The sequence below is a fragment of the Amycolatopsis jejuensis genome, assembly GCF_000717335.1.
Lineage (GTDB): Bacteria > Actinomycetota > Actinomycetes > Mycobacteriales > Pseudonocardiaceae > Amycolatopsis > Amycolatopsis jejuensis.
Genome location: NZ_JNYZ01000003.1, coordinates 1 through 114250 on the forward strand (window position 1 = coordinate 1; position 114250 = coordinate 114250).

At 68.3% G+C, this 114250-nt stretch carries 114 protein-coding genes, 1 tRNA gene and 1 pseudogene (1 of these 116 cut by a window edge); 35 read left to right on the forward strand and 81 right to left on the reverse strand.

Features of this window, described 5'->3' with window-relative positions:
- Positions 1-298: 298 nt before the first annotated feature.
- Positions 299-781: an RNA polymerase sigma factor gene (locus OO71_RS02935; RefSeq protein WP_033288065.1), complete on the reverse strand. Its 483-nt coding sequence runs from the start codon at positions 779-781 to the stop codon at positions 299-301.
- Between the two features lie 272 nt (positions 782-1053).
- Here OO71_RS02935 and OO71_RS51475 point away from each other — a divergent pair, with 272 nt between their 5' ends.
- On the forward strand, positions 1054-1416 hold the full coding sequence (locus OO71_RS51475) for a hypothetical protein (RefSeq protein WP_211260429.1): 363 nt from the start codon (positions 1054-1056) through the stop codon (positions 1414-1416).
- A 70-nt stretch (positions 1417-1486) separates the two neighbouring features.
- Here OO71_RS51475 and OO71_RS02945 read toward each other — a convergent pair whose 3' ends face one another.
- The 3 genes from OO71_RS02945 to OO71_RS02955 form a co-directional block, all read right to left on the reverse strand.
- A complete protein-coding gene (locus tag OO71_RS02945; RefSeq protein ID WP_033288066.1) occupies positions 1487-3226 on the reverse strand; it encodes a beta strand repeat-containing protein in 1740 nt (579 codons plus the stop codon).
- A gap of 56 nt (positions 3227-3282) precedes the next feature.
- Positions 3283-4182 carry a hypothetical protein gene (locus tag OO71_RS02950; RefSeq protein WP_033288067.1) on the reverse strand — a complete coding sequence of 300 codons (900 nt, stop codon included), beginning with the start codon at positions 4180-4182 and terminating at the stop codon, positions 3283-3285.
- Between the two features lie 1061 nt (positions 4183-5243).
- A complete protein-coding gene (locus OO71_RS02955; RefSeq protein ID WP_033288068.1) occupies positions 5244-6188 on the reverse strand; it encodes a ferritin-like domain-containing protein in 945 nt (314 codons plus the stop codon).
- Positions 6189-6818: 630 nt separating this feature from the next.
- Between OO71_RS02955 and OO71_RS02960 the strand changes: the two genes are divergently transcribed.
- The 3 genes from OO71_RS02960 (at position 6819) to OO71_RS02965 (ending at position 7755) form a co-directional block, all read left to right on the forward strand.
- Positions 6819-7187 carry a hypothetical protein gene (locus OO71_RS02960; RefSeq protein WP_033288069.1) on the forward strand — a complete coding sequence of 123 codons (369 nt, stop codon included), beginning with the start codon at positions 6819-6821 and terminating at the stop codon, positions 7185-7187.
- A gap of 71 nt (positions 7188-7258) precedes the next feature.
- On the forward strand, positions 7259-7381 hold the full coding sequence (locus OO71_RS52850) for a hypothetical protein (protein ID WP_281178387.1): 123 nt from the start codon (positions 7259-7261) through the stop codon (positions 7379-7381).
- Positions 7378-7755, forward strand: a complete 378-nt coding sequence (locus tag OO71_RS02965; protein WP_033288070.1) for a membrane protein — start codon at positions 7378-7380, stop codon at positions 7753-7755. The genes OO71_RS52850 and OO71_RS02965 overlap by 4 nt, the downstream gene beginning before the upstream one ends.
- Before the next feature lie 91 nt (positions 7756-7846).
- Here OO71_RS02965 and OO71_RS50810 read toward each other — a convergent pair whose 3' ends face one another.
- Complete coding sequence (locus OO71_RS50810; RefSeq protein WP_051790953.1) at positions 7847-8122, reverse strand: hypothetical protein; 276 nt, start codon at positions 8120-8122, stop codon at positions 7847-7849.
- 154 nt (positions 8123-8276) lie between these two features.
- Between OO71_RS50810 and OO71_RS02975 the strand changes: the two genes are divergently transcribed.
- The 3 genes from OO71_RS02975 to OO71_RS02990 all read left to right on the forward strand — a co-directional run bounded on the left by OO71_RS02975 (position 8277) and on the right by OO71_RS02990 (position 11704).
- On the forward strand, positions 8277-9710 hold the full coding sequence (locus OO71_RS02975; RefSeq protein WP_033288071.1) for a dihydrolipoyl dehydrogenase family protein: 1434 nt from the start codon (positions 8277-8279) through the stop codon (positions 9708-9710).
- 37 nt (positions 9711-9747) lie between these two features.
- The gene (locus tag OO71_RS02980) at positions 9748-10062 is read left to right on the forward strand and encodes a hypothetical protein (protein ID WP_156096135.1); all 315 of its coding nucleotides are present in this window, start codon (positions 9748-9750) and stop codon (positions 10060-10062) included.
- 898 nt (positions 10063-10960) lie between these two features.
- Complete coding sequence (locus OO71_RS02990; protein ID WP_033288074.1) at positions 10961-11704, forward strand: inorganic phosphate transporter; 744 nt, start codon at positions 10961-10963, stop codon at positions 11702-11704.
- Here OO71_RS02990 and OO71_RS02995 read toward each other — a convergent pair.
- The 4 genes from OO71_RS02995 to OO71_RS03010 form a co-directional block, all read right to left on the reverse strand.
- The gene (locus tag OO71_RS02995) at positions 11686-12285 is read right to left on the reverse strand and encodes a CDP-alcohol phosphatidyltransferase family protein (RefSeq protein ID WP_084144666.1); all 600 of its coding nucleotides are present in this window, start codon (positions 12283-12285) and stop codon (positions 11686-11688) included. The genes OO71_RS02990 and OO71_RS02995 overlap by 19 nt on opposite strands.
- 71 nt (positions 12286-12356) lie before the next feature.
- Positions 12357-12737: a carboxymuconolactone decarboxylase family protein gene (locus OO71_RS46110; protein ID WP_051790954.1), complete on the reverse strand. Its 381-nt coding sequence runs from the start codon at positions 12735-12737 to the stop codon at positions 12357-12359.
- Positions 12738-12793: 56 nt separating this feature from the next.
- Positions 12794-13645, reverse strand: a complete 852-nt coding sequence (locus tag OO71_RS03005) for a class I SAM-dependent methyltransferase (protein ID WP_084144667.1) — start codon at positions 13643-13645, stop codon at positions 12794-12796.
- The gene (locus OO71_RS03010; RefSeq protein ID WP_033288076.1) at positions 13645-14391 is read right to left on the reverse strand and encodes a Crp/Fnr family transcriptional regulator; all 747 of its coding nucleotides are present in this window, start codon (positions 14389-14391) and stop codon (positions 13645-13647) included. The genes OO71_RS03005 and OO71_RS03010 overlap by 1 nt, the downstream gene beginning before the upstream one ends.
- 142 nt (positions 14392-14533) lie before the next feature.
- Between OO71_RS03010 and OO71_RS03015 the strand changes: the two genes are divergently transcribed.
- Both OO71_RS03015 and OO71_RS48160 read left to right on the forward strand, forming a co-directional pair.
- Positions 14534-14878, forward strand: a complete 345-nt coding sequence (locus OO71_RS03015) for a DUF427 domain-containing protein (RefSeq protein WP_245633550.1) — start codon at positions 14534-14536, stop codon at positions 14876-14878.
- Positions 14875-15261, forward strand: coding sequence for a glutaredoxin family protein (locus OO71_RS48160; RefSeq protein WP_063739994.1), 387 nt, complete (start codon positions 14875-14877; stop codon positions 15259-15261). Before OO71_RS03015 ends, OO71_RS48160 begins: the two co-directional genes overlap by 4 nt.
- 192 nt (positions 15262-15453) lie before the next feature.
- On the opposite strand, the gene OO71_RS51480 is transcribed toward OO71_RS48160, so the two are convergent.
- The 3 genes from OO71_RS51480 to OO71_RS03035 all read right to left on the reverse strand — a co-directional run bounded on the left by OO71_RS51480 (position 15454) and on the right by OO71_RS03035 (position 20630).
- Positions 15454-16278, reverse strand: coding sequence for a class I SAM-dependent methyltransferase (locus tag OO71_RS51480; protein ID WP_051791012.1), 825 nt, complete (start codon positions 16276-16278; stop codon positions 15454-15456).
- Entirely contained in the window at positions 16275-17909 is a 1635-nt protein-coding gene (locus tag OO71_RS51485; RefSeq protein ID WP_033288077.1) for a radical SAM protein, read from the reverse strand. The genes OO71_RS51480 and OO71_RS51485 overlap by 4 nt, the downstream gene beginning before the upstream one ends.
- A 432-nt stretch (positions 17910-18341) precedes the next feature.
- Positions 18342-20630, reverse strand: a complete 2289-nt coding sequence (locus OO71_RS03035) for a heavy metal translocating P-type ATPase (RefSeq protein ID WP_051791013.1) — start codon at positions 20628-20630, stop codon at positions 18342-18344.
- Between the two features lie 133 nt (positions 20631-20763).
- Here OO71_RS03035 and OO71_RS03040 point away from each other — a divergent pair, with 133 nt between their 5' ends.
- Complete coding sequence (locus OO71_RS03040; RefSeq protein WP_051790955.1) at positions 20764-21732, forward strand: cytochrome c oxidase assembly protein; 969 nt, start codon at positions 20764-20766, stop codon at positions 21730-21732.
- Positions 21733-21737: 5 nt separating this feature from the next.
- Here the strand turns inward: OO71_RS03040 and OO71_RS03045 are convergent, their stop codons facing one another.
- On the reverse strand, positions 21738-23489 hold the full coding sequence (locus OO71_RS03045) for a bifunctional copper resistance protein CopD/cytochrome c oxidase assembly protein (RefSeq protein WP_156096136.1): 1752 nt from the start codon (positions 23487-23489) through the stop codon (positions 21738-21740).
- Between the two features lie 300 nt (positions 23490-23789).
- Here OO71_RS03045 and OO71_RS03050 point away from each other — a divergent pair, with 300 nt between their 5' ends.
- From OO71_RS03050 to OO71_RS03075, 5 genes are all read left to right on the forward strand, one after another.
- The gene (locus OO71_RS03050) at positions 23790-24284 is read left to right on the forward strand and encodes a MarR family winged helix-turn-helix transcriptional regulator (protein ID WP_033288078.1); all 495 of its coding nucleotides are present in this window, start codon (positions 23790-23792) and stop codon (positions 24282-24284) included.
- Between the two features lie 143 nt (positions 24285-24427).
- Positions 24428-25099 (forward strand): winged helix-turn-helix transcriptional regulator, encoded by a 672-nt coding sequence (locus tag OO71_RS03055; RefSeq protein WP_033288079.1) that lies wholly within the window; start codon positions 24428-24430, stop codon positions 25097-25099.
- 340 nt (positions 25100-25439) lie between these two features.
- Entirely contained in the window at positions 25440-26120 is a 681-nt protein-coding gene (locus tag OO71_RS03065; protein ID WP_033288081.1) for a response regulator transcription factor, read from the forward strand.
- Complete coding sequence (locus OO71_RS03070; protein WP_033288082.1) at positions 26117-27475, forward strand: sensor histidine kinase; 1359 nt, start codon at positions 26117-26119, stop codon at positions 27473-27475. The genes OO71_RS03065 and OO71_RS03070 overlap by 4 nt, the downstream gene beginning before the upstream one ends.
- A gap of 85 nt (positions 27476-27560) precedes the next feature.
- On the forward strand, positions 27561-27863 hold the full coding sequence (locus tag OO71_RS03075; RefSeq protein WP_033288083.1) for a hypothetical protein: 303 nt from the start codon (positions 27561-27563) through the stop codon (positions 27861-27863).
- Here OO71_RS03075 and OO71_RS03080 read toward each other — a convergent pair.
- The 9 genes from OO71_RS03080 to OO71_RS03120 all read right to left on the reverse strand — a co-directional run bounded on the left by OO71_RS03080 (position 27811) and on the right by OO71_RS03120 (position 35770).
- Positions 27811-29580, reverse strand: coding sequence for a chloride channel protein (locus tag OO71_RS03080; RefSeq protein ID WP_033288084.1), 1770 nt, complete (start codon positions 29578-29580; stop codon positions 27811-27813). The genes OO71_RS03075 and OO71_RS03080 overlap by 53 nt on opposite strands.
- 46 nt (positions 29581-29626) lie before the next feature.
- Positions 29627-30073 (reverse strand): SPW repeat domain-containing protein, encoded by a 447-nt coding sequence (locus OO71_RS03085; protein ID WP_033288085.1) that lies wholly within the window; start codon positions 30071-30073, stop codon positions 29627-29629.
- 71 nt (positions 30074-30144) lie between these two features.
- On the reverse strand, positions 30145-30570 hold the full coding sequence (locus OO71_RS51910; RefSeq protein WP_342669910.1) for a DUF6292 family protein: 426 nt from the start codon (positions 30568-30570) through the stop codon (positions 30145-30147).
- Between the two features lie 146 nt (positions 30571-30716).
- Positions 30717-31064 carry an integrase core domain-containing protein gene (locus OO71_RS03095; RefSeq protein ID WP_342669911.1) on the reverse strand — a complete coding sequence of 116 codons (348 nt, stop codon included), beginning with the start codon at positions 31062-31064 and terminating at the stop codon, positions 30717-30719.
- 1 nt (position 31065) lies between these two features.
- Complete coding sequence (locus OO71_RS03100) at positions 31066-31674, reverse strand: phosphatase PAP2 family protein (protein ID WP_033288087.1); 609 nt, start codon at positions 31672-31674, stop codon at positions 31066-31068.
- A 13-nt stretch (positions 31675-31687) separates the two neighbouring features.
- Positions 31688-32152: a Chromate resistance protein ChrB gene (locus tag OO71_RS03105; protein WP_033288088.1), complete on the reverse strand. Its 465-nt coding sequence runs from the start codon at positions 32150-32152 to the stop codon at positions 31688-31690.
- 578 nt (positions 32153-32730) lie between these two features.
- Positions 32731-34023 carry an ArsB/NhaD family transporter gene (locus OO71_RS03110; protein ID WP_033288089.1) on the reverse strand — a complete coding sequence of 431 codons (1293 nt, stop codon included), beginning with the start codon at positions 34021-34023 and terminating at the stop codon, positions 32731-32733.
- A 34-nt stretch (positions 34024-34057) separates the two neighbouring features.
- Positions 34058-34504, reverse strand: coding sequence for a CBS domain-containing protein (locus OO71_RS03115; RefSeq protein WP_033288090.1), 447 nt, complete (start codon positions 34502-34504; stop codon positions 34058-34060).
- A 39-nt stretch (positions 34505-34543) separates the two neighbouring features.
- The gene (locus OO71_RS03120; protein WP_033288091.1) at positions 34544-35770 is read right to left on the reverse strand and encodes a cation:proton antiporter; all 1227 of its coding nucleotides are present in this window, start codon (positions 35768-35770) and stop codon (positions 34544-34546) included.
- A gap of 291 nt (positions 35771-36061) precedes the next feature.
- Here OO71_RS03120 and OO71_RS03125 point away from each other — a divergent pair, with 291 nt between their 5' ends.
- The 3 genes from OO71_RS03125 to OO71_RS03135 are packed head-to-tail and all read left to right on the forward strand — an operon-like array spanning position 36062 to position 38628.
- Positions 36062-36940: an SAM-dependent methyltransferase gene (locus OO71_RS03125; protein ID WP_033288092.1), complete on the forward strand. Its 879-nt coding sequence runs from the start codon at positions 36062-36064 to the stop codon at positions 36938-36940.
- Positions 36941-36957: 17 nt separating this feature from the next.
- Positions 36958-37881 carry an ABC transporter ATP-binding protein gene (locus OO71_RS03130; protein ID WP_245633552.1) on the forward strand — a complete coding sequence of 308 codons (924 nt, stop codon included), beginning with the start codon at positions 36958-36960 and terminating at the stop codon, positions 37879-37881.
- 30 nt (positions 37882-37911) lie between these two features.
- Entirely contained in the window at positions 37912-38628 is a 717-nt protein-coding gene (locus OO71_RS03135) for an ABC transporter permease (protein WP_245633553.1), read from the forward strand.
- Positions 38629-38672: 44 nt separating this feature from the next.
- On the opposite strand, the gene OO71_RS03140 is transcribed toward OO71_RS03135, so the two are convergent.
- Together OO71_RS03140 and OO71_RS03145 are read right to left on the reverse strand one after the other, a co-directional pair.
- A complete protein-coding gene (locus OO71_RS03140; RefSeq protein ID WP_245633554.1) occupies positions 38673-40073 on the reverse strand; it encodes an APC family permease in 1401 nt (466 codons plus the stop codon).
- A gap of 124 nt (positions 40074-40197) precedes the next feature.
- On the reverse strand, positions 40198-41481 hold the full coding sequence (locus tag OO71_RS03145) for a glycosyltransferase (RefSeq protein WP_033288093.1): 1284 nt from the start codon (positions 41479-41481) through the stop codon (positions 40198-40200).
- A 327-nt stretch (positions 41482-41808) separates the two neighbouring features.
- Here OO71_RS03145 and OO71_RS03150 point away from each other — a divergent pair, with 327 nt between their 5' ends.
- The 3 genes and pseudogenes from OO71_RS03150 to OO71_RS03160 all read left to right on the forward strand — a co-directional run bounded on the left by OO71_RS03150 (position 41809) and on the right by OO71_RS03160 (position 43821).
- Positions 41809-42381 carry a GbsR/MarR family transcriptional regulator gene (locus tag OO71_RS03150; protein WP_084144670.1) on the forward strand — a complete coding sequence of 191 codons (573 nt, stop codon included), beginning with the start codon at positions 41809-41811 and terminating at the stop codon, positions 42379-42381.
- A gap of 427 nt (positions 42382-42808) precedes the next feature.
- Positions 42809-43375 (forward strand): annotated as a pseudogene (locus tag OO71_RS03155) (IS5/IS1182 family transposase); the annotation flags it as partial.
- 17 nt (positions 43376-43392) lie between these two features.
- Complete coding sequence (locus OO71_RS03160) at positions 43393-43821, forward strand: hypothetical protein (RefSeq protein WP_033288094.1); 429 nt, start codon at positions 43393-43395, stop codon at positions 43819-43821.
- A 311-nt stretch (positions 43822-44132) separates the two neighbouring features.
- Here OO71_RS03160 and OO71_RS03165 read toward each other — a convergent pair whose 3' ends face one another.
- From OO71_RS03165 to OO71_RS03200, 8 genes are all read right to left on the reverse strand, one after another.
- Positions 44133-44894 carry a GAF and ANTAR domain-containing protein gene (locus OO71_RS03165; RefSeq protein ID WP_051790959.1) on the reverse strand — a complete coding sequence of 254 codons (762 nt, stop codon included), beginning with the start codon at positions 44892-44894 and terminating at the stop codon, positions 44133-44135.
- A gap of 27 nt (positions 44895-44921) precedes the next feature.
- The gene (locus OO71_RS03170) at positions 44922-45668 is read right to left on the reverse strand and encodes a GAF and ANTAR domain-containing protein (RefSeq protein WP_033288095.1); all 747 of its coding nucleotides are present in this window, start codon (positions 45666-45668) and stop codon (positions 44922-44924) included.
- A 25-nt stretch (positions 45669-45693) separates the two neighbouring features.
- Positions 45694-46425 (reverse strand): GAF and ANTAR domain-containing protein, encoded by a 732-nt coding sequence (locus OO71_RS03175; RefSeq protein WP_033288096.1) that lies wholly within the window; start codon positions 46423-46425, stop codon positions 45694-45696.
- A gap of 240 nt (positions 46426-46665) precedes the next feature.
- Complete coding sequence (locus OO71_RS53205; protein WP_084144671.1) at positions 46666-47328, reverse strand: STAS domain-containing protein; 663 nt, start codon at positions 47326-47328, stop codon at positions 46666-46668.
- A 28-nt stretch (positions 47329-47356) separates the two neighbouring features.
- The gene (locus OO71_RS03185; RefSeq protein ID WP_033288097.1) at positions 47357-48757 is read right to left on the reverse strand and encodes a membrane protein; all 1401 of its coding nucleotides are present in this window, start codon (positions 48755-48757) and stop codon (positions 47357-47359) included.
- Positions 48754-49419, reverse strand: coding sequence for a TIGR04282 family arsenosugar biosynthesis glycosyltransferase (locus tag OO71_RS03190; RefSeq protein ID WP_033288098.1), 666 nt, complete (start codon positions 49417-49419; stop codon positions 48754-48756). The genes OO71_RS03185 and OO71_RS03190 overlap by 4 nt, the downstream gene beginning before the upstream one ends.
- Entirely contained in the window at positions 49416-50063 is a 648-nt protein-coding gene (locus tag OO71_RS03195) for a glycosyltransferase family 2 protein (protein WP_245633565.1), read from the reverse strand. The genes OO71_RS03190 and OO71_RS03195 overlap by 4 nt, the downstream gene beginning before the upstream one ends.
- 74 nt (positions 50064-50137) lie before the next feature.
- Positions 50138-50425 (reverse strand): hypothetical protein, encoded by a 288-nt coding sequence (locus tag OO71_RS03200; protein ID WP_156096138.1) that lies wholly within the window; start codon positions 50423-50425, stop codon positions 50138-50140.
- A gap of 125 nt (positions 50426-50550) precedes the next feature.
- Here OO71_RS03200 and OO71_RS03205 point away from each other — a divergent pair, with 125 nt between their 5' ends.
- The 3 genes from OO71_RS03205 (at position 50551) to OO71_RS03215 (ending at position 53891) form a co-directional block, all read left to right on the forward strand.
- Complete coding sequence (locus tag OO71_RS03205; protein WP_033288099.1) at positions 50551-51543, forward strand: NHL repeat-containing protein; 993 nt, start codon at positions 50551-50553, stop codon at positions 51541-51543.
- A gap of 1005 nt (positions 51544-52548) precedes the next feature.
- Positions 52549-52749 carry a cold-shock protein gene (locus OO71_RS03210; RefSeq protein WP_033288100.1) on the forward strand — a complete coding sequence of 67 codons (201 nt, stop codon included), beginning with the start codon at positions 52549-52551 and terminating at the stop codon, positions 52747-52749.
- A 290-nt stretch (positions 52750-53039) separates the two neighbouring features.
- Positions 53040-53891: an acyl-CoA desaturase gene (locus OO71_RS03215; RefSeq protein WP_425388650.1), complete on the forward strand. Its 852-nt coding sequence runs from the start codon at positions 53040-53042 to the stop codon at positions 53889-53891.
- Positions 53892-53972: 81 nt separating this feature from the next.
- On the opposite strand, the gene OO71_RS03220 is transcribed toward OO71_RS03215, so the two are convergent.
- From OO71_RS03220 to OO71_RS50815, 6 genes are all read right to left on the reverse strand, one after another.
- Complete coding sequence (locus OO71_RS03220; protein WP_033288101.1) at positions 53973-54218, reverse strand: hypothetical protein; 246 nt, start codon at positions 54216-54218, stop codon at positions 53973-53975.
- The gene (locus OO71_RS03225; protein WP_063739995.1) at positions 54215-54826 is read right to left on the reverse strand and encodes a hypothetical protein; all 612 of its coding nucleotides are present in this window, start codon (positions 54824-54826) and stop codon (positions 54215-54217) included. The genes OO71_RS03220 and OO71_RS03225 overlap by 4 nt, the downstream gene beginning before the upstream one ends.
- Before the next feature lies 1 nt (position 54827).
- Positions 54828-56180, reverse strand: a complete 1353-nt coding sequence (locus tag OO71_RS03230) for a molybdopterin-dependent oxidoreductase (protein WP_245633555.1) — start codon at positions 56178-56180, stop codon at positions 54828-54830.
- Positions 56181-56249: 69 nt separating this feature from the next.
- Entirely contained in the window at positions 56250-56945 is a 696-nt protein-coding gene (locus tag OO71_RS03235; protein ID WP_156096139.1) for a class I SAM-dependent methyltransferase, read from the reverse strand.
- Complete coding sequence (locus OO71_RS03240) at positions 56942-57178, reverse strand: hypothetical protein (protein WP_033288102.1); 237 nt, start codon at positions 57176-57178, stop codon at positions 56942-56944. Before OO71_RS03240 ends, OO71_RS03235 begins: the two co-directional genes overlap by 4 nt.
- Positions 57175-57771: a sigma-70 family RNA polymerase sigma factor gene (locus OO71_RS50815; protein WP_051790962.1), complete on the reverse strand. Its 597-nt coding sequence runs from the start codon at positions 57769-57771 to the stop codon at positions 57175-57177. Before OO71_RS50815 ends, OO71_RS03240 begins: the two co-directional genes overlap by 4 nt.
- Positions 57772-58577: 806 nt before the next feature.
- On the opposite strand from OO71_RS50815, the gene OO71_RS53210 reads away from it, so the two are divergent.
- Positions 58578-58955 carry an Asp23/Gls24 family envelope stress response protein gene (locus OO71_RS53210; protein ID WP_084144704.1) on the forward strand — a complete coding sequence of 126 codons (378 nt, stop codon included), beginning with the start codon at positions 58578-58580 and terminating at the stop codon, positions 58953-58955.
- Here the strand turns inward: OO71_RS53210 and OO71_RS03255 are convergent.
- The 22 genes from OO71_RS03255 to OO71_RS03365 form a co-directional block, all read right to left on the reverse strand.
- Positions 58873-59547, reverse strand: a complete 675-nt coding sequence (locus tag OO71_RS03255; RefSeq protein ID WP_033288336.1) for a class F sortase — start codon at positions 59545-59547, stop codon at positions 58873-58875. The two genes, OO71_RS53210 and OO71_RS03255, sit on opposite strands and share 83 nt — an antisense overlap.
- 85 nt (positions 59548-59632) lie before the next feature.
- Positions 59633-60454, reverse strand: coding sequence for a hypothetical protein (locus OO71_RS03260; RefSeq protein ID WP_245633556.1), 822 nt, complete (start codon positions 60452-60454; stop codon positions 59633-59635).
- A gap of 2144 nt (positions 60455-62598) precedes the next feature.
- Positions 62599-62672: transfer RNA gene (locus OO71_RS03265), tRNA-Leu, on the reverse strand.
- Positions 62673-62674: 2 nt separating this feature from the next.
- Positions 62675-63460 carry an N-acyl homoserine lactonase family protein gene (locus OO71_RS03270; RefSeq protein WP_051790963.1) on the reverse strand — a complete coding sequence of 262 codons (786 nt, stop codon included), beginning with the start codon at positions 63458-63460 and terminating at the stop codon, positions 62675-62677.
- On the reverse strand, positions 63457-64500 hold the full coding sequence (locus OO71_RS03275; RefSeq protein ID WP_033288104.1) for an Ldh family oxidoreductase: 1044 nt from the start codon (positions 64498-64500) through the stop codon (positions 63457-63459). Before OO71_RS03275 ends, OO71_RS03270 begins: the two co-directional genes overlap by 4 nt.
- Positions 64500-65936, reverse strand: coding sequence for an aldehyde dehydrogenase family protein (locus OO71_RS03280; protein ID WP_033288105.1), 1437 nt, complete (start codon positions 65934-65936; stop codon positions 64500-64502). The genes OO71_RS03275 and OO71_RS03280 overlap by 1 nt, the downstream gene beginning before the upstream one ends.
- A complete protein-coding gene (locus OO71_RS03285; protein ID WP_245633557.1) occupies positions 65933-67360 on the reverse strand; it encodes an amidase in 1428 nt (475 codons plus the stop codon). Before OO71_RS03285 ends, OO71_RS03280 begins: the two co-directional genes overlap by 4 nt.
- An 8-nt stretch (positions 67361-67368) precedes the next feature.
- Positions 67369-68754 carry a 3-oxoacid CoA-transferase gene (locus OO71_RS46970; RefSeq protein ID WP_051790965.1) on the reverse strand — a complete coding sequence of 462 codons (1386 nt, stop codon included), beginning with the start codon at positions 68752-68754 and terminating at the stop codon, positions 67369-67371.
- Between the two features lie 16 nt (positions 68755-68770).
- Positions 68771-69205, reverse strand: coding sequence for a Zn-ribbon domain-containing OB-fold protein (locus OO71_RS03300; RefSeq protein WP_033288106.1), 435 nt, complete (start codon positions 69203-69205; stop codon positions 68771-68773).
- Positions 69202-70377, reverse strand: coding sequence for a thiolase domain-containing protein (locus OO71_RS03305; protein ID WP_033288107.1), 1176 nt, complete (start codon positions 70375-70377; stop codon positions 69202-69204). The genes OO71_RS03300 and OO71_RS03305 overlap by 4 nt, the downstream gene beginning before the upstream one ends.
- Positions 70374-72572 (reverse strand): CaiB/BaiF CoA-transferase family protein, encoded by a 2199-nt coding sequence (locus OO71_RS03310; protein ID WP_033288108.1) that lies wholly within the window; start codon positions 72570-72572, stop codon positions 70374-70376. Before OO71_RS03310 ends, OO71_RS03305 begins: the two co-directional genes overlap by 4 nt.
- Complete coding sequence (locus OO71_RS03315) at positions 72569-73369, reverse strand: enoyl-CoA hydratase/isomerase family protein (RefSeq protein WP_156096140.1); 801 nt, start codon at positions 73367-73369, stop codon at positions 72569-72571. The genes OO71_RS03310 and OO71_RS03315 overlap by 4 nt, the downstream gene beginning before the upstream one ends.
- 30 nt (positions 73370-73399) lie before the next feature.
- Complete coding sequence (locus tag OO71_RS03320) at positions 73400-73819, reverse strand: Zn-ribbon domain-containing OB-fold protein (RefSeq protein ID WP_033288109.1); 420 nt, start codon at positions 73817-73819, stop codon at positions 73400-73402.
- 12 nt (positions 73820-73831) lie between these two features.
- Positions 73832-74962 carry a thiolase family protein gene (locus tag OO71_RS03325; RefSeq protein ID WP_084144674.1) on the reverse strand — a complete coding sequence of 377 codons (1131 nt, stop codon included), beginning with the start codon at positions 74960-74962 and terminating at the stop codon, positions 73832-73834.
- A gap of 46 nt (positions 74963-75008) precedes the next feature.
- Positions 75009-75683 carry a GntR family transcriptional regulator gene (locus OO71_RS03330; protein ID WP_051790967.1) on the reverse strand — a complete coding sequence of 225 codons (675 nt, stop codon included), beginning with the start codon at positions 75681-75683 and terminating at the stop codon, positions 75009-75011.
- A 72-nt stretch (positions 75684-75755) separates the two neighbouring features.
- Complete coding sequence (locus OO71_RS03335; RefSeq protein WP_051790968.1) at positions 75756-76799, reverse strand: ABC transporter ATP-binding protein; 1044 nt, start codon at positions 76797-76799, stop codon at positions 75756-75758.
- A complete protein-coding gene (locus OO71_RS03340) occupies positions 76796-77788 on the reverse strand; it encodes an ABC transporter ATP-binding protein (protein ID WP_033288110.1) in 993 nt (330 codons plus the stop codon). Before OO71_RS03340 ends, OO71_RS03335 begins: the two co-directional genes overlap by 4 nt.
- Positions 77785-78669, reverse strand: coding sequence for an ABC transporter permease (locus OO71_RS03345; protein WP_033288111.1), 885 nt, complete (start codon positions 78667-78669; stop codon positions 77785-77787). The genes OO71_RS03340 and OO71_RS03345 overlap by 4 nt, the downstream gene beginning before the upstream one ends.
- On the reverse strand, positions 78666-79610 hold the full coding sequence (locus tag OO71_RS03350) for an ABC transporter permease (protein WP_033288112.1): 945 nt from the start codon (positions 79608-79610) through the stop codon (positions 78666-78668). Before OO71_RS03350 ends, OO71_RS03345 begins: the two co-directional genes overlap by 4 nt.
- Before the next feature lie 60 nt (positions 79611-79670).
- Positions 79671-81251, reverse strand: a complete 1581-nt coding sequence (locus OO71_RS03355) for an ABC transporter substrate-binding protein (RefSeq protein WP_033288113.1) — start codon at positions 81249-81251, stop codon at positions 79671-79673.
- Positions 81252-81866: 615 nt separating this feature from the next.
- Complete coding sequence (locus OO71_RS03360) at positions 81867-83195, reverse strand: NAD(P)/FAD-dependent oxidoreductase (protein WP_033288114.1); 1329 nt, start codon at positions 83193-83195, stop codon at positions 81867-81869.
- Positions 83196-83279: 84 nt separating this feature from the next.
- A complete protein-coding gene (locus tag OO71_RS03365; protein ID WP_033288115.1) occupies positions 83280-83963 on the reverse strand; it encodes a uracil-DNA glycosylase in 684 nt (227 codons plus the stop codon).
- Between the two features lie 35 nt (positions 83964-83998).
- On the opposite strand from OO71_RS03365, the gene OO71_RS03370 reads away from it, so the two are divergent.
- On the forward strand, positions 83999-85498 hold the full coding sequence (locus tag OO71_RS03370) for a S10 family peptidase (protein WP_033288116.1): 1500 nt from the start codon (positions 83999-84001) through the stop codon (positions 85496-85498).
- Between the two features lie 48 nt (positions 85499-85546).
- Here OO71_RS03370 and OO71_RS03375 read toward each other — a convergent pair whose 3' ends face one another.
- From OO71_RS03375 to OO71_RS03425, 11 genes are all read right to left on the reverse strand, one after another.
- Positions 85547-87268 carry a S8 family serine peptidase gene (locus tag OO71_RS03375; RefSeq protein WP_156096141.1) on the reverse strand — a complete coding sequence of 574 codons (1722 nt, stop codon included), beginning with the start codon at positions 87266-87268 and terminating at the stop codon, positions 85547-85549.
- Between the two features lie 86 nt (positions 87269-87354).
- Positions 87355-88353: an ABC transporter ATP-binding protein gene (locus tag OO71_RS03380; RefSeq protein WP_033288117.1), complete on the reverse strand. Its 999-nt coding sequence runs from the start codon at positions 88351-88353 to the stop codon at positions 87355-87357.
- Positions 88346-89347, reverse strand: coding sequence for an ABC transporter ATP-binding protein (locus OO71_RS03385; RefSeq protein WP_033288118.1), 1002 nt, complete (start codon positions 89345-89347; stop codon positions 88346-88348). Before OO71_RS03385 ends, OO71_RS03380 begins: the two co-directional genes overlap by 8 nt.
- Positions 89348-89350: 3 nt before the next feature.
- The gene (locus tag OO71_RS03390; protein WP_033288119.1) at positions 89351-90304 is read right to left on the reverse strand and encodes an ABC transporter permease; all 954 of its coding nucleotides are present in this window, start codon (positions 90302-90304) and stop codon (positions 89351-89353) included.
- Positions 90297-91223: an ABC transporter permease gene (locus OO71_RS03395; RefSeq protein WP_033288120.1), complete on the reverse strand. Its 927-nt coding sequence runs from the start codon at positions 91221-91223 to the stop codon at positions 90297-90299. The genes OO71_RS03390 and OO71_RS03395 overlap by 8 nt, the downstream gene beginning before the upstream one ends.
- A gap of 88 nt (positions 91224-91311) precedes the next feature.
- Positions 91312-92937, reverse strand: coding sequence for a peptide ABC transporter substrate-binding protein (locus OO71_RS03400; RefSeq protein ID WP_033288121.1), 1626 nt, complete (start codon positions 92935-92937; stop codon positions 91312-91314).
- A gap of 171 nt (positions 92938-93108) precedes the next feature.
- On the reverse strand, positions 93109-94062 hold the full coding sequence (locus OO71_RS03405; RefSeq protein ID WP_033288122.1) for a Ppx/GppA phosphatase family protein: 954 nt from the start codon (positions 94060-94062) through the stop codon (positions 93109-93111).
- Positions 94063-94141: 79 nt separating this feature from the next.
- A complete protein-coding gene (locus OO71_RS03410) occupies positions 94142-94651 on the reverse strand; it encodes a DUF501 domain-containing protein (protein ID WP_033288123.1) in 510 nt (169 codons plus the stop codon).
- 21 nt (positions 94652-94672) lie between these two features.
- On the reverse strand, positions 94673-95035 hold the full coding sequence (locus OO71_RS03415; protein WP_084144705.1) for an FtsB family cell division protein: 363 nt from the start codon (positions 95033-95035) through the stop codon (positions 94673-94675).
- Positions 95036-95228: 193 nt separating this feature from the next.
- Positions 95229-96515, reverse strand: coding sequence for a phosphopyruvate hydratase (eno, locus tag OO71_RS03420; protein WP_033288125.1), 1287 nt, complete (start codon positions 96513-96515; stop codon positions 95229-95231).
- A 115-nt stretch (positions 96516-96630) separates the two neighbouring features.
- Positions 96631-97122: a VOC family protein gene (locus tag OO71_RS03425; protein WP_033288126.1), complete on the reverse strand. Its 492-nt coding sequence runs from the start codon at positions 97120-97122 to the stop codon at positions 96631-96633.
- 71 nt (positions 97123-97193) lie between these two features.
- Between OO71_RS03425 and OO71_RS03430 the strand changes: the two genes are divergently transcribed.
- Together OO71_RS03430 and OO71_RS03435 are read left to right on the forward strand one after the other, a co-directional pair.
- Positions 97194-97598 (forward strand): tetratricopeptide repeat protein, encoded by a 405-nt coding sequence (locus tag OO71_RS03430; protein ID WP_033288347.1) that lies wholly within the window; start codon positions 97194-97196, stop codon positions 97596-97598.
- 207 nt (positions 97599-97805) lie between these two features.
- A complete protein-coding gene (locus tag OO71_RS03435) occupies positions 97806-98015 on the forward strand; it encodes a hypothetical protein (protein ID WP_033288127.1) in 210 nt (69 codons plus the stop codon).
- On the opposite strand, the gene OO71_RS03440 is transcribed toward OO71_RS03435, so the two are convergent.
- Complete coding sequence (locus OO71_RS03440) at positions 97988-98698, reverse strand: lysozyme family protein (RefSeq protein WP_033288128.1); 711 nt, start codon at positions 98696-98698, stop codon at positions 97988-97990. The genes OO71_RS03435 and OO71_RS03440 overlap by 28 nt on opposite strands.
- Before the next feature lie 368 nt (positions 98699-99066).
- On the opposite strand from OO71_RS03440, the gene efeU reads away from it, so the two are divergent.
- From efeU to OO71_RS03465, 5 genes are all read left to right on the forward strand, one after another.
- Positions 99067-99915 carry an iron uptake transporter permease EfeU gene (gene efeU, locus OO71_RS03445; RefSeq protein WP_033288129.1) on the forward strand — a complete coding sequence of 283 codons (849 nt, stop codon included), beginning with the start codon at positions 99067-99069 and terminating at the stop codon, positions 99913-99915.
- Positions 99916-99941: 26 nt separating this feature from the next.
- On the forward strand, positions 99942-101069 hold the full coding sequence (gene efeO, locus OO71_RS03450; protein WP_211260438.1) for an iron uptake system protein EfeO: 1128 nt from the start codon (positions 99942-99944) through the stop codon (positions 101067-101069).
- Positions 101066-102319: an iron uptake transporter deferrochelatase/peroxidase subunit gene (efeB, locus tag OO71_RS03455; RefSeq protein WP_033288131.1), complete on the forward strand. Its 1254-nt coding sequence runs from the start codon at positions 101066-101068 to the stop codon at positions 102317-102319. The genes efeO and efeB overlap by 4 nt, the downstream gene beginning before the upstream one ends.
- A gap of 112 nt (positions 102320-102431) precedes the next feature.
- Positions 102432-103463, forward strand: coding sequence for an LLM class flavin-dependent oxidoreductase (locus OO71_RS03460; protein ID WP_211260431.1), 1032 nt, complete (start codon positions 102432-102434; stop codon positions 103461-103463).
- A 34-nt stretch (positions 103464-103497) separates the two neighbouring features.
- Positions 103498-103908 carry a PPOX class F420-dependent oxidoreductase gene (locus OO71_RS03465; RefSeq protein WP_033288133.1) on the forward strand — a complete coding sequence of 137 codons (411 nt, stop codon included), beginning with the start codon at positions 103498-103500 and terminating at the stop codon, positions 103906-103908.
- A gap of 575 nt (positions 103909-104483) precedes the next feature.
- Here OO71_RS03465 and OO71_RS49855 read toward each other — a convergent pair.
- From OO71_RS49855 to OO71_RS03510, 9 genes are all read right to left on the reverse strand, one after another.
- Positions 104484-104630, reverse strand: coding sequence for a hypothetical protein (locus OO71_RS49855; RefSeq protein WP_156096146.1), 147 nt, complete (start codon positions 104628-104630; stop codon positions 104484-104486).
- Between the two features lie 221 nt (positions 104631-104851).
- Positions 104852-106126, reverse strand: a complete 1275-nt coding sequence (locus OO71_RS03470; RefSeq protein WP_162186021.1) for a glycosyltransferase family 87 protein — start codon at positions 106124-106126, stop codon at positions 104852-104854.
- Between the two features lie 271 nt (positions 106127-106397).
- Positions 106398-106958 (reverse strand): hypothetical protein, encoded by a 561-nt coding sequence (locus OO71_RS03475; RefSeq protein ID WP_033288134.1) that lies wholly within the window; start codon positions 106956-106958, stop codon positions 106398-106400.
- On the reverse strand, positions 106958-108310 hold the full coding sequence (locus OO71_RS03480; protein ID WP_033288349.1) for a hypothetical protein: 1353 nt from the start codon (positions 108308-108310) through the stop codon (positions 106958-106960). The genes OO71_RS03475 and OO71_RS03480 overlap by 1 nt, the downstream gene beginning before the upstream one ends.
- Positions 108310-109113, reverse strand: a complete 804-nt coding sequence (locus tag OO71_RS03485) for an ABC transporter ATP-binding protein (protein WP_033288135.1) — start codon at positions 109111-109113, stop codon at positions 108310-108312. Before OO71_RS03485 ends, OO71_RS03480 begins: the two co-directional genes overlap by 1 nt.
- 21 nt (positions 109114-109134) lie before the next feature.
- Positions 109135-109923 (reverse strand): zf-HC2 domain-containing protein, encoded by a 789-nt coding sequence (locus tag OO71_RS03490; RefSeq protein ID WP_033288136.1) that lies wholly within the window; start codon positions 109921-109923, stop codon positions 109135-109137.
- 41 nt (positions 109924-109964) lie between these two features.
- Positions 109965-110519, reverse strand: a complete 555-nt coding sequence (locus OO71_RS03495) for an RNA polymerase sigma factor (RefSeq protein WP_033288137.1) — start codon at positions 110517-110519, stop codon at positions 109965-109967.
- A gap of 688 nt (positions 110520-111207) precedes the next feature.
- Entirely contained in the window at positions 111208-112122 is a 915-nt protein-coding gene (locus OO71_RS03505) for a nucleoside triphosphate pyrophosphohydrolase (RefSeq protein WP_033288139.1), read from the reverse strand.
- On the reverse strand, positions 112119-113126 hold the full coding sequence (locus OO71_RS03510; protein WP_033288140.1) for a hypothetical protein: 1008 nt from the start codon (positions 113124-113126) through the stop codon (positions 112119-112121). The genes OO71_RS03505 and OO71_RS03510 overlap by 4 nt, the downstream gene beginning before the upstream one ends.
- Before the next feature lie 324 nt (positions 113127-113450).
- On the opposite strand from OO71_RS03510, the gene OO71_RS03515 reads away from it, so the two are divergent.
- A complete protein-coding gene (locus tag OO71_RS03515) occupies positions 113451-113825 on the forward strand; it encodes a hypothetical protein (protein ID WP_033288141.1) in 375 nt (124 codons plus the stop codon).
- Between the two features lie 128 nt (positions 113826-113953).
- On the forward strand, positions 113954-114250 hold the 5' portion of the coding sequence (locus tag OO71_RS03520; protein WP_156096147.1) for a serine hydrolase. The gene runs 675 nt beyond the window's last position; 297 of the gene's 972 nt are visible here — the first part of the coding sequence; it begins with the start codon at positions 113954-113956; its stop codon lies beyond the right edge, outside the window.

Below are 114250 nucleotides of genomic sequence, written 5' to 3' on the forward strand. Positions count from 1 at the left end.
CGGCACCGCGAACATCGTGCCGGCCGACGCGAACGGCATCGCCTACAGCCGCAGCCCCGGGCAGGTACTGAACATCGTGTACCTGACCCCCAAGGCCGCGACCTCAGGCGGTTTCTTCCCCAAGGGAGTCAACGGCCCGGTGAACAGCAGCGCCGCCAACGGTTGAATTCGGGTACCCCTTGTGGGTGCCTGTGCCGGTCAGCATGGCACCGGTGCAGGCACCCACCCGGGAATCCGGCACGGTCGAGCTGGGCGACGCGGGCAGTGCAGGCCTGGACCGGCGACCTGCCTGCGGGTGTCAGGAACGCGCCTGCGTAGCGACGGTCCGCAGCGCGGCGCGCACCAGCCGGGCGACCTGGCTCGACGTCCAGCCGGTCGCGTCGGTGACCTCAGCGACGCTGCGATGTGCCAGCGCAGTCGCCCAGAGTGCGTAGCGCTGCCGGGGCGGCAGCAACGCCAGCTCGTCGAGCAGGACCGCGTCCCGTATCGCTGAGGCCAGCCGGGCCGGATCCACCTGCGACGCGAGCTCGGCCTGCAGGACCGCCAGTACCTGGGCGCGGGTACCCCGCCGGGCGGGGTCTTTCGCGGGACGGGACGTGTCCACGCTGGCCAATGCGAGCACCACACTGCCCCGGGCCCGGGCACGCGCACGGCGCGACTGTCCCACGGCCTGGTGCGCGACCCGATAAGCCAGCGCCAGCATCCGCTCGTCGACCGAGGGCACCCCATCCAGCCAGGACGGCACCGAACCCGGGCACGCATCGCGGGTCCCGGCCGTCATCGGAGCACACCCCGGAATCGTCCGGCGAACCGACGTTGGATCAGTTCCCCGGCGGCGACAACGAGGCCAGTGTCAGCAGTTCTGCCGAACGCGGCCGCAGCCCATTCGCGGAGCAACGGGGCCTCCGGTGGCAGGGCGATGTGCTGGACTGCGGTCATCACTGCCTTTCCCCGTCAGCAGCATTCTGGCCTGGGGTGGATGCGCTGGCGGCTCGATGCTAGACCCGGCGCGACCGCGGGCGCGACCGCAGGGGTCAGCCCAGGTCGATGCGGATGACGCCCGGGGTGGTCGGCTGGGGCGAGCCGGTGACCGGCTCGGTGGTGATCCCGATCCGGTCGATGTCCGCCGGGAACACCGTGAGCACATTCCGCCGTCGCCTGCTCGTGACCGCCGCGCTGCCCGCCGCGGCACTCGGCTTCCTGCTCGCCGCCCCCGGCGCGGCGTCCGCCTCCACCACACCCGCCCCTGCGGTCGCACAGTCCTCCGACGACGGCCACGGACACCACCATCGCTACGGCTTGGACCTGAATCTCAGCCTTGTGCTGGGCCTGCAGATCAGCGGCCACGGCGGCTGGCACGACGGCGACGACTGCGACGGCGGTCTCCTCGGCGACGGCCTGGTGCTCGGCGGCTGACGTTCCGGTGTGCAAAGGAGCGGGGCACCGGATTCCTCCGGTGCCCCGCTTTTGTGCGGCCCGCGAACCGTCAGACGGTGTGCGGGGCGTGCGCGGCGGTGTTCCAGTCCGAGGCGTGGACATCGGCGTTGCCGCCGTTGCCGCCCCGGCCGGAGTTCCCGCCGGTGGTGCTGCTGTCGTTCCAGGCGTCGCCGGTCGAACCGGTGGCGCCCGTGTCACCCGAGTTGCCCGAAGTCACCGTGGTGTGCGACGTCGTGTCACTCGTGTTCCAGGAACCGTGGTTCCAGCCACCGTGGTCGCAACGGCCGTGGCGGCGGTCCTGCTGCTCGTGCCCGCGGGTCGAGGTGACGGCGGTGTTGCCGCCGGTCGAGCCCGAGTCGCCCGAGTTGCCGGACGTGCCGGTCACGGCGTTGTTGTGGCTGGTGGCGCTCCCGGCGTCGCCGGAGTTGCCACCGTTGCCACCCTTGGCGGTGCCGGTCACGACACCCAGGACTCCGGTGCGGCCGCCCTGCTCGTGACGCTTCCAGCTGTGCCCACCGGTGTTCGTGGCGGAGTTCTGGCCGGTGCTGACCACGGTGGCGTCGCCGCCGTTGCCCGCCCCGCCGGAGTTCCCGCCGGTGGTGGCGCTCCGGTTGCCAGCGGCACCGGTCGACCCGGTGGCACCGGTGTCACCCGAGTTGCCCGACGTCACAGCGGTGTGCGAGGTCGTGCCGTTCTCGTGCTTCCAGCCACCATTGTTCCAGCCGCCGCTGTGGTTCCAGCGGTTGTCCTGGCCGCCCAGGGTCCACACGATGGCGGAGTTGCCGCCGGTGGAGCCCGAGTCGCCCGAGCTGCCGGAGTTCCCGGTCAGCGCGCTGTTGGTGCTGTTCGCGTTGCCGGCGTCGCCGGAGTTGCCTCCGTTGCCGCCGGTGGCGGTGCCGGTGACCGAACCCCGGACGCCCGTGGTGCCGCTGCCCTGATTGTGGCGGTTCCAGCCCCAGCTGTGACCACCGTCGTTCGTGGCGGAGTTCTCGCCGGACGCGGTCGTGGTGGCGTCGCCGCCGTGGCCCGCGTCGCCGGAGTTGCCGCCGGTGGTGCTGCTGGTGTTGGTCGCGTCACCGGTCGGGCCGGTGGCACCGGTGTTCCCGGAGTCACCCGAGGTCACCGTGGTGTCGCAGCGGGCCAGCACGCACAGGCCGTAGGCGCTGTTGCCGCCGGTGGACCCGGAGTTGCCCGAGTTCCCGGAGCTCCCGCTGACGGCCTTGTTGGTGCTGGTGGCGTTGCCGGCGTCGCCGGAGTTGCCACCGTTGCCGCCCTTGGCCGTGCCGCTCACGGAGCCCGAAATTCCGCTTCGCGACGAGTGGCGACCGTTGTGCGAACCGGCCGTGTTCTTGCCGGACGCGGCCGTGGTCCCGGAGCCGCCGTTGCCGGCGTTCCCGGAGTTGCCGCCGGTGGTGGTGCTGGTGTTCGAGGCGTTCCCGGTCGAGCCGGTCGAGCCGGTGTTCCCGGAGTTGCCCGAGGACACCGAGGTGCTGCACTTGGCCAGGACGCAGACGCCATAGGCGCTGTTGTGCCCGGTGGACCCGGAGTTGCCCGAGTTCCCGGAGTTCCCGCTGACAGCGTTGTTGCCGCTGCTCGCGTTCCCGCCGGAACCGGAGTCGCCGCCGTTGCCGCCGGAGGCGGTGCCGGAGACGACGGAGTGCAGCGTGTCGCCGAGCCCGCCCAGCGGGCCGGAGTTCCCGGTGTCCGCATTGGCCACCGCATTGCCCAGCAGGAGGAACCCGCCGGAGACGAACGCGGCGGTCAGGCCGCGTCGTACGTACTTGTGCATGACTTCCCTTTCCGTGCTCTCTGTCCATTGTGGATTTTGAAGGTGGAAAGGGAACGTCAGCTCGGATGATCGTTGCCGTAGGACTCCAGCCAGTGCAACGACCACGCGCCGGCGGGCGGCGCCCGCCACGTGCGATCCGTGCCGGGCATACGGCTTCCGGCATCGGTCACGGCGAACTCGCCGCCGTACTGAGAACCGGAACCGGCGGACAGCGCGCCGCTCACGCCCGCGACGTCCGTGAGCAGCCCGCCGCCACCGGATCCCGACAGCGGACCGGCGACGCCGATCTGCGCCGAACCGGAATGTAGGGCAACCGACCCGGCCACGGCCCGTACGTCAGGACGACGATGCGAGCCGGTCTGCTTGACCACGACCGGACCGCCGGGTCCGGCAGGCGCGGCGACCGGCGCAGAACCGAGGTCTCCGCGCGGCGCGGGTTTCGCCGGCCGAACGGCCTCCGGATGCCCGGTCACCGCCGGGACCACGTGCTCAGCCCCGACCGCCCGCACCACCGGCGCGGTCAACGGCGCCGTGGCGCGCAGGACCGGCGAGGTCGCCGGGGACACCGCGTGCAGAACGGGCGCGGCGACCGGCCGCAAGGCCGACAGCGCCGGCTCCGCCGCGTGCAGCAACGGCCGGGTCAGCGGGGCGACCACGGGCTCGAGCCCGTACGTCGCCGGCTTCACCGCCGGAGCCACCCGCGACGTCACCGCGTGAACCGTGGCCGTGACCGGCTTGAGCACCGGACCGACCGGCTTGAGCATGTCGTGCGCGGTGTCGCCGACCTGGTCGAGCACGCCAGGCCGGGCCGGCGGAGGCGAACCCTCGGAAGCGTTCGCGGCCTCCGACACGGCCAAGGCCAGCAGAGTGAATCCGAACAACGCGCCGGCCACCACGAGCACCCGAAGCACCAGCGGGTGCCGCACCGACGTGTCATCCGTCAGGGAAGTATCCATCCATCTCACCCCCCTTCGAGTCTGGACTTCACCGTCAGTCGATATTCGAGGCAGCATCATCACTGGATTGGGGGCAGATCGAAGTTTTTTCTTTTCCTCGAACGAGTTTTCTACCGCTGAGTAGCGGGTATCATGCGCGCCTCGCCGGCGACAATACGGAGAAGAGTGTCCGGGTTTATCACACGAGTGACCAGAATGGACGCCTCGCCGCGGCTACTTCGGCCCGACCCGCTCGCCCGCATCACGCGACCTGCGCGCGAGGTTCAACCCAGCCGCGGCGCGAACGGCCCCCAACGGAGGACAATCCCCGCGCCGGGAGTCCGGCGACGGCCCTCGGCTCTCGTGTCTCCGTCGTCAGCACCGGCCTTGACCTGCACGACCGTTCGAGAGTGCGTTGTCGCTGTGCCTGGCAGGACACCTGCACGAGTGCGAAACCGCCGCGCAGGGGTAATCGCTGAGCCAGCGTGCGCCGACGAGCCGTCCGGGAGGAACCCGTGAACATAGCCAGGGCGAAGAGCCAACCGGGGGCCGGAACCGCTGGTCGCGAAGTCGCCGCCGTGACGTCGCGACCGAGGACGGCGACTGTGCCGGAGGTGCGCAGCGGGTCGCGGACCACGTCGCCTCTCCGCCGGAGAGACTGCTGCTCCTGACCTGCCGCGTCGCGCGCCGGGCCGGTGGGTCCCGACGCCGCAGCTCGCGGTTGTGTCGTCGGGTGCTCGTTGTCCACGACCAGCGCCCGGCAACTCTCCGGCAGTGCGTCCGCTTCGTTCAGGCACGGCAAGATCACATCGATCGGATGGCGCACACCAGGTATTCAGGACCACTGCTTCAGGTATTGCTGCGGATGCCGACGATTACCAACATCCGCGCACGGAAACCACCAGCTAGATTGCGCTTAAAAGTCATCATGCTGGGTATTCGTCGCAAATTTCGATTCTGGGAAAACTGACGGAGGACTGCGCGCGGGCCGCGGCCGACGCCGGTCGTGCCGAGCCGAACCCGAGAACGCAGCGGGCAGGACGTCGTCCGTTGGAGTCCGGCCCCGCTGCCGGTGGCAGGAGTCAGTGGCCGGCGCTGGTGTTGACTTCGCCGTTGACGCCCTTGGGGAAGAAGCCGCCGGAGGTCGCGGCCTTCGGGGTCAGGTAGACGATGTTGAGGACCTGGCCGGGGCTGCGGGAGAAGGCGATGCCGTTGTTGTCGGCCGGGACGATGTTGGCGCGGCCGCGGCTGTCGATCACGCCCTCGTCGTCGGTCGGGCCGTCGAGGCTGTCGCGAGCGTCGGACAGCTTGACCGTGGCCTTCCCGTCGCCGCGCTCGTAGAGGGCGCTGCGGATGTTGCCGGCGTGGTAGGCCTCGACGGCGAGGATACCGGCGGCGGCCTCCAGGTCCGTCTTGTTGCTGATCAAGGGTGCGGCGCCCTTGTAGGCGGTGACGCCGACGTCTTCGAAGAGAAACGCGGCGAGCAGGAAGTTCTCCTCGCACGCGAAGGCGTCGAAGCTGAGGCCCGGTTTGACCAGGCGGGCGGCCTGGGCGGCAGCGGTGAAGCTGGACTGCAGGTCGATCGCCGGACGGCTGACCGCCGCCGAGCCGAGCGCGGAGCGCAGGAACTGGACGTGGTCCTTCTCGTCGGCGGCGATCTCTTGGGCGTACTGGCGCACGGCACGGGATTCGAAGCGGACGGCGCGGCCGCCGGTGACGCCGCCGCGGGTGCCGGTTCCGGTGGTCATCGAGTCGGCGAGGCCCTTGCCGGTGACAGCGTTCAGATAGAACTCGGCTTCCAGGTATTCGAGGTTGAGCGCGAAGTTGAGGACCGCCCCGTCGCTGACGCCGCCGGACGCGGCCGCGGCGGTGGCCGCGGACGCGGTCCCGGTCGCGAGACCGCCGAGGGCGCCGGCACCGACGACGCCGAGGCCGGTCATGCCTGCGGCCTTGAGGAATCGTCGGCGGTCCTGGTCGTTCTCGGCGCTGCGATTGATCATTGCTGCGGCATAGCGTTTACCGAACACGGAACGAATCTCCCATCCTGCCCGCGAGCGGCATTGCGCGACGTCGGGCGTATCCCGACCGCCCCGCGGTGACCTGCGGGCGGCAGGCGCGACCTTCGTGGAAGTGCAAATTCGAGCCTGAGACCACAACGGCTTGGTCCGACGCCCGAACGGCGTAGCTCATACCCGCAATCGGGCGTGCTAAACCAGCACGACGAGAGCAAAGACGGCAAACCTGGCGAGGGCGGCCCCATGACGTCAGCCGATTGCGGACCGAGGGGTCGCGACTACGCCATCGCGGTGTCCGGCCTCCGGCTCGCCCGGCATCGACACGGGTGCGTGTTCTCCGCCGGATCCCGCACGGCCGCGCTTCGGTGTTCCGCGCCGGCAGCCATCCGGGCCAAGCAGCCCTTCCCGCCGCCGAAACTCCACCACGGACAGACGGCGACGAAGGGAAGCCCGAAGGTCTCAGCCGACAATCCGTCGTCGTTCCCTCGCCATGACCTTCTCGTATTCGGCGACCGGACAAATGGTGCAGGCCACGCCATACAGGGGTACACGTACGCCCAACAGTCGTAGACACGAGCAGAGGGGCGGCCCATGACGACCGCACACCGAAGGACGCCCGCCTTGGGCGAACCGAGGCTGAGGATGGGCACATCGGTGGCCGACGGCGCGATTGCCGTGATCGTCTCCGGATCGGCGAGCACGACCGTGCCAGAGGCGCCGCCGGCCGAGCTGAGCGAGGCGTGCGAGCTGTGCTCCGGCGTGGTCATGCTCGACCTCACCCGATGCGATATCGACGACGGCACGGTGGTCGCGACCGTCGATGGCGCCGCGTTTCACGCCCGCCGATACCGGTGCCGGATCTGTGTCGTGACCGCCGACCCAGAGGTCAGGTCGGCGTGCGCCCTCGCGGGACTCTTCGTCGCCGGTGCGCGGCAGTGCCCGCTGCCCGAACGGCCGGTGCGCCGCGATGAGCTCCCGTCACCTCGCACCGCCGAACCGGCCGTCAGCTGATGATCCTTGCGTTGCCGGAGGACCTTGCCCCCCTTTACCCACCGATGGCATCGTTGACCGGCGGAGTGTTGATGCCGGGTGCGATTCTGTCCGCGAAGCTGGTCGTCGTCGACGCCCGGTCGCCGTCGGCGTGTGTCTGCTCGCTGACGTTTCCGTGGCCGACCGTGGAACGGTGGACTGAGATGGTGCCGTGAGCACGTCCAACCGGGAGCCGACCGGCAAAGCCAGGACCGACCGGTTGCCGGTGTGGCGGATCGGCCTGGCCGGCGGGCTGGTGGGCATCCTCTGCTGCGTCGGCCCGACCGTGCTGGCGCTGCTCGGCGTCGTTGGCGCCGGAACCGCGTTCGCGTGGGCGACGAACCTCTACGGCGGCTACGCGTGGTGGTTCCGGCTCGGCGGGCTGCTCGTCCTCACCGGACTGATCTGGCGATCCCTGCGGCGCCGCAACCAGTGCAGTGTCGCCGGATTACGGCGCTGGCGCTGGCGCCTGCTCGCCGTTCTCGGGATCGCGGTGGGCGTCTATGCCGCGTTGTACGCAGTGACCACCTGGCTGGGCGCCTTCGCCTGATCATCGCCCGGCAAGACACACGGAGGTGCCGGCGCAAGGACGGCTTGGGCTGCTCGGTGCAGTGCTGCGCGCCGCGGCCCGCGTGCGAAGCTCAGACCCCAGCTGCACCGCCCGGAGCACCCGCGGCTCCGCGCCCGCCGGTCTCCAGCGCCGCGAGTCGGGGTACCGAATGCTCGGCCAGGCAGCGGCGCCGCGCGGCCAGGCACAGGTCCTGACAAGCTGGCCGAACGTGGCATACAGGCTGAACCGGCTGATATCGGTGGTCCACGACGTCGGCGATACCGGTGCCGGCCCAGCCGCGCTGCGACAACAGCCGGGTCACGGTGCCGGTGACCGCCGAGGGATCGAAATGCTTGACGTCGGGCACCGCGCACCTCCACCGTGAACCGTGTTTTGCAAGTTATTGCCGAGGTGCCGGTGATGCGGACGAGAGCGTCGGGTCGCTGACACATCCCGCTCACCCTGCCAGTCGTTTTGGTGTGCGGGACGATGAGTGCGTAGCACGAAGCGGGAGGACCAGCGTGACGCGAGGCTATGACCTTGCCATTGTCGGCGGCGGAACCGCCGGCATCATCGCCGCCAAGACCGCAGGCGGGCTCGGCGCGCGGGTCGTCCTGGTGGAGCGTGACCGCACCGGCGGTGACTGCCTGTGGACCGGGTGCGTGCCGAGCAAGTCTTTGATCGCCGCCGCCCGCGCCGCGCAGGCCATGCGCGCGGCGGGCCGGTTCGGTATCACGCCGGTTGAGCCGCGGGTCGACTTCGCCGCCGTCATGGCTCATGTCCGCCGGGCGATCGAGCGGATCGAGCCGGTCGACTCACCCGGGGCGCTGGCCGAGGCCGGTGCCGAGGTCATCGCCGGCACCGCGGAGTTCTCCGGACCGGAGGAGCTCCGCGTCGACGGCCGGTCACTGCGGTTCCGGCACGCGCTGATCGCCACCGGCTCCGCCCCGGCGCTCCCGCCGGTGCCCGGCCTGGCCGAGGTCAAGCCGCTGACCAGCGACACCGTCTGGGACCTGGCCGAACTGCCGGCGCGGCTGGTCGTGCTGGGCGGCGGCCCGATCGGGTGCGAGCTCGGGCAGGCATTCGCCCGGCTCGGCGCCGAGGTGACCGTCATCGAGGCCGTCGACCGCCTCGTGCCCCGTGACGAACCCCAGGCCGCGATCGCGCTGTCGGCGACGCTGTCCGCGGACGGGATCCGTGTGCTGACCTCGACCACCGTGACCAAGGTCGTCAGACATGCCGACGGGATACGGCTGGAGCTCAGCGGCCGCGACTTGGACGTTCTCGATGCGGACCGGGTGCTCGTGTCCACCGGTCGCCGTCCCCGTACCGCCGGCCTCGGGTTGGAGCGGACTGGGGTGCGGCTGGACGAGCGTGGCCACGTGGCGGTGGACGCCAAGCTGCGCACGAGCAACCGCCGCATCTACGCGGCCGGCGATGTCACCGGCGCGCCGGCGTTCACCCACGTCGCGGGCATGCACGGCAGCATCGCCGCCACCAACGCACTGCTCGTGCCTACGCGCCGGATCGACCACGACCGGATCCCGCGGGTGACGTTCACCGACCCGGAGATCGCCCACGTCGGTCTCACCGAAGCCCAGGCCCGCCACCGCCACGGTGGCGCGGTTCGGGTCCGGCTGCTGCGGCACGAGCACGTCGACCGCGCGATCGTCGAGGACGACACTGACGGCTTCACCCACGTCGTGCTCGACGCCAAAGGCCGCGTGCTCGGCGCGACGATCGTGGCGCCGCGTGCCGGAGAGATGATCGCCGAACTCGCCGGCCTGGTCGCCCGCCGTGGACGGTTGCGGGATCTCGCGCCGGTAGTCCACCCCTATCCGGCCTGGTCTGATGGTGTCTGGAACGCGGCCGTGGCCGAGTCGCGCGAGGCGCTGCATGCACCGGCCATGCGCCGCCTCACCGGTGCCCTGCTGCGTCTGCGCCGGGCCCGGTGACGCGGGGCGCGCCGGGAACCGCGATTTGTGGAACCCGTTGCGAACGCCGGAGTTCGGCCGGCGCTGGGCGCGCGGGTGGTTGCCTTGGCCGCAGACGGGCTGTTCCAGACCGGCCGGCTCGATCTTCTTCAGCCCCGAGCGCGCCACCACCGCCGGGCGGGCCGCGGCGGGCTTCGCGACGCTGCTGCCCTGCGGCGTGATCGGCCCGTTCGCCGGGCCGCTGCTCGACCGCTGCCGACGCACCCGCGTGCTCGTACTCGGCAACCGTGCCCGCACTGTGATCGTGGTGACTGCGGCGATCGCGTTGTTCGTGACGGGCCGGTGTTCTGCTTCGCTGCCTTGGCGGCGGTGAATCTCAGCCGGTTGCACAGCGCGGGCCGCGCTGGCGGCCCTGCCGCATGTCGTGACCGGTGGCCGGCTGGTGCTGGCCAACTCGGTGTGGACCGTGGCGGGGCTGACCGGCGGCGCCGTCGATACCTAAGCAGGACTCGGGATCCGTTGTCTCGGCCATGCCACCCGATTCCGCGGCCGGCCTGTCCGCGCTGATCTCCAATGCCAGGAACTTAAGGCTGTGATGTGGACGCGCTTCCGGTGTGTTTCCCAGCTCGGCTGTCTCGGGCCGGTTGAGCGCAGGTCGCTGTGGGCCCCGGACCCGGGAACGGAAGCCGGGTTATGGACCCGGTCACATGGCGATAAAGCGGGCATTCCGGCGCTGTTGATGTCCTTTGTGGATGGTCAGCGGGCCGAGGTCACGCGGCTTAAGTTCCTGGCATTGGCGCTGATCTCGGCGGGCGGACACGCGGGCGGGCTTGCGGTGGGCGCGGAAGAGGCTGACTTGGGATGATCCGTCGGCAATCCGGCGGCAGCGAGGTTTCCGGTGGTTGTGCCCGGAGGAGTGTCAGCGCCGTTACAGAGTTCCTTCCCAGATCGCGGGGTTTCCGCTGCAATGCCCGGAACCCGGTCGCGGAGGCGAGGAGAGCCAGTGACCGCACTGATCTTGATAGGAGTGCTGCTGCTGACCGGTGCCAATGGCGCCAACGACGTGTCGAAGGGGATTGCCACGCTGGCCGGGTCCGGTGTCACGCGCTACCGGACGGCTGTGGCCTGGGGTGCGGTCACCACGCTCGCGGGCGCGCTGGGCACGGTGTGGATCGCCGCCGGCATGCTCAAGCTGTTCTCCTCCGGCATTGTCGGTGCCACTTTCACTCCCGCCTTCGCCGTGGCCGTGCTGTCCGGTGTGGATGCCTTGGATGGTCACGGCGACGCTGCTGCGGCTGCCGGTGTCCACGACGCACGCGATCGTCGGCGCGCTGATCGGTGCCGGGCTGCTGCTGGATCCGAACGACGTGCGGTGGTCCGCACTGCTGACCAAGGTGGCGATCCCGCTGCTGGCCAGTGCGGTCGTGGCGTTCGCGATCTCCGCGGGACTGACGGTAGCGGCCCGTGTCGCGGCGGCCCGTCCATCCGGTCCGGCCGTGGCCGCGGATCGCCTCTGCGCGAGCGTCCCGCTTGTCGCACCGGTCCGGACGCCCCGACCGGTCCTGACGGCGGCGCACTGGCTCCCCGCCGGTGCGGTCGGTGCGGCTCGTGGCCTCAACGACACCCCGAAGCTGGTCGCGATCGGCGCGTTCGCGCTCGTCCCGGCGGGTATGACCCTCGTGGGTGTCACTGTCCTCGCGACCGCCGCTATGTGCCTCGGTGCGCTGGTGGTCGGGATCCCCGTGGCACGACGCCTCGGCGAAGGCGTCGTCACGTTGCGCCATGGCGAGGGGCTTCGCGCGAATGTCACCACGGCCGTATTGGTCGCGCTCGGCGGCTCCGCGGGACTGCCGATGTCAACCACGCACGTGTCCGGCGGCGCGATCGCCGGCACGTTGGGCGCTCAGCTGAGCCGGCGCAACCCCCGGACCTTGCGTGATTTCGCTGTCGCCTGGACCGTGACCCCGGTGATTTCCGCGGTGGTCGCCGCCGGGGTTTACCTGCTGGCGCGGTAGCCGGCACGGCTGCGCAGGACTGCGCGGACGGTGAGCACCGCTTGCATCGTCGCCGCGGGCCGGGCGACGACCGGACGGGGTGCGTCGATCATCCGGCCGCGGCGGACGCTGATCGCGGTGACAGTGATGACCGGAGCCATCCAGGCCGCCAGCGCGGCGGCGCGCATGGCGCGACTGGGTTCGTGCCGGAGTGCGAACCAGGCCCAGAAGGCCGCGTCGGCGAGTGAGTCCGCGGCTGCGCCGAATAGGGTCTGGGTGCCGAGCCGGCGGGCGATGCGTCCGTCGGCGAGATCGCTGGCGAGCGCGGCGACGGGGGTGGCCCATCCGGTGGTGAGCGCGGGCAGGTTGGCGCGGGTCAGGGTGATGGCGTCGGCGATGCCGATCGACCGTCGATGTTCGAGCATGCCCAGATGAGCCGCGGCCAGCGCCCAGCTCGTGATAGTCCACAAAGGACACTTTCGGTGGCTGACGACAGCGAAGACGAGATGCAGCGCGGTGATTTCCCCCAGGGCACGTGGTCTGCGCTGGGCTTGCCTGATCGAGCGCCGCGTGGCTTGCGTGACGAAGCGGGCCCAGGCCATGGGCCGCCATCGCCCCTGCCGTAGCCCGTCCAGGAGCGCGTTCGTTGCCGCTCGGCTGTCATGGCCGGCCGTCACGGGGCTTCGCCGAAGAGTTTCTTGAGCCTGGCGTCGCCGCCCTCGGCCAGTCGTTGCGCCGAGACGGTGAAGCAGTCCGCTGTCATCCGGCCCGGCGTGCGGGTGAGTTTCCCGACGTAGGCCAGCAGCGGCTTGAGCCGCTCCTCGACGAGCGCCGTGCCGGAATCTGCGAGCAGGGCCGGCAGAGTGTCCTCGGCCATGCCGAACGCGAACGCGGTGGCCGTGTGCACCCCGTGGCAATACCCGCATGAGTTCACCCTGGACACGCAGGCGGCGATGAGTTCGCGTTCGGCCACCGTCAGCGGGGACGGCCCCCGCGGGAGCACTTCGCGGTAGTCGAGCGATGGCCCGGCGGTGCCCGGATAGGCCCGGAACACGTCGATCAGGTTGCGTCGGATGGCAGCGACGGCAGGTACGACATGCGGTTCTCCTCTTACCCCGCGACCGGAAGACGGGCAACGACGCGACACAGCGGAAACGGCAGCCGACGTCCTGGCCGCGCCCAGGTCGCCAACGCGAGACGCGCCGCCTCGACGTTCTCGGGTGCGATGCCGGGCAGGTAGAGCCCGTCGACGAGCAGGGCTGCCGCACGCGGATCGGCGATCTCGCGCCGGAACACGCGGCGCTCGCTGGCCTCGACGACGAACCCGTGCGCGCGAAGGATCTTCGGCAGCCCGTCGCGGGCGTCGGGGTTGGGCCAGGGCTGCGACCGGATGCGCAAGGCCCGCATCACCCGCCACCACCCCCGCAGCCCTCGACCTAACCGCATCCGGGACGGGACCAAAGCGACCAGCTTCCCTCCTGGCCGCAACACCCGTGTCACCTCGGCCAGCACCGCATCGAGCGGTGTCAGCACCGGGAAGCGCATGGCCGCGCACACCGCGTCGACCGTGTTGTCGCCGATCGGCAGCTGATCGGCGCGGCCGCAGACCACCGGCCCGCGGCCGGCGGCCGCGGCAAGGGCCAGTTCCCCGGCGGACAGGTCGACGCCGAGCCACCGCTCGTCCCGCAGCACGTCACGGGTGGGCGCCGAGCCGCACGCGAGGTCGAGAATCGTCTTCGCCTTCCCGCGCAGCGGTGCCACCAGCCACGAGTACGGCCGGTTACCCCGCCGATCAGTCGCCGGGTCCAGGAGGAGTTCGGTAATACCCGGCCGATCGTCGTGATAGCGGGCCAGGTAACGAGGCCACAGCGCGGTCTCGGCCGAGGTTCGGCGTCCGGCGAGGCGGCCCACGCCGGCGACGATAAACGGCACTGCGCAGTTCACCGCCGCCCGAACCCACATCACGCCTCCTGCCCGGTGATGGTGAGCAGCTTGGCCGGATCGCGAAGGTGAATCGCGGCGTACCGCACCTCGATCAGGCCCTGGCGCTCGAATTCCTTGAGGATCTTGTTCAGGGACGGGCGCTGCACACCGAGCATCGCGGCGAGCGTGCGCTGCGGCAACGGGACGTCTTCGTCGACCGCTTCGTCGACGAGCAGCCGGGCGGCCTGCGCGGTCAGCGACCGGCCGAGCAGCCCGATGATGCGGCTCTGGCTGGTCGCCAGGCGCTGGGCGACGCTGGACAGCCAGCGGCGGGCGATCAGCGGGTGCTCGGCCAGCAGCTTCTCGAACGCGGCCGCGTCCAACGCCAGCGCGGTCACCTCGTCCAGCGCGCGGGCGGTGTAGGCCAGCGGCATGTCGAGCAGGTGCTGAATGTCGCCGTCGACGTCACCGGGCTGCAACACGTAGACCACGGCGCGGCGCCGCCCGGCGCCCACCGACAACTCGACCCGGCCGCGTCGCACGATCCATACGCCCTCCGCGGCGGCACCGCCGCGAAAGAGCACCGCGCCACGCTGGTAGGTCCGGGTACGCAGAGACGCGGCCAGCGCGTCCACGTCGGCGGAACCCAGCGGCGCCGCCTCGCCGCGTCCAACGCAGCGGGCGACCCAGGCGGCCTGCCGGATCGCCATGCCGGCCGCCGGGCCGGTGCCCAGCAGCCGCATCGTCTGCTCCATCGCCGCGGCCGGTAGCTTCGACAACGCCATGTGCCCAGCCTGGCACCGTGCCGCCCGCCGCGCTCACGCCGTCTCCGTCAAGTGTCAGCGAGGTGACACACTTTCCGCGCTGTCAGCGAGCTGACACTCCAGCAGCACGTATCGAGGCCGAAGTGATCCTATGGAACTCATGATGCGTGCTGTATGGAACGGGATCGTGCTGGCCGAGGCGCCCCGCACGGTCCGGGTCGAAGGAAACCACTACTTCCCGCCGGACTCGGTGAACACCGACTGCTTCGCCGAGAGCCGGACGAAGACGCTCTGCCCGTGGAAGGGGCTGGCCAGCTACTACAACCTGACCTCGGAGCGGGGTGGGTCGCCGGACATCGCCTGGTACTACCCGCATCCGAGCCCGCTGGCCCGGCGGATCAAGAACCACGTAGCGTTCTACCCCGAGGTGACCGTTGAGGGCGAACCCGAACCACGCCCAGGCGGCGGCTTCTGGACCCGCCTTTTCGGCCGCCCGCCCGCGTCGTGAGCTGGAACGACACCGGTGCCACGGTGTACTGGCGGCCCGGCTGCCCGTACTGCTCGCGCCTGCTCGGCGACCTCGACCGCATCGGCCTGCCCGTCCGGAAGGTCAACATCTGGGAGGACCCGCAGGCTGCTGCCCACATGCGGGCGGTCGCGGGTGGCAACGAGACGGTGCCGACCGTGGTGGTCGGAGACACCGCGATGGTCAATCCCCGTGCCGGTGCGGTCCTCAACGCCGTCCGCGCACACGCGCCCGATTCCCTCGCCGGTCTCGGCCGCGAGGACCTCGCGGCGCGCGCCGCTGGCATGCCGGGCTGGGCGTCACGCTGCTCGCCGCCATGGGCTGGTTCGCTCTTGCCGTGGCCAACCCGGCGACCACCTATCTGACACAGTGTCCAAATCCTCGGCGCGCCGCGACCGCTGCCACGCAGTCCATCACCAGCACCGCGATACGGAGTTCGAGGTGACACCAGATGCCGGACTGCGCGTGCAGTTCGCCGCGCCGCGTGATTCCGCCTCCTGGCCGAGCCAACGGTGTTCGCTCCCCATCTTGCGAGGACGGTGTGCCTAGCGGGACTGTCAGCGGCCGGACGCTCCTTCGGGTTCCGATATGTCCGCGGGTTTCTCGGCGACGAGCAGGGCGTACCCGATGAGCCCGTCAGCGACGGCCCGCTTGGCCAGCGCCGCGTAGCGCAGCACCGCCTCGACCTCCACCCCGGCCTCGGCCAGCCGGGCGGACGCGGTCATCCGCAGCACCCGCAGCCGGGCGTCGATCTCGTCGATCATCCGCGCGATCGCCTCGTCGTGGACCTCGGTGTGCACCACGCGGAGCCCCGCCCGCTCCAGAATCGCCGCGTACTCGCCCAGCGGACGGGCGTCGGCGATGCAGGCGACCCACGCGGCCACCGTCCTCAGTTCACCAGGCAGCCCGCCCTCGGCGACCGTCACGTCAGTGATGCCCATCCGGCCTCCGGATCGGAGGAGCCGCGCGAACTCGGCCGCGGCGGTCGCCTTGTCCGGGAACGTGCAGAACGCGCACTCACACACGACGGCGTCGAAAGTATTGTCCAGCAGCGGTATTCGTTCGGCATCACCGAGGTGGAACCGCACCTTCTCAGCCAGCCCGGCCTCGGCCGTCACCGCACCAGCGCGCTCCACTGTGGACTGTCCAAGGTCGACACCGTCGACGGTGACGTCGTAGTCGGCGGCGAGCAGGCGCGCGGTCGCACCCGGCCCGGAGGCGATGTCGGCGACCCGCTGACCGCTGCGCAACCGCAGCCGTTCGGCCAGCCGCCGGGTCAGCGCCAGCCCGCCGGGGTGGTAGGACTCGCCCAGCATCAGGGCCACCGCGTCGTTGCCGTAGGAGGAGGCGCAGCAGGACTTGATCTCGGCCGGGGTGTTCACTCCCGCACCGCCCGCCTGCCGACGTTGGTGGTGTCCGGCGCGATCGCCGTCCGACACCCGTTGCCCGCGCCGTTGTTCCTGCCCGCCGCATCCAGGGTGCCCGCGACCTTGGAGCCATACGGCGAGTCGGCGAGCAGCGGTTGCAGTTCGACCGAGTTCGGCACGACGTCGGCGACCTTCACCCCGGACATCTGCTCGCGCACCTGCTCGCGATAGCCGACGGAGTTGTAGGCGCAGAACGGGATCAGCCGCCCATCCGGGGTGATCTCCTCCACGCAGCACTTCATCAGCTGCTTGACATTCAGGGTGTAGGGGTCCTGGAAGTCCTGCACCACGATCATGAACGCCCGGTCGGTGAGGTTCGCGAGTGCCTCGGGCAGGTTCACACCACACGCGTCCGCGCAGTCCAGCGCTTCAGCGGTCTGTCGGAGCCGCTCTTCGGTGGTGTCGGTGCCCATGAACGCCGACGCGCTCCACAGCTTTTCGAGAGCTTCGCGGATCGCGTAGTCGGGTACGACCCGGTTGGACACGTAGTCCAGGTAGTCCTCCACCCGCAGCAGCCGCGGGATCGGCACCACCCCGAAGCCCGGCTGCCCCGGGGTGCCTTCGGTGAGCAGGTAGGTGATCGACCGGCAGGTCGGGAAGCAACAGGGCACCGGGAAGAAGTCGTCCTTGCCGAACCACTCGGGGCGCTGTGCGGCGATCAGCTCGATGACGTCGGAGTTGGTCAGCCGGGTCAGCGGATCGAACTCCACGTGCCGCCCGGAGTGCGTGACCGGCTGGAACGACACCGACCGCACAGCCGGATGCGCCAGCCCGAACTCGACGATATCGCCGAGCTCGTGCTCATTGAGCCCACGCTCGACCGCGGCGACCAGGGTGACGGTGAGTCCGGCTTCGGCGCAGTTGTCCAGCGCCTGCCGCTTGCGCTCCCGCAAGTCTTTACCGCGGATCTCCAGGTGGGTGCGCTCGTCGAAGCCGTCGAACTGCAGGTAGATATTGATCGACTTGCCGCCTCGGCCGTTGCGTTCCCCCAGCGCGGCGGCGAAGCGTTTGTCGGTCGCGAGCCGGATGCCGTTGCTGTTGAGGTTGACATTGCGGATCGGCTTCGCCCGGGCCAGGTCGATGAAGTCGAGGATGTTCTTGTGGATGGTGGGTTCCCCGCCGGAGAACATCACCACCTCCGCCTCGCCCTCGGACTCGACGAACACGTCGAGCATCCGCTCGCACTGCTCCAGCGTGATCGAATAGCCGTCGGTCTGGTGACCGGAGTCGGCGAAGCAGATCGGGCAGTCCAGGTTGCAGTTGGTGTTGACCTCGATGATGCCCAGGCAGGCGTGCTGCTTGTGCTCCGGGCACAGCCCGCAGTCCGAGGGGCACCCGTCCTTGACCTCGGTCTGGAACGTAAGCGGGACGGTGCCCGGTTTGTTGAACCGAGCCGAGGCAAGGTACGCCTGCGCGTCGCCGTAGACCAGCGCCTCGAATTCGCCGTGCTCCTTGCATCGTTTGCGCAGATAGACCTTGTCCTCGCGAATGTTGACCTGCGCGTCCAGCACCGTCTTGCACACCGGGCAGATGCTCTTGGTGTACTCGACGAACACCTCGTCTCGATCCCGCTTCTGCGTTGTCAACGGCCACTCCCGCTCGAAGATTCGCGATCAGGTTTCCGACTCGATCCCACCAGCCGGCCGCGGCGTTCGCAGCGCGAATGTCAGCGAGCCGACACTTGCCGTCCGGACGTGGCTGCCGACTGGAACGGCCAGCCGCGGACCATGCCCGAGAACCGTGTCGACGTAACGGTAACGCCCGGAACGTCCTCCTCCATCGTTATCTGTCAGCCGGCCTCGGGCATCAGCTGATCCTGGATCCCGGGCAGCGCGCGCGACAAGGTCGAGGTTGAGCCGATCTGCGATGGCTTCGTAGCTCAGACGTTCGTTGACCCGCCTCCGATACATCTTCCGCACGACCGGCGCCTGCACCGGGTCCGGTTCCAGGAATGACTTCTTGACCCCCTCGCACGGGCTTGCGATCCGACTACCGGAATGGTGAGTGTGCGCTGGCGCTCAGTTGTCCACAACGGACACTATGGCGCGCAAGCGGTCTTCGGTCTGCGGTAGGGAATTCGGCTGTTCGAACCTGCGCAGCCGCAGGCTGTTGGACACCACGAACAACGACGACAATGCCATCGCCGCCCCCGCGATCAACGGATTGAGCAATCCGGCGGCGGCAAGCGGAAGGGCGGCGATGTTGTAGCCGAACGCCCAGCACAGATTGCCCCGGATCGTCCGCAGCGTCGCGCGGGCGAGCCGGACCGCTGCCGGGACCACCGAAAGATCCGTCCGCATCAGGATCAGGTCGCACGCACCGACGGCGACATCGGTGCCCGACACCAACGCCATCCCGAGGTCGGCGGCGGCCAGCGCGGGTCCGTCGTTGATCCCGTCGCCGACCATCGCAACGCTTCGGCCCTCGGGCCGCAGCCGGGCGATGACCGATGCCTTGCCGGCCGGCAGGACTTCCGCGATCACCTCGTCGATCCCGGCCTCCGCCGCGACCACGCGAGCGGTGGCTTCGTTGTCGCCGGTGAGCATCACCGTCCGCAGACCGAGCGCACGCAGTTCCGCCACCGCCCCGCCGGCGCTCGGCCGCACCCCGTCGGCGAGCGCGATCACCGCACCTACCTCGCCCCCGATCGCCACTGTCACCACGGTGTTTCCGCCGGCTTCCCATCGTTCGCGCATTGCGTCCAACGCCGGTGGAAGAGCGCCGACCTCCGCAAGCAGCAGCCGGGCGCTGCCCACGAACACCTGGCGTCCGCCGACCCGGCCGGACACTCCGAGGCCGGACAGAGCACGAAATTCCTCGACCTCGCCGACCTCGCCGAGTTCGGCCCGGGCGAGTTCGACGATGGCCCGGCCGACACCATGTTCCGACGCGTTCTCAACCGCTGCGGCCGCCGCGAGCGCCTCCGTGCGGGTAACGCCGTCAGCCACTTCGAACGCTGTCACCGACATCGTCCCCGTGGTCAACGTTCCGGTCTTGTCGAGCACAACCGTGTCGATGGCTTTGGCCGACTCGAGTGCCTGATGCCCTTTGATGAACACCCCCAGCTGTGCGCCACGACCCGAGGCAACCAGCAATGCCGTCGGTGTGGCCAGTCCCAGTGCGCACGGGCACGCGATGATCAGCACGGCCAGCGCGCAGCTCACCGCTCTTTCCGCCGGAGCACCCCCAAGCAGCCAGCCAGCCAGGGTGAGAACCGCAAGCACCAGCACGACCGGCACGAACACCGCGGCGATCCGGTCGGCAAGCCGCTGCACTGCGGCTTTGTCGCTCTGCGCCCGCTCGACCAGCCGTACCAGGTGCGCCAACTGGGTGTCCGCGCCCACTCGCTCGGCCCGCACGACCAGTCGACCACCCAGCGCCATGGTTCCGGCCGCGACAGTGTCTCCGGCGGCGACCTCGGCCGGACGGGACTCTCCGGTCATCGCGCTCGCGTCGATCGCACACACGCCCGTCTCGACAATCCCATCCGTCGCGATCGTGTCCCCCGGGCGCACCACGAACCGATCCCCCCGGCGAAGCCCGGAGACCGGGATCCGGCGTTCGGCGCTGTCCTCGTCCAGGACAACGACATCGCGCGCGCCGATCTGCGCCAGCGCCCGCAATGCGCGGCCAGCGGTGTGTTTCGCTCGCGCTTCGAACATCCGCCCGGCGAGCACGAAGATGGTGACACCCGCGGCCACATCGAGATACATCGACCCCGCAGGCTGCAGGATGAGGCCCCACACGCCCACGCTGTGCAGATCCGCGCTGCGGCCGAACATCGTGTAGATCGACCAGCCCGACGCGGCGATCACCCCCAGCGAGACCAGGGTGTCCATCGATCCGGTGCCGTGCCGGGCAGCCCGCAGTGCCTGCTGGTGGAACGGCCAGGCGCACCAGGTGACAACCGGAACGGTCAACGCGAGCAGCACCCATTGCCACCCGGGGAATCGCAGCGAGGGAACGAGAATCAAGGTGATCGAGAGGTCCGCGAGTGGCACCCCGGCCAGCAGCGCAACCACCAGCCGCCGCCACCATGCTCGCACCCGATCCGGCGGGCTTTCGGCGTCGTCACGGATGACTTCCCGGGCCTGGTAGCCCGCGCCTTCCACCTGGGCGATCAGCTGCTGGACGGGAACCGGTCCGGCGAGCACGACAGTGGCGTGCTCCGTGGCGTAGTTCACCGTTGCGGTCACGCCGTCGAGCTTGTTGAGTTTGCGCTCGACCCGGGCCGCGCATGCCGCGCAGGTCATCCCGCCGATCGCGAGGTCCACGGACGCGGCGGGAGCCGCCGTTACATCGGTCATCTGCGGATCAACTTCTTCTTCCGTGCGTTTGCGGAGGACCCGGACGGCCGAGGGCTGCGCCGTCCACGCCAGTATCACCCGGTGCCACAATGAAGTTCCGGCGGCCCCGGCGGATCGGAAGGAAGGCGGGAACGTGCAATTCCCCTTCACCTGGCACACTCCCTTCACTACCTGGGACATACCGGTCGCCGCCGCGGTCACGCTCACACTGCTCGCGATTGCCTACGCAGCAGGCATCACGCGAACGCGGAACTGGAGAATCCGCGATACCGCAGCGTTCTACGGCGGACTCGCCGCCTGCGCACTCGCCGTCGGCGGCGGCATCGGCGGGTACAGCACCACTCTCTTCACCGTCCACATGGGACAACACCTGCTGCTGATCACCGTGGTGCCGGCTCTGCTTCTGCTCGGCCGTCCGCTGGAGCTGCTGCGCAGGGCCGCTCCGGAACCTCTTCGCCACGCACTCGGCCGCGCGAACCGTTCACGCCCGGCCCGCTTCGTCACCCACCCGCTGCTCGCGCTCCTGTACTACGCCGCCGTGGTCTCCGGCACCCACCTGACGCCCTTCCAGCAGAACGCAGCCGCAAACCCCGTGCTGCACGGGGTGGAAGTGCTGCTCTACCTCAGCAGCGGATACCTGTTCCTGCTTCCGATCGTCGGCGCCGAGCCCGCGGGGCGCCGGCTCGCACCATTGCTGCGGCTGGTGGCGCTGTTCGGCGGGATGGTGGTCGACACCGTGGTCGGGGTCGCATTGCTGATGACGGTCAGCCCGCCTTTCGCCGCCTACATCGTCCCGGACCGTGGCTGGGGCCCGGACGCGATCACCGACTTGCACTGGGGCGGGGCAATGATGTGGGTCGGCGGCGACCTGCTGATGGCGGCGCTGGCCATCATGGTGATCACCGCGTGGGTGTCCTCCTCGGACAGCAAAGCCGATCTCGGAGCGTGGCTGGAGTCGGCACGGCACAGTGCGCTGGCCGACCACACCGGTTCACTCGGCCCGGACGTCGACCTCGACGAGGACGACGAGGCCCTGCGCGCCTACAATGCGATGCTCTCCCGGCTGGCGCACCCCGAACGAGACCCGCATCGTCCGGAATAGGTGAATCACTCGGGCCGGGACTCTCCCCGCAGATCGCCCAGACTGCGGGCAAGCCGGTCATAACCAGCGAATCCCGTTCCGCCGTCGCGGCTCCAGCGCGCAAGCAGCGCCGCCAGCACCACTGCCAGTGCGGCTTCGCCGATCACCAGCGCGATCAGCCCGCCCGCACGCTGGTCCGCGGCGAGGCCGGGTACCCAGGGCAGGGCCAGCGCTTGGTACATGTTCGACGACGCCGGCCCATTGCCCACCACCCGGCCGGTACTGATCAGGAAGGCGCCGAAAACCACATCGGCGGGCATCGCGGCCAGCAGCAGCCCGAGCCGGGCGATCCCGGGCAGGGGTCGCGGGCCCGGGTCCGTACCTGCGACCACCCAGAAGAACAGATAGCCGATACCAAGGAACACCGCGTTGATCAGCAGATGCCCCCAGTGGAACCGGACCAGCGCGTCGAAGAGGCCGGTGAAGTAGAGCAGGAAGGGGGCGCCGGCAAACAACACCAGCACCGCCACCGGATGGGTGAGGGCACGCACCAGCCTGCTTCCGGCGATCCGGTGTATCAGCTCTGCCGATCCGGGCAGATCGGTGCCCGGGACCGCGGACCGCAGCGTCAGCGGGGCCCCTTGCACCAGCAGCGCCGGCGCCAGCATGTGACTGGCCTGGTGCAGGCTGAACATGCCGGCCGCATACCGGCCGATGCCCGACGACGTCGCCAGCACGAGCACGAGACATCCGGCCAGCCATGTCGCCGTACGCACCCGGGGCCATGCACCGCGATGCCCTCGCACCCCCGCCACATACCACCCTGCGAGCACCACTGCGAGCGGGCCGAAGAACAGATCCGGCCGCCAATCGCCCAGCAACCGCAGCACCGTCGGAGGGCCGGGCAGGTCGTACCCCAGCACCGTCTGCGCCGTGTCGAGCACCCTTCCCAGGAAATCCGGCACCGAGAGATGGCTCAACCCCACCGAAATCCCGATGACCGCAGACAGCAACACCACCTCGGCAGCGAGCAACCCCACGAGCGGGCCGCGCCGCCCCGGCCGCTCCGCAACCCACCGCGCCGCCCGGCGCGCCCCGAACCTGCCCGCGACCCCGGCCAGCATCGCGAGCACCGCCTTGATCACCAACGTCAGCCCGTAAGGGCTCGTCAGTAGCTGTGCCGGCGGCACGAGCACGGCCGTGAGCACCAGACCGGACAACGCGAGCACGACCCAGCACCACGACGCGATCCGGTCGTACCGCCGCACCAGTGCCGCCGGATCGCCGCCTGCCCGGCGAAGCAGCGCGAGCAGCAACCCGAACCAGATCATCGCAGCCGGCACATGCACCACCAGTGCCGCCAGTGACAGATCATGCCCGGCATCGGACGAGCCGTGCGCGGTCATCAGCGGCGGCAACACCGCGAACACCGCAATCCCGCACCACAGCGCAGCCGCCTGCCACCGCAAGCTCATCCGGGCACCAACGGCGACGATCAGCACGAGCAGCGCGCTGCACCCCCACGCTTTCGGCTGCTCCAGCGCACCCATCAGTCCCGGCAGGTTCGCCAGCGCCGACACCAACGGCATCCCGGCCGCGTCCGCCGCGCTGAAGGGGATCAGCAGCACCGCTGCTCCCAGCCAGACCATGGCAGCCGCCGCGGCCCAGCGCAGTTCCCCGAACCCCGGCCCGGAAAGCAGGCCCGAGCCCGCGGGCCGGGTGCACAGCACAACGAACACCAGCGCGCCAACGCATACCGTCGCCGAGACATCCGCCACCACACGAGCACCAGCACAATGCCGACAGCGAGCACCGCACCGACCATCCCGCTGGAACGTGCTGTGACCCGATGGACTCGCCGGTATCGCACTGCGTCCCCTTTGTTCCCAAGGGAAGTCGTCTCACCATGGCACGCCGGATATCCCCGCGGGGAGGGCCGGGGCACCCCTGGACGTTGCGGACGGCCGATTCCGCCCCGGAAGCCATCCTGTCTGCGCGCATTGCCTTGCCCGCGGCCGCGGATGGGCTCCGTCCCGCCATCGCTGCAGCTGCCCAAGACGGTGCGGCACACTGAAGGTATGTCCCGACCTTCGGCCGCCGCAGCAAACACCGACGTCGACGCGGTCACCGAGGCCGTGCTCACCGCATCCCGGCTCCTGGTGGCCGTGTCGGCACGATCGATCGCCGCGGCCGGTGACCTCGTCACCGTCCCCCAGTTCCGGCTCCTGGTCATCCTCGACTCGCGCGGACCGATGAAGCACGCTCTGCTCGCGGACCTGCTCGGGGTGACCCCGTCGACAGCCAGCCGGATGGTGGACCGGCTCGTCGGCATCGACCTGGTCATCCGGCAGCACAGTCCCGCCTCGCGCCGGGAGATCGTCGTCGAGCTGACTCCCGAAGGCGCCCGGGTCGTCCGGCGGGTGACCAACCGGCGGCGCCGCGAGATCGCCGACATCGTCGCGAAAATGCCCGCCCAGGCGCGGCACGGCCTGGTCGACGTCCTCACGGCCTTCACCAACGCCGGCGGTGAACCGTCTGCCTCGCTCTCCTCCGGCGACATGGTCTGGGACTGACTGATCGTCAGAATAGCGTCAGGTGCGACCGTCGCCCATCCGGCGACAATGACGTCGTGGACCCCGCAGCGCAAAGGCCATCCGCCCGTGCTTCCCGCTCGTGCCCGCAGTACCGGTGGGCCTGCCGGGCTCGGGAGCGCTGAGTGCGTTACGGACAGCATTGCCCGGTCGCCGACGCGGCCGACGTGCTCGGCGAGCCACGGACGCTGCTGATCGTGCGGGAACTCCTCCTCGGCGCCACCACGCTGCCGGAACTGGCTGCCGGGTTACCCGGGCTGTGGCGCAGCCTGCTCGGCAAGCGGTTGCGGCACCTGTCCGATCTCGGCCTGATAACCATCTCCGCCCCCGGCGGCATCCCGGTGCAGTGCCGGCTCACCGACGCCGGGCGAGGTCTCGAGCAGATCGTCGACCTGCTCGGCCGCTGGTCGCAGCGATGGCTGGTCCCGCATCGCGGCGGGGTCGATGCGGGGGTGCTGCTGCGGGACATCGGGCGCGGCATCGAGCGCCGCGTGCTGCCGCCTGCCCCGGTAAGTCTGCATTTCAGCTTCGGCGAGACCCGGGGACCACGCTGGTGGTGGCTCGCACTGACCACCCACGGAGCACACGCCACCGCCGAGGATCCCCGGCTCCCCGTCGCCACCAGAATCACCTGCACGCCGGTTGCGCTGGCCGACGCGTGGCTCGGCCACACGAGGTGGCTCGACGCGGTCAAGGACCGCACGATCCGTTTCACCGGCGACCGCGAGGCCGTGCGCGCGGCGATCGGGTGGCTGGGGACGAGCCGCTACCGCGAACCTGCGGCTGCACACGGGTGACTGCGTCACCGCCACCCCGGCCCATCCGGCGCACGGTACGAACATCGCCGGCCGAAGGCTCCGGCCGGTTCGCCCACGAATCGAACAGCACCAGCAACCCCGCACAGACGGCACACACCAGACCGGCGATCACGGCATTCATGACGATCAGCAGGGCCGCCACGGCCAACGCCGGCACCACCGCGAGCCAGCAGTACGGATCGACCCTGCCGAAAGACCGCCGTCCGCTGCTGCTCATGCCTGGATCCACCCACCTCTCACAATTGCAGTATGCAACACTTTCCTAGTGCATGTGTTTGGTATGGGGGAGGAATAGCGCAGTGGCAGAGAAGCAAGACCGATGATGGTGCGAGTGCTGCTGGTCGAGGACGATGCGCTGATCAGTGCGGCTCTCGCGCTGGCGCTTGCCGACGAAGATTTCGACGTCACGCAGACCGCATCCGGAGCGGTAGCCCTGGAGATCCTGGGCACAGTGGAGGTGGACGTGGTCCTGCTCGACCTGATGCTGCCCGGGATCGACGGCCTCACCGTGTGCCGTGAGCTGCGCAAGCGCGGCAATCTGCCGGCGATCGTGATCACTGCGCGCACCGACAGCCAGGACGTGATCGCCGGGCTTGAGGCGGGCGCCGACGATTACGTCACCAAACCGCTGGTGCCCTGGGAACTCGCCGCGCGGATTCGTGCATTGCTGCGCCGGACCGCCCCGGCGCGGCCGGCGAACCTGCGGATCGGCGCCCTGCTGCTGCGTCCCGACGACGAAAGCGCATCCCGCGACGGCACGCGCATCCACCTCACCCGCACGGAATTCCGCCTGCTGTCCGAACTTGCCGCGGCGCAGGGGCCGGTCGTCACGCGGGAGCAGTTGCTGCAGCGCGTGTGGGGGCACGACTATTTCGGGGACACGCGGCTGCTCGACGTCCACATCCGGCGGCTGCGGCGCAAGGTCGAGCCCGATCCGGACACGCCGCGCCTGGTGCTGACCGTGCGCGGGATCGGCTACCGCGTCGAGCTGCAGCCGTGAAACGCACACTTTTCCTGCGCTGGCGAGTGTCCGCAGCATTCGCGCTCGGGCTGGTGCTCGTGGTCAGCGCACTGTCGGTGGCGACCTGGCACCTCACCACCGGGTACATGTTCAGCCAGCGCGAGCAGAGCGCGGACCGGCAGTCGCAGGTCAACGTGCGGCTCGTAGACAACGCGATCCGCAACCGATCCGACGGTCTCGACGAACTGCTGACCGGGCTCGCCACCAATCCGGACTCGACGATCCTCGTTTCCCTGCCCGGGGGCTGGCGCACCGCCGGGCGGCAGGTCCGGCCCGAAACGCTCCCGCCTGCCCTGCTCACCCCGGCCCGCACCGGGACCGCAGCACCACAGCGCTTCACCTCCGGCGGTATCCCGGTCGTCGCTGTCGCCGTCCCGCTGACCGCAGCACCCGGGCTGTACGTCGAACTTCACCCGTTGCTGGAACTCGAGCAGACCTTCCGATACCTGCGCGTGATCCTCATCGCGGGCACGTTGGTGTGCGGGCTGTTCGGCATCGTCCTCGGCGCCTGGTCGGTGCGGCGCGCGCTGCGTCCCCTGGCTGCATTCACCGACGCGGCCGGCCGGATCGCCCGCGGCGACCTCCGCGCCCGGCTGCCCGAGCAGGCCGACCCCGAACTCGCGCCACTGGCTACCACGTTCAATGCTACCGCCGCCGCGCTGGAACAACGGGTGCGCCGGGACGCCCGGTTCGCTGCCGACGTCAGTCATGAACTCCGCTCGCCACTCACCACGATGACGACCGTCGCGGAAGTACTCGACCGCCGCCGCGACGCCATGCCCGCGCCGGCCCAGAAGGCGCTGCACCTGCTGCTGGCGGAGTTGCGCCGGTTCCGGCGCATGGTGCTCGACCTGCTGGAGATCGCCGCCGTGGATGAGACAGACACCGGCGAGAACCGCGAACTGGTCGATCTCGGCCCGCTCGCCCGTAACGGCGTCGCGAGCAACCCGCCACTGGCACTCGACCTCGCTGCGGGACCACTGCTGGTATCCGGTGACCGGCGACGCCTGGACCGCATACTGGCGAACTTGCTCGACAACGCGGCGCGCTATGCCGGTGGCGCAGTCCGCTTGGGAGTGCAGGCCCGTGACGGCGTCATTCGGCTCGAGGTGGACGACGCCGGCGCCGGCGTGCCGGCCGAGCTCCGCGAACGTATTTTCGAGAGGTTTGCCCGCGGAGTCCACGCCGGGCGGCGGGACCCCGGCTCCGGGACCGGACTGGGCCTGGCGATCGTCGCCGATCACGTGCACCGCCACGACGGCCGGGTCTGGGTAGAGGACCGTCCCGGCGGCGGCGCCCGGTTCATCGTCGAACTCCCCGAAGCCGGCGGTTGAGCCGGCGCCCGGCAATCGTCAGGTACCCGCGCACCGCCCGGCGAGAGAATGAACCCCAATCGCGCAAAGGCAGGAACGAGGACCGATGACTGTGGAACCGCGCACTGCCGACGACGTCTGCGTGGAGGTCGGCGAGTGGCTCGCAGGCAAGTTCACCGGCCGCTTCTCCCCTGCGGCCGTGCATCAGGTGGTCCGCGCCGCCGCGCGTGATCTGGAGGGGCAGATCGTTCCCGAAGCCCTGGGCGAAATGTTGCACCGGCTGGCTCGCTGCCGGCTCTCCCGGCTGTCCGACGCGACCTCGGGCATCCGCACGGGGATACCGGCGGCGTCCTCGTTCACCGTCCGGCCGCGGCAGGTTTCAGCGCGGTCAGCACCGATTGGTGGGTGATCCAGCCGGTCAGCTCGTCGGCCCCGGCCAGCACCGGCAGGCCGGTGCCCGGCGCATGCGTGAGTGCGTCGAGCGCATCGGCGAGGGTGGAATCGCAGGTGACCAGCGGGGGCAGTTCGGTCAGGTCGCCCACCGGTCCCTCATGGTCGTCGGCCACTGCCTCGGCCACCGCGCGTGCCGTCACGCAGCCTTGGTACCGGCCCTCGTCGTCGACGACGGGCAGGATGCCGTGCCCGGAGATGGCCAGCGCACTCGCCGCCCGCTCCAGCTCCAAGGCGGCGGGCAGCGGTTCCGGCAGGGGTTCGGTGACGGCCGAGACCGTCGTGTCCGCGAGCCGCTGCGCTGCGGGGTGCTTGTCCAGATCGATGCCGCGGCGGCGGAGCTTGAGCGTGTAGATCGTGTCCCGGCTCAGCACCCTGCTGGTGGCGGTGGCGATCACGATGGCGGTCAGCATCGGCAGGATCACCGTGTACTGGCCGGTCAGCTCGAACAGCACGATCACCGCCGTGATCGGCGCACGCGCCGCCCCAGCGAACGCTGCCCCCATGCCGATCAGCCCGTACACCCCGGGCGAGGCGGTCAGCGACGGCAGCCACGCACGCACCCCGATGCCGAATGCGGTGCCTGCCATCGCCCCGATGAACAGCGACGGCGCGAACACCCCGCCCGACCCGCCGATCCCGATGGTCAGGCTGGTCGCGACGATCTTGCCGGCCAGCAGCACCAGCAGGAACCCGAGGACGTAGCGGCCTTCCACGGCGTTCTGCAGCACTGGATAGCCGACCCCGTACATCTGCGGCAACACGAGCAGCAACCCGCCCAGCAAGACACCTCCGGCGGCGGGGCGCAGCCATTCCGGGCCCCGCCACACCCGGTCGCACAGATCCTCGATCCAGTACAGGACACGGGTGAACAACACCCCACACGCACCGACGAGCAGCCCCAGCACCACGAACAGCAGATACTCGACCGGGTTCCGCAGCGTGAACAGCGGTAGATCCAGAAACGGCGTGTTCCCGAACACTGCGCGCCCGACCACGCTCGCCGTCACGCTCGCCAGCACGACGGCCCCGAAGGACTCGGCGGCGAAATCGCGCAGAATCAGTTCCATCGCGAAAAACGGGCCGGCCAGCGGCGCGTTGAACGTCGCCGCGATTCCGCCCGCCGCGCCACAGGCGACCAGAACCCGCAGGCGCGACTCGGGCAGCCGCACCCACCGGCCCAGTGCCGACCCCAGCGCCGACCCGATCTGCACGATCGGCCCTTCCCTGCCGACCGAACCACCGGACCCGATCGTCAACGCCGACGCCAGCGCCTTCACCACACTCACCTGTACCGGAATCCGCCCGCCCCGCTCGGCGACCGCGACCATCACCTCCGGTACGCCGTGCCCCCGCGCCTCGGGTGCGAACCGGTACACCAGCGGCCCGTACACAAGACCGGCCACCACCGGCGCCAGCAGCAGAAACCACGGCCCCAGCGCCGGGAACCACGGATGCGCCACCCGGCCGGCCGCCGCGTAGTCCGCCTGCCCGGAAAACACGTGCGTGAACTCCGTGATCAACCACCGGAACACCACTGCACCCAGCCCGGCGCCCGCGCCGATCAGCACCGCCAGCCCGACCAGCCCGGCGCGGCTCTCCCGCACCCACCGGCCGGCCGGCTGCCGGGCAGGCACCGCGAGCCCGCGTTTCACCACGTCATCACCCGAAGACATTGTTGCAGTATGCAACAGTTGTCAGAAGACAGGGTTGCGGTATTCCTCACACCCGCCGCGCGACACCGGCCTCCCGACGAGCCGCCGCACGCTGCCGGTATGTCAACACCGCGCTGGTCACCCCCAGCGCGACCAGGAGCACACCACAGACGACGTCGTTAACCACCGCGCGCACCGGATGCCCCGACGCCGAAAAGAGAAACGCGGTGCCGGCCAGCCAGACCCCGGCCGCAGCGTTGATCAGGCTCAGCACCGGCAGATCCTTCGGCGCGGTCATCCGAATCATCGCCAGCACCGAGACGACGATCGCCAGTACCACGTCGTCGATGTCGACGAACCCGGACGGGTCCGCGAGCCCGAAATGCACCACGAACGGGGCAAATCCCAGCCACAGCCCCACCAGAAGCGTCAGCGAGCTCGGCAGGCTCGGCGTCATCCGCTCCTCGGTACCCGGCCCGATCCAGAAATGCCGGCTCGTCACAACATCCACCACGCTGCCTCCTCGAACGATCCAAGAATGTTCGATACGACAATTATTGCACTAGCCAATGGTTGGCGCAGGAGTCAGCCAGGAGGCCAGGCAATCAGCGCGTAGGGAACCAGCAGCTCGCGCAGTGTGCCCTGGTCGGCCTCAGCCGGCTCGCCCGATCCGCGTCCGCCGGTCCGGCGCCCCGCGAGCACCTCACCCACGAAATCGGCGACGACGTCCGGTGCCGGCACCAGTCCCGCCCCGAGGCGAGCCACCAGCACCGAGGCTTCCTCCGGCGTTTCCTCCAGCACAACCGACCAGCCCCTGCGAGCAGACCACTCCACCATCCCATCGCGGCCGGGACACTCGGCGCACCGACGAGGCAGCGCGATGTAGCCGGCACACCGTGTCTCCGATTCGCATGCAGTGCCTGCACCGGGAACCCCGAGCGCTCGGGCCACCGCACGGACATACCCCGCCAGACCGGCTCGCTCGAGCGTCACAACGCGCTGCCACATCATCGCTCCTGTCTCCCCGGTCCGGCCCGACGGTAGGGGAAAGCAATCCGGTGGCAGCAGCCGATTCCACCGTTGCCCGGCGATTGCAAGGCAATCGTCAGGCGACGCTACTTGATGCGCCCCGGGTCTGGTGCAGGTTTCGTTGTCTGTCACCCAGCCCGGGCCGGCTCGGAGGGTTGATCGTTGCTTGACTTCCGGTGGGCGGCTTCGACCGCCATGGGAGTGCGCTGGCCGAACTGGCCGTGGACGCGGCGATGGTTGTACCAGTCGACGTATCCGGCCACGGCGATCTCGGCATCCAGGACCGATTGCCATCCGCGACCACGCACGATCGGGTTATGGATCAGCTTGCCCTTGAATAGCGAGTTGAATGCCTCAGCCATCGCATCATCGGAGGAACCCCCACGAGAACCCACCGAGGCGACCACTTCTACGCCGGCCAAGCGCTGGGGATGGCTTCCCAGCACCCCTGGCCGTTCCGGCGCTGCCGCCGTCACGTCAGTCCGCCATCGACTCGGCCGGACGCGACGCGGTAGTGAGCACCGGCCGCAGCAGGGTGCGCTCAGCCAGCTCGACCAGCCACACCAACAACCGGCGCACCAGCCAGAACCCGAGCAAGCTGACCGCCGCCCCGACCGCCAACCCCGCAGCCACGTCCTGCGGGTAGTGCGCCGCGATGTACACCCGGGAGAACGCCATCACTACTGCGGCCAGCGCCGCGAGCCACCCGAGTCGCCGACTGACCAGAAACAGCCCGGCCGCGACCGCACCGGCCATCACCGCGTGATCGCTCGGAAACGACGGATCGTGGCTGCGGTGGGCCAGCACCAGGATGTTCTGCAGCGTTGTGTACGGGCGGGGCTCACCCACCATCGCCGAGATCGGCTGATTCACACCCAGCGCGAGCAGCATGCCCAGCGGCGCCCACAGCGCCGCCGCCACCCGGACCGGATTCGCCTGCCGGCGCGCCAACCACCACCCGGCCAGCATCAGCGCCGCGAACACCACGAGTCCGTAGGTAGCGTAAGCCAGCACAATCGGGTGCAGCCACGGTGTCGACTTCGCGACGTCATTGATCGTCTGGAACAGCTCAGTGTCGGCGTTCACGGTCGTCCTCGGGTCACATTTGGTGCAGGGCTTGGAAAACCTGCTCGGTGTAGTCAGCCAGCCGGTCGGTGCGGTGTTTGAGCTGCAGACCGGCCTTCTCGGCCGACGGTGCGCCGAAGACGTCGCGGGCAGTGAGGTCGCGGTGCCAGCGACGCAGCCGCTCCAAGCTCTGCTCCTCTTCCTCGAGCTCGGCCATCGTGAACTTGCGGTTACCAATCTCCTTGTCGATCTCCGCGTCGAACTTGCCACAGTCGGCCAAGAACTCTGTCCACTCCTCCTCCCGGTCGGCGGTGAACAGCGCTTCCATCCGCACGCCGTCCTGCTCCCCGCGTCCGGCGGCGTCCAGCGCGACAACTTCGCCCTCGCCCCGGTGCGCCACAACGCGCCGATCCAGCGTAGCTCCCGCCACCCGATGCCGTGACGGCTCGGCCGGCACCAGCACCAGCACCAGCCACCGGCCCGACCCCAGTTCAGTCACGTCAACAAATGTAGCGCTGGTTACATATTAGTGTGTACTCAGCTCGGGTTCCAGCGTCGCGTCGGCGTCTGTCATCACGCCCGGAGAGCACGATCTGCTACTGGCACATCGATGTCAGGTTCCGGCCTGGACCGCCCGCTCCTGTTGCACCTGACGTCCCGGAGAGTCGGCCGCGGCGGCGCAACGGCAACGCCGTGCCGGTGTTTGACCTGCAGTTATGTCGGTCGAAGGGGCTACCGATAGCACCACGGGTGAGGTAGCAAACCCGAACTTGTTCGGCTGGCCTGCACCCGTCCACCGCGGAAGAAACCAGGTCATCACTGCGTGACCCGGCCCAGTCATGGCAGGAGAAGCGGTGTCCCTGTCCGTGAATCGGGACGCGGGACCGTGTCGTAATGCGGCTACCGGTCTTGTCGTTTGTGGGCGAGTCGGCGTGTCAGCACGCCGGCCGCGAACACCGCGATGAGCCCGATCGTGAACGAAAGGTCCGTCATGCCCATCCCCTTCATCGCGGGACAGTGGCTCGGCTGGGGCCGTCCCGGTGATGCTAAGCCTGGGCGGGACTGAGTATGGACGTGTCATGCGAGGGCGAAGTAGCGCAGCCAGAGGTAGGGGACGGCGACCAGGATGGTGATAGCGGTGACGATGGCACCTTTCTTGGTGAATTCCCAGAAGGAGATGGGTGTTCCGGCGCGGGCGGCGATGCCGAGCATGACGACGTTGGCGCTGGCGCCGACCGCGGTCATGTTGCCGCCGAAGTCCGCACCCAACGCCAGTGACCACCACAGTGCCTCGGAGTGGGTGGGGTCGGGGATGTCCTGAGTCAGGGCGAGCACGAGTGGACTCATCGTTGCCACATAAGGAATGTTGTCGATGACGCCGGACAGCAGGGCGGACACGACCAGGATGAGCATCACGGCGAGCAGGGCATTGCCGCCGGTGGCCTCCGCGGCGAGTTCGGCGAGGTGTCCGATGACGCCGGTTTTGACCAGGGCGCCGATCATGATGAACAGTCCGGCGAAGAACAGCAGGGTTTCCCATTCCACGCTGGCCAGGTAGTCCTTGGGTGTGGCCTGGGCGATGAGGATGAGGATGCCAGCGCCGAGCAGGGCGACCACGGCGGGCTCGATGTGAATGACCGAATGCCCCACGAACCCGGCGAACACCGCGAGCAGCACGACACCGCACTTGACGAGCAGCCGCGGGTCGCGGATGGCCTCGCGCTCGTTGAGCGCCATCACGTCCTTGACCCGGTCGGGGTGCACCGTGAACGAACCCCGGAACAGCCTGGGCAGCACCAGGGCGAACACGACGAGTTCGATCGCCACGATCGGGGCCATGTTGACCAGGAAGTCGTTGAACGTCAGGCCCGCCCGGCTGGCGATGATGATGTTGGGTGGATCACCGATGAGGGTGGCCGCGCCGCCGATGTTCGATGCCAGGACCTCGGCGATGAGGAATGGCACCGGTTTGATGTCGAGCCGGTCGCACACCAGCAGCGTGACCGGCGCGATCAGCAGCACCGTGGTGACGTTGTCGAGGAACGCCGAGGCGACCGCGGTGATCAGCGTCAGCAGGATCATCACCCGCAGCGGTGAGCCCTTGGCACGCTTGGCTGCCCAGATCGCGACGTATTCGAAGATCCCGGTTTTGCGCAGGACTCCGACGATGATCATCATTCCGAGCAGCAGGAAGATGACGTCCCAGTCGATGCCGGTGTCGTGGGAGTAGAACGCGTCCTCGGAGCCGACCACGCCGAGTGCTAGCACGATCCCGGCGCCGGCCAGCGCGGCGGCCATCTTCGGGATCTTCTCGGTGGCGATGAAGATGTAGGCCACCACAAACACGACGATCGCGAGCACAGTGCTCATCGCACGGCCTGCTCTGGCCGTGCGATGCCGCGGGTCAGTGCGGGGTGAGCGCCAACTGCAGCAGTCTGGACGCGGAGATCACGCCGAGCAGGGTCTTGCCGTCCATGACCGCGACCAGCGGGCACCGGAGCCGGGCCATGATCGCGGCGACTTCGATGATCGTGTCGTCGGCGTTGACCCTGGGCAGTTCGGCCGGTTCGCGCGGCAGCAGGCTGCGGACGGTCTTGCCGGCCAGTTTGTCCGCGACCCGGTCGGCCATCGACTCGTCGAGCACCCCGGCCAGGGACGGATCGTCCTGCACATAGCTGGGCACCAGGAACTGCACGACCTGCGAGGCGGGCAGGATCGACTGCGGACAGCCGCTGCGGTCGGTCACCACCAGACCGGGCAGCCGATGCTCGGCCAGCAGTCGGGCCGCGTCCAGCGCGTCGGAGTCCGAGTCTACGACCGGGTATTCCTCGGCCATCTTGTCGGCGTGCACCTTGCCAGGCTACGGCGGATCGGTCGGCCGTGCCGAGGGTCATTCGTTGCTCCTGTCGTTGTTTTGACGGTCGTCTGCGCGGTCGGGTCTGCCGGTGGGCAGGTTGTCCGGTGGTTCGAACCGCAAAGCTTTGGCCACTGGTACGTCGGTCGAGGAGTGCAGGACGATGGACAGCGCGATCGTGACGGCCACCAGGTCGAACACGAGTTCGCTGTCGGGGATGCCGGATTGCAGGGCGAGCAGTCCGTAGACCACCGAGGCGAAGCCCTTCGGGCCGAACCACGCGGCGGCCGAGCGTTCTCGTCGGGTCAACGGTGTGCGCAGCAGCGACAGCAGCATCGCCGCGGGCCGGACCAGCACGATCGCCAGCACCGCGAGGATCCAGCCGCCGAGGGTCAGGTGCGAGAGCCGGTCGGGGGTGATGAGCGCGCCGAACACGAGCAGGGCGGCGAACTTGGTGATCTCGGAGAGCAGGTCGCCGAGGGGTTCGAAGTGTTCCGCGGCGAGGCGGTCCAAGGTGGCCAGGGTCGAGCCGGCGGCGAACGCCGCGAGGTAGGGGTTGGCGTGGGTCAGGTGGCAGGCGGCGTAGAGCATGACCGCGATCGCCAGCGGGCCCAGGGCTTGCAGCCGCGGTTCGGCGGTGAGCACCTTGAGCCGCCAGGCCAGGGTGATCAGCGCGGGAATCGCGATACCCAGGGCCAAGCCGAGGACGAGTTCGATGCCGACCGTGGCGAGGTTGGACGAGGTGTGGGCGGCGGTGGCCAGGAAGATCAGCACGAACGGCAGGGCGAGGCCGTCGTTAAGGCCGGATTCGACGTTGAGCAGTCTGCGTAGCCGCAGCGGTACGTCGGCCCGGCCGACGATCGCGGCGGCGAAGACCGGGTCGGTCGGTGAGAGGATCGCGCCGAGCAGGAACGCGGTCGGCCAGTCCATCCCGACCAGGAAATGCGCCGGCACCGCGATGCCGACCATGGTCAGTGGCATGCCCAGGCCCAGGGCGCGCCCGGATAGCCGCCAGCCTTCGCGGAGTGCGGGCAGACTGGCGCGCTGGCCGTCGGTGAACAGCACCGTGAACAGTGCGATGTCGGCCAGGGCGGTGACCAGCGGATCGTACGGGGCGATCGTGACCAGCCCGAACCCACCTTGCCCGATCAGCGCACCGGCGAGCAGGAACAACAGCGCGGTCGAGAGGATCGTTCGGGCCGCGACGCCGGACAGCGAGACGCTGACCAGCAGCACGACACCGAACGCGAGCACCAGCGCCATGAAAACCCGTCCTTGAATCGGCCTACCCCGCTCCTGGTGTCGAAGCGGAGTGCCGACCAGGCTTCCCGGCTCTCCATGCGTAAAGATGCCGTAAACGCCCGCTCGGGGCAAACCGGTATCCCTGCTGGCACCACCGGCGTGCAGGCTGCACACCGAGCCGCGTCGGCGCTGCGTCCGGTATCGGGATCGTCTCGGGCCTGCCCGGCGAGGCGACCTGGGTTGTACGGTGAGCGTTGGTGTGCCGGGAAGCCTGGTCGGCGTCGTTCTGACCGCTACCCGGATGGAGTTCGTGTGAGCAACGCAGCCGCCCAGACCGCTGTCGGGCCCATGGTGATCATCGCAGTCGAGCAGAGCGAAAACCCGCCGCTGGTGCGCGATGAGTTGGCGTATCGGATGTTACCAAGTCTGGGGCGGTTCGCGGTCGCCTGCACCCGGTGGCGGCCTGCGCGGCGAGCGTTGATCGCCGCGACGGAGAAGAAGATCCCTGGGCTGTGGGCGAGCATGGTGTGCCGCAAGCGCTACATCGACGAGAAGCTGCTCGATGCCGCGGACGGCACTGCCGTCGGGATCGATGCGGTGGTGGTCCTTGGGGCGGGTTTCGATACGCGCGCCTACCGACTGCCTGGCCTGGCGGGGATACCGGTGTTCGAGGTCGACCTGCCCGCCAACATCGAGGCGAAACGGGCCAGGCTCGTGAAGATCTACGGCGAGATCCCGGCCGCGGTCACGCTCGTGCCGATCGATTTCGAAGCACAGAGCATCGCGGACACCTTGGCGCAGCACGGTTATCGCGGCGACCAGAGGACGTTCTTCGTGTGGGAGGCGGTGACCCAGTATCTGAGTGAGGACGGCGTCCGGAAGACCTTCGAGTTCCTCGCCGCCGCACCGCCTGGTAGCCAGCTGGTGTTCATCACCTACCTCCGTCAGGATTTCCTGGACGGCACCGTGCTCTACGGCGGGGAGGCGGCCTACCGGGAGTTCGTGCAGAAACGCCGGTTGTGGCATTTTGGACTTCTCCCGGAGCAGGTCGGCGGGTTCCTCACGCCGTACGGGTGGACCGAGGTCGAGCAGGCCGGACCGCGCGAGTTCACCGCGCGCTACCTGCAACCCGCTGGCCGCGTGATGCCGGTGTCGGAGATCGAACGGTGCGTTCACGCGGTGAAGCAGTGACCACACCGGTGTCGCCCGTGACGGCCATCAGTACCTCCAACCTGACCAAGCGCTACGGCGATGTCGTTGCCGTGGACCAACTGTCGCTGCGGATCGAACCGAGCGAGATCTACGCGCTGCTCGGTCTGAACGGGGCGGGCAAGACGACCACGATCCGGATGCTGCTCGGGATGGCCCGCCCCACCGGCGGAACGGTGTCGGTGCTGGGCGCCCCGGTGCGTCTCGGCGGGCATGCAGTGTGGTCACGGGTCGGGTATCTGGTGGAGACCCCGGCGGCCTACCCCGAGCTCACGGTCATCGAGAACCTTCAAGTCGCGGGGCGGCTGCGCGGGTCGACCCGCGCAGGTGCGGTCGAAGAGGTGATCGCCCAGCTGGGCTTGGCACCGTATGCAGATCACCGCGCACGCACGTTGTCGCTGGGCAACGCGCAACGACTCGGCCTGGCGAAAGCCCTGATCGACCGGCCCGAGATCCTGATCCTCGACGAACCCGCCAACGGCCTGGACCCCGCCGGGGTGGCCGAGATCCGCGGCCTGCTGCATGACCTCACCCTCGAGCACGGAGTCACCGTGGTGCTGTCCAGTCACATCCTGACCGAGGTGGCGCGGCTGGCCACCCGCATCGGCATTCTCGATGACGGGCGGCTGGTCAAGGAGATCCACGCGAGTGACCTTGCCGCACAGGCGCGTCCGCGGCTGGGCGTCACCGTCCGCGACCCTGCCGCCGCGACCACGGCCCTGCAGGCCGCGGGGTTCGCTCCGGACACCAACGGCGAGGGCGGGCTCGTACTCAGCGACGAGCGCGCGGTGCGGCAACCGGACCTGATCGCCACCCTGCTCGTCGAGGCCGGTTGCCCACCGACCCGGCTCGCCGTGGAGCAGGACGACCTGGAGACCTATTTCCTCGATTTGGTCGGCGCTTCCCCGGCGGGTGCGCGGTGAGCGCGCCGATCGTGGCTGCCGTGGGTAACCGTGTGGGCGTTCACCGTCGTCGCGCTGGTCGGCGGTTTGTTCATGTTCGTCCTGCAGGACCAGCGGCGTGCCCGCGCATTGGGCCTGCTGGGTACCAAGGCGACGCTGGCCGGCGGTGACGCGGACTGGCTGACGTACTTCGGGTTCCTGGCTCAGGCCACCGCGATCGGCGGCATGGTCGTGTTCGGGTTGGTGCTGGTGTGGATGTTTGGCCGCGAGTTCAGCCAGAACACTGTCAAGGATCTGCTGGCCCTGCCGACCGCGCGCACCACGATCGTCGGCGCGAAGTTCGCCGTGGCCGCCGGGTGGTGTCTACTCCTCGCGCTCTATCTCTACCTGCTCGGGCTGCTCACCGGAACCGTGCTCGGCCTGCCCAGCTGGTCTGCGGCTGTGGCCGTCACCGGCCTGACGACGCTACTGGCCACCGCCGTGATGACGATCCAGCTGGCGACTCCGATCGCGCTGGCCGCCAGCGTCGGCCGCGGCTACCTGGCCGGGGTAGGGGTCATGATCGCGGTGATCTTCCTGGCCCAGATCATTGCCGCGCTCGGCTACGGGCACTACTTCCCCTGGTCGGTGCCCGCCCTCTTCAGCGGTCTCGCCGGCTCGGACAGCACCCCACCCGGACCGCTCGGTTACACCCTCGTGGCCCTGATTGGTGCGGGCGGGATCCTGGCCACCGCGTTGTGGTGGCGACACGCCGACCAAGACCGGTAGTCCGGTGCCCGCACGGTGCAGGTAGCGCGCGCCGGGGTTCGGTGTCAGTCGTGGTGTTCGGCCTCGGCGGCGAGGTTGCGGATTCCGCGGGGCCGGCCGGATCGCACCCACAACCGGTACATGCCGAACGCGATGAGCAGCGCGGCGGCGATCGAGATAACCGGGTCACCGCGGGTGAGGTTGACCGCGAGGGTGAACCCGACGGCCAGTGCACCGACGAGGTTGACCACCAGGAACACCCAGCGCCGCTCGCGAAGCGAGAAGCGGGACATCGCGACCAGCCCGGCCAGGAAGCTGACGAACACCGACGCGGCGTAGAACAACACCAGCTCCTGATCCCGGCCACCCGCGGCGGCAGTCACCGCCGCCGACGCCGCGGCGAAAACGACCACGCCCCAGTACGGCGTGTGGTGGGAGTTGGTGCGCCCGAGCCAGCCGGGCAGGATGCCGGCGCCGGCGCCGGCGCCGTTCGAGCTGTGGCGGCGTGCGAGGGCTTTGAGCAGGCCGGGCCCGGCCTGGAACGAGGAACTCGCGGCCGACAGCAGCAGCAACGCGGTCATTCCCTGGAACGTGGCGAACACCGGGGCCGGTGCGGCGATCCGGGCGAGTTCGGCGATCTGGGTGGTGTCGGCGTGCGGGACACCGACCCCCAGTCGCACCGCTTGGGCGGTCAGCCCGAGGGTGATGGTGCCGACCACGCCCAGGGTCAGCCACAGCGTGATCCGCCCGAACCGGCGCCTGCCGGGATCGTCCAGCTGGCCGAGTTGCGCGATCGCCGAGGACGGTGCCTCGATTCCGGTGGCCAGCGCCATCGCTACCGGGAACGCCAGCGCAACTGCCAGCAGTGGTGAGTGTCCTGGATCGGTGCTCGTCTCGCCGACCGGGTGCGGATCGGCGAAGAACCCGAACATCAGCACGGTCACCGCGAGCGCGATGAACGCCACCGTCATGACCGCGAACACCGCGCGCCCCAGGTGCCCGAACCACGTCCCGGCCGCGACCCCGGCCACCAGCAGCAGCGCGATCAGCACCCGCCAGGGGGCCAGGGCGGGCAGGAACGCGATGATCGCCGAGGCACCGGCGGCGGAGCTGATCGCGATGGTGAGCACGAAGTCCACGATCAGCGCCCCGATCGGCACGAACGCCGCGCCTTCTCCGAACGCCTCACCGGTGGCCGCCGCCGCACCTCCCCCCTGCGGGTAGCGGGCCACCAACTGGTGGTAATTGACGATGACCAGCACCACGATCGCCACCACCAGGCCCATCGTGGGCAACAGCAACGCCAGATCCCCGCGCAAGGCGCGCAGCGCCGCCTCGATCGCATAGGCCACCGAGGACACCGGGTCGGCCATCACCGCAAAGGCGAACGCGAACAGCAGCACCGGCCGGCTGTGCATCAGGTGCGACCAGCGGGTCGCAGTAGCGGTGACGTGCGAAGAACCCACGGTGGCCTTTCTGGGGCAGGGGTGAAGACGTCGCCGACCAGACTTCCCGGCACACCAAGGAGCGAGCTTACTCAGCAGAAACGACCGGAAGGACCTGGGGCGACGTGCAAAACCGGACCCACTGTCAGGTTGGGCGCTGTGCCAACGCGACGCCCTCAAGGGCGGTCACCGCATCGCCGACTCCGTCCTCCGCGTGGACATCTCGGCCCAACTGCTCGGCGGTCCGCGCCAGGTCCGGATCGGTGATGGCAGTGGTGATGGCCGCGGCGAGACCGGACGGTGTGAGATGGCGCTGCGGTAGCGGCTCGGGCGCCACGCCCCGACGATGCGCCAGCCGAGCCCAGAACGGCTGGTCGCCAACGAAGGAGCACACCACCTGCGGACGGCCGGCGGCGAACGCCACGCCGGATGTGCCCGCGCCGCCGTGGTGAACCACGGCAGCCACCCGCGGGAACAACCGCTGGTAGTCGACCTCGTTCACCACCAGAACGTCGTCACCTGCCGCACTATCGGCCAGGCCACCCCACCCGGTGGCCATCACCAGGCGCGTCCCGGCTCGTCGGGCGGCCTCCAGCACGACAGCGGTGCTACGGGCGGGGTCGCGGCCGGACATCGAGCCGAACCCGACGAACACCGGCGGGTCGCCCGCCGCGAGGAACTCCTCGACCCGGTCCGGCAGCGGCTCGGGCGCGGGTGGCAGGACCCAGTAGCCGGTGGTGTGCACCGAGTCCGGCCAGTCTGCCGGTGGCGGCAGTACGGCGGGACTGAACGCGTGCAGGACCGCGCCCTGGCCGTTGTCGGGCCGGCGCGCGGGATCGTGCCGTCCGCGGCGGCGCGGCAGGCACAAGGTGTGCTCACGCCATCGGTCGACGACCCGGCCGAACATCGCCGCCGGGGCTTTCATGCCGAGGAAGGTCGCGCGATTGGCGAATGTAGGCAGCCACTGTGGGAAGCCCGCGCCTGGCCAGGGGAACTCCCGCGTCGGCAGGTACATCGGGATCGGCAGCGCCAGCACCGCCGGGATCCCCAGCGCCTCGGCCACATGCTGCCCGGCGAGGATCTGGCCGTTGTGCACCACCAGATCCGCACCGGCACCGGCGCCGCGTGAGGCGACGACCCAGCAGTCCTCCAGCAGCTGGGTGAACATCGCCGGCATGGTCCGTGCCTGCCGCAGCCGGGCGCGTATCCCGCCCTCGATCACCGTACCGGCGCCTGCCGGGTCGTCCATCAACCGCATCGGACCGTCGTCCACTCCGGCGAACGGCACCCCGTGGCTCGTGACGAACCCGGCGAACCGATGCGGCGCGGTGAGGACCACCTCGTGCCCCGCTGCCAGCAGTCCCCGCGCCAGCGCCACGAAGGGCTGGACATCACCCCGCGTCCCCAGCGTCATGATCAAGACCTTCATCGGTGCGTTTCTCCGTTGTCGGGCGCGGTCGCGTCGGTTGAACGCCCACACACCCGCAGCGAGCAAGACCACGGTCCTCGCAGCCAGAACTCCCGCATCGGCCCACTGCACGCCGTTCTCCCTGTGCAGTTGGGGCCGAGGTAGTTGGAGATCTCCCCACGTGCGACGTCCAGACACAACCTGGCAAGGTTGCGACGGCGGCCGTAGGTCTTGATGGGCTGGTCGAGCTGGATGACCGATTCCATACGCGTGTACTGTACTGAGTGTTTCGAAATCTGCAAACACTGCGAACTGTTAGGATCGCAGCAAGACGATCGAGGGAGAGGCATGTCCGACACCGCCGACGCTGCCGAACAACTAGCGCTGATGCTGACGCAGAACGGCCTGCAGCGGATGACCTCACGTGTCCTCGCGGCGTTCCTGTTCGCCGAGCAGGACACCGTCACCGCAGGTGAGATCGCCGGCCAACTCGCGATCAGCCCCGGCTCAGTGTCGACCGCCATCAAGTCGCTCATCAGCGTCGGCCTGATCGAACGAGTACCGGCGCCGGGCAGTCGCCGCGAGCACTTCCGGGTCCCCGACGAGGGATGGGCCAGGTTGATGTCCACCCAGAACACGGTCGTACAGATGATGGAGGAGGCCGCTAACAAGGGCATCCAAGCAGCGGGCGAAGACAGCATCGCCGGGCGGAGGCTGGCGAACATGCGTGACTTCTACGCCCACATCATGCGCGAACTCCCCGCTGTGATCGACCGCTGGCGCGCTCCCCCGGATGACCACACGCTTCAACAACAGTTGAATCTGCCACCAGAGCAACCCGGATCAACGCGCGAACAGCATGAGCATCCCGCCGGACCACCCAGTCGACATGGCGACAGGTTAGCGCAGCGCCCGGATTGATCGTCCTTTCTCCACAGTGAGGCAGTGCACGAGAATGCCCAGTGCTCCGGCGGCCACGACCAGGTCCGGTTCTCCCATTTCAGGGGCCACCCAGGGAGCGGCCGGGCGCTATTCTTGTGCACCGGAAACAGCGCCCGGTCACAGATGGCCGAGGCGCTCCTGACGTAGCGGGCACCCTAGATCGAGGTGGTGAGCGCGGGCAGTCGCCCTGGCCGTGGCATCGTGATCTGGTTCTGGTTCTGGCCCATATTTCGTGATCGTCTCGGCCCCGGGTGTTAGCCAGCGAGCAGGATTCGCTTGCCTGTTGACTGAACTAAGAGGCTCCGGCAAATGATGTTGTTCGGGATGGTCGGGCCCCGGACGCGAGGCAGGCACGGGCGTCGGTGATCATGAAGTTTCTGACGCTACGTGATCACAAGGACGGCCCGTGCCTGCGCTGCCATCTTGCCTCATCGATCCTCTCTGGGCCGAGCTGGAGGGTCTGCTGGGATCCCGACCGGAGTTCTCCGCGGCCCATCCCTGGGGCTGTCACCGTCGCCGGATCTCCGACCGGGTGGTGTTCGAGCACATCGTCGCGGCCCTGGTTCACGGCTCGGGCTATGAGCGCATCGCTGCCCCGGGCTGCTCTGATCGCACCATCCGTCGACGCCTCGCCGAGTCGGGCGAGCGTGGCCTGGGGCCCAAGCTTCACGAGATCGCTCTGGCCGCCTACGACAAGATCATCGGGCTGGAACTGGACGACCTGGCGACCGACGGGTGCATCACGAAAGCCCCGTGCGGTGGGGAAAAAGCCGGTCCGTCGCCGGTCGACCGCCGCAAAGGCGGACTGAAACGCTCGGTCGCCACCGAGGGCGGCGGCGTGCCCGTGGGAATCGCCTCGGCAGGGGCCAACCGGCACGACTCGCCACTGCTGGAACCCACAATCCGCGCCGTCAAACAACAAGTGGGCGCCTTGCCGAAGAAACCGGTGATGCACCTGGACTCCGGCTATGACGGCAAACCCAGTCCGCTGTGAACAACGGTGGCCACAACTGGCGCCGTCACAACCAGGACGGCCGCACTGGCGTCCTCGGCCGCGTCACCGGCATCGCCGCGGGCGGCAACGGCGGCAACTCCGGCGACGCCGGAAACGCCACCAACGGCAACAAGGCCGTGACCGGCACGTCCGGCAACTCGGGCAACTCGGGCTCCACCGGCGGCAACACCGCCGTCCAGTCGACCCGCGGGCACGAGCAGTCCGGCCGCCACCACAATGGAGTCACGAGTTCGGCCACCACAGTGACGTCGGGCGACTCCGGCACCACCGGTGCCACTGGTTCGACCGGTGACGCCGCGAACATCAGCACCACCAATGGCGGGAACTCCGGAAACGCCGGCAACGGCGGCGACGCTGCCGGTACTGCCTGGAACACCGTCGCGCACACCCCGCGCACCGTCTGACGGTCCCGGGAGATCCACTAAGGCGGGGCATCGGGAGCGATCCCGATGCCCCACTTTTCTTTGATACCACTGGAAGAAATGACCCGCACTGGTACGTGGACACGGCCGCCAATCCGGCGGCTGGCGCAGGGGGGCAAGCTGTCCCCCTGCAGGATCTGCGGCCCGAGCCGGCCACTACGGCTCCGACATGGCGACAGGCCGCGGAAGCAGCCAGCCTTCGTGAGTGCCTCGCTGTCGCTGTCCACCGGACACGAGTCTGACGGCCGGCCCCTGCAGCGGCCCGCCACGGTGGTGCTGTCAGCTACATACGACTACCTGCGGATGAGGATCGCGGCGAGGTCGGCGGTGCCCTCGGCGACCTCGCGCGCGAGGTCGGTCAGACGCTGGTGATGCGCACGGGCGTAGCCGCGCAGCTGCGCGAAGGCCTCGTCCATGGACACCGCGCCGTGTTCGGCGAGCATGCCCTTGGCCTGTTCGATCACGACGCGGCTGGTCAATGCGATCTGCAGTTGCCCGGCAAGGCGGTCGCCACGTTCGATGGTGCGCTGCTGCAGGATCCCGATGGTGGCGACGGCTGCGAGGGCCTGGGCCAGTTCGACATCGTCACGGTCTGCGCCACCGGGTTCGGTGCCCAGCAGCGTCACGACCCCGATGACTTCCTCGCGCAGCCGCATCGGCAGTGCCTGCGCGGAGCGGAATCCGCACTCATGGGCCGCGGCGGTGAACCGCGGCCAGCGGTGGGCTTCGGCCCGCAGGTCCGCGCACGACACCGGCGCACCGCTGGTGACACAATCGACGCACGGACCGTCGTCGGTTTGCACCGCGAACAGTTCCAGCAGTTCGGCCCGCTGCGAGGAAGTGGCCGCCACGTGCAGGCCACCGTCTGGGTCGCGCAGGATCACTCCGACCGCCGAGACTCCGAGCAGGTCGATGCACTGCTCGGTGAGCGTGTTGAGGAAGTCGGAGATGTCGAAGTCGGCCACGAGAGTGTCGGCGAGGCTGACGAAGGTGCGTGACACCCGCCGTTCCCGATCACGCAGAACCGGTTCCAGCTCCTCTGGGGCATGTGACATGGCGGGGCTTCCTGTCCCTTCGGAGGTTCACGCTCGAGGCGCGTCGGCGAGCAGGTCGTGCGGGTCCAGGGCGGAGGTGGCGACATCGCGGGCGACCTCGGACAACCGCCGATGGTGCGCGCGGGCGTAACCGCGCAATGCGAGGTAGGCCTGGTGCATGTCCAGGTCGCCGAGTTGGGCGAGGACGCCTTTGGCCTGCTCGACGACGGTGCGGTGATGCAGCGCGGCCTGCAGCTGCTCGGACACGATCTCGTCGTGCCGGATGGCGCGTTGCTGCAGGATCCCGATCGTCGCGATATCGGCGAGCGCCTGTCCGAGCGCGACGCTGGCGTCGCCGATAGCCGTCGGATGGGTGTTGAGCAGTGTCAGCGCGCCGATGACGTCGTCGCGCAGCCGCATCGGAACCGCGCACGCCGCGCGGAATCCCGCGCTGACCGCGGCGGGCGCGAACTGCGGCCAGCGTGGGCGTGCGTGCTCGTCGGCCAGGTCAGCGCTGGCCACCGGTACCCCGGTGCGCACGCAGTCCAGGCACGGGCCCTGCTCGGTTTGCGCGGCGAACACCTCCACCAGTTGTGCGTGCTCGGACGATCCCGCCGCCGGGCGCCACCCGCCTCGCTGATCGGACAGGATCACTGCGGCCGCGTCGACTTCCAGCAGCTCCACGGCCCGCTCGGTGAGTAGGCCGAGGAAGTCCAGCACGTCGAAGTCGGCAACAAGGGTGTCGGCCAGCGACACGAAGGTGCTCGCCAGCTGCTGATCCCGGGCTTTGCTCATCACGTCGACCTTCCCTCACGGAGTATTATCGCCCGTCCTTGTCGTCGGTGAAGCGCAGGGAACGGTTCACCACCTGCCGGGCGACCTCAGCCAATGCCACGTTGTGGCTGAAGGCGTAGCCCCGCAGCCGCATCAGCGCGACCTCGGTGGTGGAGCCGAGCTGGGCCTGCACCATCCCGGAGGCTTGATGCACCTGCGCGTGCGGGTCGACCAGCCAGCTCACATCGTCGGTGGTGTTCCCGTCGAGGTCGCTCGCCACGCCCTGGGCGGCCAGGTCGCTCAAGATCAGCGCGTCGGTCAACTCGACCCTGCTCAGCGGACCCGGTGTGTCGCGATACAGGTCGAGTGAGCCCAGCCGCACCACCCCGACCTGCAACGGGAAGGAGAACACCGCCGCCGCACCCAGGTCGCAGGCGGCGGGGGTGAACGCGGGCCACCGCGCGGACTCGGCCGCCAAGTTCCCCACCAACACCGGGGCGCCCGACGCGAAGGCGTCCAGACAGGGACCTTCGCCCACGGTGAGCTGCAGATCTTCCAGCCCTGTGCTGACTGCGTTCGTCGCGTGCACCAGGCCGCGACTCGGATGCCCGTCGCCGTTGCCGACGGCACCGGGCAGATGGCTCAGGACGGTGGCCCCGGCCCCGGACACGGACAACTCCAGCACGCACCGGCCACACGCCAGGCTCACCGCGGAGGCAGGCCGAGCGGCGCCATCGGCGGCCAGCAACGCCTGCAACCGCTGACGCCGGGCTTCCATGAGACCTCCGCTCGCCCCTGGTGCGACCAGCTACACCTTACGGCCCGCACCCGTGCCGCACCGGCGGTGTTCGCCGTCGGCGAGGCGGTGGCGAAGCATCGGCCGTGCCGGTGCCATCGGCTGACCGTCGCGCCCGCTCTGCCGGTTTGCCACCACGAATCGACGTCACCGCGCACTCGACGAGACTCTGCGAAAGGGTGCGCGTGGTTGCGATCTTGTTTAGCGCCACGCCCAACTGGATCACGCGATACGGCATGTTGCCCGAGTCCCGACGAGAAAGGACCAGCGAACCGGGAGCAGCATGTCCACGCCTGGGGCACCTACCTCACAGCCCTGTTCCTCGTGTGTCACTACGCGCAGACAGGTGCTCTGCTCGGCGCGCCGATGTGCTGCCACCAGTACGGACAGTCCCGCACAGCCCAGGAACTCGACGGCCGCCAAGTCCACCACCAGAAGCCGCGAGCGCTCATCCGCCGCCTGGTCGAGGGCCCGGTGCAAGCGGGGCGCGGTAAGAGCGTCCACCTCACCTGTCACCTGCAGAACCAGGACCCGCTCACAACGTTGCGCGGACACCGTCAAGTGCGTTGGTCGTCCGTGGCCGGCGCCGGTGCGGTCGGGCGGCGGGTCCGTCGATGATGTCTGGGGCTTACCCGGCGGCACCGGTGCGAGCGTGAGCCGCACCAGCGCGCAGTTCTGATTGGGGTGTCGGGGCTGTCCAAGCAATGTCACGATCAGCTCCTGACCTGGCCGACCGCAAACACGCCCGAAGCCGCGCCTGCTCGGCGCGGACCTGTGAGGCAGCCCGTCGGCATACTCACGGAAGGGGATCGTCGTGAGGGCAGGATCTAGGCACTCCGGCGCGGGTCGATCCCACTGTACCGCGTTCCACCCATCCTGGCCCATCGGCGTCGACGCTCGGTTTCCGGTCAGCTCACCAATTGGTGAGCACGAGATGATTGACCACCAGCGCCGTGACCGCTTGTGCGGCCAGCCACCATCGCCGGGAACCGGGCGGCAGCAACGCCGTCCCCGCGATCAGCCAGGTCCCGAAGGGCAGCCAGATGCGCTCGACCTCGGCTTTGGACAGGCCGGACGCGTCCGAGCAGATCACCGCCAGGAGGGCGGCAGTCACCAGCAGGAAAACGGGATCCTCGAGCAAGGAGCGTTTCGGGACCGTCAGGATCCCCTTCGCCACCGTGCGACGGGTTCCGGCGACGACGGCGGGACCGCACGCGATCAGGAAGGCCGCGATGTCGGCCCATACCCAGTAGGAGTACGGCCTCAGGTTCGCGATGCCCTGGTAGTAGCGCTGAACCACCAGTTCGTAGCCGTCGAGCCACCAGAACCCGGCCAGTGCGAAGACCGCGACCACGAGCAGGGCGGTGGTGATCGCCATCGCGGCGATCTGCCATCGTTTGCCGAGAATCAGTGCGGCGACGGCGAGGAAGCCGAACAGAACCAAGCCGTAGGAGAGGAAGACGCCGAAGCCGAGCAGCAGGCCGCCGGCGCAGGAGGCGAACGCCGCGCGAACGCAGCTTCGCGCGAACACAGCCGAGGCGAGCGCGAGAAAGGCGATGCCGGTGGCGGTCACCCCGGCGAACAGCCCGTCGGCGGAGGCGCCTATCCAGATCACGCCGGGCGTGAGCACCGCGAACGGCAACGCGGCGCGGGCCGCGTCGCCGCGTCCGAACAACGACAAGGTCGCGGGAACCGCGACCGCGCTCAGGCAGCCGACGAGGACACAGGCAGTCGCCGCCCACGCTCCGCCGCCGAGCCCGATCCGGTCCAGCCAGACGAACACGAGCGTCGCGCCGGGCGGGTGCCCGCTGACGTGGGTGGTCCAGTAATGCGGAGTGCCTTCGAGGATGCGTCCGGAGAACGAGCGCAGCATCTCCGGGATGTCGGGAATGTTGGGCACCTCGTGCAGATACTCGTTGTCGGAGGTCAGCCGAGAGGTGAATCCCCGGGTCCAGCCGTCGACCATGACCAGCGCCATCGTCCAGCCCAGCGACAGGACATAGCCGAGGGCGAGCAGCGGACGCCATGCCATCCGTGCGGCGACGGCCGGCCCCCACAGCCCGACCAGCACCGCTGTCAGGACCGCGAAGAGGGAGCCGGGGCCGACATGCGGCAGCCAGTCGCCGAAGATCGGCGGCGCGTACGCGTAGATGACGACGCCGGAACCCGGTTGGTTGTAGTACAACCCGACAGCGGCGGCCGCGAAGACCAGCCCCAGGGCCAGCGCGACACTGATCAGGTCGGCCCGGTGTCCTGACGACGACGATCGAGGAGGCGCCGCGTCCGGCTTGTGCCTGATTCCGCTTTCCTTCATCCGACCGTGCCCACCGCCGCGGCGAACGCCGTGCCAGGCATGGTCTCCGCCACCGCCCGCGCGTCGGCCATGGTGTCGACATCCCGCAGCCCGGGCGCCATGGCGACGCGCAGGCCGTGGTCGATCAAGGCCTGTCTGGTGCGGAAACCGGTGTCGGAGCGGGACGTGGTCACGCCGCTGACGATCCCAGCCTCGAGTGGATCGCGCAGCCCCAGCAGCCACCAGCCGCCGTCGTCGGCCGGCCCGAGCACAGCCTCGGCCGAAGTTCCGAGCAGCCGGTCGCGGCACTGCTCGAGAAGCTCGGCGCTCACTTGCGGTGTGTCCATTCCGACCTGCAGGACCGGGCGGCCGGGCGCCAGCGCGGCGGCGTCCGCGTGCGCGGCGGCGATCCGCTCGCCAAGCGACGATCCACGTTGCGGCAAAACAGGAATGTCTTCCATCACGGCGCACAGCTCCACGGCCGACATCCCGGTTTCGAGATCTCCTTCGAGTGCGACCACCGCGTGCGCTCCGGACACGCCGCGCACGGCGCGCACTGTTTCCAGCAGGGCGGCCGCCGCGATGTGCGCGGCCTGTTCGGCGGTGGCAGGCGGGCACAGCCGTGTCTTCACCCGGCCCGGCAAGGGCGCTTTGGCGAGGATGAGGATCGTCGTCGGGGTCATCGGCGAGCCAGCACTGCCGTCATGTCGAAAGCCGCCCGCACCGTTCCCCGCACGGAGCCCGACACTTTGGAGCGTCCGCCGGCGCGCGCCCGGTAGGGCACGTCGAACTCGACGATGCGCCAATCCGCCTCGGCTGCTCGCAGCAGCAGTTCGAGCGGATATCCGAAGCCCCGGTCGCCCACTTCGAGGCGGAGCAGGGCGTCCCGGCGCGCGACCCGGATCGCGGCGATATCGTGCACCGCCGCACCCCGCCTGCGCAGCAGCCAGGCGACTCCCGAATTGGCGGCGCGCGCGTGCCACGGCTGAACCCCGCTGCGCACCGGCCGCCGCCGTCCCACCGCGAGGTCGGCCTCGCCTCGGGCGACCGGGCCGAGCAGCATCGGCAGCAGAGCAGGATCCAGCGACCCGTCAGCGTCGAGCACTCCGGCGAAGGTCCGCCGGGCGTTGACCAGTCCAGTGTGCACAGCGGCCCCGTAGCCGGGTTTCGGTTCGTGCACGACAAATGCGCCGTGCGCCCGGGCGACCGCCGCGGTCTCGTCGGTCGAGCCGTTGTCCACGACGAGGGGATGGCAGCCCGGAGGAAGCGCCGCGAGCACGCCAGGAAGCGTGCTCGCCTCGTTCCGGCAAGGCAGAATGACATCCAGATCCAGATCGATGACTCCTGACACCTTTCCTCCCGCGGCCTCTCGGAATACCGGGTACCCGGGCAACGAAGCAATTACGCTTCTCTCTCGCTTGGCCGATTCCCGCGGTTGTGTTTCCGGACCGCGATGGCGCGATGGACCGTCCGGCAGACATAAACGTTGGTGCTAACGGTGAACAGACCTGCGGTCATCAAGGGCCACCGCGCGAGGCAGGGGTCTTCGTTCTGTCCGGTGGCCGCGACGAAGGCGGTGCCGCCTTGTTCGAGAATGCCGGGGAAGAAGGCGGCGAAGAACAGGCCGGCGGCGCACAAGAGAACCAGCATCAGTTCGTGGGCGGAGGCTGGCAGTCGCAGCCGTCCCAACCCATCACCTCAAGGGCCGTCGGGCGAACGGGGCTAGTTCTGTTACCCAAGAGGTTTCCAGTGTGGGCGGCCGGGTAACCCCGGCGAGGACGGGGCCGGTCGCGCCGGGACGGAGCGAAGCTGGGATGCGATGGGTGCACTTGTGGCTGGCCGGCGTCCTCGTCGCGGGCTGCTCCGGCCCGGTCGCGGACAAGCCCGCGGAACTCCCTCCTCCGGCGGAACCCGCGGCGGCGCCCGCGCTGGCACGGCCACCGGCAGGGCGCGTGGTGCCGGTCGGAGCGGCTCCCGAAGGCATCGTCGCCGACGGCGCCACCCGCACGGTCGCTGTCGGAGTCCGGAGGCCCAACGCGCTCGCGCTCGTCGACGCGCGGACGGGAACCGTCGGCAAGCGGGTCCCGTTGCCGGGCTCGCTGCGGCACCTGCAACTCGCGGGCCCCGGCGGCCCGGTGCTGGTACCCGACGAAACGTCCAATTCTTTCCTGACCGTCGCCCTGTCCAGCGGCGAGGTGACCTCGACGATCCCGACCGGCGTGGTGCCGCATGACGCGACGCGTGCCGCCAACGGGTCGTACTTCGTGGCGAACGAACTCGGCAAGAGCGTCGTCGTGGTCCGTGACGGCCGGGTCGTGCACACCTTCGCCGATGTCGCCCAACCGGCCGGGCTCGCCGCGGTGGGCGATACCGTCGGCCTCGTCGACGTCCGGCGAAACGACCTGACAATCTACGACGCGGCCACCGTCCGGCAGATCGGGCGAGTGCCTGCCGGCGCCGGGCCCACCCATGTGCTCGCCGACAAACGCGGCCGCCTGGCCGTCGCCGACACCCGCGGGAACGCCATCGTGATCTTCGCGCTTTCCCCGCGGCTCGAGCAGATCGCCAAGCTGCCACTTCCGGGAACGCCGTACGGGATCACCTACGACGCCGTACGAGATCGTATGTGGGTGACGCTGACCGCCATCAACGAAGTCGTCGGACTCGACCTGCCGGCCGGCACGCCGAAGGAGATCGCCCGGCTGCCAACGGTGCGCCAGCCGAACACGGTGGCAGTGGAGCCGGACACCGGACGGGTGTTCGTCACCGGCACCGCGGACGGCGTCATCCAGTTGATCGACCCCTGACTGGCGTCCCGCGGCACGGCGGACGAGGATCCGCCGATCCAGAAGCACCGGCCGGGGCGACGACATGACCTCGTGAGCTGGCGGTGACGTGGTGCCACGGCGTGCCGGGGCCGGTTCTGGCGAATGGGCCGGTGCACGGTCCGCCACCACCGCCGCGCAGAGGGCGGTTCTGTCGGTGCGTCGCACCGACACGAGGTAAACGGCTGCCGCGGCGGCGCGGCGCGGCGCGGAAATGCGATCGCACGTAATTCCGGTCATGGCGGGGTGTAGTGCGCCGTTGTCGACGTCGAAGTACAACCCGCAGCCAGCCTTGGCAACACTAGTGCATCGCCGAAACACTGATCAGCCGAGCAAAAGCGCTCTGCATGCTCGGCCAGGACGAGCAGGCTCACGAGACGCACCTCCGAAGCCCGGAAATTCCCGACAGTCTCCGAGACGGCCGGGCGCCAGAGGTTCGCACCCGGCTGGCCTCCCCGGATGCCGAGCAGGCGCGGCACCGGTTCGGCCATCCGGTCGTGCCCAGCCGTTGCGCGCCGTCCTCGACCCGCACCTCGAATGCGCCGTCGGTATCGAGCAGGAGAGCTGGCACGTCACCACCAGATCATCGCAATAGCGCACCAGCACACTGTGCTCGCCCACCTCCCACGCCCGGTCCAACCCCGCAGATATGCGTTGCACAGCAACCGCGATGCCGGACCGCCCTGCAGGGTTCCGGACGCCGCACCACCCCGTCCTCCAGCACGCCCGCGCGCAGCTCACCGGCCGGAGCACTGGGCGGGTGACCCTGCACACCAGGGGCCGTCGATGGAACAATCCTGGTGCCGCGGCGGTTGTAAGTGGTGGTCGTAGATTTTTGTGTGTGACACGCCCCGCGAAGAACGATGCGGGCGCTGGTTCTTTTCCTTGCAGGACAAGGTGGAGAAGTAGCCGTCTGACAGTACGGCCGACGAGGCCCAGGCACCTGCCCGCCTCCATCTCTCCAACCTCCAGTTAGGACATTCGCCCATGACTCACGGCACCGTAAAATGGTTCAACGCCGAAAAAGGATTCGGGTTCATCGCCCGCGAGGACGGCCCGGACGTGTTCGTGCACTACTCCGAGATCGACGGCGGCGGCTTCCGCAGCCTCGACGAGAACCAGCAGGTCGAGTTCGAGCTGACTCTGGGCACCAAGGGCCTCCAGGCCAGCGCTGTACGCCCGGCCTGATCGTCACGGTCTCGCTGTCGGACCTCCGCCACACAGCGCATGCTCCCTCTGCGACGTGGGTATCACTCGTGGCAGAGGGTTCTCACCCGGCCGTCGACCAGACGTTGTCCGTACCCGATCGCCCCAGCCCCCGGCGGCATCCGCAGCACAGCCGAGTTACCGGAGGTAAACTTGTGGCCGACACACTCCAGCCGACGCTTCCACGCCCGGCTCCCCGATCTCAGCCGTCTCGCACACCGGAACCCGTTCTCGAAGGGCGCAAGTCGGGCACGGAAACGTTCCTGGTCAAGCTGTTCGCCGTGGTGCCCCTGCTCGCTCTCCTAGCCGCCGTCCCCCTCGCGTGGGGATGGGGGTTGAGCTGGCTCGACGTCGGCCTCGCCGTGTTCTTCTACTGCCTGTCCGGGCTCGGCGTGACGATCGGGTTCCACCGGTACTTCACCCACAGTGCTTTCAAGGCGGGCCGTGGCCTGCGGGTCGCGCTCGCGGTTGCGGGCAGCATGGCGATGCAGGGCCCGGTCATCAGTTGGGTCGCCGACCACCGCCGCCATCACGCCTTCGCCGACCGCGACGGCGACCCGCATTCGCCGTGGCGTTTCGGCACCACCCCTGCGGCGCTGGCCAAGGGATTCTGGCACGCGCACATGGGCTGGTTGTTCGACCGGGACAAGACCAACCCCCGCCGGTTCGCCCCCGATCTGCTCGCCGACCGCGACATCGCGATGGTCGACCGCCTGTTCCCCGTGCTCACGGTGGTGACGCTGCTCATGCCGGCGCTGCTGGGCGGTCTGATCACGATGTCGTGGTGGGGGGCGCTGACCGGGTTCTTCTGGGCCGGACTGGTCCGGGTCGCCGCACTGCACCACGTGACCTGGTCGGTCAACTCGCTCTGCCACATGATCGGTCACCGGCCGTTCGAGGCGCGGGACAAGTCGGCGAACTTCTGGCCGCTGGCGATCCTGTCCTTCGGAGAGTCCTGGCATAACTCCCACCACGCCGACCCCACCGGCGCCCGCCACGGGGTGCGACGCGGACAGCTCGATATTTCCGCCCGCGTCATCTGGGCGTTCGAGAAACTCGGCTGGGCGTCCCAGGTCCGGTGGCCGAAACCGGAACGACTGGCCCGCAAACTCAAGATCGCGTGACACGGCGTAGTGCCGTCATGGTGGCCCACACTCTCACGAGTGCGGGCCACCAGTGCGTTCAGTGTGCGGTGGTTCGGCGCTTCACGGTGTACGCGGCGGTCGACCGGTGGTGAGAGCGACGCGGCCGCGGGGGCTGCGCAACAGCACCCAGCCGTCGGCGGCGCTCTCGATGTCGTAACCACTGGTCAGATAGAGGTCCAAGGCGTGGGCCATACCCTCGCCGGGCTGCACCTGCAGGACGGCACAGGGGCGCCGGGAATCGAGACTGCGCGTTGCCGCGGTGGCCGTCCGGCTGGCGGCCGCGACAGTTTCGGCGTGCCGGGTCATGGAGCCTCCTCGGACCGGGTGGGCTCAGGGCGTGCGGATGCGCCGCCGCTGCGGCGCTGGTGCGACGCGTTCCCAGGTGGTTCGTTCGGTGAGACCTCGGCGTTGGGTCGCTTCCGGCTGCGGGTCTTCCGGTCGCGCTCGCGGCTGAGACGGACGGCGTAGGCGATGGCGCTGATCGCGAACAGCGCCGCGGTGAGCAGGAGCCATCGGGCGAGGTAGGGCTGCTGGGTCTGGCCGGTCGCGGCGAGGTAGGTGTCCTGGCCTTGCTCGATGATGCCGGGGAAGAACAGCAGGAACAGCAGGCCCGCGGCGAGCGCGGGCATCCGCAGGTAGTTCACCGCCGGCACGGGCGGAGTCGTGCGCCGGGCGGGGCGGATCGCGTGCAGGACTGTGGTGAGGGAGCGATCGGCGAGGGCGTAGATCGGGAACAGCACGAGGTCGTGGCCGATGACCGCGGCGAGGAACCACACGAGCATCAGCGGCCACTGCGGGTCGGCGGCGGTCTGCAGCGCGGCGTATCCGGCGAGGGCGAAACAGCCCAGCAGCGCCAGCAGATGCAGCGGGTGCGCCCCGTAGAAACCCGTGACACGTGAGACAACGGTGCGCATGTCACGCCCTCCGGAAGTCGAGGGAGCGAACCCACTTGGTGTTGTGCACGCCCGGCAACGCGGGGACGATGATCCGCGCCGGGTAGCCGTGGTCGGCCGACAGGTCGGTTCCGTTGACCTTCAGCGCCAGCAACGCGTCCGGGTGCAGCGTCTGGTTGGCCTGCAAGGTGGCTTGGCCGAACGCGCCGGCTCGTTCCAGCGATCGCACGTGGGTGGATCCCGGCGTGGGCACTCCCGCGAGCGCCGCGAGGTCGCCCAGCCGCACGCCGGTCCAGGTCTGGGTGGTGGACCATCCTTCGACGCAGGCGATGGGCAGCTCGGCTGTGTGTTGCGGCATCGCCAGGAGCGCTGCCCGGTCCAGCAGCACGGGGCGCGGGCCGCCGGTCAGCGTCAGCCGCCATTCGGACCCGGTGTCGGCGGGTGCGATCGCCGCCGCGGTGGCCGTCCGGTTGACGGGAAAGCCGTTGGGTCCGTCACCGGGCGCGCGGCCTCGGGGCAGCAGCAGGGCGGCGTAGCGGGTGACGCCGCCGAGGGTTTGCCCGGCGGTGAGTACCGCGATCAGGGCCGCGCCGCCGCCGACCACGGCCAGAGCGCCACGACGGCTGATTGTCGCCGGAGCAGGGTCGATCGCGACCAGATCGCTGCTGTCGGCGGGTTCCGGGCGGGTCTCGGCGCGGGAGGTGCGCAGTTCGGTGCGCAGCGACCGGGAGCGCAACGCCCGGATCAGGTGCGGCAGTTTGATCGCGACGTGCACGACGAACGCGCCGAGGAAGATCCAGCCGCCGTAGTAGTGCGCGGTGTAGAAGCTGAATCCGAACAGATAGTCGTACTGGATGTTGAGCAGGCCGGTGGCGATCTCGAACAGGATCCCGCCGACCAGCAGCAGCAGCGACAGCCGTTCGAGAGCCTGGGCGATCGACCGGGCCGGCGGCCAGCTGAACAGTTTCGGGACCACGGACCACAACTTGGCCAACACGACCGGGATCAGGACCAGACCGAGTCCGACGTGCAGTCCCTGGTTCAGCCGGTAGAGCCAGGACGGCTCGGCAGGCCAGTCGAAGCCGGGCAGCCGCAGCCAGCCGACATCGGCGGGGATGGCTTGGCCGAACTGCGGACCATAGGCGATGTAGGACAACAGGCCGGTGATGATCACGATCGGCAGCGACACCAGCAGAACCGCACCGAACACCGACGTCAGCCAGGGCCCGCGCAGCGGGCTGCGCCACGCACGGCTCCGGCCAAGGCCCGGCGGCCGATGCCGTTCCAGTACCCGCCACAGCAGGGCGGGGAATCCGTACGACGGCTCGACCGGACTGTCATTTGCAGATTGTCCTGCGGTGGAAGTGCTGTCCACGCGGGATTGCGTGCCGGCGTGCTGCTTCTGCCGGGGACGGGGACGCGGGCTCGGCGGCGTCATCAGGGCTCACCAGCGTTCGCGGTCGAGTTCGGCGAAATGACGTTGCTGGTATCGGTGCCTCTCGCGCAGCCGCAATCCGGCAGTACCGGCCACCGCGGCGAGCGCGTCGAGTCCGACGATCGCCCAAGGGAACCATTGCCCGGACTTCGGCGAGCTGTCCACGCGTGCGGCTCCGCGCCATAGGCCGTTGTCGGCGGGGGCAATCTCCACCAGCACGGTGCCCGTCGGCCGCAGCAGCGCGGCGGAACGGCGCAACAGCGTCACCGGGTCGCCGCCGAGGCCGATGTTGCCGTCCGCGAGCAAGACATGTCGCCAGAAGCCGGCTCCAGGCAGCGGCCCGAAGACATCCTGCTGAAGGACGGGCACTCCCCTGGCCCGGCAGAACCGCACAGCCCACGGCGACAGGTCCACTCCGAGCGCGGGGAGGCCGCGCGCCGCCAGCGCACGCACGAGCCGCCCGGGTCCGCAGCCCAGATCGATGGCGGGTCCGTGACAGCAGTCCAGCAGGCGCCGGTCACCGTGGTCGGCCGCGCCGTGCCAGCGTCGCACCGCGATGCGGACGCGGCGCCCATCGGTCAGCTCCAGGTGATCGGTGTCGCCGGTCAGTGCGCCGTCGAATCCCGCCGGTCCGGAATGGACGGTGCCGCGTGCGGGACAGGTCGCGACGAGGTCGCTCGCGGAGCCGGGTTCCGGTGTACTCATCCGCCGGAGCCTTCCGAGTCTTCGGCGCGTGCGGTCAGCAGGGCGAGCGTCTCGGCGGTCACGGCGCGAACGCGGTCCGCCAGGCCCGCGGCCTCGTGCGCGGTGAACAGCCCGTAGCGGGCGGCGTGGCGGATCGCGGAGAGCGCACGCCGCTCGAAACGCAACGCCCCGTCAGCGGAACGGAAGGACCGTTCTGCTGTTGCGGGTTCGGCCGGCCGGGAGGCGGCGGTCATCGTGTGTTCTCCCGCTGGCGGGGCAGGTGTGTTTGCCCGGCGCAGGTTGGTGCATCGGCAGAGTGGCTGCGATGGCGCCGACGCAGACGCGAGAAGGCGTCGTTCAACCGAGAGATCACCGTGTCCGCGGGGATGCCGAGCAGTTCGGCGGCCTCCGCCAGGGTCTGTCCACGGAAGTAGATCAAGACCAGCGCCTCACCCGACGCGACGGGAAGCGCGGCGACCGGCTCAGCGCCCGACAGCCGTCTCAGAAGGTTGGCGACGTCATCGTCTGGTGCCGGCCGGCCGGACGCGCCATCGTGGGGCAGGGCGGTCCGGAGCCGGTCGAGCGCATACCGCCGAGCGACGGTCATCAGCAGCGTGGACACGTCGTCGCGGCCCGGGTTGTAGCGGGAGGCCGTCTGCCAAGCGTGCCGGTACACCGCGCAGGTGGCTTCTTCGGCCTGCCGTACGTCCGGCAGGATGCTGCGGACCAGCCCGTACACGGCCGGTGCGGTGCAGTCGTACAGTTCGGCGAACGCTGCGGTGTCACCCTGCCCCGCCCGCTGCAGCAGCGTCTGGCAAAGCCTCGACTTGTCGCTGATGGTTACCACAGCCACTCCCACAGGTACGCACGGACTCGTGCCGCCGGGGACTGGGGCAGCGCTGCAGATCACCGGTTTACCCGGGTGATCCGGTAGCAAAACACCCGCAACTACTCCCTCATCGAGCCAGACCGGACGTCGTGAACCGACCGCCGATGCCCGAAAGCCCGTCATCGGGGAAAAGCAGCAGCTGCCCGACCAATCGGATGTGCTGCGCTTGCGAGAGGCTGCGCGCCAAGCGGTGCGCGAGCGGGCCATCAGCGCCCCCCTGCTCAACGCGACGCCGACCCCGCCTGGGAGTTGCACACGGCACCTGGGCGGGTGTAAGGCCGGTCGCAGCGGCGGCGGCGGCGAGGAATGGTACGGAGCACGACCCAGACCGACGACACAGCGGCCGCGTCGCGGAAGCTCACCGATACCCATCACCATCAGCGAGCCCCTGTCCGCACTGCTGCGGCGAGTGTGCGGGCGGGTGACATCGCCGGCCGGCCGCCATCCGCCGCCTCGGTCACTCTGATCAACGAGGGACAGCCACGTACCAGCGCCGACGACGGCCCTGCCTGCACACCCTGCGCGCCGCGACCACCATCCGCGCCGACGTCGCCCCAGCTCAGGGGCCGGTGGCCTGGGTTCGCCGACACCGCCGCCGCAGCAGGCATCGCAACCGTGCTCGGGGGTACGCCGGTCCTGCCCGACGACACAGCCACCGCGGCGCACACCGAAACCGCCACCACCGTGGCTGGCGCAGTGGCTTGCATTTCGGCAGTTCGAATTGCTGCCGGTGGGGCATCGCCACCGGTGGTCCTGTGCTGGTTATGGACCTTGCTGCCGCCTGCGCGAGGCGGCCCGCGGCGGTAGGCCGGCAGCGGGCCGTCGACTACGGCGTGTCCATCGTCGACCTGGCCCGATCGGCGCGGCGCCACGTGATCGGCGCGATCGAGCAGATGACCGGTCTCAAGGCGGTGGAGGTCAACATCCTCGTGTCCGACGTCCGCCTGCCCGGCGACCACACCGAGGACGACGACACCGGGCCCTGTGCAGTGGTCCTGGACGCCGAAACCGACGCCGCGGCCGGTCATCTCAGGGGCCTTGCCGGAACCTCGTGTCTGCTCATGCTTCTGCCAGGTGCGCGAAGACGACGGTGTTGTCGCGGTATTGCCGGGTGCCATAATCGAAACTGCCTCCGCAGGTGATCAGCCGCAGTGCCGGCTGGGAGGTGTAGCCGTAGACGGTCTGCTGGGGGAAGTCGGATTTCGGGTAGGACTTCACCTGGTCGATCTCGAATGTGGCGACGGTGTGGTCGGCGCGGTCGACCCGCACTTGCTCGCCGGGCTTCAGGCCGCCGAGGTCGAAGAACACCGACGGCCCGTTGCGGGCGGAGTCGATGTGCCCGAGGATGACCGACGGCCCCGCCTCGCCGGGGGTCGGCGAGCCGCGGAACCAGGCGGCCTGGTCGTAGTGCGGACCCGGCTGGGGAACCTGCACGGTGCCGTCCGGATTGAGGCCCACCTCGTTGACCGTCGACGACACCCCGATCGCCGGGATCCGGATGGATACCGGCGGGGACGCGGACATGCCGCGCGGCGTCGCGGCCGGGGTGGCAGCGGGGCCTGGCCTTCGGGACGGCGCACCGGCGGCAGGCATGGCCGGGGCCGGTTCCGGCGCGCGGTGCTGGTCGCTGAACCCGTACCCGATCGCGGAGGCCCCGGTCACGGCGAGGACCGCGGCGATCACGATCGCGCTCAGCCGCCACCGGGATGGCTTGCTGCGGTGAGACTCTGCCATGACCACACTCGATCCGGCCGAAGCGGACGGTTCCACGGGGCGGAGGTGAAGCCGGCCCGCGGGACCAGGAGTTCTCCAAGCGGACTCAGCGGTTGTCGGAATCCGTGCTCGTGCGGACTGTGCCGCGCCGCCGGATCGCCACGAACCCGATCGCCGCCGCGAACAGCACTGCCGCCGAACCGCCGGCGATCAGGCCGGCGTGCTCCATCCCGGCCGTGCTGCCGCCACCGGTGGCGACACCGCCGGCGGGCATTTGCTTCATGTGCCCCGGCAGTGCGACCACGATCGTCGCGATCCCGATGGTGGTGCCGCCTTTCAACGCGTCAGTCTCGAACGCGCCGTTCAACGCCTTGGCCGCGCCGTCGGACAGCTTGACCGTGGTCCCGGTCAGGGTCGCGGTGCCGGCAGCGGCGTCCGTAGTGATCGGCTTGAGCGTCGAGCCGTCGAGGTCGAACAGCACCGTGCTGGGCGCGACGACCTTGCCGCCCGCCTGCACGCGACCGCTCAGGGTGGCGGGCTTGCCCGGATCGACGACGAAATTGTCCAGTTGAACGACCGTGGCGCCCTTGGTGAGCTTCAACCCGCTGCCCTGGTGCTCGATGCTGCCCTGGACATACGGATCGACCGCACCGGGCTTGTAGACAGTGACGTTGCCGCCGGTGATCGGGAAGGACGCGACGCCGTCCTTGACGGTCGCGTTGCCCGACGGAGACGGTGCGACGTTCAACGACTGCAGCGCGCTGACGAATCCGGAGTCCAGCGCCACCGACGTGGATACGCCGGTCAGATCGGGAATCGATGCCACCGGCGCGGGCGCGGCGCTCGCGACGCCGTTGCCCAGTCCGCCCAGGGCCATCGCCGTGGCAGCGACCATCACCAGTGCTGCACCTTGCTGTGTCTTTTTCATCGTCAGCTCCTCGACTAGCGCGATCCGGCATGGTCTGGGCCGACGTATCACCGGGCATTCGTCGCGGATACCGGAATGGATTGGTCATCCGCGACAGACTCCGGGAAAACACCGTCCGCGCACCCTCGGCAGCAATATCAGCTGCCGACGAACCGGCTTGCCCATGTTGATCTTGATCAACGTCCCTGCTGATCCCGGCAGGCATCGGCACCGGCGCTGCCCACCATGACGAACGGGTGGTGGCCGGCCAGACTCATCGACAGCGAACTCCCCCACTCCGCCGTCGCGATCAAGCCCACCTGCAGCTCTGAACTGCTCGGCGTGCCCGTTGCTCGATGGCCTGAGCGACCGTGCCATCGAGGGACATATGCGACGCCTTCGCCGTCAGGTCCAGCGCATGGTCGCGGCCGGCGAAATCGACCCCCTCGCGCAGCACCGGGACCAGGTGCGCGGCCCGTGACAAGCGACGAACCAACCGACAGGCCCAACGACCGGGGAATGAAGCCGCGCATGACTGGAGCCTTCACTGTGTTCGGTTCCCGAGGGCGTCGCCTGGGCTGGCGCGCCGTGGCCTGCAGTGGCGGGAATCTGCGTTCCAGGATGGCCGTCACGATGGTCGCGATCGTCATCGTCCCGCAGAACTCGGAAGACCGACGGAAGCTGTGGGAACTCCAAGCCGCGATCGCCCTGCGCCGCAAAATCCTCACCAGCCCGACCCGCCGACCGCACCGGAGGCCTGCCCCAGGCCGTCCGGCTCCTCACCGGAACCGCGCTCGACCTCGGTGCCGACCGTCCCCGAACTCGCCGCCTACGGATCCCTCCTGTGCACCGCCGCCCACTCCGCCGCGCAGCTCGGGCACGCAGCTGAAGCGCCCAAGCAGTCGGTTCGAAGGGGCGACGGCCTCTCAGTACCGGCGAGGATCGCAACCCACCTGCAGTGGCGTCGTGATCAGCAGTCGGTCGATGTGGCATCGGCCCCGGGCCGATGAGAATCGCAACGTCGAGCACAATCACCAGCGGTTCGCCATGGCCGGGACATCATTGGCTCTTCGGGGGCCAGTCGAAATGCAGCCGGTCGTGCAGAAACGTAACGGAACCAGACGCCGCGCCGACGGCTATGACCGGGGGTAACCGACTCGACGGCAGCGCAGGCAGCCTTACCGGCTATGCCATCTCTGAGCTGGCTGTACCCTCCGTGCGTTCTTAGCCCGGACCACCGCCACCAACGCCCGCGATGCCGCCGCGCCGACCCGAAGTTGCTTCCGCAGGGTCTCAGCTGAGATCGGCCACTGACGACGTTGCCAGTGTTCAGCGTCCGCCAGACGAGCCCGCTCCACGAGTTCGCCATCGAGTCAATAGTCCGGCGATTTGGTGCCTCTGTCTGACCAGTGCGCTCAACGACCGGACACTCTGGTGGTTTCCTTGCCGCATCGCCAGCCACCAGCGTTGATGACGAAGTTACGGGCCGTTGCACTGACCCGACCTCGACATCTGAGCTGCTCAGCGCTCGAAGGAGACCGGGCCCCGCCTTTTCGCACACCCCGATCAGCAGGAGCGGCCCGACCGAGTCGAACGCGGCCTGACCCCACTGACCGGCGAACACCGGATCAGCGACGTTCAACAGCAGAGTGACCACACTCGCCGCTAACAGCAGACGTCGCGCCGACCGAAGCGCCGCTTCGCTGGCCCCGGACAGCGCCAGGTGCCGCGTACCGACGTGTCCCAGCACCGTCAGATCAACGGCCGGTGCCACCAGCGGCGCCACGAACACCGGCACCTGCAACTTCAACGCCAAGTTCAACACGTTGCCAAACCCAAAAAGGAACGTGAGCCCGATGACCAGCCCCATCGTCACCGAGACAAACCGAGCAACCGTCCTCGAGTTGGCGCTCATGACCGGCCCCGATCCGACCCCAGAAACGCGAAACTCGCCTCGACCACCAACTTGCCAGCAAAAACGCCCCGGTCAGCCCCGTTCCCATCCTTATGTAATCCTGCCAAAGGGACAGACCTGCGCCAAACCGCGGCGCTCGCCGCAATCCCCGTCATCGGGCAACCCCGCCCTGGCGTCGACGTCGTGCAATCCGGACGGTCGCGGAAAGGCGCAGGTCAAGCGGACTTCGGGTCCGTGCGGATGCTGTACGTGCCCCCGACGGGATTTGAACCCGCACTGAATCGATTTTAAGTCGACTGCCTCTGCCGGTTGGGCTACGGGGGCCATTACACCCTAGCGGCTTCCCCGGCCGGGGTCGACGTGGCGGTTTCGAAGAGGGCGCTTTCCGCGATGCGGTGGTCGTGGCTCGGGATCACCTCGCACTGCAGGTCGGACACGAATTCGAACGTTTCGTAGCACTCGATGAGGCTCGTGTGGATCGTCGGGGCGATGCTTTCGCGCCAGTTGGGTGCGTGCCAGTTTTCGTACACACCGATGGCGTCGCCGGCGAGCAGGTAGCGGGCGGATTCCGTGGCCAGCAGGACGCCTTGCGAGCCTGGCGTGTGGCCAGGCAAGGGGACGATCGTGACACCCGGGCAGATCGCCTGCTGTCCGGTGATCGCCTCCGTCCGGTCCCACGCCGACATCCACGGGGCCTGCAGGCCGGGCAGCTTTTCGTACGCGCGGGCATGGACCGGGAGCGGGGCGATCGCGTATTCGAGTTCCCGGCGGCTTACGAGGATTCGTGCGTTGCGGAACAGGAAGTTGTTCGAGCAATGATCCCAATGCAAATGCGTGTTGACCACGTAGTCGACGTCGTCCGGTTCAATTCCGGCCGAACGCAGGGCGGATTCCGGGGTTTCGCTGGAAGTGCGGACGAAATCGTAGGCGTGATGCTGTCGGACGTATTCCGCCGAGAGGGTACCCGTGTCGACGACGATTCGGGTTCCGGCTGTTTCGATGACGAACATGAACATGTGGATATCGATCGTTTCGTCGCTTGCCGAACCGTAGACGGCGGCGGAGAGCGGGACGTTTTTCGACCGTCCCGCCCGTAGTGCGGTCACCTTCACGCCAGCACCTCCACGCCCAGTTCCTCGCCGACCCGGCGCAGATCGGCGACGGTGCGTTCCGGCAGCAGTACGCCGTCACGCAGGTTGCGTTCCTCGGCCAGGTCCTCGAGTTCGCCCGGGTATCGCACCGGGTCGGCGCCCTCGCGAGAACCGGACTTCAGCTCGGCTACCAGCGCATTCATCCGGTCCTCGAACTCCGCGACCGGGCTGAACGCGGCGATGTCCAAAGCCAGGTACAAATGCCCGGACCGGCCGGGCCGTTCCGCCTGGTACGGCCCGCTCACCCCCGAGCCGAAACCGCTGCCACCGAGGACGCCGGACAGTACGTCGACCATCACCGAAATCCCGTACCCCTTGTGCCCGGCCATCGGCAGCACGGTGCCGAGCAGCGCGGTGGCCGGGTCGCGCGTCGGGGTGCCATCCGACGCAACCGCCCAGCCGTCCGGGATTTCGCTTCCTTGGTTGCGGGCGAGGTAAATCTTGCCGCGTGCGACTGCGGTATTGGCGATGTCCAGCACCATCTGCTTACCGCCGCCGATGGGTGCGGCAATCGACCACGGATTGCTGCCGACCAGTTTCCCGCGTCCACCCCATGGGGCCATCGCGGGGCTGGAATTCGTGGTCAGAATGGCAATACAACCGCGTGGTGGGGCCATTCTGGTGAAATAAGCCGCCGTGCCGAAATGGTTGGAGTTTCGAACGGAGACAACTCCGACACCGTGTTGCGCAGCCCGGTCAAGAGCCTCCTCGGCGGCACGTGCGGTGACGACCTGACCGATGCCGTCGTGGCCATCGATCGTCGCCACCGCACCGAGGCCCGCAACGACCTCGGTCTTCGTCGAACTCTGCATGACGCCCGCTCGCAGCCGGTCGGCGTACCAGCCCACGCGGAGGACCCCGTGTGACTGGTGCCCCCACAAATCCGCCTGTACCAAGCTGTCCGCGACCAGCCGAGCGTCCTCTTCGGACACTCCACAAGCGACAAAGATGCCGGTCGCCGCGGTACGGAGCGAAGCGGCCGAAACCCGGACGTCCGCCATTACCTGTCTCCGGCCGGTTCGAGCAGCACAAGCCGCTCCTCGGTCATCTCGCGGACTGCGTAACGCGGACCTTCAACGCCGTAGCCGCTGTCTTTCACGCCGCCGTACGGCATGAGGTCCGCCCGGGTGCTTGAGGTCGAGTTGATCACAACGCCACCGACGCGAATACGCTGCGCAGCCGCCAACGCGCTGTCGATGTCATGGGTGAAAATGCCTGCCTGCAAACCGAACGGAGTGTCGTTCACGGCGTCGATGGCCGCGTCGAAGTCCTCGAACGGCACCACCGAAACGACCGGTGCGAACGCTTCCTCGCACAGCAACCGCGTTCCGGACGGGACCTCGACGAGAATGGTCGGCGACATCACCGGTCCCGAACGCTTCCCGCCCGCAACAATGCGAGCGCCCTGGTCCACCGCGGCATTCACCCATTCCTCGGCCCGCTTCGCGGCTGCCTCGCTGATCATCGGGCCGATGTCGGTGGCCGGGTCTTCCGGATCGCCCACCACAAGTTTGGCCGCAGAAGCCGCCAACTCCTCCAAGAACTCGTCCAGCACGTCCGAATGCACGTAAAGCCGCTGCACCGAGGTACACACCTGACCCGATTTGCGGAATGCCCCGCGCGCACATTGCTGTGCGGCCGAGATGACATTCGCGTCGCGGCACACAATGGTCGCGGACACGTTGCCGCATTCCATTGTCGCGCGACGCAGGCCGAGCCGGGAGGAAATGCTCTTGCCGGTCGCGGTGCTGCCGGTGAACGTGACGAAGTCGACCCGCTCGTCGTCGACCAGCGCGGTACCCACCGGGTCGCCCGGCCCGAGCAGCAGGCCGATCAACCCGGCCGGCAACCCGGCGTCCAGCAGCATCCGGCACAGTGCGGCAGCCGCGATCGGCGTGAACGGCGACGGCTTCACGATCGCCGCGTTACCTGCGGCCAGAGCTGGTCCGACCTTGTGTGCGACAGTGTTCAACGGCGAGTTGAACGGCGTGATCGCACCGACCACCCCGACCGGGTGGCGGGTGGTGAACGCCAGCCGGTGCGCGAACCCTGGAGCGGCCTGGATCGGCACCACGGCGCCATCGATCCGCTTCGCCTCCTCGGCCGACGTCAGCATCGTCTGCACCGCGCGGCTCGTGTCACCGAGACAATCCTTGACGCTGAACCCCGATTCCCGCGCGACGCTCAACGCGAGCTCATCCCGGTTCTTCGCGATTTCGTCAGCGACCGCGCGCAGGATTTCGTAACGCTCCAATGGGTTCAGTGGCGTCAGACTTGCTTCGTGCGCCACGGTCACCGCATTGGCCACCATTTCGGCCGTCGCGTCATAAGCGACCGCAATTGCTTCGCCGGTGAACTTGTGGTGCACCGTGCGTTCATGGTCGCTCGTGAGCCATTCACCGTTGATCAAATTCGCCACTACGGGTAGCGCCGTCATCCCAGCTGTCCTCTCGTCGTTTCCCGCGTGCGCGCGGCCTCGGTGACCGGCGACCACCCGGTGTGCTTTTCGTAGGCGCGTCCCACCCGGAGTACGCGGTCGTCGTCGTTGCGGGCGCCCACAATCTGAATTCCTGCCGGAAGCCCGGCAGGCGTGACGCCGCACGGCACGCTCAGCGCCGGTTGCCTGGTCATGTTGAACGGATAGGTATAAGGCGTCCACGACGCCCACACGGTTTCAGCCGGGTCCGGCGCATTCTGCCCCGCCGGAAACGCGACAATCGGCACCGACGGCGTGATCAGCACGTCGTATTTCTCGTGGAACTGCGCAGTCCGCAGCGCGAGATCAGCGCAGACCGCCATGGCTTCCAGATACTCGACAGCGGTGGTATCGCGGCCGCGTTCGCCGAACCCCAGTAGTGCTGGGTCTGCCCGTTCCAGTTCTTCGGATCGGAATCCCTTGAGTGACTTGGCAATCCCGGCGCACCAGAGGGTCTGAAATGCCGCGAGAGGATCGTCGAAAAACGGCTCCACCACAGTCACCTGGGCACCGAGTTCCGCGAGCACCGCGACCGCCGCCGCCACCAGCGATTCGACCTCCGGGTCATTGCGGCCGTACCCGAGATCCGGCGAGTAACCGATCCGGAGACCGGCCACCCCCTCCTCGATCCCGTCGGTGAACGAGCCTTCCCGGCCCGGCAGTGCAGTCCAATCGCGACAGTCCGGCTGCGACAGGACGTCCAGCAGCAGCGCCGCATCCAGTACCGACAACGTGATCGGCCCGCGATGTGAGAGATGTCCGTTGCTGCCCAATGGATACATCGGGATCAGCCCACCAGTCGGTTTGAGGCCCACCGTACCGGTGAACGCCGCCGGCACCCGCACCGAACCGCCGCCGTCCGTGCCGACCGACCAGGTGCCCATCCCCGCCGCGACCGCCGCGGACGAACCACCGCTCGACCCACCGGGGGTCAACGCCGGATTCCACGGATTCCGAGTGATCCCGAATCGCGGTGAATCGGTGACCCCTTTCCACCCGAATTCCGGCGTCGTGGTTTTGCCGATCACTACCGCACCCGCTTCGCGCAACCGCGCCACACTCGGCGAATCCTCGTGCCACGGCCCGTCGTCGCCGACCAGCCAGCTGCCCCGCAAGGTCGGCCACCCGCGGGTCCGCTCGAGATCCTTGACCGACGTGGGAATTCCGTCCGCCGGACCACGCTGGGTACCGCTCGCCCACCGCTTTTCGGATTCGGCCGCCGCAAGCAACGCACCGTCGGGGTCCACCATCACGAACGCATTCAGTTCCGCGTCGTGTGCTTCGACGGCGGTAAGCGCTGCCCGGGTCGCTTCCACCGGCGACACTTCGCGCCGCCCGTACGCCCCGGCCAGTTCCGCCGCGCTCATCCCAGCGAGATCCGCCACGACGTCCTCTACTCGCCGAATTCGCCGAGATCGAGTTCCAGCTCGGTCAGCTCGGCAATTTCCGCTGCGGTGAAGCCCGGGGCAATGGATTCGAGCCGGAAGACGTCACCGGCCCGCCGCAGCACACACAGATCCGTGACGACGAGGTCCACGCAGTTCCGTCCGGTCAGCGGGTATTCGCAGTTCTTGACCAGTTTCGGCCGCCCACCGGAATCGCAATGCGTCATGAGCACCATGACGTTGACCTCCCCGGCGACGAGGTCCATCGCACCGCCGATGCCGCCGCCGACCATGCTCGGCGTGCTCCAGTTCGCGAGGTTCGCCGCGCCATCGACCTCGAACGCGCCCAGCGCAACGAAGTCGACCTTCCCACCCCGCACCATTTCGAACGACGTCACGCTCTCGAAGAACGAAGCGCCCGGCTGCAGATGTACGTACTGACCACCTGCGTTGTAGACCTCGGGGTTGTAATCCTCCCGCGAGGCAATGGTTCCGTATCCCAGCACCCCGTTTTCGGAATGCAGGGTGATATCGCGGCCCTCGATGTAGTTCGAGATCAGCGTGGGAATCCCGAGACCGAGGTTCACATAACTGCCGTTCGGCAGGAGACCAGCGGCCGTCTCCGCCATTTGCCGACGCGTCAACGCCTGCTTCCCATGATAGGTACGAGCGCTGTCGGCACCACGGCCTTCGCGGGGCGCCGGGAAATCGTGCGGGACTTCGACGGTCTTGCGGACCACCCGGCTCACGAAGATCCCCGGCAACCCGATCGACTCGGGGTTCAGCTCACCATCGATGATCTCGTCGACCTCGGCGATGGCAATCCGCGCCCCTTTGGCGAAAGCAGGCATGAAATTGCGTCCGACGCCTTCGAATTCGAGGTTGCCGAACCGGTCCGCGCGGGTGGCGCGAATCAGTGCGTAGTCCACCTTCAGCGCCGTTTCCAGCACGTGCTCGACGCCGTCGATCACGCGGGTTTCCTTGCCCTCCGAAACGGTGGTGCCCACCGCAGTGCGGGTGAAGAACGCCCCGATTCCGGCGCCACCGGCCCGCAGCCGCTCGACCAACGTGCCCTGCGGCACCAGTTCGACCTCGATCTCCCCGGCCAGGATTTGCTTCTCCGCCGCCGAAGTCGCTTCCCCGGCCCGCGCCGAGAACGACACGATCAGCCGGTTCACCTGACCGTTCTCGATGAGCGTGTTCGACCGGTAATCTCCGGTACCCAGCGAGTTGGCGACAATGCACAACTGCCGCGCACCCTGTTCCCGAAGCGCGACGGTGAGACTCGTCGGGAAACTGTGTGTCATGCCGAATCCCGCGATCGAAACGCTCGCGCCGTCCGGCACGTCCGCGACGGCTGCCTGCGGTGACTCGTACACCTTGTCGATGGTCATGCCCCATCCACCTTTCTCAGTGCGGGCGATTCGCAGGACGGAAACGCGGCAGCGCGGCACCGTTTCCGGTGTCGTCGAACACCACCTCGACCGCGTCCCCGATGCCGACTTCTTCCACAGCGCAGTCGACGATGTTCGTCATCACGCGGGGTCCTTCTTCCAATTCCACATACGCGAGCACGTACGGGACCACGTTCTTCCATTCCCCGCCCGCCCGGCGCACGATGCTGTAGGAATAGACGACCCCGCGGCCGCTGAATTCCTCCCAGCGCGTGTTCGTGCTGTGGCAGAACGGGCAGATCGGCCGGGGGTACCAGATCGCCGACCCGCAGTCGCCGCAGCGCCGGCCCAGGAACCGGCCTTCCGCCGCGGCTTTCCAGAACTCCTCGGTGTCCGGATTGGACACCGGATGCGCGGTCGGCAGGGTCGGGACAGTCCGTACTTCGCTCACGCGTCTTCCCTCCCGAGGATCATCGTGGCGCTGCGCATCCGGGTACCCAGATCTCCGCCGTTGCCGTGGACCAAAGCGACCTCGCAGTCCGGCACCTGTACGCCCGGGTTCGCTTCGCCGCGCAACTGCCGCACCGCCTCGATGATTTTCGTTACCCCGCCACGATGTCCGGGATGGTTGTTGCTCAGGCCACCGCCGTCGGTGTTGAACGGCAGCCGCCCATGCGGGGCGACGAGCGCGTCGTCCAGGACGAACTTGCCGCCCTGACCCTTCTCGCAGAACCCGAGGTCTTCCAGGATCATCAAGACAGTGATGGTGAAACTGTCGTAAATGGACACATAGTCGATGTCCCGCACCGTCAGCCCGGCCTGCTCGAACGCAGCCGGTCCGGATTGGACAGCGCTGGTGTACGTGAGATCCAGCTGGCCGCCGTTGGTCAGTTTTGCTGCCTCTCCCTGGCCGAGAATCTTCACCGCACGGCGGTCGAGAGTGCGCGCTACTTCCTTGCTGACCACCACGATCGCGCCGCCGCCGTCGGTCACCAGACAGCAATCGGCGCGGTGCAGCGGATCCGCTACCAGCGGTGAGTTCACGACCTCCTCGACCGTCATCACCTTGCGCAGGAAAGCGTGCGGGTTGTGCGCAGCGTGCTTCGTAGCTGCCACCTTGATTTCGGCGAGCTGTTCGCTCGTGGTGCCGAACTCGTACATGTGCCGCTGCGCCGCGAGCGCGTACGAGCTGACCAGCCCGGTGACGCCGAAAATTGCGCCCTCGAAACTGTCCTCCGGACGAACCGGCCCACCGCCACCCGGCTGAATTCCGGTGCGTGGCTTGCCCGCGAGGGTGATCAGCGCGACCGAGCATTTGCCCGCCGCAATTGCCGCAACCGCATGCGACACATGGTAAATCGGCGAAGCCCCGCCGCTTTCCGTGGAGTCCATATAGGTCAGATTGCGCAGACCGAGGTACTCGGCCATCGAAACCCAGCCACCGCCGTACCCAGGCGCGTCATGGCCGCAGAAGAAGCCGTCGACGTCGCCGAGGGTCAGCCCGGCGTCGGCGAGCGCGCCGAGTGCGACCTCGGCGTGGATCTGCGCCAGCGATTTGTCCGGCAGCTCGCGGCCCGGATGTTCGTACGCTCCCACGATGACGGCGGCATCGTTGGCCTTCATGACGTTCCTCCAGGGGATGGGGACAGCACTCCGGCGGGCGGCCACTGCCCGGTGCGGAGATCGGCGTCGTGCTGCCCGATTCGGGGGGCAGGCTGCGGCTGCGGCGGCTCGTAACCGTGCAGCCGAAACGGAAAACCCTTCTGCCGACGGGGTTCGTCGAGGAATACCCGGCGGCGGCGAAAATGCGGATCCTCGGCACGTTCCCGTGCCGTCCGGACCGGCGCGACCGGAATCGCCCCTTGAGTCAGTTCCCGCAGACATTCCTCGACTGACTGCGACCGCGTCCACCCCGCAATGATGCCGTCGACCTCTTCGTGGTGCTCTTCCCACCACTCCGGCGGGCGATCTGCCAGCTCGACGGAACCCACCAACGCGGCCAACGCAGCCCGCTGCGCATCCGTGCGGCACACGATGGCGACCCACTGGTCAGGCCCAGCACAGGGATAGACCTCGTGCGGGGTACTGCCCGGCCGCCGGTTTCCGGTCGGCTCCGGAATGGTTCCGGCATCGACGTACTCGGCAATCCGGTCAGCCAACGTCCAGCTCACCAGTTCCCGTTGCGACACATCGAGATACGTACCGCGCAGCTCCTGCGTCACACAGTAGGCGACCACAGCCGCCCCGAACAGCGACACCACTTGGTCGGGATAGTTGATGTCCGCGGAAGACCACATCGGACGGTCGCCCGGATACCCGGTGACCGAAGCCAGCCCGGACATCAAGTCCAAAGTGGACCCGTACGACCGGGTACCTGATTCCGGACCGGATTGCCCCTGGCTGGACAGCGAAAGGTAAATCAACCGGGGATTGATCTCCGCCAAGGTCGGGTAATCGATCCCGAGCCGCTGGGTGACCCCCACGGTGAAGTTTTCGATCAGTACATCCGACCGGGCCACGAGGCGACGCAGTTCCGCCTTCCCCGCCTCGGTCTTGAGGTCCAAAGTGATCCCGAGCTTCCCGCTGTTGTTCGATTCGAACAGCGGTGACTCCTCCATTGCCTCGGCGTCGCCCGCATTCGGCACCGGCCAGACCCGGAATGCGTCCGGACGCGTCATGGATTCGATCTTGATGACCGTGGCGCCGTAATCCGCAAGCAGCCGTCCGGTCGCGGCACCGGCCGTGATGGTCCCGAGGTCCAGCACGACGACCCCGGACAACGGCGCACTTCCGTCCGGCGCCGGCCGGTGTTGCCGGGGCGCGGGAACCACCTCGGCCGTCGGCTCGGAATTCCACGGCAGCCCGGCGACCGGTGCCAAATGGTCCGCAACGAATCCCCGCGCCCGGTACTGCGGGTCGGTCACGAGATCGGAAATGTCCGCGCTGTACCCGAATGGCAGCCCGAGTTCCTGCGCCCGCCGATAGATCTCGCGTTTACCGTTCCGCGCCGCCCACCGCTCGACCGCGGGCCACCAGGTGTCCACCAGCTGGGAACGCGCCTGATCAGTGCTCAGCCGTGGGTCCGCGAGCACCGGGTCGCCGACCAGCTGCACCACGGCGTCCCATTGCTCCGGCTGGTAAATGAACCCGACCCAGCCGTCCGCCGCCCGGACCAGCCGCCAGCGTCCGCTGTTAGTCCCGATCCGCGCGGAAATCTGCCCGGTCTCGGCGTAGAACACATCGCTCTTCCAGTCAATATATGCTGCGACATCACACAACGCGACATCCACGACGTCACCACCCGGTCGACGCAAGGCCAGCATCGCGCCATAGAAGGCAGCGAATGCGGCGGCATGCGCGGTTTGCTCGCCACCGAGGCTCAACGGCGGCCGGGTGGGCTCTCCCACCATGACCGCCAACCCGCCGTGACATTCAGCAAGCAAACTGTCACCATAAGTATCGGAACGCGAATCGTCGGCGCCATACGGCGTAATCGACACCACGACCAGATGCGGAAACCGATCCAGCGACAGTCCACTTTCGACAGCGCGAGCGGGCCCGAAGTCGGTGATCAGCACATCGGCGCAGGCCAGCAGGTCATCCAGCCGGTCGACAGGTTCGCCGTGCTTTCCCGCATTCAAAGTGGCAAAGGTGTAGCTCACCCCGGTGGCGTCCACAGGTCTCTGAGTCCGAAGTGGATCACCACCCGGCGGTTCGCACCGGGTGACGTGGTGCCCGAACCCGGCGAACAACCGGCCGCAGACCCGGCCGGCAATCCCGTCGGCGAGTTCGACCACCCGCAGGAGACGGCCGCTCATCGGGAACCTTCGCGGCCGACCGCCATCCGATGCGTCGCATGTGGATCGTCGAGCACGTCGGTGCGCGCGGTGATCTGCGACCGGACGTCTTCCCCGTACTCCAAGGCTTTCGTCCAGTCCGAAATGTACATCGGGATCTCGTGCAGGGCCCGTTTCGCCCACGACAGCGTCACCGCGTTGTGCCGCGCCACGCGGCGGGCCAGTTCGAGTGCGGCCGATTCCAGCTCACCGGCCGGGACCGCGAAATTCACCAGGCCCCATTCCGCCGCCGTCGCACCGGTGATCCGGTCGGCAGTGAGCACCATCCACGCCGACCGTTTCGCCCCGAGCCGCAACTGCGTCGACGGACCGGCCAGCCCCGGGTACAACCCGAAACCGACCTCCGGCATCCCGATCGGTGCGTCCTCGGCCGCGACGGCGAGGTCACTGGAATTGATCAGCGTCAGCCCGCCGCCGAGTGCGAAACCGTTGACCGCCGCAATGACAATGGCCGAATGCTGGCGAATGCGTTCCTGCACGGCCAGCCAGCTCGTGCGACGGCCGGCCCCGCGGCGGTCGGCGTCGATGTCCTCCTCCGCCGATTCCTTGAGGTCGACTCCCGCACAGAACGCCGGTCCGGCGCCGGTGAGCACGATGCCCTTCACGCGGCCGTCGCACCGGTCCAGGATGTCCAGCAGCTGCGTGCGCGCGGACCGGCTCATCGCATTGCGTTTTTCCGGCCGGTTCAACGTGATGCGCGCAACGTCGCCGGACAGATCCTCGTACCGGACGAGGTCGTGATCAGCGATCGGATCCATGAATTCCACCCTCACCACTCGCGGGAGCGCTCAGTGCGCTGTCTCGGTGCTGAACTGCAGAACGGCCCGCCCGGCCGCGCCCGTCCGGAAGACCGCGCGGACCGGCTGGTCGAGCTCCACGTCTTCCGGTGCGTCGGCCAGCACGCTGATCACCAGCGGACCTTCGGCCAGCCGCACGTAGACGAGCCGGTACGGGACCTCGTCGGCGAACGCGGCGAAGTACTTCTGGTGCATCGTGCACCACGACCAGATCGTTCCGTTTCCGCTCATGGCCTGCCACGAGGCCGAGGCGGAAAGACATTGTGGACAGACCGGCGCATCCGGAAACCGGACGTGCCCGCAGTCACTGCACTGCTGAAGCCGTAGTTCGCCGGCCGCACAACCGTCCCAGAACGGCTTGTTCCGGGCGGTGATGTCCGGCAGCAATTTCGTATAGGCCGCGACGTCCATCGCCCCGCCTTCCTAGTCTGCGGTGAAAATATGCGAGGTCACGATCGGCGAAATGCAGATGTACTGCACCGTCCGGCAGTTTTCGACCTGCCGTTCGCCGCCCTCGCCACGCAGCTGCCGCACCGCTTCCACGTGCAGCGCGAAGCCCTGCATGTAACTCTCGCTGGTGTGCCCGCCCGAGGTGTTCAACGGACGTTCGCCACCGAGCTCGATCCGGCCGTCCCGCACCCATTCCCACGATTCGCCGCGGGGTGCGTGCCCGAAACCCTCCAGCGAGAAGAGAATCGTCGGCAGGAAGTTGTCGTACACCTGCAAGCAGTCGATCTGCTCGGGGCCGATACCGGATCTCTGGTACAGCTCCCCGGCGACCGCCGCACTCGTCGAGTAGTAGAAATCGGGGCTGATGTAACTGCGGCTCAGCTCCGCCCGTCCCGCTGTGCCGGCCACTCGCACCGGTTTCTTGCGCATCCCACGGGCCCGGTCCAGCGATGTCACGATGAACGCGACCGCACCGTCGTTGATGATGCAGTAATCGAGTTTCCGCAACGGCTCGGCGATGTACCGCGACGCCAGGTACTCGTTCTCGTCGATTTCCTTGCCGAACACCGCAATCGGATTGCGCGCGCCATTGGCCCGGTTGTTGATCGCCAACGGTGCCAGCGCATTCTCCGGCGCGCCGTACCTCGTGCGATACCGCTGGTACATCATGGATACATACGCGCCGGTGGACGTCATCCCGTACATGGCGTCGTACGCTCCGGCCGGATCAGCGTCCCCGCCACCGTATTTCACCCCGGCGGAGCGGCCATTTGTCGCGTACACACAGGCAACCGTGTTCGCGACGCCCGACTGCACCAGCGCAATCGCTTCCTGCAACGCGATCCCGCTCATCCGGCCGGTACCTTCGAGGTCGTGCACAAATCCGGGACCGGTAAGCCCGGCCACCTCGCCGAACCGGCCGTACTTCAGGTTGATGCACAGCAATCCGTCGATGTCCTGCTGTGTTGCTCCGCAATCTTCGAGCGCATCGCGAAATGCATCCACGGCGAGCTCGTATAAATCGTTGGGGTTGTCTTTGTCGGCATACAATCGCCGGAAATCCGACGATCCGACGCCGACGATTGCCACCTCTTTGTTGGCCACCGTGATCTCACCCTCGTATTCGTGCCGGCGTCCTGCGCCGGCGTCTTCACGGGTGTTTCTTCTCCAGGATTTCCACGGCCTCCAGCGCTGCCTTGGCCGCAGCGCGGACGTGCCGGTGTGCTGCCTCGGCGGCCCGCTCGGGCGAGCGTTCCCGGATTGCCTCGGCAAGTTGCAGGTATTCCTGCACGGACGATTCGAGCCGGCCCGGAATGGTCACCGAAAGGCTTCGCAACGCGTGGATGCGCGTGTGCAACGGCCCGAGCATCGATTTCAGCAGCGCATTGCGAGCACCATCGACGAGCAGCTCGTCGAATTCGTATATCGCCCGCAGCCGCTCTTCACCGGTCGCCTTCGGCTGCACCTTTTCCACCAGCTCGGCGACTTCGGCATCCGTCGCCCGCCGCACGAACAGTTCCGCCGCGGCCGGCTCGAGCGCGTCACGCACTTCGTAGATTTCGCGTACCTCAGTGCTGCCGAGCGTGGCGACCTGCACGCCGCGGCTCGGCGACGGCTCCACGAGACCCAGGGTCTGCAGGTGCCGCATCGCTTCCCGCACGGAGGTGCGGCTGACGCCGGTGAGTTCGACGAGCTCGCGCTCGGTGAGCTTGCGTCCCGGAGGGAGGAGCCCCGTGGCGATCGCGTCGCGGATCCGCCGGACCACCATCTCCGGCACGGATTCGGTCGGTCGGTCGATCAACAGGTCCAGCTTCGACTCGGTCACGGTAGTTCCTCACTTTTGTCTGACGTACTACATCGTACGTGCGTCAGATGATCGGGGTCAAGGTGCTACAGGTCATACCTCACCAGGCAAAACGTGCCCTGGAGCGGCACTCACAGTCTGCAGATGACACGCGACCTCCCCACCACCCGGTACCTCAGTGTGCTCGGGCATGCGCTGACGGCACACGTCCATGACAAACCGGCACCGCGTCTGGAACGGACACCCCACCGGCGGGTTCGCCGGATCCGGCAAATCGCCCTCGAGCACGATCCGCTCCGTTTTCCGCCGCGGATCCGGAATCGCCGACAGCAACGCCTGCGTATACGGATGCGCGGGCGCCGAATAGACCCGCTCCACCGGTCCGGTTTCCACGATCCGGCCGAGGTACATCACCGCGACCCGATGCGAGATGTGCCGGACGATGGCCAGGTCGTGCGCAATGAACAAATACGTCAGCCCGAATTCCGCCCGCAGCCGCTCCAGCAAGTTGATCACCTGGTTCTGCGTGGACACGTCCAAAGCGGACACTGCCTCGTCACACACGATGAACCGCGGGTTCAGGGCGATGGCCCGGGCAATGGCCAGCCGCTGCCGCTGTCCGCCGGAGAATTCGTACGGATACCGATCGCCATAGCTCGTGCGGAGACCGACCAGTTCGATGAGCTCGTCGACCCGGCTGCGCGCGGCTTTCGCCGACAGTTTCTCGTGCACCATCAGCGGTTCCGCGAGGCTGGCGGCCACTGTGGACGACGGGTCGAGCGACGAATACGGGTCCTGGAACACCATCTGCATGCTCCGCCGGGCTTTGCGCAGGCCCGCCCCGCGCAGGCGGGTGACGTCGTGCCCGGCCACCGAAACCGACCCGCTCGCGGCCGGCACCAGCTTGAGCAGCGCGCGGCCGGTGGTCGACTTCCCCGATCCGGATTCGCCGACCAGTCCGAACGTCTCACCGCGGTCGATGTGGAACGAGACGTCGCTGACCGCGCGCACCTGCCGCGCCGGCTTGAGCGGGCTCTTCTTGCGGAACACCACGCTGAGCCCGTGGACGTCGACGAGCGGCCCTGGCTCCGGCGTACCGGCCGGGAGCAGCTCGGCGCTGGACTTCGTGACACTCATGGGGACACCACCAACCGCAGCTCCTCGGTTCGGCAACAGCGGCTGCTGCGGCCGTCTTCGATGATCCGGAGGGACGGCGCGCTGGCCACGCATTTGTCGCTGGCGTACCCGCAGCGCGGCCCGAACCGGCACCCCTCCGGCATCCGCCACGGCTCCGGCGTCCGCCCGGGAATCACCGGCAGTTCCTTGCCGCGCACCCCCAGCTGCGGCATCGCATTCAGCAATCCCGCCGTGTACGGGTGTTTCGGCACGTTGTACAAATCCAGCGCCGCCGCGGTCTCGACCACCTCCCCCGCATACATCACCACCACCCGGTCGGCGAGTTCGACGACGAGCCCGAGATCGTGCGTGATGAACAGGATTCCGCAGCCCGTTTCGTCCCGCAGCCGGGCCAGCAAGGCAACAATCTGTGCCTGCACCGTCACATCGAGTGCGGTCGCGGGTTCGTCGGCAATCAGCAACCGTGGTTCGCACGCCAGCGCCATCGCGATCATGGCCCGTTGCCGCATTCCGCCGGAGAATTCGTGCGGATAGTCCTTGACCCGGTTTCCCGCATCCGGGACCCCGACGAGGTCGAGCATTTCCGCCGCCCTGGCAAAAGCCGCCCGGCGCGAACCGCCCTTGTGCCGCCGGTAGACCTCGGCAATCTGGTCGCCGATCGTGAACGCCGGGTTCAGGCTGGTCATCGGTTCCTGGAAGATCATCGAGATCTCGTTGCCGCGGATGTCGCGCAACTCCCGTGGCGGCAGGCCGACCAGGTCACGGCCTTGATACCAGACGTGTCCTTCCGGCGTTCGCGTGTACGACTCCGGCAGCAACCGCAGTACCGAAAGGCTGGTGACGCTCTTGCCCGAACCGGATTCCCCGACCAGGCCGACGATTTCGCCCGGCCCGACGTCGAACGACACTCCATTCACGACAGTCGTCCAGCCGCGATCGGTCAGGAAGTCCACGTGCAGATCGTCGATCCGGAGTAGTTCCTCGGTCATGACGCCTTCCTCGTTTCGCGGCCGAATGCGTCACGCAGGCCGTCGCCCACGAGGTTGAAACACAGCGTGGCAATGGCAATCGCGATCCCGGGATACACGGCGAGCGCCGGATTCGTGCGCATGTCCTGGAAAGCCTGCCCGAGCATGCTGCCCCAGCTTGCCGTCGGCGGAAGCGCGCCGAGACCCAGCAGGCTCACCGTGACCTCGGCCAGCAAGGCGGACGCCAGCAGGAACGACAGCTGGATCAGCACCGTCGGCAGGATGTTCGGCAGCACTCGTTTACGCAGAATGGTGAGATGCGGCGTGCCGATACTCGTGGACGCTTCGATGTACACCTCGCGCCGGACACCCATTGCGCTGCCCCGCACCACGCGATACATCCGCGGCGCGTACACGATTCCGAGCGACACCATTGCGGTGATGAGGCCGGGCCCGGTGGCCGCGATGATCGCAATGGTGAGCACGATCGCGGGAAAGGACATCAAGATGTCGGCCGCGCGGTCCAGTACCCAATCCACCGCACCGCCGAAATAGCCGCCGAGCAAACCGAGCGGGAGACCGATTCCGGTCGCGATGGCAACGGCAAGAGCCGCCGCGGCAAGCGAAACCCGGCCGCCGTGCATGAGGCGGCTCAACGTGTCGCGGCCGAGCATGTCGGTGCCGAGCCAATGCTGCGGGGTGGGCCCGGAAACGCGATTGGCGATGTCGATCTGCGCGGGACCGTATGGCGCCAGCCACGGGGACGCCATTGTCACCACGAGAATCACCAGCAGCAGCACCGCGCCGATCACGGCCGATTTGTTGCCGAGGAAACGGCGGAGCAGCGCCCGCGCACGGGGAACCGGTGGGCTGTCTTGTTCTTCCGTGACCGTTCCAGTCATGACACTGTGACCTTCGGGTTGAAGTAGCGGTACGACACGTCGACCGCCAGGTTGATCAACATGATCAGGACCGCGGTGATCAGCAGAATTCCTTGTACCATCGGGAAATCTCGCGAGAACACGGAGAAGTAGGCCAGTTTTCCGACGCCCGGCACCGCGAACAGCTGCTCGATCACCACGGTGGCCCCGATCAACCGGTTGGCCTCCACCCCGAATGCGGTGACCACCGGTACCGCCGCATTCTTGAGCACGTGCTTCACCACGACTCGCCGGGGATACAGGCCTTTCGCCCAGGCAGTGCGGATGTAGTCCTCCTGCATCACCGCCGTCACCGACGCCCGCGTCTGCCGGGCGACCACCGCCGCAGGCACGATCGCGAGCGAGATCGCCGGGAGGATCAGGTGCCACAGCCAACCGGCCGGGCTTTCGGAAAACGGCACGTAACCGACGGCGGGAAACACCCGTAGCTGAATGGCGAAAATGAGCACCAGCATCATGCCGACCCAGAAGTACGGCAGCGACATCAGCGCACTCGCCGTGACCGTGGACAGCCGGTCGACCCAGGTACCCGGGTGCAGACCGGCGGCGAGCCCGAGGGTGAGCCCGAGCACCGCGGCGACCACGAGGGTGAGCAGCACCAGCGAAAGCGTGACCGGGAATCCCTCGACCACCGCCGACCAGACACTTTGGCCGTCCACAAAGGAATGTCCGAGGTCACCGTGCAGTGCGCCGGTGAGCCAGTTCCAGTACTGGACGAGAAACGGCTTGTCCAGTCCGAGCTCCACGCGGATGGCGTGGATTTTCTCCGGCGTCGGATTGCTTCCGGCGAGCGCGACCTCCGGGCCGCCGGGCACCAACGCGATGAGACTGTAGATCAGGAAGCTGACGATGAGCAGGAGCGGCACCATCGCCAGTAGCCGGACGCACAGCAACCGCAGCACGCCGAACCTCCGTTCATTCTCGTGCGGGAGCCTGGCTGGCCAGGCTCCCGCACTGCCGGGTCACTTCCTGATCGCGATACCGCGGAACTGGCGCGACCCGTCGACGTACACCTCCATGCCCATCACTTTCTTGTTCATGGCCAAGGGCGTGTTGAGGTGGCACAAGGTAATGGGCGCGGCCGCGTCGTCATGAGCCGCACGGAAGAGCTGCTGGTAGATCTCGGCGCGGCTGTCGCGGCTTTCCGCGCCGCGCGCCTTGGCATCGAGTTCGGTGATCTTCGGATTCGAGTACCCGCCCGGATTGCTGAATCCATCCGGCAGCAGATACGACGCGACCTGAATGCTCGGGTCGGCATCTGCCTTTTGCTGCACCATGATCGCGTCCACCGACTTCGTGACCGAGAATCCCTCGATCAGTTTCGGCAGCTCGACCGGGCGGATGGTCATCTTGATGCCGACCTCCTGGAGGTTGGCCTGGATGAGCTCGGCAACCCGCTGGTACGACTCGAGGTTGTCGGTCTGCAGCTCGAAGCTGAACCCGTCGGGCAGACCGGCGGCCTTGAGCAGTTCCCGCGCTTTCGCCGGGTCGTAGGGATACGCGTCGGCGGTGAGCTTCGGGTCGGCGGCGTAATAGGACGACGGGAACATCTGCACGCCCGGTTCGCAGAACCCGCTCTGCAAATCATTCACCGCACTGCGGTTGATGGCGTAATTCAGCGCCTCCCGCACTTCCTTTTTCGCGAACGGCCCCCGCTTCACGTTCAAGGCGATCGTGAAACTCGCCAGGCTCGCTTTCTGGCACACGGCAAGCCCGGCGTCCTTGGCCGGCTGGTACATGCTCGAACGGAGGAACGTGGAATCGGACTGGCCGGTGATCGTGGCGTTGAGCCGCGCATTGTCGTTGCTGGAGATCAAGAAATCCATCTTCGCGACGTGGACCGCCTTCGGGTCCCAATAACCGGGTACCGGCGTGTATTCGACCTTGGTGTTCGGCTCGTACGCGGTGACCTTGAAGGCACCCGACCCACCGGTCGGCATCCGCGCCTGCCCGGGATCGTCGAACACCTTGGGGCTCATCATCATCCCGGCCGAACTGGCGAGAATCCCGATGAGCGGCGCGGCACCGGTCTTGGTGGTGATCCGCACGGTGGCCGGGTCGACGACGTCGATTCCGCTGATATCACTCAGCGGCTGCTGGTTGAAGCTCTTCGCGGCGCGATGCCGGTCGAGGTTCGCCTTGACCGACGCGGCGTCGAACGGCGTGCCGTCGTGGTACTTCCAGTTGTCGATCAAGTGCAGCGTAAGGCTTTTCCCGCCGTCACCGATCTCCCACTTCTTGGCGAGCATCGCCTGCGGATCACCGGCGGCGTCGATGCGGGTGAGCGTGTCGTACACCGGGTACAGGTACATCCAGCTGTTGCTGGTGGTGATCTTGTCCGGGTCGAAACTCGTGTTGGCGACGCTGTACATCCAGGTGAACGTGGCGTTCTTGTCGATCGCCGCCTCGTCGACGGGCGCACACGCCACGTCCGCCGCCTGTTTGGCCGCGGCCGCACCGCTCGGAGCACCTCCTCCGCCACCGCACGCGGTCGTGATGGTCAGGAGAGTGGCGGCAGCCGCAACGCTGAGCTGTTTCCGCATCCAGGGTCCTCCGAACAGAAAAGTGCAACGGGGAAGGGGGTGACGTGTTCCTCCGGGTGGAGCGGTGACCGGTTTCCGGAAGGGACGGGACTGAGCAGCACGCAGGAATTCGAGACCCGCGCGGCTTCCGCGGGGTGACCGTGGCAGCAAGTTCGTACTTTGTCTGATGAATGAGAACATACGAAAACCTGGCCGTCAAGACACGGACAACCCGGACATCGGGTGGGCGCGGGTACTCCGACGGGGCTTGGCAGGGGTGGGAGAGGGCGGGATTGGGGATGGGTGGCGAGCGCGGTTTGCCCTGGTCGGGGCGGGTTCGCGGGGGCGCCGGGCGGGCGGCGGTGGGGTGCCGCGCATAAGGCACGGTTCGCTGGCTGCCGGGCGGGAACGAGGTGGGGTGGACTGAAGGGCTGCGCAGGCCGACGGGCGGGAGCGGGCCAGAGCGGTGCGCGGGCCGCCGAGCACAGTCCGCCAGGCACGCGCTCTTAGCGCGGTTGGCCTAACCCACGAAGCCGAGCACAAGCCGCGTACACCGGTTCACAGAAGCACCGGCCCCAAGACACGAAAAAGCCGGACCACCCCACCAAGGATGATCCGGCTTTACGGAAAAACGGGTCAGCTCTTCGTAACCCGGTTGAACTCCGCCTTCGGGTTGTTGATCTGCCCCAGCGAAATCACCTCACGGCGGAACAATCCGCCCAGCATCCAGTCGAACAGGATGCGGATGCGGCGGTTCCACGTCGGCATTGCCTTGAGGTGGTATGCGCGGTGGAAGAGCCACGCCGGGAAGCCCTTGATCTTCAGGTTCAGCGCGTCCGCGACACCCTTGTGCAGGCCCAAGCTCGCGACCGCGCCCAGGTTCTTGTGGTAATAGTCCTTCGGCTGGCCGCCGCGGAGGACCTTGATGATGTTCTTCGACAGCAGCCGCGCCTGCCGGACCGCGTGCTGGGCGTTCGGCGGGCACGTGGCCGTGGGGTCGGACTCGGTGCGCGACAGGTCCGGGATCGCCGCGTTGTCACCCGCGGTCCAGACCTCCGGGTGGCCGACGACCTGCATCGCCGCGGTCGCCTCGACGCGGCCGCGCTTGTCGAGCGGCAGGTCCGACCCGGCGAGCACCGGGTTGGCCTTGACGCCCGCGGTCCAGATGATCGTGTCGGTGTCGAACTCCGTGCCGTCCGACAGCACGACGTGCCCGTTTTCGAACGATTTCGCCGCCGTCGACAGGTACACCTCGATGCCGCGCTTCTCCAGCTGCTGCACGGTGTACACGCCGAGCGTCTCGCGGACCTCGGGCAGGATCCGCCCGGCCGCCTCGACGAGCACCCAGCGGATGTCCTCGGTCGAGATGTTCGGGTAGTAGTTCTCGACCGCGAAACGGGTCATGTCCTCGAGCTCGGCGAGCGCCTCGATGCCCGCGAAGCCGCCGCCGACCACGGTGAACGTGAGCAGCCGCTTGCGCAGTTCGGGGTCGAGGGTGCTGGACGCCTCGTCGAGCTTGGTCATGATGTGGTTGCGGAGGTAGATCGCCTCGCCGATGGTCTTGAAGGCGATGCCTTCCTCGGCCAGGCCGGGGATCGGCAGGATCCGCGCGACGGCGCCGAGCGCGACCACGAGCACGTCGTAGTTCAGCGTCTCGATGTGGCCGTCGGCCGCTTCGACCGTGACGGCCTTGCGCTCGTTCTCGATCTTCGTGACGCGCGCGGTGAGCACGTGGCACCGCTTGAGCACGCGGCGCAGCGGCACGACCACGTGCCGCGGCTCGATCGCGCCGGCCGCCGCTTCGGGAAGGAACGGGGCGTAGGTCATGTGCGGCTGCGGGTCAACGACGGTCACGGAGGCCTCGTTGGCGCGCAGCATCTTCTGAAGGCCGTACGCCGTGTACAGGCCGACGTACCCACCACCGAGGACCAGGATCCGAGTCGGTTCCGACTTCGCTGCAGCCATGTACCTATAGTCGCACCTCCGAACCGGCTGCGCTCGGGTACCCCGCCCCGCTGTGACCAGCGTCGCCACGCAGGAAGACACGATTCAGATGAGCCCCGCGGCGGACGCGGCGGCAGTGAACGCGGCCACCACCATGGGGTGTGTCACACGGCCGGTCTGGACGTTGCGCGGGGATACGTGATAGCAGCCGAACACCGACAGGTCGCCCAGCCACATCCGGGTGCCGTGGGCGAACGGCGGGCGCGGTTTCGGCACCGGCCAGCCCGCCGCCGACAGCACCGGCAGCAAGGCTTGCCAACCGAACGCGCCGAGCACGACGATCGACCGCAGTGTCGGGCGAAGCAGGTCGAGCTCGTCGGCGAGCCAGTGCCGGCAGGTGTCGCGTTCGGTGGGGGTCGGCCGGTTGTCCGGCGGCGCGCAGCGGACCGGCGAGACGAGCCGGGTGCCGCGCAGGGTCAGGCCGTCGCCGATGTCCGCCGACTCCGGCTGCGACGCAAGGCCGACCTCGTGCAGTACGCGGAACAGGAAGTCACCCGACGGGTCGCCGGTGAACATCCGGCCGGTGCGGTTGGCGCCGTGCGCGGACGGCGCGAGGCCGACCACGGCGAGTGCCGCGTCCTCCGCGCCGAACCCGGGTACCGGACGCGCCCAGTACTGCTCGTGCGCGAACGCCGCTTTCGTCCCTGCGACACCCTCGCGCCAGGACACGAGGCGGGGGCACGCGCGGCATCCGACCAGGGCTGCGTCGAGTTCCGCGAACGAGGGCATGTGTCCCAACCTAGCCCGCGAGCTAGGTTGGGCACATGGCCGACACCACCGCGGAGGACTCCGCCGAAAAGACCACGGAGACAAAGACCACGGAGACGAAGGCACCCGACCCCGTCGACGACCTCGTGACCACGCAGCACACGCTCACCGTCAAGCGGCGCAAGCTCGCCTACACCGCCCAGACCGGGCGGATCGTGCTGCGCCAGGAGGTCAAGAAGGACGGCAAGGCCGAGGGGCACCAGGCCAAGGCCGAGGTCTTCCTGACCGCCTACACGCTCGACGACGCCGACCCGGGTAGCCGGCCGGTCACGTTCGCGTTCAACGGCGGGCCCGGCTCGTCCAGCATCTGGCTGCACCTCGGCCTGCTCGGGCCGCGGCGGGTGCTGTCCGGCGACGTCGACGACCTGGTGCCGCCGCCGTACGGGCTCGAGGACAACCCGGAAAGCCTTCTCGTGCACAGCGATCTGGTGTTCATCGACCCGGTCAGCACCGGCTATTCGCGGGTCACCGAGGGTGGCGAAATCCAGGAGTACAGCGGGTTCCAGAGCGACGTCGAATCGGTCGCGGAGATCATCCGGCTGTGGGTTTCGCGCAACGAGCGCTGGCTGTCACCGAAGTTCCTTGCCGGGGAGTCGTACGGCACGCTGCGGGCCGCCGCGCTCGCCGGGCACCTGCAGGAACGCTATGGCTTGTATCTCAACGGGTTGATGCTCATCTCGTCCGTTTTGGACATGGGCACGCTGCGTTTCCACGAGGGCAACGACCTGCCGTACTCGCTCTTCGTGCCCACGTACGCGGCGATCGCGCATTACCACGGCCTGCACGGCGACCGGCCGCTCGACGACGTGCTCGCCGACGCCGAGGACTTCGCCGGGAAAGACCTGCCGTGGGCGCTTTCCCGCGGTGCCCGGCTGTCCACTGAGGACCGTACCGAGGCGGTGCAGACGCTCGCTTCGCTCACCGGGCTCAGCGAGTCCTATGTGGACCGGGTGAACCTGCGGATCGAGCACGTCCGGTTCTTCACCGAACTCCTGCGCGACCGCGGGCTCACCGTCGGCCGGATGGACGGCCGCTTCACCACGTGGGAGCCCGACGGTGGCCGCGAGCAGATGAGCGACGACCCGGCGGTGTCGCGGATCATCGGCGCCTATTCGGCCGGGTTCAACCACTACGTGCGGGCCGAACTCGGGTACGAGAACGACCTGCCGTACGAGATCATCTCCGGCGAGGTGTTCAAAGCCTGGTCGTACAAGGAGTTCGAGGGCCGTTCGGTGTCCGTTGTGGACACGCTGAGCTCGGCGATGCGGGCGAACCCGCACCTGCAGGTGCACGTCGCCTTCGGGCACTACGACGGAGCGACGGCGTATTACGCGTCGGAGCATGTGCTCGCGCAGCTGCAGATCCCCGAGGAACTGCGGGAGAACATCGACACGGCGTACTACCCGGCCGGGCACATGATGTACGTGCACGAAGAGTCTCGGGTGCAGCAGTCGAAGGATCTGGGGAAGTTCGTGAAGGACGCGTCCAACCGCTGACCGATGGGTGTTCCGGCCGGCGGGATACCGGCCGGAACACCCGTGGCGTCAGCCGCGCAGGAAAGGTGCCCCACGCGTTACGGCGGCGTAGGCGTCCACCGCGCCGTGTCCGTAGAACCCGTTGAACGACGGGTCGCCCAAACAGGTTGCGGTGAAGGAATCGTCCCGGCCGACATTCTTGTACTCGACCGTTCGCGGCACCGGACAGGCAATCGGTGAAGCCGTGCCTTCGAGCACGCGTTGCACCGCATCCGGGTCCATGGAGATCGAATGCCCGGTCTTCTTGCCGTACTGGGAAACGATCAGCGCAGACACCCCGGCGGCGTGCGGAGTGGCCATCGAAGTGCCTTGCAGCCACTGGTAATAGCCGACCCGGCCGTCACTCGCCGTCGCCTTTTGGACGCCGGCCGCAAGACCGTCCGGAGTCACATTGCCGCTCGCGTCGATGTTTCCTTCGGCCACCCCGACATTGCGCGGATACGCCGACAGGATCTCGTTCTGCACCGTCCGGTACCACGGAGTGCCGAAGCCGTCGCGGAAATAGCCGCCCGGCGCGGAAACGGAGATCTGCTCGGTACCGTAGTTCGAATAGTCCGCCTTCGCCTGTGACGGACCGAAAGAGCCGACACCGATCGTGTGCGGGCCTTCCACCGGCAGCGAGAAGCACGACGAGTTTTCGATCGGCCGCGGATGCGTGGCATTGCTCGGGTAGTCCGGGCTCGTGATGTCGTCGTGCGGGGCAGCCATTTCGTCGTGCTGGTTGCCGAGCGCGACCACCATGGTGACGCCCTTGCGGTGCGCGTAATTCATGGCTCGCGTGGTGGCTTCGATGATCGTGCGCTGCTCGGCCTGTTCCGCCGGGGAATCCGCCGCATTGGCGCGGCAGTTGTACAGCCACGGGTCCACGTAGAAGCTCATGTTGACCACGTCGATGCCGGCGTCGCCGGAATAGGTGAGCGCGTCGACCGTCGGCTGCAGGAAGAAGAATCCGGAATCCTGTCCGGCGCGGACGTTCACCAGCGTCACATTCGGGGCCACCCCGGATACGCCGAATCCGTTGGCCGCCGCGCCGATGGTACCCGCGACGTGCGTACCGTGGCCGTTGTCGTCGTGGTCCACCGGGTCGACACAGCCGCGGAATTCACACGGGCCGTCGACCACCGTGCCGTTGACGTCCGCGACGATGTCCTTGGTGAAGTTCCGGGAATCGGCCTTGTCGAAGTTCGGCGCGATATCCGGATGACTGCCGTCGACGCCGGTGTCGATGATGCCGACCTTCACCCGTTTGTCGCCCGGCTGCTTGGTGCGCGCGAGGTCGGACCGGGTGGATTTGAGACCCCAGAGCTGGTCGTCGAGGGGATCGGTGCCGACCGGCTTTTTCGCGGTGGTCCCGGCCTGGTTACCACCCGCGCGGCCTTCCTTTTCGACCGCGTCCGGCTTCACTTTCTTACCGCCCCGCGGCGCGGAGCCGATCGCCTTCGCCTTGGCCGCGCCGAACACCGCCCGGTTCGCCGAAACACGTTCGGTGAACCCGGTTGCGGGTGCGGTGGCCGTGATCAGGCCGACCGCATCATTGGTCGAGACGACCGTTCCTCCGGCATCGCGTACCGCCTGTTGAGCTGCCGCGACGCTCTGTCCATCCCGGGCCAGAACGCTGAACTCCGTGACGGGTCCGGCCGGTTGGGCCGACGCCGCCGGAAGCGCGACGGCCGACACCGCACCGAACAGGGGTACCGCCAGTGCCGCGGCGAGCAGTCTTGGTCTTTTCACGAGTCCTCCTCACGAAAACCGACACTGCAACGTACATAGCGGGCACCCGGTGCGGCAATCCTCAATGCGGAGGAACCCGACTAAAGTCAGGGGACCACCGACCGGGTCTCCGCGAAGTGGCAGGCCGAGAGATGCCCGTCGGTCCGCGGTTCGAGCGCCGGGATGTCGGTGGCGCACACGTCGGCGGCCTTCCAGCAGCGCGTACGGAACCGGCAGCCCGACGGCGGGTCGATCGGGCTCGGCACGTCGCCCTCCAGCCGGATCACCTGCCGCTGCCCGCGCACCGCCGGGTCGGCCACCGGCACCGCGGACAGTAGCGCCTGAGTGTAGGGATGGGACGGTCGTTCGTAGATCTCGTCCTCGGTCCCGATTTCGACGATCTTGCCGAGGTACATCACCGCGACCCGGCTGGACAGGTGCCGCACCACCGACAGGTCGTGCGCAATGAACACATAGGACAGTCCGAACTCACCCTGCAGCTCGCCGAGCAGGTTCATCACCTGTGCCTGGATGGAAACGTCCAAAGCGGACACCGGCTCGTCGCAGATGATCACCTTGGGCCGCAAAGCAAGCGCCCGCGCAATGCCGATACGCTGCCGCTGTCCACCGGAGAACTGATGCGGATAACGGTTGACGTGCTCGGGATTGAGCCCGACCACCTCCAGCAGTTCCTGCACCTTCTGTGCCCGCGAACCCTTGGGCGCAACATCGGTGTGGATCTCGAATGGCTCTCCGACGATGTCACCGACGGTCATTCGCGGATTCAGCGATGTGTACGGATCCTGCAGCACGATCTGGATCTCGCGGCGCATCCGCCGCAATTCCGCGCCGCGTAGCTTGAACAAATCGCGCCCCTCGAAGGTCGCGGACCCGCTGGTCGGTTCCTCCAGGCGCATCAGCACCTGCGCGAGGGTCGACTTGCCGCATCCGGATTCGCCGACCACGCCGAGGGTTTCGCCCGGCTGCAGGTCGAACGACACCCCGTCGACGGCTTTCACCTGTCCGATCGTGCGCTTGAACAGCACGCCCTGGCGCACCGGGAAGTGCTTCACCAGGTCGTGCACACTGAGAATCGGCTCACCCACGGCTTTCCACCACCTCCTCGGCGAAATGACACGCACTGACCCGGCCGAACCCGAGCGCGTGCAAGGACGGCCGCTCGTCACGGCACCGTTGTTCGGCCCGTTTGCACCGCGGGTGGAACGGGCAGCCTGCCGGAATGTCGAGCAGGCTCGGCGGCAGGCCCTTGATCGTTTCCAGCGTCTGTCCTTTGAGGTCCAGCCGCGGCAGGGAATCCATCAACGCCGCCGTGTACGGATGCCCGGGCGAGCTGAACAGTTCCCGCACGTCGGCCTGTTCCACGATCCGCCCGGCGTACATCACCGCGATGCGGTCGGCCACCTCGGCGACCACCCCGAGGTCGTGCGTGATGAGAATGAGCCCCATCCGCCGTTCCCGCTGGATTTCCGCGAGCAGGTCCATGATCTGCGCCTGCACGGTGACGTCCAGCGCGGTCGTGGGCTCGTCCGCGATCAGCAGGTCCGGGTCGAGGGCGAGCGACATGGCGATCATCGCGCGCTGCCGCATCCCGCCGGAGAACTGGTGCGGATAGTCCTTGATCCGCCGCGCCGCGGCCGGAATACGGACCAGGTCGAGCAGTTCGACCGCCCTGGTCCGGGCTTCCTTTTTGGACAGTCCTTGCCGGACCCGCAACTGTTCCTCGATCTGGAACCCGATGGTGAACACCGGGTTCAGCGCGGAAAGCGCGTCCTGGAAGATCATCGCGATTTCCGCGCCGCGGACTTCCCGGCGCCGGTCCGCACTCGCGGTGAGCAGATCCTCGCCGCGGTACCGGATCGACCCGCCGGTGATCACTCCCGGTGGCGTGTCGAGAATGCCCATGATGGTCTGCGCGGTGACGCTCTTGCCGGAGCCCGATTCGCCAAGTACCGCAAGGGTTTCCCCGGCGTGCACGGAATAGCCGACGCCGTTGAGCACGTTGGCCACGCCGTCGGAGGTACGGAACTCCACGTGCAGGTCTTCGACCTCGAGCAGCAGCTCGTCATCTACTGTGGACACTCGCTACCTCGACTTCGGGTCGAGCGCGTCGCGGATCCCGTCACCGAGCATCACGAACGCGAGCACGGTGACGGTGACGAACGCACCGGGGAACAGGAGCATGTGCGGGTCGGCGCGGAAGTAGTCGCGGGCATCGCTGATCATGACGCCCCACGACACCACCGGCGGCCGCACGCCGATGCCGAGGTACGCAAGCGTTGCCTCGGCGCCGATGGCCGCGCCCAGCGCGATCGTGGCGTACACGAGCACCGGCGCGAGAGTGTTGGGCAGCAGGTGCCGGAACACGATCCGCGGGGTGCTGGCGCCGAGCGCGCGGGCCGCCTTCACGTAGTCCAATTGCTTGGCCACCAAGGTCGCGGACCGCATGATGCGCATGGCCACCGGCCAGGTCAGCACCGCAATGGAACAGACCACCTGCACGATGATGGTGACCTGCCCGGGGTTGGAGCCGGGCGCGTTGAACGTCGTGAGGATGACGATCGCACCGAGCACGAACGGCAGACCGGCGAAGATGTCACCGAGCCGGGAGAGCAGGCTGTCGATCAACCGTCCATAGTAGCCCGCGACAATCCCGACGAGTGATCCGAAAAGGACAGTCAGGATCGTCGCGAACACTCCGACCAGCAGCGAGGCCCGTGCGCCGTAGATGGTGCGGGCGTATACGTCGTAACCCTGGTTGTCGTACCCGAACCAGGCATCCGCGGACGGGCCTTCGTTGGCGTGCGTCAGATCGCTGTATCCGGCCGGGCGATGCGAAAACAGGCCTGGCGCAATGGCGATGATGACGATCAGCAGGATGATCACCGCGGAAATCATGAACGCCGGTTTACGGCGCAGCTGGCGCCACGCATCGCCCCACAGGCTCCGGGGCTTCTTGGGGGCGGTGGCCGAATCATCGATACGCGACAGTTCCGCCGCGTCGACTCCCCCGCCACCGACGAGATTCGGGTCAGTCATAACGGATCCTCGGGTCGAGAACGGCGTAGAGCAGGTCCACAATCAGGCTCATCAGCAGGTACACCAGCACGAGCAGCACGACGACGCCGACGACGGTCGCGCTTTCCCGGTTCTGGATGCCGCGGAAAATGAGCCCGCCGAGACCGTTGATGTTGAACACGCCCTCGGTCACGATCGCCCCGCCCATGAGCGCGCCGAGGTCGGTGCCCAGGAACGTGAGCACCGGAATCACCGAATTGCGCAGCAAATGGATGCCGATCACGCGGCTGTTCGGCTGGCCTTTCGCGATCGCGGTGCGGATGTAGTCGGCGTGCCGGTTCTCCGCAATCGACGTTCTCGTGAGCCGCGCGACGTACGCCATGGAAAGGCTGCCCAAGGCGATCCCGGGCACGATCAATTCCCCGAACCCGGGATTGTCCGAGACGCTGGTGTCGATGATACCGAGCTCCGTACCCAGCACGATCTGCAGCACGATCGCGGTGACGAACACCGGCAGCGAGATCAGGAACGTGGTCGAGACCAGTACCAGGTTGTCGAGGAAACCCTTGCCGCGCAAGCCGGTCAGCACTCCGGCGGACAGGCCGATCACGGCCTCGATGAGCACGGCGACGAGCGCAAGGCGCAGGGTGATCGGGTAGGAGTTGGCGATGAGCTCGCCGACCGCATTGCCGTTGAACGTTTCGCCCCAGTCGCCGGTGAAAAGGCTGCCGAGGTATTTGAAGTACTGGACGAACAGATTGTCGTTCAGGTGGAACTTCTCGGTCATCAGGTCGATGTAGGCCTGCGGACAGGCCGTCTGACCGCATTTGCCGGAGAACGGGTCCCCGGGCACGGCCCACACCAGCGCGTAGATCAGGAAAGTGGTGCCGAAGAACACCGGGATCAGCTGGAGCAGGCGGCGCAGAACGTAGCGAATCATGCGTGGTTCCTCGAAGTGCGCGCCGGGCTCGTGAGTGGCAGGTCAGGCCACTCACGAGCCAGGTGGTGGGAGCGGATGGTTCAGCGCGTCACTTCTTGGTGACCTCGACCGACGAGTAGTCGGCGCGCCGGCGGAAGTCGAGCACCACGGTCTTGGCGTGCTTCGACTTCGCCGCGACCCCCTTCTCGTCCCACACCGGAATCGAGGGCAGGTCCTGCGCGATCTGGTCCTCGGCCTGCTGGTACAGCTTCATCGCGGCGTCCTTGTCGGCCGTCGCGTCGGCTTGGGCCAGCGTCTGGTCGACCTTCGGGTTCGAGTACACCGAGTCGTTCGACGACGCCCCGGTGCGGTAGATCGGGTTGAGGAAGTCCTCGATCGACGGGTAGTCCGCGGACCAGTCCGAACGGCCCATGCCGGTGAGCTTGTGCCCGGTCACGATGCTGCGCCACTGGCCGAAGTCGGTCGCGGGCACGAAATCGCATTCGACGCCGAGCACGTTCTTGATGCTGTTGCACGCGGCGACCAGCGGTTCCTTGCGGCCGCCGTCGGCGTTCGAGGCAATGGTGAGCTTGCCCTTGAACCCGGACTTCTGGAAGAGCGCCTTCGCCTGCTCCGGGTCGAACTTGCAGAACTGGCACACGCCCGGCCGGTAACCCGGAATGCCTTGGGAGATATAGCCGTCAGCGGGCACGTACGTGTCGTTCATGACCGTTTTGGTGATCTGCGGGCGGTCGATGGCCAGCGAGATCGCCTTGCGCAGGTCGAGGTTGTTGTACCCGGGCACGTAGTACGGGATGGCGATCGTGCTGATGCCGAGCAGATGGCCGGTGACCAGGTTGTCCTTGAGGTCAGCCTTGTACTTGCCGCCGGCGAGCGCCGAGGGCGGAAGCGTCTCGATGAAGTCGAGCTTGTTGCTCAGCAGGTCCTGGTACGCGGTTTCCTGGCTGGCGTAGATCTTGACGTCCAGATCCTTGAACTTGACCTTGTCCGGGCCCTGGTAGTCGTCGTTGCGGGTCAGCTTGATGTCGGCGTTCGGCGTGCGGCTCACGAACTTCATCGGGCCGTTGCCGATCGGGTGCTGCGCGAACGCCTTGGGGTCCTTGAAGAACGCGTCCGGCAGCGGCGCGAAGGCGGTGTACCCGATCTTGATGCCGAAGACGGAGAACGGCGCGTTGAGCGTGACCTGGAACTCGTAGTCGTTCTTCACCACGAGGCCGGACATCTTGTCCGTGGCCGGCTTGGCGTTCTCGTCGCTCGGGTGGACGTCGGAGTAGCCCTGGATGTTCTCGAAGAACGTGCTGTTGATCTGCCCGTTCGGGGTGTAGGCGCCGTAGTTCCAGGCATCCACGAAGTTCTTGGCCTTGACTTCGGTGCCGTCGTGGAACTTCCAGCCCTGCTTGATCTTGATGTCGTAGACCTTGGAGTCGGTCGTGGTGATCGAGTCGGCCATCATGTTGTACGGCTCGGCGTTCTCGCCCTTGAAAGCGATGAGCTCCGCGAACATCGGGTCGACGGCCTTGGTGCCGCCCAGTTCGTTGGTGTTCGTGGGGATCAGCGTGTTCTGCGGCTCGGTGCCGTACACCGTGAACGTCCCGTTCGGGTCGACCTCACCCGCCGAGCCGCTGCCCGTCCCGCCTCCGCCACAGCCTGCCAGGAGCAGTGACAAGGTTGTCACCACCGCGGCCGCCCCCAAGAGCCTGGATGAACCCCGCATATCCCCTCCGTTTCTCGCGTTCCGCATAGCGAGACGGAGGCTATCGTGATCGGTGCTTCGTAACGGATTCGCCGGGTTGCAAATGAATGACGACACGAACCGTCACCCGGTCAGCCCACAACCTTCAGGTCTTGATGACTTACGGTGATCTTGGTACGGGATCTACCTTGCTCAGACGAGCGACAACGCGATTCCGTCGAGGATGTCGTGTTCGCTGACCACCAGCTGGTCCGGACCACCCCGCCGCGCGAACTCCTCGGCAAGCACCTGGATGATCACCGCGCCACCCCCGATCACGTCGACGCGGCCAGGATGGATCACCGGATTCGCCGCACGCGTGGCCCGGTCGGCACTGAGCAGAGTGGTGGCGAGCCGGTCGATTTCGGGGTGCGAAAGCTTCGAAAGATGCGTGCGTTCGGAGTCGTATTCAGGCAATTCCTGCGAAACCGCTGACAACGTGGTCACCGTCCCGGCGACCCCGATCCAGGTCTGCGCCTTGGCGACGTCGACGACGTCGAACGCCTCGGCGAGAATCCCGCGCGCGAGCTCCCTGGCGGCGCTGACCTCGGCACCGGTCGGCGGGTCCCCCTTGAGCGCCCGCTCGGTGATCCGGACACACCCGATGTCGACGGATTTCGCCGCGAGCACCTCGGCTTCCCGCCCATTCCACGTCCCGAGCACGAGTTCGGTGGACCCCCCGCCGACGTCGACGACCACGAACGGCCCGTCCTCGGCGTCCTGCTCCCCGACGGCGCCGGTGAAGGAAAGCCTGGCTTCCTCGTCACCGCTGATGACCTCGGCCTCGGTACCGAGCGTCTCGCGGGTCATGGCGAAGAACTCGTCGCGGTTGCTGGCGTCCCGGGTGGCCGAGGTGGCGACCATGCGCACCTTCTCGACTCCCTTACGCCGCGCGGCAACCGTGTAGTCCGCCAACGCGACGCGGGTGCGCTCGAGCGCTTCGGGCGCGAGCCGCCCGGTGGCGTCCACGCCCTGCCCGAGCCGCACGATCCGCATCTCGCGGTGGAGGTCCCGGAGGTCGGCGGAACCATCGTGCCGCGGGGTCACCTCGGCGACCAGCAGGCGGATGGAGTTGGTCCCACAGTCGATGGCAGCTACCCGAGTCATGAAGCCGACTTTACGGGGTCCGTGAAGGGAACCATCAGGGAATCAGATTCCGTGATGGTTCCCTTCACGGACTTCGGGGCTACGAGTGCCGGGCGCAGTCCCCCGTCGGCCAGCCTTGTTCACGGACCCAGGCCAGCGTCTCGTCCCCGAACGGGTTGATGCCCGGCCCCACGGCGAGCGTGTGCGCCAGGTGGACGTGCAGGCATTTGACCCGGCCCGGCATCCCGCCAGCGGTCACCTGCGTGCCCAGCGATTCGATCGCGTCCCGTTCGGCCAGGTACGTCTCATGGGTGCGCTGGTACGTCGCGGCGAGCTCCGGGTCGGTGGTGAGCCGGTCGGTCATCTCCTTCATCACGCCGGACGCCTCGAGCGTGCCCACCATCGACGTGAGCCGCGGGCAGGTCAGGTAGTACAGCGTGGGGAACGGCGTCCCGTTCTCCAGCCGCGGACTGGTCTGGACCACCGACGGATGCCCGCCGGGGCATCGCGCGGCCACCGCCCGCAGCGCCCTCGGCGGCCGTCCGAGCTGCTGCGCGATGACCTCCCGGTCGACGTCGGTGACGGGTTCGAAGCGGGGAGTCTCGTTCACGGGGTCCAGGCTAATGAGCCCTCAGCCGCCGGAAACCTGCGCCCACAGGTTGTCGTACCAGGACCCCTGCGGAACCTCCTGCGGACCGGGCTGCGCCGCCGCCGCGCCGGGCTTGTCCTCCGGCAGCTGGACCATGTACGGCGCCTCGCCGGGCTTCACGTACCGCAGCCGCCGCCGGGCTTCCGCCTCGATCTGGGCCGGGTCGCTCAGCTGGTTCTTCCGGTCGCGCAGCTGGGCGACCTCCTGCTGGAGCTGGGCGCGCTGCGCTTCCTGCTCCCGCACTTCCGACCGCTGGGAGAGATAGGTGCGCAACGGCACCGCCACGGTGAACGCCAGCGCGCACACCACGATCGCGACCACCGCGGCCCGCCGCGTGGTCGACATGCCGAGCACCTTGGCCGCACCGGAGGCACGCTTCGCCGCCAGCCCGCGGCGCAGCCGGGACCTGGTGGTTTCCGTCGTGGCCGCGCCCGTGCGGCGCCGGGCCGAAGCGGGACGGCGGGCCCTCGTGGACCCGCCCCCGTCGGCCCGGCCGCCGCGGCGGCTGCGCGCCCTCCCCCGGTCGGCCATGTGCCCGTCAGGCCTCCGCGCTGAACCGCGGGAAGGCCAGGTCGCCGGCATAGCGCGCGGCGTCGGCGAGGGTTTCCTCGATGCGCAGGAGCTGGTTGTACTTCGCGATCCGCTCGCCGCGCGCCGGGGCGCCCGTCTTGATCTGGCCGACGCCGGTGGCGACCGCCAGGTCCGCGATGAACGTGTCCTCGGTCTCGCCTGACCGGTGGCTCATCATCGACTTGTACCCGTACGACGTGGCCAGCGACACCGCGTCCAGCGTCTCCGACAGCGTGCCGATCTGGTTGACCTTCACCAGCAGCGCGTTCGCCGCGCGGCGGGTGATGCCTTCCTCGAGCCGGTCCGGGTTGGTGACGAAGAGGTCGTCGCCGACGAGCTGGACCTTGTCGCCGACCTCGGCGGTCAGCTGCACCCAGCCGTCCCAGTCGTCCTCGCTCAGCGGGTCCTCGATCGAGACGAGCGGATAGTCGCGCAGCAGTTCGGCGTAGTACGCGGACATCTGCTCCGCGCTGCGCTTCGAACCCTCGAAGGTGTACGCGCCGTCGGAGAAGAACTCGGTGGCGGCCACGTCCAGCGCCAGCGCGATGTCACGGCCCGGTGCGTACCCGGCCTTCTCGATCGCGGCCAGGATCAGGTCGAGCGCCTCGCGGTTGTTGCCGAGGCTCGGCGCGAAACCGCCCTCGTCGCCGAGGCCGGTGGACAGGCCGCGGCCCTTCAGCACCGCCTTCAGCGCGTGGTACACCTCGGTGCCCCAGCGCAGCGACTCGCGGAACGACTCGGCGCCGATCGGCGCGATCATGAACTCCTGGATGTCCACGTCGGTGTCGGCGTGCGCGCCACCGTTGAGGATGTTGAGCATCGGCACCGGAAGCACGTGCGCGTTCGGCCCGCCGAGGTAACGGAAAAGCTCCAGCTCGGCCGACTCCGCGGCGGCCTTCGCGACGGCGAGCGAGACGCCGAGGATGGCGTTCGCGCCGAGCCGCGACTTGGCAGGCGTGCCGTCGAGGTCCACCAGTTTCTGGTCGACGATCCGCTGGTCCACCGCGTCGACGCCGACCAGGTCGGGGCCGATCTCGTCGAGCACCGCGGCCACCGCGCGCTCCACGCCCTTGCCGTTGTACCGGCCGGTGTCCCCGTCGCGCAGCTCGACGGCCTCGTGTTCGCCGGTGGACGCCCCGGACGGGACGGCCGCCCGCGCCAGGGTTCCGTCGTCGAGAGCCACCTCCACCTCGACGGTCGGGTTGCCGCGCGAATCGAGGATCTCGCGCGCGCCTACCTGCTCGATGAGAGCCACGCTCTGCTCCTTGGTGGGTCGTGCCTGCGGTGACGCCGCCCAGAGTAGCCGCCCGGCTCGTTCACCCGTTGGAGGCCAGGCCGGTGCCGGGCGGTTCCGCTGCGTGTTCTCGGGCTCACTCCGCCGACGAACCGGCGCCCTCCGCGCGATGGTCCCCGTGGCGCACTTCACGCCAGCCTGACGGCAGCTCGACCTCGTCGGTGACCTGCTGCCAGAACGTCCAGCTGTTGCCGCCGGGATCGGCGACCGTGAAGATCCGCGCGCCGTACGGCTGGTTCTGCGGCGGCTCGGGCGCATCCTCCTCGCCGAGCGCCGCGCACACCCGTTCGTACTGCGCGTCGACGTCGGTCACGTACACGACGTTGAGCTGCCCGACCGGCCCTTCGACGCCCTTGGCCTCCCAATACTCCGGACCGACCCCGGCCAGCTGCAGCCGCGCGGCCCCGGCGCAGAGCGTCGCCTGGAAGACCTCACCGGACCCGTCCTCGAAGCGGACTTCCTCGGTGAAGCCGAACACCCTGGTCAGCCACGCAAGCGCGGCGGTCGCATCGCTGTAGTAGAGATACGGCGCCAGTCCCACGTAACCGGGTTCCTGATCGCTGCTCATGGCGGGACAGTCCATCACGACGCTTCTGCCGGTCGTGCAACGCCCTCCGCGCCGGTATCGTGGGAGTGACCATGACGGACGCCGCAACTGCCCCCGAACCCGACGGCGAATCGCGCTTCCGCAGGTTCCGCCAAGCCGAACATCTCGTCGCGCGGCGGCGTCCCCTCGACGCGCTCAAGGAGCTCGAACCGCTGCTCGAGGACGAGCCCGACAAGCCGAGTGTGCAGCTGCTGGCCGGGCGCGCGTACTTCCACTCCGCGCAGCTGCGCCGGGCCGAACGGGCCTTCACCCGTGTACTGGAGCTGGATCCCACCGACCACTACGCGCGGTTCGTGCTTGGCCGCACGCTCCAGCGCCTCGGCCGTCTGGCCGAGGCGCTCGCGCAACTGCGGATGGCGTCGGCGATGAACCCGGTACCGGAGTACCTCGAAGCGATCAGCGAGGTCCGTGCCCGGATCGCCCTGAACGAGCACTGAATTCCGCCGCGTCCCGAACGTGCACGGCGGGCGGCACGCGAGGGCAACCGGGGCACCTTGGCCGGGCCCGGCACGTCTTACCCGGTGAAAGGCATCGGGGAAGCCTGGCCATCCGGCAGGTCCGTTCGGCCGGTCGGCCGATCCGGGCACACCGGGCGAAGCGCGATTCTTGATGTCATCAGGAAGAAGTGACTCGAGGAGGCCGACATGACCGCATTGACCGTGATCGGAGCCGCCGCCGGGCTCATCGTGCTGGTGCTGATGTCGCTGGCGCCGGTGATCGTCGAGCTGAACGAGCGGTACCCGGTCCGCCCGCGCAAGCAGCCGGTGCGCCGCGCTGCCGAGGCCCTGTCGACGCCGCCCGTGCGCGTCGCGGTGCCCACCGCTGATCAGGGCGCGACACTCGCCGCCGCATAGGAATCCGCGGCCACGAACACGTCCTGCACGTAGTCCACGGCGGGGTGGTACCGCATCATCGCCCGCCACCAGCCGGACGGCGCACCGAGGTCGTCGCCGTCCGAACAGAGGTACCGGGCCGCGGTGAACGCGGAGTCGTCGAGGCTGTGCGGATCGGCAGGCTTGCCGTCGCCGTTCGCCCGCTGCGCGAACTTGCTCCAGATCGACGGCGTGAACTGCAACGGCCCGATCCGGTGGTCGCCCGCGCGATCGCCGTCGAGCTTCCCCCCGTCGGTGTCCGGCCCTTCCGCGGGACCGGGTTTCACCGTGATCGTCCCCTCCGGGCTCACTTTCGCCGTCCCGAACGCGCGGTGCCCGATCGCCGCGAGCGTCGCCCACGACAGGTGACACGACGGTTTTTGCCGCTGCATCCACATTTCCGCCCGCCCGTAGGCGGCGAGGACCCGCGCGTCCAGCCCGGTCTTCGCCGCGACCCGTGCGGCCCACGCATCCAGCTCCGCCAGGTCGGACTGCTGCGGCCGGTCCGGCGGCGCGGCCAGTCCCACCCGCGGCGCTTCGGTACCCGGCTGCGGACGCTGCTCGGGCGCGACCGAAACCGGCGGCGGGGCCGCGGCAGCCGGAGCGGGCGGCGGATTCGGGTCGCGGATCCCGATCGTCACGACGAGCACGACCCCGGTGAGCACCAGTCCCAGCGACAGCGCAATCCGGCCCGGATAACGGCGGGGCGGTCCGGTGGGGGTCGGCGCTACGGTCGGCTGAGTGGTATCGGCCACCCGGACAGGTTACTGATGAACCCTGCCGGGGGACGCCGGACCGGGGGATTGGCAAGCGGACGGTTAACCGCGCGGGTGAGCAGCCCAGGTCACACAATTCGTTACGCAGATCGTCGTCGAAGCCCTGACCTGCGGTTACCCTAACCTAACCCAGACCTTACGGGTGTTTTGCCGGTTTCATCCCGTCCACCAGGCAGACTCTCCCCCTGGACTTACAGGCAAGCCTTACCTAAAACCATCTCATCGGGTTGTGCAGGTGGCCGCAGGAGGGCTGAACAGTGGTGTTTTCGAGCGCGCTCATCGGGCTGCGCGAAGGCCTCGAAGCCGCGCTCGTCGTGAGCATCCTGGTCGCCTTCCTCGTGAAAACCGACCGGCGGCACGCGCTGCGGTTCGTGTGGCCCGGGGTCGGGGCCGCTGTCCTGCTGTCGGTCGCGGTCGGCGCAATCCTCACCTACAGCACCGCGCAGCTGAGTTTCGAGCACCAGGAATTGCTCGGCGGAAGCCTTTCCATCGTCGCGGTCGGCTTCGTCACGGCGATGATCTTCTGGATGCGCAAGGCTTCCCGGCACATCGCGGCCGAGCTGCGCGGCAAGATGGAGAACGCGCTCAAGGTCGGTCCCGCAGCGGTATTGCTGCTGTCGTTCCTCGCAGTCGGCCGCGAAGGCCTCGAAACCGCCGTCTTCTTCTACTCCGCCGTGCAGACCGCGCAGTCCGACACCCTGCAGCCGCTGGTCGGGTTCGTGATCGGGATCGCCATCGCGATCGTGCTCGCGTACCTGCTCTACCGCGGCGCGGTCCGGTTCAACCTGGCCAAGTTCTTCACGATCACCGGTGTGCTGCTGGTGTTCGTGGCCGCCGGGGTACTCGGCTACGGCCTGCACGACCTGCAGGAAGCCGGGTTCCTGCCCGGCCTGACCACGCTCGCGTTCGACGCCTCGAGCACGCTGCCGGAGACCTCCTGGTACGGCGCGCTGCTCAAGGGGATCTTCAACTACTCGCAGCAGACCACCGTCCTGCAGGCGATCGCGTGGATCGCTTACGTGGTGATCGTGCTGCCGCTGTTCCTCAAGCCCGCCCCCAATAAAACCGAGACGGCGCCCGCCGCCCCGGCCACCGCCAAGGAGTGACCGTGCCCCAGTTCCGCAAGACCCCGATGGCCGTGCTCGCCGGAGTCGGTGCGCTTGTCGCGCTGACCGCCTGCGCCGGCACGAACTCCGCGTCCGGCCCGTCCGGCGCGACGGCGGGCGGGCCGATCAAGGTCGAGGCATCCGACACGGCGTGCGCGGTGTCCGCGACCACCGCGTCGGCGGGCAACCTGACCTTCGAGATCACCAACAAGGGCAGCAAGGTCACCGAGTTCTACCTCTACGCCGAGGGCGACCGGATCATGGGCGAGGTCGAGAACATCGCGCCGGGGCTGAACCGGCGGCTGATCGTCGAGGTGCCATCGGCCGGGAAGTACCAGACCGCGTGCAAGCCCGGCATGGTCGGCAACGGCATCCGCGGCGACTTCACCGTCACCGGCGGCGCGCAGACGCAGAACGACGCCAGCGCACAGAAAGCCGCCGCCACCAAGAGCTACGCGAGCTACGTGGAGAACAACAGCGCGGCACTGGAGACCGAGACGGCCAAGTTCGTCGACGCGGCCAAGGCGGGCAAGGTCGACGAGGCCAAGGCCGAATACGCGCGGACCCGCGTGTTCTACGAGCGGATCGAGCCGGTCGCGGAGAAGTTCGGCGACCTCGACCCGGCAATCGACGCGCGCGAGGCCGACCTCGAGCAGGGACAGCAGTTCACCGGCTTCCACCGGCTGGAGAAGGACCTGTGGACCACCGGGCTGAAGCCGGACAGCCCGCAGATCGCGGACAAGCTGCTCGCCGACGTGAAGAGCCTGGTCGCCAAGTCGAAGACGCTGGAACTGAGCGTGCTCGACCTGGCCAACGGCGCGAAGGGCCTGCTCGACGAGGTCGCCACCGGCAAGATCACCGGCGAGGAGGAGGCCTTCTCGCACACCGACCTGTGGGACTTCCAGTCCAACGTGGACGGTTCGAAGGGCGCGATCGCCGCCCTGCGGCCGATCCTGCAGGAGCGCAACGCGGCCCTGGTGTCCACTTTGGACAAGGAGTTCGCGAATGTGCAGTCGCTGCTGGACAAGACCCGTTCCGGCGACGGGTTCAAGTACTACAACGAGCTGACGCAGGACCAGATCAAGGCGTTCGCCTCGGCGGTCGACGCGCTGAGCGAACCGCTGAGCAAGGTGGCGGAGGTCGTGGCGAAGTGACGGAGGAAGGCACCCGGGTCTCCCGGCGGAAGCTCTTCGGACTGGCCGGCGCGGGCGTCGCGCTGGCCGGAGCAGGCGCGGCGGCCGGAGTCGGCTTCGACCACCTCGGCTCGCCCGCCGAGGCTGCCGCGTCCACAGTGGACTTCCACGGCGAACACCAGGCCGGCATCGTCACGCCGACGCAGCAGAACCTGCATTTCGCCGCATTCGACGTGACCACCAAGGACGTCGGCCAGCTACGGCAGCTCCTGCGCACCTGGACGGCGGCGGCCCGGCAGATGACGGCAGGCCAGGACGTCGGCCCGGACGGCGCGCTCGGCGGGTCACCGCAGGCCCCGCCGGACGACACCGGCGAGGCGCTCGGCCTGCCCGCCTCGGACCTGACGCTCACGATCGGCTTCGGCCCTTCGCTCTTCGACGGCCGGTTCGGCCTTGCCGCGAAACGCCCGCCACAGCTGGTCGACCTGCCGTTGTTCCCGAAGGACAAGCTCGACCCGGCCCGCAGCGGCGGTGACCTGTGCATCCAGGCTTGCGCGAACGATCCGCAGGTCGCCGTGCACGCGGTACGCAATCTGGCGCGGCTCGGCTTCGGGGTCACCGAGGTGCGCTGGTCGCAGCTCGGTTTCGGGCGCAGTGCGTCGACGTCGCGGGCGCAGCAGACGCCGCGCAACCTGTTCGGGTTCAAGGACGGCACCAACAACGTCAAGGCCGAGGACACCGACATGCTGCGCGACCAGGTGTGGGCGCAGGCCGGGGACGGGCAGGCGTGGATGGCCGGCGGCACGTACCTCGTCGCACGCCGGATCCGGATGCACATCGAGACCTGGGACCGCGAGCCGCTTTCCGGGCAGGAGCAGATCGTCGGGCGCGCCAAGGGAACCGGCGCACCGCTCGGTCAGGCCGCCGAGTTCGACCAGGTAGACCTGCAGGTCGGCGGCGCCGGTGGCGCACCCATGATCGCGGACGACGCACACATCCGGCTCGCGTCGCACCAGACGCTCAAGGGCGCGCGGATCCTGCGCCGCGGGTACAACTTCGTCGACGGTTCCGACGGCGTCGGACATCTCGAGGCGGGGCTGTTCTTCCTGGCGTTCAACCGGGACACGCGCACGCAGTACGTGCCGATGCAGCAGGCGCTGTCGTCGAAGGACGCGATGATGGAGTACGTGCAGCACACCGGTTCGGCGCATTTCGCGGTCCCACCGGGGCTGACGCCTACGTCGAATTGGGGAGACGGGCTTTTCTTGTAGTCCTGGGTACAAAGCTGCGCTTTTGCGCCAGTGTGTGGGAGCAATTGCCGACGCTTCGTTTGATCCGCGACAGTACTTTACGTCGTTTGTTGTGGCGTAAGGAGTTGCTGTGGTGCGATTCGGGGTGTGGGCCGTCGTTTATGGGTCGTGGGGTCCGTTCGACCACCCGGACGACCCGGTGGACGCAAGCTGGGAACGCAACCGGCGGCTGATCGTCGAGGCCGACCGGCTCGGCTTCGACTCGACGCTCATCGCACAACACGTGGTCAACCCCTTCGGCGACGAGCTGGACCAGCTGGAGACGTGGACGTCCGCGGCCGCGCTGGCTGCACTCACCGAGCGGATCGAGATCATCGCGGCGATCAAGCCGTATCTCGTGCATCCGGTCGTGCTGGCGAAGCAGGCGCTGCAAATCCAGCAGATCAGCGGCGGACGGTTCGGGCTGAATCTCGTGAATGCTTGGTACAAACCGGAATTGGAGCGCGCGGGTATCCCGTTCGCCGCGCATGACGCGCGTTATTCATATGGTCGCGAATGGATCAGCGTGGTCCGCGGGTTGCTTTCCGGAGAACGGGTTACCTTTGCGGGCGAGCATTTCCAGGTCGACGGCTACCAGCTACGCCCGGCCGATTCGGCGCCGACGATCTACGTCGGCGGCGAATCCGACCCGGCCCGTGCGCTGGTAGCGGACAAGGCGGACGTGTGGTTCATCAACGGCCAGCCGCGCTCCGAGGTGTCCCGCCTGATCGCGGACGTCGCAGCACGCCCCCGCTCGGGCGCCCCGGTGCGGTACGGACTCTCGGCGTTCGTGGTGGCCCGCCCAACGGACGCGGAAGCCGAAGCGGAACTGGCGTCACTGTGGGAACTGGCCGAAGCGGGCAAGGCCCGCTGGGAGGCTCTTGTCGCCGACGCCGACCCGAAGGCAGTGATGTTCCAGACCTTCGCGAAGTACCCGCACATCGGCACGAACGGCGGTACCGCGGCCGGTCTGGTGGGCAGCTACGACACGGTGGCGCAGCGGATCCGGGAGTGGGCGGACCTGGGGATCGAGACGTTCATGCTGCAGTTCCAGCCCTTCGAGAGCGAGATGCGGCGGTTCGCCGAACACGTGATCCCGCGGGTACGCGCGCTCGTCCCGGCTTGACTTCAGGTCCACTTGAACTTGCATCGTGGGGGACATGTTCACCGATGCAGAACTCAGCTACCTCGCCGACCAGGACCTAGGCCGCCTCGCCACCCAACAACCGGACGGAACACTGCAGGTCAGCCCGGTGTCGTTCACCTGGAACCCGGACGCGAAAGCCATCGACGTGACCGGGTACGGGCTGACGAGGAGCCGGAAGTACCGCAATGTCGAAGCCAACGGCCGAGTCGCCTTCGTAGTGGACGACCGCCCGTCCCTCACCCCGATGCGCGTGCGCTGCCTGGAAATCCGAGGCCGCGCAGAAGCCCTGCCCACAGCTTTCCCCCCGGACGGCCACCTGGACGGCGCAGTGATCCGCATCCACCCGGAACGCATCGTGAGCTTCGGCATCGACGACCCAGACCACGACCCGATCGAGCTGACGCCGAACAACCGCAACGTCTGACTCAGTGGAACCCGCCCCTGCCTGTGGGCGGGTTCTGTCTGTTGTGGACTTTGGTGACGGGGCCCGCCCTTACCCTCGGGAGGGGCGGGTTCTGTCCGTTGTGGACTCTTTGCTTGCTGGGCTGTGGGCTTGATGGAGTGGCTTACGGCGACGAGTCGGCCGTCGCTGCCGCACCCCACCATCCCTACCCCAGTCGACCCGGGTTGGCTACCCCCGCCCGACCCCGATTGACTATCGCTGCCCCACTGGATCCCGATCGGTTATCCCCGCCTGCCCCTCCCCGGCACTGCCATGCCCGACCCGGCGGCGACCCGCCCGGCCTCGGCGCCGCCCCGGGCCAAGCCAGTCTGGCCTGCCCTGCTCGGCCGTGCCTGCCTGCACAGCCCTCCTCGGCATCTCCCTCCCCGGCACTGCCCCGCCCGACCCGGCAGTGACCCACCCGACCTCGACACCGCCCCGGGCCAACCCAGCCAGGCCTACCCCGCTCGACCATGTCTGCCCGCACAGCCCTCCCTGCCCTGCCCGGCCCCTGCCCGGGGCGGGGCAGGGCCGGGCACAGCCGGAAGCCAGCCACCTCAGCGGCAGCTGCCGATTGCCGTGTACATAGCCGTTCCGGCGACGAACAGGACTCCTGCCATCCACCACGCTGCCGGGTTGTCCGGGGCGGTCATCGGCCATGCGGCGATGTCGGAAAAGCTCGGGTCGGCGCGCGGGACGGCCACTGGCTGCTGACCCGCCGCTCCGTCAGCGATCCCGCCGAGATCGCCGATTGCCGGTGCTTCGGCCCCGCCACATCCACGAACTGGCACGCGTCGCCAAAGCCGCTGGGCAGCCGCCACGAAAAACGGGAATCCACACCCCGCCTGACATCTCCCACCTCCACCGAAATCCGCAGACTGCTCAACCCCGAGCACGTGCCAGCCCACCACCGACGACGCGGCCATCACGAAATGTCGTTGCAGCGCTGAGGAACAGAGGGATGCTGAGCGGGTTTCCGATGCTGCCGAATCGGTTCGGGACGGTTGGCGTGGCGACGAATCAGCCGGAGAGCACTCACCACGAGCAGAGTCAGAGCAATCAGCGGGTAGGTGTTGACCGCCACATGCATCCATCCCGTCCAGGGGCCTTCGGCAGGTGTGAAAACCTGCGGGCCGACCAGGAGAAGCACAATCAACGTACCGATCGAGTAGCAGGTCAGGTTGCGTACGCGTTCCGGACGGCCCGCGCTCGCAGGCAAGGCACTCGCCGCGAACGCCACCAGCGCAGGCGCCACCCACACCCAGTGCGCAGTCCATGACAGTGGCGAAATCAGCAGCGCCGCGGCCCCGTTGGCCAGCATCGCGATCTCGGGACCGACCCGCCGCATGATCACCACCGAAGCAGCCAGGATCAGGCCCACGAGCGCGATCCAGGTCACCGTGTGCCAGTCCGGCGAGAGGCCGAGCCGATGCAGCCCGGCTGCGATGGTCTGATTTTCCCGGCTGACGATGCCGACCGGCCCGAGGAACACGCCACCGAACCAGAATCGGATCGATTCGGCAGGCAGGACGACGAACATGACCGCGGTCGCCGTCACGGCGGTGATCGCCGCGGTGAGGGCAGCCCGGAAGTCCCGGCGTACCAGGAAGAACAGAACGAAAGCAGCGGGGGTGATCTTTATCGCGACCGCGATCCCGATCAACAGTCCTCGTGGCCACCTCGGATTTTTCACCAGGCAATCGGCAGCGACCAGCGCCATCAGCCACAGATTCACCTGCCCTTGCCCGATGTTGTTGCGAACGGGTTCCAGCACCATCAACAACGGCATGAGCGCCACGGTGATCTGCAGGCAACCGCGGGCACCACCTTGTGGCCAGACCCCACGCAAAACCGCATAGCAGGTGAATCCCAGGCAAGCGAGTGAAAGCAGCACCGACAGCGCCGCTGCCGCCGGAAACGGTAGCGCTGCGAACACCGACAGCGGAAGCAGCGCAAACGGAGGGTAGATGAATCCGGGAGTGCCACCTGCATAAGTCGCCGGCAACGACCCGTACGGGTCCAGGCCGTGCCACCAGGCCAGAACACCTTGATAGAAGCTGTGCAAATCAGTGAAACGGCCGCGGTAACCAAGAACCAGTAATCCCAGAAGGACGAGAACGACCGCTCCGAAAACTGCTATTGTTCGTCCGGTCGACGCACCGGCAACTATCCGGATCCAGAGTGCAAGCCGGTCAACCACTCCCCTTGTGCGGGGTACTCGTCCAGTTTTCGCATCATTCGCAGATTCCATGTCCGGCTAGACGCCGGCTAAGGAATGAAAGGTTCTCCGAAAAATATAATAGTGGTCACAACATTGCCAGGGATAGCTGAGGTGACGTGAGTCGATAAGGCGTCGCAAATTCAGCGTGATGCAGGCCTGCGGACCAGCCGTCGCAGGTGTCTGTTCAGACAAGAGCGTCAGCAGGTGTGCTTGGCCGCAGACACTGCAGTGCTGATCGAACCCTGTTGTGTCAGCGGCGGGCGCCGACCGCGGTATACGTTGCGGTTCCGACGAGGAACAGGGCTCCGGCCATCAACCACGCCGTCGGGTTTTCGGCTGAAAGCGTCGGCCAGGCGAGCATGTCCTGCAGCCCTGGCTTGCCCGGTACGAACTGCGCCATCAGGACCCAGCCCAACGGCAGGATCCAGCAGAAATACCCGCCGAAGAAAGTGGCGGCCAGGCCGGTCAGGCCCATGAGCCCGGCGGCTTCGCGGACGATCCAAGCGGTTTCCAGTTGGACATCGCCGACGCTTTGCACTGCCAGCGCAGCCCCGACCGTTACCGCCCCCAGCAGCAGGATGTGTCCCAGCCGCCGGGGTGGCCAGCCGAATGCGGCGGTGCGGTCGAGATCGAGGTCCTGTCCACTGAGGCCGGCACCGGCCATTGCGATTGCCGAGCCGAAGACGATCGCCGCAAACCTCGGCGACCAGGCATCGCCCAGGGCCAGACAGAGCACGACGACGCAGATCACCAGTGCTGCCAAGGACACGAGCACCCGACGGGAACGCACGTACAGCGCAAGCCAGCCCATCAGTGCCTCCCCTCGGTGAGCGCCTTCAGCGGGTCGCCCGAGCAGGTGAGCTCGAGCTGCCTGGCCGCGGCGACTCGGGCGGTCTGCTCTGCTTCCGGCAATGCCTTCAGAGTCGCCCAAGCCGGGTCCGCCAGTGCCTTCAGCGGAGGGTCGGAGACGGGCGTTGGCGGGGTGTCCGAACCGAGCAGCCATTGGCTCATCACCCAGCGTGCAGCGTCCTCGCGATCGTTCTTGTCCCCGCCATACGATGCTCCTGCGCACCTCGGCGTCCCGGCCCCGGAGAGCAAGGCCGCCGTGAGCGCACGACCGCTTTTCCCGCGCAAGGACCACTCGTCCCGCCGAACCAGCAGCCGGGCGGGGTCTCGGGGACCGGCCTCGGTGTTGGAGTACGGCACAATCGACTCCTCGAAGCGGGACGGATGCTGCGGCAGTTTTTCCAGCTTCTGCAGGGCTTCCTTGGCCGGACCGGACACAGTGGACAGCCAGTTCTCGTGCAGCCGGGTGACACACACCGGACCGTCGCAGACGAGGGCGCTCGCCGCTTTGTCGACGGTCACGTTGCCGGCGTGCGCAGCAGGGAAGACCGGCAGCGCGATCGCCAGTCCGGCCGCGACCGGAAGCAGCGCGAGCAACCGGGACCGCACCGAACCGGCCAGCAGCAACAGGAAACCGGTGAGCGCGAGCCCGCACAGCCAGAACAGCTGCCCGATCTGCACCGACGACGCGGGCGGGGCGAAGGGGCTGGTCAGCGCAGCCGGCGCAATGCCCAGCAGGGCAACCGAGTTCGGGATCGGCGAAGAATCCGGGTTCGCGTTCGCCAATTGCAGGAGAAGCACGGTCACGAACGCGAGCACGGCCGACGCCGGTGCAGTGACCGGGTATGGCAGCAGTCTGCCGAGGCCGAGCCCCAGCGTCGCCCCTGCGACCACCGACAGCACCCCGAGCACGATCGGGACCAGCCACGAAGTGGTGAACAGCCCGCCGGCCGCGACGACCTGCCCTGCTCCGGCTGCGATGATCACCAGGTATCCCGCGACCGCCATGAGCCCAACGGCGAGCCCGAGTGTGACCGCGCGGTGCCCGGCAGGCCGGGGCGTGGACCCGAACAACTCCTCGACTCCGGAGCGTGCGTCCCGCGTGCCCTGGAGCACCGCGGCACCGACGATGATCGGCCACAGAAAAATCAGCAGGTAACGCGACCACTGCACCGCATTGAGCCACTCGCGGTTCCAGGCCACCGAACCAAAGGTGATCGTCCCCCCTACGACGATGAACGCTGCCGCCACCACCAGCATCGCCACCGGGACCCAAAGTGCGACTGTGCGCCGCAGCTCCAGCCGAAACACGCTCATCACCACGACCCCTTCCCCGGCTCGTGGCCGAGCAGCGCCGAGTAGCCACGCTCGGTGGGGCTGTCACCCACGTCCGAGTCGCTGCCCGCTGCGGCAAGGTCGTCCGGGGTGCCTTGGAACACCAGCTTGCCGGCGGCGAACAGGACCACGTCCGAGCATGCCGTGGCGACATCCTCGACCAGGTGCGTGGACACGACGATGCAGGCGTCCCGGCCGATTTCCTGCATCAGCTCCCGGAACCGCACCCGCTGCGCCGGATCGAGGCCGGCAGTGGGCTCGTCGAGCAGCAGGACGTGCGGGTCGTTGACGATCGCCTGCGCGATGCCGACCCGCCGGACCATGCCGCCGGAGAGGGTCTTCATCTTGTCGTCGGCGCGGTCGGCGAGGCCGACGCGCTCGATCGCGCGTTGCACCGCACCGGGTACCTCCCGCTTCGGCATTTCCTTGAGCCACGCCATGTATTCGACGAACTCGCGGACGGTGAACCGCTTGTAGTACCCGAACGTCTGCGGCAGGTACCCGATCCGGCGGCGCAGGCGGCGCTGGTCGATGCGCCCCCCGACCGGCTCACCGAGCAGCTCCAGCCTGCCCTCCGTCGGCCGCAGCACCGTCGCCAGCGTGCGGATCAGCGTGGTCTTGCCAGCCCCGTTGGGGCCCAGCAGCCCGTGCACCCCCGTCCCGAGCTTGAGGTCCAGGCCGTCGACCGCCATCCGGCTGCGGCCGACCCGTACTTTCAGTTCCTGTGCCTGGATTTCCCAGGCGTAGGTCGCCGGAGCGACCTCGGCGGCTTCCACAGCACGCATCGGTTTCCCCTCTCGTTTCCGTCAGTTGTGTGGCGCGAGCCGGGTGAAGGTGTTCCGGCGGAACACCACGAACGCGGCGGCGACGGCCGCCGCAGCGAGCCAGCCCGGCCACGTCGCCGGCGCCAGCAGGACCGATTCCCCGAGCGACACGGTCGGCAGCACGAGCGCGCCCAGCCACAGCCCGACCATGATCGACGCCGCCCAGCCGACGCCGATGAACGTGCCGAGCGCGAGCGTTCCGGTGGTGAACGCGAGACTCGGCAACAGACTGAAGCCCATCTCCGCACCGATCAGCCATCCGGCCATCAGCAGCACTGCGACCACCGGCAGCAACACCGCCGTGGTGCGCCTCAGCACCAGCTCCAGACCGGCACGCGGGGTGCCCGCGGTGAGCTCGTACGCCGGATCCAGCCCACGGGCCCACGCCGCCGCCACCCCGAGCACCGGCAACACCGGAGCGAAGATCTGCACGAACGACAGCGCCCAAAAAGACGAACGGTCGAAGAAGACCGACAGCACGCCGACCGCCAGGACCATCAGCAACCACGGCACCATCACCGGCGTCGCCCAGCAGTGCAGCAATGCCCTGACCCGGTTGCGCTTCGGCTGCGGGGGCACGGCGAGATCCGGTTCCAGCCGTGCCCACACGCCGTCCAGCAGGCCGGCCACCTCGGTGGTGGACACTCCCGCGAGCCGGGCACGGCACTGCGCACACTTCTCCAGGTGCCCCTCGACCGCCCATTCCTCATCACCCGGCAGTTCGTTCCCGGCTGCATAGGTGGTGAGCATCCGGTCGGTTACGTGGTGCACGGCTTGACCTCCCTCAGACAGACCTGGTCGCTCGACGTCCTTCACGACAGCGCCTCCCGCATCACGATCCGGGCCCGCCGCGCCCGTGTCTTGACGGTGCCCTCTGGTAGCCCCAACAGGATCGCCGTCTCCCGGACCGACAATCCGTCGAGGGCCATGGCCTGCAGGACCTGGCGTAGTTCGGGCGCCAGAGTGCGCAATGCATCGCCGACTGAATCGCCGACCGTGCCGGCCAGCGCCACTTCCTCCGCGGCCGGCGCGGCCTTCGGTCCCTGTATTTCGGGCGGCGGCTGCGCGTGGTGCGCACGGCGGCGGAACGCGTCGACGAGCCGGCGCGCCGCGATCGTCCACACCCAGCCGACCGCGGAGCCACCCGTGACCACCCCGGCGAACGAGCCCGCGGCCCGCCAGACAGCGAGGTACGTCTCCTGCATCACCTCAGCGACGATCTGCTCGTCGGCACAACGGCGGCGCAGGCGAACGGCGAGCCACGGCGAGGTGCGGCGGTACAGCTCTTCGAACGCCGCACGGTCACCGCGGGCGATGCGCCGGAGGAGGTGTTCCTCGTCCGGCTCGCTGGGTGGCTTGTGCTTCACATCCGGCAAGACGCCACCTCGGGGCTTCTGGTTCTCGAGTTTGAGTGATCTGGATCACATTTGCCGAGTCGGAGGGGGTTGCGGCTCGGCTACCAGGAGGAATCGTGCCCGGGGAAGTGGATCAGCGGCGAAGGGTGGCGGGTGGCGTCCGTCGTGTGGGTGACACGCGAAGGTGGCCCGGGTGGGCTCGAGGGGCTCGATCAGGGGCGGGCTGGCGACGGGGAAGAGCGGCTCGGGCGCATGTCGGCGAGGCCCGATGATCGCGACAGCGGGCAACACGGGCCGAGGGGCGGCTCGATCGTCACGGCTGCGGTCACGCAAGCGGTGAACGACTCGATCGCCACTGACGCAGCCGCCCAAGCCGAGAAGCGGCTCCAGCATCACCGGTCCAGCCACACGAGCTCGTGAACGACTCGATCGCCGCTGATCCAGCCGCCCAAGCCGGGGTCTGACTCCGAGCGCCGCTCACGTCGGGGTGAGATTCTCAGTGCTACTCGGGCCACGCGGGCTGGAAGCGACTCAACTCACGCCCAGAACGCCCAGCACATCCAGAACTGCCACCCAGGCAATGCGCGCCCAGCGAACAGCTCAGTCGACGTCGCCCGTACGAACGTTCACGACCCAGCGACTGCCGGACGATCACTCCACGCAGCGGGGAGGCTCGCGAAGCCCCAACCAAGCAGAAACCTCAACCAGCTGGCCAGAACTTCCGCCAGCCTTCCGCCTCCAGCGTCGCAGGCTCAACCCCCGCAGCGCGAGCCGCCGCCTCTGCGGAGCGGATGTTCCGGGCGAACTGCTTGGCCACCGACCGCAGTTCGCCCTCTGGGTCGAGGCCTCCTCGGCGGGCCGTCGCGGCCGTGCGGAAGAGCTGGGCGGCTGCGGACGTGCCCTCCGGGAAGAGGTCCAGCGGGATGCCCGCCCGGCCGCTGCGGTGGCCCAGTTTTCCGGCCAGTGCGACCGCGGGCTGGCCCATCGCGACTCCGTCCACAATGGACTTACGGCGCTTCTCCACCTGCTTCAGCTCTTCCCACCGCAGCTCCTGATGCTCGGCCGTGGCGACCCGGGCAGCGTCGGCGAAGACGTTCGGGTGGCGGCCGACCAGCTTGGCCACCAAACCGGCTGCCACGTCGTCGATCGTGAACGGCGCGCGGGGGTCCTCGGCGGCGACGCGGGCGTGGAAGAGGACCTGCAGGAGCACGTCACCGAGTTCTTCGCGCAGTGCCTCGTGATCGCCTTCCTCGATGGCGTCGAGGAGTTCGTACGTCTCCTCCACCAGGTACTGCCGCAGCGATTCGTGCGACTGCCGTGCGTCCCAGGGACAACCGCCCGGCGAGCGCAGGCGGTCCATCACCTCGACGGCTTCGACCAGCGGCGGTACGGGCGTCTCGATGACCTGCGCGCCCGCGGCGATCAACGCTGCCGCAGTGGGTTCGGTACGCGAGGCCGTCAGCAGGACGATGCCCTGAACCGACGGCGCTTGCGTGACGGACGGGACGCCGTACTGCGCCGCATCGAGGTCGGTACCGGCGTAAACCGTGCCGCTGCGCAAGATCGGGAGCGCTGCCGCGGGCAGCGTCGCCCCGTGGACGAGGACGACGGTCACTGCTGCGCCGGGGCACCGCCGTGCAGCGGCACGACCACGCCCGCAGCCTCGGCCGCGCTCGGGGCGAGGTCCATGCCGACCGGGTCCCAGACGCCGTAGCGCGGGTTGATCTTGAAGTCCACGTCACCGACGAACGGCTGCAGCATCCGCACCCCGATCGCGCTCAGCTGCGCGGGGGTCGGCTGCTGGACCTGGTCGGTGGCGACCTTCTTGTCCGTGGTCCGCTGCCGCACGACCGCGGCCACCCACCACGTCGGCGACTGCTGCGGGTTCGGCTGGAACGCGATGGCGCTGTTGGCCGGCGCACCGAACAGTACGGTGGCGGCGTCCTGAGGCGACGACAGCGCGGGCGCCTGCTGTCCGACGTTGCCCTGCGCTCCGCCCTGTACCTCGGCGCGGATGGCGTTCGGGTTCTTCGCGTACTCCTCGGCCTTCGCGATCGCCTGGCTGCGCGCGGTCTTCGGGTCGATCGACGGCGACTGGCTGTCTGCGGTGGGCGCGCCGATGCTGGTGTAGTCGAAGTTGACCGCAAGCGTGGGCAGGTACTTCGCGGCGAGTTTCTGCTGGAGGTACTGGTCGGTGATGGCTTCGCGGTGGTCGCGCAGCCGCCACACGAGCTGGGTGATCGCCGACGCCTGGTCGACCGTGACGGCCTCGGGCACCGGGGTGGCGAGCGGGTCCTGCAGCATGGCCTCGCCGATGGTGGCCTCGTCGGCGGTGATGCCTTCCTTCTGCGCCGCCTTCGTGACGACCTGGTGCAACAGCGCCTGCCGGACGATCTCGCGCCCGACATGGTCGAGCTGATGCCGGGCGGCGAGCTGACGCGCGTAGGGCTGTTCCCGGATGGCGCGGTCGAGCAGACCCTGGACCTGGTCGATGGTGGTGACCTGGCCGTCCACGACCGCCGCCGTACCCACCTGACCGGGACCGGCACCGCATCCGGCGAGGAGAAAAGCTCCGGCAACGACTGCGCCCAGCGCGCGGCGGCGCCCCATGATCCGCATCACAAGCACTACCCTCTCACACGCCTGCCCCGGAAACGCAACAACGTCCGCCCAGCTCCTGGACCGTTATCGAGGAAGCCCGGCGACCCGGGAACGACAGGGCCTCCCCGCGCGCTCCACTCGGATGCGTTCTTGATCAAGGCAAGGGCCCAGCCGGCGCGCCGGAACTGGTTCCGTATCACGGCCCGCGCAGAGCCAGCCCCTTCATCGCAGCCAGTTGTTCGGGCGCAACACGCTCACGAGCCGGGGCAACGCACCTCATCGAGCGGGCCGCCGGAACTTTCCCTGGTTGGCGCAACATTCAGACCGGCATATTGTCGATATATGGACTCTTGGCTGTCGATCGAAGTCCTCGACGGGGTGTTCGCGGCCGGCGCGTGGCAGCGAGCCCACGGGGACCGGCTCACCGAGGCTGCGCTCACCAATGGCGCCGAGCAGTGGGCCTGGCACGTGCACCACTGGGGCGTGACGCTCGAGATCGAGTTTTCCTCCGAGGACCGCCGGGATCGTTTCCGCCGTCTGCCCGCGGTGATTGCTGCGCTCGATGCCGTCCCGGATCCCGAACGCGGGCTGCTCGTGTACCCGGGGCGCGGCGGCGGTTCGGGTGCCCGCGTGCCGCGGCGTCCCCGGCCGTTGCCGATGGCCGGGGCCGGGGCGCTGCCGACCCCGCACGAGGAGGTGTCGCTGCGGCTCGGCTGACCGTCCGCAGTGGACGGAGCAGGCATCCGGCGTTGCCCAAAAGTGTCATCGTGGCCGAAAACGCCACAATCGTCCGGCGGAGCGGCTACGTTCGCGGATACCGACATTCCCGGAAGATTGGTGTCCACATGGCTGAACTGGTGAACCGGCGAACCATGATCGGGATCGGCGGGGCGGTCGCGGCCACCGCGATGCTGAATGCCACCCCCGCCACCGCGGCCGAGGATTCCCCGGACCGGCGGGTGAGGTGGGTTTACGGAAGCCAGTCGCGGCGAGCCGGTGGGACGTGGAATTCGTACCTCACCGTCGCAGGCGAAACGGCAATCGAGGACAAGGCCGACGAACTCGTCGAGGCCTACAGCGTCAACAAAGTCGCCGTCGCGACCGCCGTGCTGGACAAGGTCGACCGCGGCCTGCTCAAGCTG

What these genes read in the sequence shown, in the direction of transcription:
- OO71_RS03205 (WP_033288099.1), top strand. Translation starts at nt 50,551, where the DNA reads ATGCGATGGGTGCACTTGTGGCTGGCCGGCGTCCTCGTCGCGGGCTGC.
- OO71_RS03220 (WP_033288101.1), bottom strand. Translation starts at nt 54,218, where the DNA reads ATGACCCGGCACGCCGAAACTGTCGCGGCCGCCAGCCGGACGGCCACC.
- OO71_RS03435 (WP_033288127.1), top strand. Translation starts at nt 97,806, where the DNA reads ATGACCGCATTGACCGTGATCGGAGCCGCCGCCGGGCTCATCGTGCTG.
- OO71_RS03150 (WP_084144670.1), top strand. Translation starts at nt 41,809, where the DNA reads ATGTCCGACACCGCCGACGCTGCCGAACAACTAGCGCTGATGCTGACG.
- OO71_RS03320 (WP_033288109.1), bottom strand. Translation starts at nt 73,819, where the DNA reads ATGGACGTCGCGGCCTATACGAAATTGCTGCCGGACATCACCGCCCGG.
- OO71_RS03480 (WP_033288349.1), bottom strand. Translation starts at nt 108,310, where the DNA reads ATGAGCGTGTTTCGGCTGGAGCTGCGGCGCACAGTCGCACTTTGGGTC.
- OO71_RS03310 (WP_033288108.1), bottom strand. Translation starts at nt 72,572, where the DNA reads ATGAGCGGCCGTCTCCTGCGGGTGGTCGAACTCGCCGACGGGATTGCC.
- OO71_RS03035 (WP_051791013.1), bottom strand. Translation starts at nt 20,630, where the DNA reads ATGACCGATGTAACGGCGGCTCCCGCCGCGTCCGTGGACCTCGCGATC.
- OO71_RS03415 (WP_084144705.1), bottom strand. Translation starts at nt 95,035, where the DNA reads ATGTCGACCACGCGGCGGGCCGCGGTGGTCGCGATCGTGGTGTGCGCG.
- OO71_RS53205 (WP_084144671.1), bottom strand. Translation starts at nt 47,328, where the DNA reads ATGGGCCAGGATGGGTGGAACGCGGTACAGTGGGATCGACCCGCGCCG.
- OO71_RS53210 (WP_084144704.1), top strand. Translation starts at nt 58,578, where the DNA reads ATGGACCTTGCTGCCGCCTGCGCGAGGCGGCCCGCGGCGGTAGGCCGG.
- OO71_RS03425 (WP_033288126.1), bottom strand. Translation starts at nt 97,122, where the DNA reads ATGAGCAGCGATCAGGAACCCGGTTACGTGGGACTGGCGCCGTATCTC.
- OO71_RS03315 (WP_156096140.1), bottom strand. Translation starts at nt 73,369, where the DNA reads ATGGATCCGATCGCTGATCACGACCTCGTCCGGTACGAGGATCTGTCC.
- OO71_RS03340 (WP_033288110.1), bottom strand. Translation starts at nt 77,788, where the DNA reads ATGACCGAGGAACTACTCCGGATCGACGATCTGCACGTGGACTTCCTG.
- OO71_RS02995 (WP_084144666.1), bottom strand. Translation starts at nt 12,285, where the DNA reads ATGGCCTGGGCCCGCTTCGTCACGCAAGCCACGCGGCGCTCGATCAGG.
- OO71_RS03405 (WP_033288122.1), bottom strand. Translation starts at nt 94,062, where the DNA reads ATGACTCGGGTAGCTGCCATCGACTGTGGGACCAACTCCATCCGCCTG.
- OO71_RS03475 (WP_033288134.1), bottom strand. Translation starts at nt 106,958, where the DNA reads ATGGGCTGGCTTGCGCTGTACGTGCGTTCCCGTCGGGTGCTCGTGTCC.
- OO71_RS03360 (WP_033288114.1), bottom strand. Translation starts at nt 83,195, where the DNA reads ATGGCTGCAGCGAAGTCGGAACCGACTCGGATCCTGGTCCTCGGTGGT.
- OO71_RS03065 (WP_033288081.1), top strand. Translation starts at nt 25,440, where the DNA reads ATGATGGTGCGAGTGCTGCTGGTCGAGGACGATGCGCTGATCAGTGCG.
- OO71_RS03465 (WP_033288133.1), top strand. Translation starts at nt 103,498, where the DNA reads ATGTTCACCGATGCAGAACTCAGCTACCTCGCCGACCAGGACCTAGGC.
- OO71_RS03400 (WP_033288121.1), bottom strand. Translation starts at nt 92,937, where the DNA reads ATGCGGGGTTCATCCAGGCTCTTGGGGGCGGCCGCGGTGGTGACAACC.
- OO71_RS03235 (WP_156096139.1), bottom strand. Translation starts at nt 56,945, where the DNA reads ATGAGTACACCGGAACCCGGCTCCGCGAGCGACCTCGTCGCGACCTGT.
- OO71_RS03255 (WP_033288336.1), bottom strand. Translation starts at nt 59,547, where the DNA reads ATGGCAGAGTCTCACCGCAGCAAGCCATCCCGGTGGCGGCTGAGCGCG.
- OO71_RS03170 (WP_033288095.1), bottom strand. Translation starts at nt 45,668, where the DNA reads ATGAGCAAAGCCCGGGATCAGCAGCTGGCGAGCACCTTCGTGTCGCTG.
- OO71_RS03370 (WP_033288116.1), top strand. Translation starts at nt 83,999, where the DNA reads ATGGCCGACACCACCGCGGAGGACTCCGCCGAAAAGACCACGGAGACA.
- OO71_RS02960 (WP_033288069.1), top strand. Translation starts at nt 6,819, where the DNA reads ATGGGCACATCGGTGGCCGACGGCGCGATTGCCGTGATCGTCTCCGGA.
- OO71_RS02950 (WP_033288067.1), bottom strand. Translation starts at nt 4,182, where the DNA reads ATGGATACTTCCCTGACGGATGACACGTCGGTGCGGCACCCGCTGGTG.
- OO71_RS03365 (WP_033288115.1), bottom strand. Translation starts at nt 83,963, where the DNA reads ATGCCCTCGTTCGCGGAACTCGACGCAGCCCTGGTCGGATGCCGCGCG.
- OO71_RS46970 (WP_051790965.1), bottom strand. Translation starts at nt 68,754, where the DNA reads ATGACCATCGACAAGGTGTACGAGTCACCGCAGGCAGCCGTCGCGGAC.
- OO71_RS03210 (WP_033288100.1), top strand. Translation starts at nt 52,549, where the DNA reads ATGACTCACGGCACCGTAAAATGGTTCAACGCCGAAAAAGGATTCGGG.
- OO71_RS03010 (WP_033288076.1), bottom strand. Translation starts at nt 14,391, where the DNA reads ATGGCGTTGTCGAAGCTACCGGCCGCGGCGATGGAGCAGACGATGCGG.
- OO71_RS03120 (WP_033288091.1), bottom strand. Translation starts at nt 35,770, where the DNA reads ATGGCGCTGGTGCTCGCGTTCGGTGTCGTGCTGCTGGTCAGCGTCTCG.
- OO71_RS51910 (WP_342669910.1), bottom strand. Translation starts at nt 30,570, where the DNA reads ATGATGTGGCAGCGCGTTGTGACGCTCGAGCGAGCCGGTCTGGCGGGG.
- efeO (WP_211260438.1), top strand. Translation starts at nt 99,942, where the DNA reads ATGGCCGTGCTCGCCGGAGTCGGTGCGCTTGTCGCGCTGACCGCCTGC.
- OO71_RS03185 (WP_033288097.1), bottom strand. Translation starts at nt 48,757, where the DNA reads ATGAAGGAAAGCGGAATCAGGCACAAGCCGGACGCGGCGCCTCCTCGA.
- OO71_RS03430 (WP_033288347.1), top strand. Translation starts at nt 97,194, where the DNA reads ATGACGGACGCCGCAACTGCCCCCGAACCCGACGGCGAATCGCGCTTC.
- OO71_RS02935 (WP_033288065.1), bottom strand. Translation starts at nt 781, where the DNA reads ATGACGGCCGGGACCCGCGATGCGTGCCCGGGTTCGGTGCCGTCCTGG.
- OO71_RS03275 (WP_033288104.1), bottom strand. Translation starts at nt 64,500, where the DNA reads ATGGCGGACGTCCGGGTTTCGGCCGCTTCGCTCCGTACCGCGGCGACC.
- OO71_RS03165 (WP_051790959.1), bottom strand. Translation starts at nt 44,894, where the DNA reads ATGTCACATGCCCCAGAGGAGCTGGAACCGGTTCTGCGTGATCGGGAA.
- OO71_RS03395 (WP_033288120.1), bottom strand. Translation starts at nt 91,223, where the DNA reads ATGATTCGCTACGTTCTGCGCCGCCTGCTCCAGCTGATCCCGGTGTTC.
- OO71_RS03335 (WP_051790968.1), bottom strand. Translation starts at nt 76,799, where the DNA reads ATGAGTGTCACGAAGTCCAGCGCCGAGCTGCTCCCGGCCGGTACGCCG.
- OO71_RS03015 (WP_245633550.1), top strand. Translation starts at nt 14,534, where the DNA reads ATGCGTGCTGTATGGAACGGGATCGTGCTGGCCGAGGCGCCCCGCACG.
- OO71_RS52850 (WP_281178387.1), top strand. Translation starts at nt 7,259, where the DNA reads ATGCCGGGTGCGATTCTGTCCGCGAAGCTGGTCGTCGTCGACGCCCGG.
- OO71_RS03260 (WP_245633556.1), bottom strand. Translation starts at nt 60,454, where the DNA reads ATGAAAAAGACACAGCAAGGTGCAGCACTGGTGATGGTCGCTGCCACG.
- OO71_RS03175 (WP_033288096.1), bottom strand. Translation starts at nt 46,425, where the DNA reads ATGGAAGCCCGGCGTCAGCGGTTGCAGGCGTTGCTGGCCGCCGATGGC.
- OO71_RS03225 (WP_063739995.1), bottom strand. Translation starts at nt 54,826, where the DNA reads ATGCGCACCGTTGTCTCACGTGTCACGGGTTTCTACGGGGCGCACCCG.
- OO71_RS03355 (WP_033288113.1), bottom strand. Translation starts at nt 81,251, where the DNA reads ATGCGGAAACAGCTCAGCGTTGCGGCTGCCGCCACTCTCCTGACCATC.
- OO71_RS03485 (WP_033288135.1), bottom strand. Translation starts at nt 109,113, where the DNA reads ATGCGTGCTGTGGAAGCCGCCGAGGTCGCTCCGGCGACCTACGCCTGG.
- OO71_RS02945 (WP_033288066.1), bottom strand. Translation starts at nt 3,226, where the DNA reads ATGCACAAGTACGTACGACGCGGCCTGACCGCCGCGTTCGTCTCCGGC.
- OO71_RS03515 (WP_033288141.1), top strand. Translation starts at nt 113,451, where the DNA reads ATGGACTCTTGGCTGTCGATCGAAGTCCTCGACGGGGTGTTCGCGGCC.
- OO71_RS03390 (WP_033288119.1), bottom strand. Translation starts at nt 90,304, where the DNA reads ATGACTGACCCGAATCTCGTCGGTGGCGGGGGAGTCGACGCGGCGGAA.
- OO71_RS03080 (WP_033288084.1), bottom strand. Translation starts at nt 29,580, where the DNA reads ATGTCTTCGGGTGATGACGTGGTGAAACGCGGGCTCGCGGTGCCTGCC.
- OO71_RS03240 (WP_033288102.1), bottom strand. Translation starts at nt 57,178, where the DNA reads ATGACCGCCGCCTCCCGGCCGGCCGAACCCGCAACAGCAGAACGGTCC.
- OO71_RS03345 (WP_033288111.1), bottom strand. Translation starts at nt 78,669, where the DNA reads ATGACTGGAACGGTCACGGAAGAACAAGACAGCCCACCGGTTCCCCGT.
- OO71_RS03145 (WP_033288093.1), bottom strand. Translation starts at nt 41,481, where the DNA reads ATGAAGGTCTTGATCATGACGCTGGGGACGCGGGGTGATGTCCAGCCC.
- OO71_RS03305 (WP_033288107.1), bottom strand. Translation starts at nt 70,377, where the DNA reads ATGAAGGCCAACGATGCCGCCGTCATCGTGGGAGCGTACGAACATCCG.
- OO71_RS03075 (WP_033288083.1), top strand. Translation starts at nt 27,561, where the DNA reads ATGACTGTGGAACCGCGCACTGCCGACGACGTCTGCGTGGAGGTCGGC.
- OO71_RS03510 (WP_033288140.1), bottom strand. Translation starts at nt 113,126, where the DNA reads ATGCGGATCATGGGGCGCCGCCGCGCGCTGGGCGCAGTCGTTGCCGGA.
- OO71_RS03005 (WP_084144667.1), bottom strand. Translation starts at nt 13,645, where the DNA reads ATGTGGGTTCGGGCGGCGGTGAACTGCGCAGTGCCGTTTATCGTCGCC.
- OO71_RS03050 (WP_033288078.1), top strand. Translation starts at nt 23,790, where the DNA reads ATGTCCCGACCTTCGGCCGCCGCAGCAAACACCGACGTCGACGCGGTC.
- OO71_RS51475 (WP_211260429.1), top strand. Translation starts at nt 1,054, where the DNA reads ATGACGCCCGGGGTGGTCGGCTGGGGCGAGCCGGTGACCGGCTCGGTG.
- OO71_RS03190 (WP_033288098.1), bottom strand. Translation starts at nt 49,419, where the DNA reads ATGACCCCGACGACGATCCTCATCCTCGCCAAAGCGCCCTTGCCGGGC.
- OO71_RS03110 (WP_033288089.1), bottom strand. Translation starts at nt 34,023, where the DNA reads ATGAGCACTGTGCTCGCGATCGTCGTGTTTGTGGTGGCCTACATCTTC.
- OO71_RS02990 (WP_033288074.1), top strand. Translation starts at nt 10,961, where the DNA reads ATGGTCACGGCGACGCTGCTGCGGCTGCCGGTGTCCACGACGCACGCG.
- OO71_RS03280 (WP_033288105.1), bottom strand. Translation starts at nt 65,936, where the DNA reads ATGACGGCGCTACCCGTAGTGGCGAATTTGATCAACGGTGAATGGCTC.